88 protein-coding genes, 1 tRNA gene and 2 pseudogenes (1 of these 91 running past the window's edge) are annotated in these 115,343 nt (G+C 62.9%); 33 read left to right on the forward strand and 58 right to left on the reverse strand.

Going from position 1 to position 115,343, the window contains the following annotated elements; genetic code table 11:
• The 4 genes from ACUY3D_RS05045 to ACUY3D_RS05060 form a co-directional block, all read right to left on the reverse strand.
• A partial coding sequence (locus tag ACUY3D_RS05045; RefSeq protein ID WP_448240455.1) for a VaFE repeat-containing surface-anchored protein occupies positions 1–964 on the reverse strand: 964 nt, incomplete at its 3' end.
• 570 nt (positions 965–1,534) lie between these two features.
• Complete coding sequence (purT, locus tag ACUY3D_RS05050; RefSeq protein WP_448240456.1) at positions 1,535–2,881, reverse strand: formate-dependent phosphoribosylglycinamide formyltransferase; 1,347 nt, start codon at positions 2,879–2,881, stop codon at positions 1,535–1,537.
• Between the two features lie 216 nt (positions 2,882–3,097).
• Complete coding sequence (locus tag ACUY3D_RS05055) at positions 3,098–4,390, reverse strand: adenylosuccinate synthase (RefSeq protein WP_070523587.1); 1,293 nt, start codon at positions 4,388–4,390, stop codon at positions 3,098–3,100.
• A gap of 120 nt (positions 4,391–4,510) precedes the next feature.
• Positions 4,511–5,605: a hypothetical protein gene (locus tag ACUY3D_RS05060; RefSeq protein ID WP_070523591.1), complete on the reverse strand. Its 1,095-nt coding sequence runs from the start codon at positions 5,603–5,605 to the stop codon at positions 4,511–4,513.
• Positions 5,606–5,781: 176 nt separating this feature from the next.
• On the opposite strand from ACUY3D_RS05060, the gene ACUY3D_RS05065 reads away from it, so the two are divergent.
• Positions 5,782–6,711: a hypothetical protein gene (locus ACUY3D_RS05065; protein WP_448240457.1), complete on the forward strand. Its 930-nt coding sequence runs from the start codon at positions 5,782–5,784 to the stop codon at positions 6,709–6,711.
• A gap of 210 nt (positions 6,712–6,921) precedes the next feature.
• On the opposite strand, the gene ACUY3D_RS05070 is transcribed toward ACUY3D_RS05065, so the two are convergent.
• From ACUY3D_RS05070 to ACUY3D_RS05115, 10 genes are all read right to left on the reverse strand, one after another.
• A complete protein-coding gene (locus ACUY3D_RS05070) occupies positions 6,922–8,142 on the reverse strand; it encodes an FUSC family protein (protein ID WP_448240458.1) in 1,221 nt (406 codons plus the stop codon).
• Positions 8,143–8,277: 135 nt separating this feature from the next.
• Positions 8,278–9,312 (reverse strand): class II fructose-bisphosphate aldolase, encoded by a 1,035-nt coding sequence (gene fbaA / locus ACUY3D_RS05075; RefSeq protein WP_070523601.1) that lies wholly within the window; start codon positions 9,310–9,312, stop codon positions 8,278–8,280.
• A 184-nt stretch (positions 9,313–9,496) separates the two neighbouring features.
• On the reverse strand, positions 9,497–10,693 hold the full coding sequence (locus tag ACUY3D_RS05080; protein ID WP_250224344.1) for a glycoside hydrolase family 76 protein: 1,197 nt from the start codon (positions 10,691–10,693) through the stop codon (positions 9,497–9,499).
• 62 nt (positions 10,694–10,755) lie between these two features.
• On the reverse strand, positions 10,756–11,430 hold the full coding sequence (locus ACUY3D_RS05085) for a TrmH family RNA methyltransferase (RefSeq protein ID WP_070523608.1): 675 nt from the start codon (positions 11,428–11,430) through the stop codon (positions 10,756–10,758).
• Positions 11,423–11,968 carry an orotate phosphoribosyltransferase gene (gene pyrE, locus ACUY3D_RS05090; protein ID WP_070523611.1) on the reverse strand — a complete coding sequence of 182 codons (546 nt, stop codon included), beginning with the start codon at positions 11,966–11,968 and terminating at the stop codon, positions 11,423–11,425. Before pyrE ends, ACUY3D_RS05085 begins: the two co-directional genes overlap by 8 nt.
• Positions 11,969–12,077: 109 nt before the next feature.
• Entirely contained in the window at positions 12,078–13,301 is a 1,224-nt protein-coding gene (locus ACUY3D_RS05095) for a TtfA family protein (protein ID WP_448240459.1), read from the reverse strand.
• 61 nt (positions 13,302–13,362) lie between these two features.
• Positions 13,363–14,214 (reverse strand): sulfurtransferase, encoded by an 852-nt coding sequence (locus tag ACUY3D_RS05100; protein ID WP_144015116.1) that lies wholly within the window; start codon positions 14,212–14,214, stop codon positions 13,363–13,365.
• 86 nt (positions 14,215–14,300) lie between these two features.
• Positions 14,301–16,862 carry an ATP-dependent chaperone ClpB gene (clpB, locus tag ACUY3D_RS05105; protein ID WP_070523620.1) on the reverse strand — a complete coding sequence of 854 codons (2,562 nt, stop codon included), beginning with the start codon at positions 16,860–16,862 and terminating at the stop codon, positions 14,301–14,303.
• A 313-nt stretch (positions 16,863–17,175) separates the two neighbouring features.
• Positions 17,176–18,570, reverse strand: a complete 1,395-nt coding sequence (locus tag ACUY3D_RS05110) for a TetR/AcrR family transcriptional regulator (protein ID WP_448240460.1) — start codon at positions 18,568–18,570, stop codon at positions 17,176–17,178.
• Between the two features lie 204 nt (positions 18,571–18,774).
• Positions 18,775–20,145, reverse strand: a complete 1,371-nt coding sequence (locus ACUY3D_RS05115) for a sodium/glutamate symporter (protein WP_269948945.1) — start codon at positions 20,143–20,145, stop codon at positions 18,775–18,777.
• A 168-nt stretch (positions 20,146–20,313) separates the two neighbouring features.
• On the opposite strand from ACUY3D_RS05115, the gene ACUY3D_RS05120 reads away from it, so the two are divergent.
• The gene (locus tag ACUY3D_RS05120; RefSeq protein WP_448240461.1) at positions 20,314–21,513 is read left to right on the forward strand and encodes an FAD-binding oxidoreductase; all 1,200 of its coding nucleotides are present in this window, start codon (positions 20,314–20,316) and stop codon (positions 21,511–21,513) included.
• Between the two features lie 4 nt (positions 21,514–21,517).
• Here ACUY3D_RS05120 and ACUY3D_RS05125 read toward each other — a convergent pair whose 3' ends face one another.
• Positions 21,518–22,327, reverse strand: coding sequence for a carbon-nitrogen hydrolase family protein (locus ACUY3D_RS05125; RefSeq protein WP_448240463.1), 810 nt, complete (start codon positions 22,325–22,327; stop codon positions 21,518–21,520).
• Between the two features lie 101 nt (positions 22,328–22,428).
• On the opposite strand from ACUY3D_RS05125, the gene ACUY3D_RS05130 reads away from it, so the two are divergent.
• Both ACUY3D_RS05130 and ACUY3D_RS05135 read left to right on the forward strand, forming a co-directional pair.
• Entirely contained in the window at positions 22,429–22,689 is a 261-nt protein-coding gene (locus ACUY3D_RS05130; RefSeq protein ID WP_070523635.1) for a hypothetical protein, read from the forward strand.
• Between the two features lie 35 nt (positions 22,690–22,724).
• Positions 22,725–23,837, forward strand: a complete 1,113-nt coding sequence (locus ACUY3D_RS05135; protein WP_448240464.1) for an alpha/beta hydrolase — start codon at positions 22,725–22,727, stop codon at positions 23,835–23,837.
• 26 nt (positions 23,838–23,863) lie between these two features.
• On the opposite strand, the gene exaC is transcribed toward ACUY3D_RS05135, so the two are convergent.
• From exaC to ACUY3D_RS05175, 8 genes are all read right to left on the reverse strand, one after another.
• Entirely contained in the window at positions 23,864–25,384 is a 1,521-nt protein-coding gene (gene exaC, locus ACUY3D_RS05140; RefSeq protein ID WP_448240465.1) for an acetaldehyde dehydrogenase ExaC, read from the reverse strand.
• A 318-nt stretch (positions 25,385–25,702) separates the two neighbouring features.
• Positions 25,703–26,125: a heat shock protein transcriptional repressor HspR gene (locus ACUY3D_RS05145; protein WP_070523924.1), complete on the reverse strand. Its 423-nt coding sequence runs from the start codon at positions 26,123–26,125 to the stop codon at positions 25,703–25,705.
• 13 nt (positions 26,126–26,138) lie between these two features.
• Positions 26,139–27,344: a molecular chaperone DnaJ gene (dnaJ, locus tag ACUY3D_RS05150; protein WP_143334629.1), complete on the reverse strand. Its 1,206-nt coding sequence runs from the start codon at positions 27,342–27,344 to the stop codon at positions 26,139–26,141.
• A gap of 134 nt (positions 27,345–27,478) precedes the next feature.
• Positions 27,479–28,159, reverse strand: a complete 681-nt coding sequence (gene grpE, locus ACUY3D_RS05155) for a nucleotide exchange factor GrpE (RefSeq protein ID WP_448240467.1) — start codon at positions 28,157–28,159, stop codon at positions 27,479–27,481.
• A gap of 3 nt (positions 28,160–28,162) precedes the next feature.
• Entirely contained in the window at positions 28,163–30,007 is a 1,845-nt protein-coding gene (gene dnaK, locus ACUY3D_RS05160; RefSeq protein ID WP_070523650.1) for a molecular chaperone DnaK, read from the reverse strand.
• 231 nt (positions 30,008–30,238) lie between these two features.
• Positions 30,239–30,979, reverse strand: a complete 741-nt coding sequence (locus ACUY3D_RS05165; protein ID WP_448240470.1) for an ABC transporter ATP-binding protein — start codon at positions 30,977–30,979, stop codon at positions 30,239–30,241.
• A 58-nt stretch (positions 30,980–31,037) separates the two neighbouring features.
• Positions 31,038–32,045: a FecCD family ABC transporter permease gene (locus ACUY3D_RS05170; protein WP_083299193.1), complete on the reverse strand. Its 1,008-nt coding sequence runs from the start codon at positions 32,043–32,045 to the stop codon at positions 31,038–31,040.
• Positions 32,042–32,971 (reverse strand): FecCD family ABC transporter permease, encoded by a 930-nt coding sequence (locus tag ACUY3D_RS05175; protein WP_232755653.1) that lies wholly within the window; start codon positions 32,969–32,971, stop codon positions 32,042–32,044. Before ACUY3D_RS05175 ends, ACUY3D_RS05170 begins: the two co-directional genes overlap by 4 nt.
• Positions 32,972–33,132: 161 nt before the next feature.
• On the opposite strand from ACUY3D_RS05175, the gene ACUY3D_RS05180 reads away from it, so the two are divergent.
• The 3 genes from ACUY3D_RS05180 to ACUY3D_RS05190 all read left to right on the forward strand — a co-directional run bounded on the left by ACUY3D_RS05180 (position 33,133) and on the right by ACUY3D_RS05190 (position 39,390).
• Positions 33,133–34,245, forward strand: a complete 1,113-nt coding sequence (locus tag ACUY3D_RS05180) for an ABC transporter substrate-binding protein (protein ID WP_448240472.1) — start codon at positions 33,133–33,135, stop codon at positions 34,243–34,245.
• 401 nt (positions 34,246–34,646) lie between these two features.
• Positions 34,647–38,093 carry a bifunctional proline dehydrogenase/L-glutamate gamma-semialdehyde dehydrogenase gene (locus ACUY3D_RS05185; protein WP_448240474.1) on the forward strand — a complete coding sequence of 1,149 codons (3,447 nt, stop codon included), beginning with the start codon at positions 34,647–34,649 and terminating at the stop codon, positions 38,091–38,093.
• 34 nt (positions 38,094–38,127) lie between these two features.
• On the forward strand, positions 38,128–39,390 hold the full coding sequence (locus ACUY3D_RS05190; RefSeq protein ID WP_448240476.1) for an AI-2E family transporter: 1,263 nt from the start codon (positions 38,128–38,130) through the stop codon (positions 39,388–39,390).
• A gap of 125 nt (positions 39,391–39,515) precedes the next feature.
• Here ACUY3D_RS05190 and ACUY3D_RS05195 read toward each other — a convergent pair whose 3' ends face one another.
• Positions 39,516–40,094, reverse strand: coding sequence for a nucleosidase (locus tag ACUY3D_RS05195; protein WP_239249081.1), 579 nt, complete (start codon positions 40,092–40,094; stop codon positions 39,516–39,518).
• 111 nt (positions 40,095–40,205) lie between these two features.
• On the opposite strand from ACUY3D_RS05195, the gene ACUY3D_RS05200 reads away from it, so the two are divergent.
• The 4 genes from ACUY3D_RS05200 to ACUY3D_RS05215 all read left to right on the forward strand — a co-directional run bounded on the left by ACUY3D_RS05200 (position 40,206) and on the right by ACUY3D_RS05215 (position 42,986).
• Positions 40,206–40,700: an LppP/LprE family lipoprotein gene (locus ACUY3D_RS05200; RefSeq protein ID WP_448240479.1), complete on the forward strand. Its 495-nt coding sequence runs from the start codon at positions 40,206–40,208 to the stop codon at positions 40,698–40,700.
• Positions 40,701–40,755: 55 nt separating this feature from the next.
• A complete protein-coding gene (locus ACUY3D_RS05205; RefSeq protein WP_448240481.1) occupies positions 40,756–41,367 on the forward strand; it encodes an LppP/LprE family lipoprotein in 612 nt (203 codons plus the stop codon).
• A 92-nt stretch (positions 41,368–41,459) separates the two neighbouring features.
• On the forward strand, positions 41,460–42,323 hold the full coding sequence (locus tag ACUY3D_RS05210; RefSeq protein ID WP_448240483.1) for a flagellar basal body-associated FliL family protein: 864 nt from the start codon (positions 41,460–41,462) through the stop codon (positions 42,321–42,323).
• A 24-nt stretch (positions 42,324–42,347) separates the two neighbouring features.
• Complete coding sequence (locus tag ACUY3D_RS05215) at positions 42,348–42,986, forward strand: hypothetical protein (protein WP_448240485.1); 639 nt, start codon at positions 42,348–42,350, stop codon at positions 42,984–42,986.
• A 9-nt stretch (positions 42,987–42,995) separates the two neighbouring features.
• On the opposite strand, the gene cysN is transcribed toward ACUY3D_RS05215, so the two are convergent.
• Genes cysN through ACUY3D_RS05230 form a run of 3 tightly spaced genes read right to left on the reverse strand, consistent with a single transcriptional unit; the run spans position 42,996 to position 45,966 of the window.
• Complete coding sequence (gene cysN / locus ACUY3D_RS05220) at positions 42,996–44,288, reverse strand: sulfate adenylyltransferase subunit CysN (protein WP_448240487.1); 1,293 nt, start codon at positions 44,286–44,288, stop codon at positions 42,996–42,998.
• Positions 44,288–45,184, reverse strand: coding sequence for a sulfate adenylyltransferase subunit CysD (gene cysD, locus ACUY3D_RS05225; RefSeq protein ID WP_193629452.1), 897 nt, complete (start codon positions 45,182–45,184; stop codon positions 44,288–44,290). The genes cysN and cysD overlap by 1 nt, the downstream gene beginning before the upstream one ends.
• On the reverse strand, positions 45,184–45,966 hold the full coding sequence (locus tag ACUY3D_RS05230) for a phosphoadenylyl-sulfate reductase (protein WP_448240489.1): 783 nt from the start codon (positions 45,964–45,966) through the stop codon (positions 45,184–45,186). The genes cysD and ACUY3D_RS05230 overlap by 1 nt, the downstream gene beginning before the upstream one ends.
• Before the next feature lie 162 nt (positions 45,967–46,128).
• Here ACUY3D_RS05230 and ACUY3D_RS05235 point away from each other — a divergent pair, with 162 nt between their 5' ends.
• The 3 genes from ACUY3D_RS05235 (at position 46,129) to ACUY3D_RS05245 (ending at position 50,318) form a co-directional block, all read left to right on the forward strand.
• Positions 46,129–46,545, forward strand: coding sequence for a methylenetetrahydrofolate--tRNA-(uracil-5-)-methyltransferase (locus ACUY3D_RS05235; protein ID WP_448240491.1), 417 nt, complete (start codon positions 46,129–46,131; stop codon positions 46,543–46,545).
• Positions 46,546–46,682: 137 nt separating this feature from the next.
• Entirely contained in the window at positions 46,683–48,392 is a 1,710-nt protein-coding gene (locus ACUY3D_RS05240; RefSeq protein WP_448240588.1) for an ABC transporter ATP-binding protein, read from the forward strand.
• Complete coding sequence (locus ACUY3D_RS05245; RefSeq protein WP_070683637.1) at positions 48,393–50,318, forward strand: ABC transporter ATP-binding protein; 1,926 nt, start codon at positions 48,393–48,395, stop codon at positions 50,316–50,318.
• Here the strand turns inward: ACUY3D_RS05245 and ACUY3D_RS05250 are convergent.
• The 3 genes from ACUY3D_RS05250 to ACUY3D_RS05260 are packed head-to-tail and all read right to left on the reverse strand — an operon-like array spanning position 50,315 to position 51,804.
• On the reverse strand, positions 50,315–50,890 hold the full coding sequence (locus ACUY3D_RS05250; protein ID WP_448240493.1) for a hypothetical protein: 576 nt from the start codon (positions 50,888–50,890) through the stop codon (positions 50,315–50,317). The two genes, ACUY3D_RS05245 and ACUY3D_RS05250, sit on opposite strands and share 4 nt — an antisense overlap.
• A complete protein-coding gene (locus ACUY3D_RS05255; protein ID WP_070531987.1) occupies positions 50,883–51,242 on the reverse strand; it encodes a DUF6114 domain-containing protein in 360 nt (119 codons plus the stop codon). The genes ACUY3D_RS05250 and ACUY3D_RS05255 overlap by 8 nt, the downstream gene beginning before the upstream one ends.
• Positions 51,232–51,804: a DUF6230 family protein gene (locus ACUY3D_RS05260; protein ID WP_070523701.1), complete on the reverse strand. Its 573-nt coding sequence runs from the start codon at positions 51,802–51,804 to the stop codon at positions 51,232–51,234. Before ACUY3D_RS05260 ends, ACUY3D_RS05255 begins: the two co-directional genes overlap by 11 nt.
• Before the next feature lie 114 nt (positions 51,805–51,918).
• Here ACUY3D_RS05260 and ACUY3D_RS05265 point away from each other — a divergent pair, with 114 nt between their 5' ends.
• The 4 genes from ACUY3D_RS05265 to ACUY3D_RS05280 all read left to right on the forward strand — a co-directional run bounded on the left by ACUY3D_RS05265 (position 51,919) and on the right by ACUY3D_RS05280 (position 57,811).
• Positions 51,919–54,657, forward strand: coding sequence for a (Fe-S)-binding protein (locus tag ACUY3D_RS05265; RefSeq protein WP_448240495.1), 2,739 nt, complete (start codon positions 51,919–51,921; stop codon positions 54,655–54,657).
• Between the two features lie 69 nt (positions 54,658–54,726).
• A complete protein-coding gene (locus ACUY3D_RS05270; RefSeq protein ID WP_448240497.1) occupies positions 54,727–55,947 on the forward strand; it encodes a cation:proton antiporter in 1,221 nt (406 codons plus the stop codon).
• Positions 55,948–55,956: 9 nt separating this feature from the next.
• Complete coding sequence (locus ACUY3D_RS05275; protein WP_448240499.1) at positions 55,957–56,577, forward strand: DUF1707 SHOCT-like domain-containing protein; 621 nt, start codon at positions 55,957–55,959, stop codon at positions 56,575–56,577.
• 10 nt (positions 56,578–56,587) lie between these two features.
• On the forward strand, positions 56,588–57,811 hold the full coding sequence (locus tag ACUY3D_RS05280; RefSeq protein ID WP_193634727.1) for a pyridoxal phosphate-dependent aminotransferase: 1,224 nt from the start codon (positions 56,588–56,590) through the stop codon (positions 57,809–57,811).
• A 96-nt stretch (positions 57,812–57,907) separates the two neighbouring features.
• Here ACUY3D_RS05280 and ACUY3D_RS05285 read toward each other — a convergent pair whose 3' ends face one another.
• A complete protein-coding gene (locus tag ACUY3D_RS05285; RefSeq protein ID WP_448240502.1) occupies positions 57,908–59,176 on the reverse strand; it encodes an HNH endonuclease signature motif containing protein in 1,269 nt (422 codons plus the stop codon).
• A 121-nt stretch (positions 59,177–59,297) separates the two neighbouring features.
• Between ACUY3D_RS05285 and ACUY3D_RS05290 the strand changes: the two genes are divergently transcribed.
• Positions 59,298–60,524: a YibE/F family protein gene (locus ACUY3D_RS05290; protein ID WP_448240503.1), complete on the forward strand. Its 1,227-nt coding sequence runs from the start codon at positions 59,298–59,300 to the stop codon at positions 60,522–60,524.
• Here the strand turns inward: ACUY3D_RS05290 and ACUY3D_RS05295 are convergent.
• The 7 genes and pseudogenes from ACUY3D_RS05295 to dcd all read right to left on the reverse strand — a co-directional run.
• Positions 60,454–60,699, reverse strand: a pseudogene (locus ACUY3D_RS05295) (UDP binding domain-containing protein); the annotation flags it as partial. The gene ACUY3D_RS05290 and the pseudogene ACUY3D_RS05295 overlap by 71 nt on opposite strands.
• Positions 60,700–60,793: 94 nt before the next feature.
• Positions 60,794–64,375 (reverse strand): DUF6923 family protein, encoded by a 3,582-nt coding sequence (locus ACUY3D_RS05300; RefSeq protein ID WP_448240505.1) that lies wholly within the window; start codon positions 64,373–64,375, stop codon positions 60,794–60,796.
• Between the two features lie 101 nt (positions 64,376–64,476).
• On the reverse strand, positions 64,477–65,304 hold the full coding sequence (locus ACUY3D_RS05305) for a pilin N-terminal domain-containing protein (protein ID WP_448240507.1): 828 nt from the start codon (positions 65,302–65,304) through the stop codon (positions 64,477–64,479).
• On the reverse strand, positions 65,304–66,215 hold the full coding sequence (locus ACUY3D_RS05310; protein WP_448240509.1) for a class C sortase: 912 nt from the start codon (positions 66,213–66,215) through the stop codon (positions 65,304–65,306). Before ACUY3D_RS05310 ends, ACUY3D_RS05305 begins: the two co-directional genes overlap by 1 nt.
• Before the next feature lie 120 nt (positions 66,216–66,335).
• Positions 66,336–67,862, reverse strand: coding sequence for a SpaH/EbpB family LPXTG-anchored major pilin (locus ACUY3D_RS05315; protein WP_448240510.1), 1,527 nt, complete (start codon positions 67,860–67,862; stop codon positions 66,336–66,338).
• 644 nt (positions 67,863–68,506) lie between these two features.
• Positions 68,507–69,838, reverse strand: a complete 1,332-nt coding sequence (locus ACUY3D_RS05320; protein ID WP_448240511.1) for a UDP-glucose dehydrogenase family protein — start codon at positions 69,836–69,838, stop codon at positions 68,507–68,509.
• Between the two features lie 53 nt (positions 69,839–69,891).
• Complete coding sequence (gene dcd, locus ACUY3D_RS05325; RefSeq protein WP_070523734.1) at positions 69,892–70,464, reverse strand: dCTP deaminase; 573 nt, start codon at positions 70,462–70,464, stop codon at positions 69,892–69,894.
• A gap of 87 nt (positions 70,465–70,551) precedes the next feature.
• On the opposite strand from dcd, the gene ACUY3D_RS05330 reads away from it, so the two are divergent.
• Positions 70,552–70,625: transfer RNA gene (locus tag ACUY3D_RS05330), tRNA-Gly, on the forward strand.
• A 31-nt stretch (positions 70,626–70,656) separates the two neighbouring features.
• Here ACUY3D_RS05330 and ACUY3D_RS05335 read toward each other — a convergent pair.
• The 3 genes from ACUY3D_RS05335 to ACUY3D_RS05345 are packed head-to-tail and all read right to left on the reverse strand — an operon-like array spanning position 70,657 to position 75,220.
• The gene (locus tag ACUY3D_RS05335) at positions 70,657–72,429 is read right to left on the reverse strand and encodes an ABC transporter ATP-binding protein (protein ID WP_448240514.1); all 1,773 of its coding nucleotides are present in this window, start codon (positions 72,427–72,429) and stop codon (positions 70,657–70,659) included.
• 3 nt (positions 72,430–72,432) lie between these two features.
• Positions 72,433–74,124 (reverse strand): VanW family protein, encoded by a 1,692-nt coding sequence (locus ACUY3D_RS05340; RefSeq protein WP_448240515.1) that lies wholly within the window; start codon positions 74,122–74,124, stop codon positions 72,433–72,435.
• A gap of 34 nt (positions 74,125–74,158) precedes the next feature.
• Positions 74,159–75,220, reverse strand: coding sequence for a glycoside hydrolase family 3 N-terminal domain-containing protein (locus tag ACUY3D_RS05345; protein WP_448240516.1), 1,062 nt, complete (start codon positions 75,218–75,220; stop codon positions 74,159–74,161).
• 58 nt (positions 75,221–75,278) lie between these two features.
• On the opposite strand from ACUY3D_RS05345, the gene ACUY3D_RS05350 reads away from it, so the two are divergent.
• The 3 genes from ACUY3D_RS05350 to ACUY3D_RS05360 are packed head-to-tail and all read left to right on the forward strand — an operon-like array spanning position 75,279 to position 79,253.
• Positions 75,279–75,785 carry a universal stress protein gene (locus ACUY3D_RS05350; RefSeq protein ID WP_070525873.1) on the forward strand — a complete coding sequence of 169 codons (507 nt, stop codon included), beginning with the start codon at positions 75,279–75,281 and terminating at the stop codon, positions 75,783–75,785.
• A gap of 32 nt (positions 75,786–75,817) precedes the next feature.
• On the forward strand, positions 75,818–76,015 hold the full coding sequence (locus ACUY3D_RS05355; protein WP_070531932.1) for a DUF2613 domain-containing protein: 198 nt from the start codon (positions 75,818–75,820) through the stop codon (positions 76,013–76,015).
• 1 nt (position 76,016) lies between these two features.
• Entirely contained in the window at positions 76,017–79,253 is a 3,237-nt protein-coding gene (locus ACUY3D_RS05360; RefSeq protein ID WP_448240518.1) for an alpha-(1->3)-arabinofuranosyltransferase domain-containing protein, read from the forward strand.
• Between the two features lie 159 nt (positions 79,254–79,412).
• On the opposite strand, the gene ACUY3D_RS05365 is transcribed toward ACUY3D_RS05360, so the two are convergent.
• A complete protein-coding gene (locus tag ACUY3D_RS05365; protein ID WP_070563377.1) occupies positions 79,413–80,579 on the reverse strand; it encodes an acyltransferase family protein in 1,167 nt (388 codons plus the stop codon).
• A gap of 53 nt (positions 80,580–80,632) precedes the next feature.
• Here ACUY3D_RS05365 and ACUY3D_RS05370 point away from each other — a divergent pair, with 53 nt between their 5' ends.
• Both ACUY3D_RS05370 and ACUY3D_RS05375 read left to right on the forward strand, forming a co-directional pair.
• Positions 80,633–81,607 (forward strand): PorA family protein, encoded by a 975-nt coding sequence (locus tag ACUY3D_RS05370; RefSeq protein WP_448240519.1) that lies wholly within the window; start codon positions 80,633–80,635, stop codon positions 81,605–81,607.
• Between the two features lie 12 nt (positions 81,608–81,619).
• A complete protein-coding gene (locus ACUY3D_RS05375) occupies positions 81,620–83,098 on the forward strand; it encodes an MmpA family trehalose lipid delivery protein (protein ID WP_448240520.1) in 1,479 nt (492 codons plus the stop codon).
• Here ACUY3D_RS05375 and ACUY3D_RS05380 read toward each other — a convergent pair.
• Positions 83,022–84,113 (reverse strand): glycosyltransferase family 4 protein, encoded by a 1,092-nt coding sequence (locus ACUY3D_RS05380; RefSeq protein WP_448240522.1) that lies wholly within the window; start codon positions 84,111–84,113, stop codon positions 83,022–83,024. The two genes, ACUY3D_RS05375 and ACUY3D_RS05380, sit on opposite strands and share 77 nt — an antisense overlap.
• Positions 84,114–84,137: 24 nt before the next feature.
• On the opposite strand from ACUY3D_RS05380, the gene ACUY3D_RS05385 reads away from it, so the two are divergent.
• Positions 84,138–84,902 (forward strand): class I SAM-dependent methyltransferase, encoded by a 765-nt coding sequence (locus ACUY3D_RS05385; protein ID WP_448240524.1) that lies wholly within the window; start codon positions 84,138–84,140, stop codon positions 84,900–84,902.
• Positions 84,903–84,957: 55 nt separating this feature from the next.
• Here ACUY3D_RS05385 and ACUY3D_RS05390 read toward each other — a convergent pair whose 3' ends face one another.
• Positions 84,958–86,778 carry a phosphoenolpyruvate carboxykinase (GTP) gene (locus ACUY3D_RS05390; protein WP_070531911.1) on the reverse strand — a complete coding sequence of 607 codons (1,821 nt, stop codon included), beginning with the start codon at positions 86,776–86,778 and terminating at the stop codon, positions 84,958–84,960.
• A gap of 349 nt (positions 86,779–87,127) precedes the next feature.
• Between ACUY3D_RS05390 and trmB the strand changes: the two genes are divergently transcribed.
• The 6 genes from trmB (at position 87,128) to ACUY3D_RS05420 (ending at position 93,412) form a co-directional block, all read left to right on the forward strand.
• Positions 87,128–87,901 carry a tRNA (guanosine(46)-N7)-methyltransferase TrmB gene (gene trmB, locus ACUY3D_RS05395; RefSeq protein WP_448240527.1) on the forward strand — a complete coding sequence of 258 codons (774 nt, stop codon included), beginning with the start codon at positions 87,128–87,130 and terminating at the stop codon, positions 87,899–87,901.
• Positions 87,901–88,512 carry an NYN domain-containing protein gene (locus ACUY3D_RS05400; RefSeq protein WP_143334541.1) on the forward strand — a complete coding sequence of 204 codons (612 nt, stop codon included), beginning with the start codon at positions 87,901–87,903 and terminating at the stop codon, positions 88,510–88,512. Before trmB ends, ACUY3D_RS05400 begins: the two co-directional genes overlap by 1 nt.
• Positions 88,513–88,519: 7 nt before the next feature.
• Positions 88,520–90,916 (forward strand): MMPL family transporter, encoded by a 2,397-nt coding sequence (locus ACUY3D_RS05405; RefSeq protein ID WP_448240529.1) that lies wholly within the window; start codon positions 88,520–88,522, stop codon positions 90,914–90,916.
• Complete coding sequence (locus ACUY3D_RS05410) at positions 90,913–91,923, forward strand: lysylphosphatidylglycerol synthase transmembrane domain-containing protein (protein ID WP_143334539.1); 1,011 nt, start codon at positions 90,913–90,915, stop codon at positions 91,921–91,923. The genes ACUY3D_RS05405 and ACUY3D_RS05410 overlap by 4 nt, the downstream gene beginning before the upstream one ends.
• Positions 91,924–92,271, forward strand: a complete 348-nt coding sequence (locus ACUY3D_RS05415; RefSeq protein WP_101736129.1) for a DUF3054 domain-containing protein — start codon at positions 91,924–91,926, stop codon at positions 92,269–92,271.
• Positions 92,272–92,398: 127 nt separating this feature from the next.
• A complete protein-coding gene (locus ACUY3D_RS05420) occupies positions 92,399–93,412 on the forward strand; it encodes an HNH endonuclease signature motif containing protein (protein WP_070562258.1) in 1,014 nt (337 codons plus the stop codon).
• Between the two features lie 270 nt (positions 93,413–93,682).
• Here the strand turns inward: ACUY3D_RS05420 and ACUY3D_RS05425 are convergent, their stop codons facing one another.
• From ACUY3D_RS05425 to ACUY3D_RS05485, 13 genes and pseudogenes are all read right to left on the reverse strand, one after another.
• Positions 93,683–95,230 (reverse strand): acyl-CoA carboxylase subunit beta, encoded by a 1,548-nt coding sequence (locus ACUY3D_RS05425; RefSeq protein ID WP_448240533.1) that lies wholly within the window; start codon positions 95,228–95,230, stop codon positions 93,683–93,685.
• Positions 95,227–99,999 (reverse strand): beta-ketoacyl synthase N-terminal-like domain-containing protein, encoded by a 4,773-nt coding sequence (locus ACUY3D_RS05430; RefSeq protein WP_448240535.1) that lies wholly within the window; start codon positions 99,997–99,999, stop codon positions 95,227–95,229. The genes ACUY3D_RS05425 and ACUY3D_RS05430 overlap by 4 nt, the downstream gene beginning before the upstream one ends.
• A 210-nt stretch (positions 100,000–100,209) precedes the next feature.
• Positions 100,210–102,069: a FadD32-like long-chain-fatty-acid--AMP ligase gene (locus ACUY3D_RS05435; RefSeq protein WP_448240537.1), complete on the reverse strand. Its 1,860-nt coding sequence runs from the start codon at positions 102,067–102,069 to the stop codon at positions 100,210–100,212.
• Between the two features lie 138 nt (positions 102,070–102,207).
• Positions 102,208–103,146 carry a cutinase family protein gene (locus ACUY3D_RS05440; protein WP_448240539.1) on the reverse strand — a complete coding sequence of 313 codons (939 nt, stop codon included), beginning with the start codon at positions 103,144–103,146 and terminating at the stop codon, positions 102,208–102,210.
• A gap of 54 nt (positions 103,147–103,200) precedes the next feature.
• Positions 103,201–103,725, reverse strand: coding sequence for a hypothetical protein (locus tag ACUY3D_RS05445; protein WP_448240541.1), 525 nt, complete (start codon positions 103,723–103,725; stop codon positions 103,201–103,203).
• Between the two features lie 10 nt (positions 103,726–103,735).
• Complete coding sequence (locus ACUY3D_RS05450) at positions 103,736–105,649, reverse strand: alpha/beta hydrolase-fold protein (protein WP_369815760.1); 1,914 nt, start codon at positions 105,647–105,649, stop codon at positions 103,736–103,738.
• 302 nt (positions 105,650–105,951) lie between these two features.
• Complete coding sequence (locus tag ACUY3D_RS05455) at positions 105,952–106,983, reverse strand: alpha/beta hydrolase (RefSeq protein WP_070624344.1); 1,032 nt, start codon at positions 106,981–106,983, stop codon at positions 105,952–105,954.
• A gap of 144 nt (positions 106,984–107,127) precedes the next feature.
• Positions 107,128–108,873 carry an arabinofuranosyltransferase AftB family protein gene (locus ACUY3D_RS05460; RefSeq protein ID WP_448240543.1) on the reverse strand — a complete coding sequence of 582 codons (1,746 nt, stop codon included), beginning with the start codon at positions 108,871–108,873 and terminating at the stop codon, positions 107,128–107,130.
• Between the two features lie 48 nt (positions 108,874–108,921).
• On the reverse strand, positions 108,922–109,929 hold the full coding sequence (locus ACUY3D_RS05465; RefSeq protein ID WP_070597014.1) for a decaprenyl-phosphate phosphoribosyltransferase: 1,008 nt from the start codon (positions 109,927–109,929) through the stop codon (positions 108,922–108,924).
• Positions 109,926–110,453, reverse strand: coding sequence for a phosphatase PAP2 family protein (locus tag ACUY3D_RS05470; RefSeq protein WP_070517733.1), 528 nt, complete (start codon positions 110,451–110,453; stop codon positions 109,926–109,928). Before ACUY3D_RS05470 ends, ACUY3D_RS05465 begins: the two co-directional genes overlap by 4 nt.
• Positions 110,443–112,404 (reverse strand): glycosyltransferase, encoded by a 1,962-nt coding sequence (locus ACUY3D_RS05475; RefSeq protein ID WP_448240546.1) that lies wholly within the window; start codon positions 112,402–112,404, stop codon positions 110,443–110,445. Before ACUY3D_RS05475 ends, ACUY3D_RS05470 begins: the two co-directional genes overlap by 11 nt.
• Before the next feature lie 94 nt (positions 112,405–112,498).
• Positions 112,499–112,657, reverse strand: a pseudogene (locus ACUY3D_RS05480) (three-helix bundle dimerization domain-containing protein); the annotation flags it as partial.
• A 541-nt stretch (positions 112,658–113,198) separates the two neighbouring features.
• The gene (locus tag ACUY3D_RS05485; protein ID WP_141746424.1) at positions 113,199–113,573 is read right to left on the reverse strand and encodes a hypothetical protein; all 375 of its coding nucleotides are present in this window, start codon (positions 113,571–113,573) and stop codon (positions 113,199–113,201) included.
• 12 nt (positions 113,574–113,585) lie between these two features.
• Here ACUY3D_RS05485 and ACUY3D_RS05490 point away from each other — a divergent pair, with 12 nt between their 5' ends.
• Positions 113,586–113,753, forward strand: a complete 168-nt coding sequence (locus ACUY3D_RS05490) for a hypothetical protein (protein WP_154736589.1) — start codon at positions 113,586–113,588, stop codon at positions 113,751–113,753.
• A 17-nt stretch (positions 113,754–113,770) separates the two neighbouring features.
• On the opposite strand, the gene ACUY3D_RS05495 is transcribed toward ACUY3D_RS05490, so the two are convergent.
• Positions 113,771–115,343 carry the 3' portion of an ABC transporter ATP-binding protein gene (locus tag ACUY3D_RS05495; protein ID WP_448240548.1) on the reverse strand. 161 nt of this gene lie beyond the right edge of the window, so 1,573 of the gene's 1,734 nt are visible here — the last part of the coding sequence; its start codon lies off the right edge, out of view — the gene reads right to left on this strand; the stop codon is at positions 113,771–113,773.

Genomic DNA, 115,343 nt, shown 5'->3' on the forward strand with positions numbered 1-115,343 from the left:
CCAGAACGGTCTTGCCGTCCTCCTTGGAAATCAGCTCAGCGAACAGGGTGTATTCCTTACCCGGAACCAGGTTCTTGTACGTCACCGTATCGTTAACCTTCGCACCAGCAACAACCTGAGTCGAACCCTCAGCAAACTTAGCCTGAGTTCCGATCGACGGCTCTACAGACTCATCGTCTGGAAGACCAGGTTGATCCGGCGGCATAACTCGCTGACCGTGGGGATCTCCCCCTGGCTTCCCATCAGGTCCAATAATGGTGATGTAAGCGCCCTCAGGAGCCTTTGGAACCATCACGGATGGATCACGAACAAATTCGACAGCAAATCCATCACTGTTTCTTGTGGTCTTTATCTCGAAGCCAGTAAGCTGTTTAAACTCTTCTGCACTTCCGCCATCATTCTTGAAGTACGGATACCACTCATTCCCAAATGGTTCGTTGTATTTGTAGTCATCACCGGTAATGGTCAGAGCTGCAACCTTCCGGTGAAGCGAATTAGAACCAAGAAGCGCAGCCAGATATACCGCGTAGGTTCGCACAGCGGCCTTATCGTTTCGCTTGAGTGCATCCTGCTGCTTCATAGCTACATTGATAGCGGCATCCCGGAACTCCTCGGGAATCGGAGCCTTTACCGCAGTTGAAGCATCATATTTACTATTATTCTGCATCGGAATCGAAGCAGTAGCATCGATACACCATGCCCAGCCTACATTGTTGGCCTTATTTCCTTTGTGATAGTAAGTACTAGCCGGTTTTCCGGCCCACACCAGCGGTCCCCAAGATGTATCAGTAACGGGATCGTCAGTCTTTTCACCCATAGTCATATTCGGCTTGAAGTCGGTCGGCTCAGCCGCATCCGCCTTCGCCCAGGGAACGGTGACCATGGCCGCAATCACTGCTATTGCTGTGAAAACAGCAGTAAGGACCATCCACCCCTCTCTGGAGATATTCCTTAATTTACTCATCGTTTCCTCTTCGAATGATATGAATGTCTACAAGTTGCTTTGCACAGCAGTAAGTTTCCGCTGAGACAATCTGAAATCTGGACGTAGGTTTTTACACCCTGACCGGCGATTCTCCTTAAGAATCTCACGTACTCTTATAGTCCACTCAGGATACTATCATCACTCACAGCTAGCCGCAAGATAGTTGATTGCTGCATAACTTTTCCTTATGCCCCCACATGGCGATATTTCAGCAGGTAGAACGTGCTGTGCGCTTGACCTTTAGGCCGCTTTTCGCCAATACGTTCCCCTAAATGTTGACATAGCATATAACCCATATTTTCTTAGATTCCCTCATTTAAGGTTTCTTAAGTTTCTGCATAAGCGTTTCCTTAAGGCGGCGTCGCGCTAACCGGCTTCCCCGGCGGAAGATGGCTCGCACGCATCACTCTGGCCCGCCGACAAGTAGCCCCCAGAAATGCGCAGAAGTGGCCATACGTAACACACGGCCACTTCAATCACATTCAGTACCCCATTCCCCCGTCAAGGCGTAGGGCACCATCCCCCTTAAGTTATAACGTCACTGTTTCTTTAATCGTCGGTGGAGCGGATGAGTTTCGGGTCGACGTCGACAACCGGCTCCGGCACCTCAATCAGCTCAATGTCGGAGACGGCATTGGCGGTCGGCTCCACGGGCTGTGAGTCACCGTGGACGGTTTTATCAGTATTCGGCCCCACAGTGATCTTTCCGGCCGCAAGCGCTGCCCTGTCGCGGGCGGTCTCAACATCCTCGGCGGTCGTAGCCACCATGCCCATGCGGCGGCCAGCGTAAGCCCAGGGCTTGCCAAACAGGCGCACGTCGGTCTCTTCATAGGATAGGGCGGCGTCGAGACCGGTGAAGGAGACGTCATCAAGCTCGGCGTCCGCGTGCAGGATGACCGCAGCACCGGGGCTGACCAACGTCACGTCAATGGGGAAGCCCAGGATCGCGCGGACATGAAGCTCAAATTCAGAGAAGCGCTGCGTGTATCCGGTCAGCATGGCGGTGTCCAAAGGACGCGGCGAGACGGAGGAGAAGTACACCTCATCGCCCGCCACGAAGAGCTCAACGCCGTAGACACCGCGCCCGCCCAACTCATTAGAGATACGCGCCGCAACGGAGCGTGCGTTCGCCAGGGCGTCCTCACTCATCGCCATGGGCTGCCAGGACTCCACCAAGTCACCGTTCTCGTGCCGGTGGCCAATAGGCTCACTGAACCACGTCGCCATCTTGCCCGTAGCCGGGTCAATGGAACGCACAGCAAGCAGCGTGACCTCATAATCAAAGTCAACGAAGCGCTCCACCACCACGCGCTTATTATCGGAGGACACGTGGCGCACCATGGCCCAGGCTTCTTCCACATCCTCTTCTTCCTTAAGAAGGACGTGCCCCTTGCCGGAAGTCGTAATATCCGGCTTCACGATGCACGGCAGTCCCAACTCCCCCACCGCCTCTTTCAGCTCCTCAGCGGACTCAGCAAAACGATAGGCCGTTACGGGCAGGCCGATGCTCTCAGCCACCTCACGCACGCTCTCGCGGCACTGTGTTAGCTCACAGGCCCGCGCCGTCGGCACGACGGTGGTGCCGAATTCCTCGATACGCTTCAGCGCCTCCACCGCGACGGTCTCCACTTCCGGGACCACATAGTCCGGTTTGATGCGCTCTGTAAGCTCCCACACCTTGTGCGGGTCCCTGATGTCTGCGATGTAGCTAAAGTGCGCAAGCTGCTGCGCGGGGGCTCCTGCGTAGCGGTCCACGGCGTGGACCTCCAGCCCTAAGTTCTGAAAGGCAATTACCAGCTGCTTGCCCAGCTCTCCCGCCCCCAAAAGAAGCACCTTGGTGGCGTTTCCCGTCAGAGGGGTTCCGATGTGGCCTGCGATGTCGCCTACGGTAGTCATTCTCGAATTATCGCACACTTCTGGTGCTGCATTGCTTGGCGACGTCCCCCAAACCCCCTTCAGAGGCATTAGAGGCATTAAACCGCCCCGCCTCTCCCGTGCGGTGGTTCCTATAGCCATGTGCACGGTGACACGGGAGAAGTTGGGCGGTTGTTGCGCGGCACCGTCGCCGTTAGGCGGTGCCTGAGGTTCGTTCGTCTTGGACTGGCTGGTGACTTACTGGTCCTGCATGACGTCGTGGCGCACGATGGTCTGGTCACGGCCAGGGCCGACACCAATGTAGGAAATGCGGCAGCCGGAGAGTTCCTCCAGACGCAGGACGTAATCCTGAGCCTTCTGCGGGAGGTCCTCAAAAGTCTTGCAGTCAGTGATGTCCTCGTCCCAAGCCGGCATGGTCTCAAAGATGGGCTCCGCGTGGTGGAACTCGGACTGGGTCAGCGGCATCTCGTCGTAGCGCTTGCCGTCGACGTCATAGGCCACGCAGATGGGGATCTCACCGATGCCGGTAAGCACGTCCAGCTTGGTCAGGAAGTAGTCCGTGAAACCATTGACGCGGGTGGCGTAGCGAGCCACCACGGAGTCATACCAACCGCAGCGGCGCTTGCGGCCGGTGTTGACGCCGATTTCGCCGCCGGTGGTCTGCAGGTACTCGCCCCACTTGTCGAAGAGCTCAGTGGGGAAAGGACCAGCGCCCACACGGGTGGTGTAGGCCTTGATGATGCCCAGGGAAGTCTTAATGCGCGTAGGACCAATGCCGGAGCCGACCGAAGCACCGCCGGCCGACGGGTTCGAGGAGGTCACGAAGGGGTAGGTTCCGTGGTCAACATCCAGCATGGTCGCCTGGCCGCCCTCCATGAGGACGTGCTTGCCGGCATCCAGGGCTTGGTTCAGCTCCAGTTCGGCCTCAATGACCATCGGGCGCAGGCGATCGCGGTAGCTCAGGAAGTACTCCACAACCTGCTCCGGATCGATAGCCTTGCGGTTGTACATCTTCACCAGCATCTGGTTCTTAATGTCCAGGGCGGACTCGACCTTCTGGCGCAGGATGGACTCATCAAAAATGTCCTGCACGCGGATGCCGATGCGGGCAACCTTGTCGGCGTAGACAGGGCCGATGCCGCGACCGGTGGTGCCGATGGCGCGCTTGCCCAGGAAGCGTTCCTGCACGCGGTCCAGAGTCTGGTGATAGGGCGCCACGAGGTGGGCGTTGGCGGAAATCTTCAGGCGCGAAGCGTTAGCGCCGCGAGCTTCGAGGCCATCGATCTCGTCGAAGAGGGCCTCCAGGTTAATCACCACGCCGTTGCCCAGGACCGGGGTGGCGTTTTCAGAAAGAATGCCGGCGGGAAGGAGCTTCAGCTCATACTTCTCGCCGCCGACCACGACGGTGTGGCCGGCATTGTTACCGCCGTTGGGCTTAACCACGTAATCGACCTTGCCGCCGAGGATGTCGGTAGCCTTGCCCTTGCCTTCATCGCCCCACTGGGCGCCGACGATGACGATCGCTGCCATGTTTGGTGTCACTTCCTATTTATTGAAGTCAAATACGCACCTACTTTACCCGGCATGGCGGTACGACGGTGGGTTTGTGACATGGTCATCAGGAATTGATGCGGTGTCGGTACGGGTGGGCTAGACGTTTTCGGTGTTTTCATCGTCGGTGCTGCCGTCGCCTGAGCCCTCCTCATCGAAGTAGATGGTGTCATTGGTAAACATCAACCGCGACTTGTCCGGGGTGCTGACGATGATGCCGTCATCGACAACAGCGATTTGGGCTTCAACATCACCGATGCCGATTCGGTAGAGCCCGTTGCCCTCGATCTTTGTGCCGTTAGTTGGGATTTCATCGTCATACTGAGTGAACTCAGTACTGCCCTCTAGAGGCAGGAAGGTCACCAGGTTGAATTCCATACCCTCCGGCATTGGGGTCTTACCACCTTTGATGGACCAAGTCCCGCCGTCGCCATGCGCACAATCAATGGCGTTGTTTTCTTCAATGATGCCGCAGACCATGTTCCAGCCATCGGCGGAGATGGTGAAGAGCTCTTCGCCGCGGAGGTCTTCTTCATCCTTAGCCAAATCCGCGGACTCGGTTGGTTCCGAATCCACGTCGATGAAGAAGATGTCCGAATCCACGCCGTCGAAGGAGGTTTCCATGGACGGCGCCTCGGTTCCTGGGCGTTTGTATGCCTTTCCTTCGACGCCAACGACGTCGCCTTCAGTCTTGGACTCAAAAGTGTAGCCTTCGCCGTCTTCCTCCACCTCGAAGGACGTTGACGTGATGTAGAGGGCATCCTCGTCATAGACCTCACCGTTGACGAAGAAGACAGGAACCTTGACGTCCTCCCCATCAAACTCGCCCTCCAGCACCGCGTAGCTGAGGAACTTGCAAGCGTCGTATTCATCTTCACTGACGCTCACGTCTTCAAATTTCTCGGTCGAGCCCTTCACATAGGCTTCTTTATTCTCGAGGACCTTGCTCAGCTCGGTGTCCTCGAGTTCTTTATTCTCGTCGCAGTCAGCGTTGGTGCTCGAGGAGGACGTGCTGCTCGATGTCGACGTGGCCTTCGACGAAGTAGGCGCCGCCGAACTCGTCGTGGACTCGGCGGCAGCCTCGGTGAATGCTGGCTCCTCGACTTCCGTCAGTGCACCGCCGATGAGGCTGCACGAGCTCATCAGAAGCCCGGCGGTGGATACAAGTGCAAGAGTTGTCATGCGAGTGGACATGGTGCTTACCTCCGGCTGTTAGGGGCTTAAGAATTGATTGCTAAGAAGTTGGGCGTTGCCTTGGAGCCTACTGACGCGCTGTGATGTGCACTACTTTTCCGGGGAAAGCACCGCTGTTTGCGCGCTGTTGGCGGCGCTTTTTAGCGAAGCTCTTTCCACGCTTCTATGCTTCTTGTATGATCTGTGCGCTTGTAGACTGCGGCGGCCACTTCACCGACGCCCATACCACTGCCCTCGTCGAGGCCTCACAGCGCGGAATGCGCGTCGAGCACTTCCGCTTCGCAGAGGTTCCCAGCCGGCAGGAGTTGAAGGCTATTGATGCCCTGGCCAGCGAGATTCTCCCGGAGGATCCCACTCCTTCGCTGGATGAGATTGCCGCACAGCCAGACGTGAGCCACCTCGGTGCGCCGGGTCCAGCGCCCCAGGCCCCGTTCCTGCGTGAGCCACTGCGCATTGTGGTCATCGGCAGCGATGCCGCGCTAAGCGCCGTGCTGACCCGCATGATGCGGGCGGATTACCTGTGGGCCGAGGTGGGCTACGTTCCAACTGGGGAGCACTCCACCGCGGCGATGAATTGGGGCTTAAAAGCTAGCGAAACGGGCCAGGGCCGCCAGGGTCTCGGCGACCAAGGAACAGTGATGGAGGAGGCGCTCTCCTTTGCCATGACCGCACCCGTCAACCCAGTGCCGCTCATCCGCAATGATGCGGGCCTCGCCGTGGCGGGTTCGGCAACGATTGCAGAATGGTCGAACGAGGAGATCATTGGTGAGATCATCGTCGACGATGCCGTGCTGCTGCGCGCGGACCGCGAGAAGGATGTCTTCGGTGCCAAGCTCGTGCCGATGACGGATGCGCCGGGCATCGTGGCGGCGAAGGCGGTGACAAGTTTTGAGGCGGACGTAGCACCACGCCGTGGGTTCTTCGCGCGCCTGCGCAAGCCTGTCCAGCCAGGGCAACTGGACCCCGCCAGCGTCGTGCAGGGCCGGGCGGTGCAGGCAGGGGGACCGGCGCTCAGCGTCAGCGTCGATGGGGTCCGCGCCAAGCGTCCGGTCAAGCGCGTGACGTTCTACCGCCACCTGCGGGACCTACAGATAGTGCGGCCCTAAGTCTCGCGGTTGAAGGAAAACGAAAGAAGGATTCGGCCAGCATTACCTTTTCGGCGCTAGGCTCGAAACCGAATCCTCACCGCATGCGCATTGTGCAATGCACCTAGGCGGTCTGCGGAAGACTCTACCACTCCCCCGTGTTCCCTACGAAGCTGGTTGGAAGCGCACACATACCCCAGTTTTGTGCAGCTGAGGCGTGACCTTTTAGCCCTAGTCCTCTTCCCGCACCTCCGGCGGGTAGGCCGGGTGCTTCGAGGTCGGCACCAGCTGTGCCACGGCGGACTCACGCGACATGCCGCACACCATGAGCAGGTCCACGATGACGGAGCGGGTTTGGGCCAGCACAGCATAGGCGGAGAGCACTGCTTCCTCGCCGGCGACGTCTATCGAGCAGCGCGCTGCCAGCTGGCGCAGGCGTTTGACTATCTCCGGAATAGCATGCGCCTCATCCACGCGGCGCTCATGCGCAGTTTGGTGGGTATAGAGGTCAGAGAGCTCCATCGTGATTTCGGCTAGCTCGTCGATAAGCTCCACTTGCTCGGCAGTGGCCTGGTCGCCGTCCTCGGCGAGCACGAGGGCGCGGCGGGACAGCACGCGGGTGCCGCGAACCACGTTATCGACCGGCGTGAGGATGCGCTCCAGCGAGCGGACGTTGCGCTGCGAGCTCCACAGGAAGGGCGAGAGCTTTGCGGTCTCCGCACCGCCCTTGGTGGCGTTGAGCATGTTGTTAATGTCGTCCTGCGTGCCGCGCACGGCATCGCGGGCCTCCATGATGGTTTCGGGATCATTGTCCGCAAGGCCCCTGGAGACATCGGAGAGAACCGAGGCCGTAATGCCCAGGACCTTCGAGACTTCCGAACGGCCCGCCCGCAGGGGTGAGGAGGGAATCAGCACGATCATCGTGAGGCCGATAACCGCGCCGATGATGGCGTCGATGGCGCGGGAGAGCCCGCCCATTTCTTCCGGCGGAAGAATGGTGGCGATAAGGATGGCGGCGATGACAATCTGGTTGCTCACCAGCTGCGAGCCCGTGACGAAGGAGCCGATCACCAGCGCCAGACCGATGATGATGGTCATGTGGATGGGGCCGGTTCCGAGGGCGTCGACAAGCAGCGTGCCCACCAGCACGCCCACGATGCCGCCGATAGACATGTCGACGGCGCGCTTGAGGCGGTCACTTCCCGAAAGGCCGAGGATGATGATGACGGCCATCGGGGCAAAGAAGGGCTGCTCGTGGCCGAAAAAGTCATGCGCAACATAGAACGCCAAACCGGCACCGAGGGTGCTCTGAATCATGAACACCAGTCGGTTGCGAATGCGCGTGAAGCGCGACTTCAGAGATTTATCCACCAACCGCAGCTGCTCGCGGGTAGTCCTGCGGACGCGTTTGGCTCCCGGTGACGAATTCGACGATGACTCTTGCGCTTCCATGATTCCGGTATTTTACGCGTTCTGCTGATGGGGTTGGGGATGCAAAAGCCACCCCTCAAGGGTGAGGGGTGGCTTGTTGAGATGTGCTGAATCAGCACGGCGTCCAGGAGGAGCCGGCGTCAGCTGGGCGTTGGTTTACTTAGAAACGGTCTTGCCCACGGAGTGCAGGTCGGTGCAGGCCTCAACCACGCGGTCAGCCATGCCCTGCTCAGCCTTCTTCATGTAGGAGCGCGGGTCGTAGACCTTCTTGTTACCAACCTCGCCGTCGATCTTGAAGACGCCGTCGTAGTTAGCAAACATGTGGCGGGCAACCGGGTTGGTGAAGGCGTACTGGGTGTCGGTGTCCACGTTCATCTTGACAACGCCGTAGCCCAGAGCCTGCTCAATCTTCTCCTTCTCGGAGCCGGAGCCGCCGTGGAAGACGAAGTCGAAGGGCTGGGAGCCTTCTTCCAGGCCGAGCTTCTTCACGACGGTCTTCTGGCCCTCATCCAGGACCTCCGGGCGCAGCTTCACGTTGCCCGGCTTGTAGACGCCGTGGACGTTGCCGAAGGTAGCGGCCAGCAGGTAGCGGCCCTTCTCGCCGGTGCCGAGGGCATCGACGGTCTTCTCGAAGTCCTCCGGGGAGGTGTAGAGGTTTGCGCCAGCCTTGGCCTGAACACCGTCCTCTTCACCGCCGACGACGCCAATCTCAACCTCGAGGATGATGTTGGCGTTGTGGGCCTTCTCGAGGAGCTCCTGGGCAATCACGAGGTTCTCATCGATCGGGATAGCGGAGCCATCCCACATGTGGGACTGGAAGAGCGGAAGCTCGCCGCGGTCAACGCGCTCCTGGGAGAAGGCGATCAGCGGGCGCACGTACTCATCCAGGACTTCCTTCTGGCAGTGGTCAGTGTGCAGCGCAACGTTAATGCCGTAGTGCTTTGCAGCCTCGTGAGCGAAGGCAGCCAGTGCCTTGGCGCCGGCAACCTTGTTCTTCACGGACAGGCCGGAACCGAACTCGGCGCCGCCGGTGGAGAACTGGATGATGCCGTCGGACTCAGCCTCGGCGAAGCCGCGGAGTGCGGCGTTGATGGTTTCGGAGGAGGTGCAGTTAATTGCCGGGAATGCGAAGCCGCCCTTCTTGGCGGTATCCAGCATCTGGTTATAAACCTCAGGGGTTGCAATAGGCATGAAATTCCATCCTTTGGAGTTGCTGTGCAGTAAGCCGTGCCGTCCCACATCCAGCGAAACAACACGTTCCAACATCCAAGTATGCCTGTTATTGTGGTTTTCCGCCGCGAGAAGCGGTGTGACCTCACTTAAACCCCGGCTCCCACGGGCTCAAACAGCCCTTTGAGCTGGGCATATTCTGCCGTCAGGCGGATTCTGACTTGTACTTCACAATTCGGGTGCAGGCTTCCAACAACATCCAACCGGACAATTGAACGGACAAATCGCGCTCAGCCACGCGGATAATGCCCACCTTTTGGCCCAAGGAGGAAGGCCCAAAACCGTAATTGTGGGGCAGCTTCGCATCCGCGGTCCAGTCGGAGCCGAAAATGGGCAGACCATCCACCTCAAGGCGGTGTTCCCACACGGATTCCGCCGAGGCCGTCACCAGCCGCGCGGCCAACTTCTTCGTCGCGCGGTTAGCCGGGGAATCACCCGGCAGGCGCACCGCCACGTCAGCCAGGTAGCGGGCAAGGATGCCTTTGAAGAGGCCACCGTCGCCGTCGCCAGTCTGCCAATCAATGACACCCGTATACGTCGCCATTCCCGTGGCCACCGCCTGGACGAGGCCGCGGATCCGGGTGGTGTAGTCCATCATGTCCGCGGCGAGCTCGGCCTCATGAACGGTGTCGATGTCCTCCACGGAGCGCAGGCCCGTCTGCTTCCGCAGCGCCAGCACAATCTCCAAGCAAGCACCGAGCACCACGCCCTGGCAGTAGGGGTGGATATTGCGGACGATTTCCTGCCCGTCCATGCGCATGCGGATGCCGTCCATGACGAAGCCATCGTCATCGATGAGGTGATCGTAGATCCAGTCCACGATGTGGCGGGCCTCATCCACGCGCCCCATGCGGGCGAGCATGATAGCGCCCGGCCCGTTGGAAGGAACGTTGAGGAAGGTCTCGCCCTCGCGCCACGGCAGCACGCCCACCTGGGAATCGATGCCATCGCGGATGTTGTGCTGCAGGGTGCCCAACTTCTTGTAGGGGCGCTGCTTCTTCAGTTCACCGGCACGGGAAATAGCCAGGGCCATCCAGGCCTTGTCGTCGTAGTAGCGGTTCTTCGTCAGCGCGCGGAGGTTGCGCACGTGGATGCCGCGGATGGTATCGGAAATGCGCGCGCGGCGGGCCTTGGTGTTCTTGCGCAAGGCGGCGTCGACAAGACAGTCCAAATAGTGCGCCTGCCACCAATAATGCCAGTGCACAAAGAGCGATTCTTTGGTGGTGGGTGGCCAACTCACCACGGCAAGGTTGGTACGAGGCAAGCCCCACACGGCTTGCGCGTGGCGCTCATTGATGGCTGTCTCCGCGAGGTCAGCGCGGTGGGACCATTTCTCTAACACTGTTGTCTCATCATTCTTAAATGTGAATTCGTTACCTAGATGTAAACACAGTGCGCGGGATCTCACCAAGCTTTTGATAAATCCGCATGCTGGCGAATCCACGCATGCATGGCGATGCCTGCGGCCACGCCCGCGTTGATGGAGCGAGTCGAACCAAATTGCGCGATGGAACAGGTCATCAGCGCCGCATCTTGTGCCTCCGGGCTCACCCCGGGCCCCTCCTGCCCGAAGAGGAGCAGGCAGCGCTCGGGCAATTCCGCGGTCTCCAGTGGAACGCACCCGGGGGTGTTATCGATGGCCACGACGGTGAGGCCTTGGTCGGCGGCCCAGGCCATCAGATCGCTGACGTTCGCGTGGTGCATGAGGTGCTGGTACCTGTCAGTCACCATGGCGCCGCGCCGGTTCCAGCGGCGCCGGCCCACGATGTGGACGGTGTCGACAGCAAAGGCGTTGGCGGTGCGCACCACGGTGCCGATGTTGGAATCGTTCTCGAAGTTCTCGATGGCGATGTGCAGGGCGTGCCGGCGCTTATCGATGTCCTCCCGGATCGCCTCGCGCGTCCAGTAGCGGTAGGCGTCGACGACGTTGCGACGATCCCCTTCCGCGAGCAGCTCGGGATCGTACTTCTCCGCCTCCGGGCCCTGCGGGATCGGGCCCTCCCAAGGGCCGACGCCGTGGCGGCCCTCATTCCATTCGGTAGGGCCCTTGGCTTCCGCTTCGTCCTCAGGCTTAGGCAAGGCCGAGGTCCTCAAGACCCAACAGGTAGCGGTACTCCAAGCCCTCGGCGGCGATGGCATCGCCAGCGCCGGTGTTGCGATCCACCACGGTGGCCACGCCGACGACCTCAGCGCCCGCCTTGCGCAGCGCCTTCACCGCGGTCAGTGGGGAGTTGCCGGTCGTGGTGGTGTCCTCGACGACGAGCACCTTCTGGCCCTCAACGTTAAAGCCCTCGATCTGGCGCTGCATGCCGTGCTTCTTGGCTTCCTTGCGGACGACGAAGGCATCGATATCGCGACCGTCAGCGTGCATGATGGCCAACCCGACCGGGTCCGCGCCCATGGTCAGACCGCCGGCGGCGGCGTAATCCCAGTCGGCGGTGAGCTCACGCAGCAGCGCGCCGATAAGCCGCGAGGCCTCGTGCTGCAGGGTGGCGCGGCGCAGGTCCACGTAGTAATCGGCCTCCTTGCCGGAGGACAACGTGACTTTGCCGTGGACGACGGCCAGCTCCTTCACCAGCTCTGCTAGGCGTTGCTTCTTCTGCTGATCCAGGCTCATCGCTCGCTCCTTAAAATCTGTGGCTTTATAGCCTTGAAAAATCCGCCCTGTAGTTTACCCTCTTGCCGCACGGTTGCCCGCGACTAGTGCTGGTGCCGGGATGGCAGGCCTAGTCGAAGATGGAGGAGCCGCCGTCGAAACGGCGTGGGAGGCGAGCCTGGTTATTTTCGGGGGCGGGGTGTTCGTGGCCGTCGGCAATCGCGTCCACCTCGTCCGCACCCAAGCTGGAATGGTCGATGGTGCCGCGGGCTTCGCTGGTGGTGCGGCTCGGCATGACCACCGGCTCGGTGGGGCGCTGGATGGTCGGGGTGTCGAGGGAATCATCACGATCCGGAACTGCCGTGGGCCCGGTCGGCTCCGGTTGCGGGGGCTCCGGGATATCGCGGCTCGGGTCGAGCTCATCAACGCGCAGCACTTGGGCAGCCTCGGAGCGCGGTGGGAGCACGCGGGCGGAATCGGCGAGCGTGGCCAGTGGCTCGAGCAGCTCTTCCCACTCTGCGCTGCGCGCCTGCCGGGTGGTCTGGGCAAGCGCCCACTCCCCCTCCATCCACACGGCGGTCACCTCGGCGGGAAGGCGCCTCAGCGCGTCAGTGACGCGGGCATCGATGAGGCGCTGTCCCACGCCGGCGTCGGTGGCGAAGACCTCGAAGCCTTCCTCCTCACGCACGTACACCAGATCCTCAGAATGGTTCTCCGCTTCCTCGCCTGCTCGGCGGAAATCCACCACGATGTCGGAGGCCGCGCCGGTGCGCATGGCCATGACGGGGATTGAGCCCATGTCGAAGAGCAGCGTCTCATGGCCGCGGACGCTTCCGGCCACGATATCCCGGGGTTCCTGGCCGCGGGCGGCGGCGCCGCGGGTCCACTCATCGGCCAAGTAGGAATCGTGCTTGATGTATTCCCAGCCGCGCTGCTGGCCAAAGGCCTTGCGCTCGCGGCGGGCGCTGCCCGGCACGAGGTGCCTGGCGCGCTCTGCGCGCTCGGCAAAGCTGTGCGCTGGTGCCGGTTCTGCGCTTGCTTCTACGGCCGGCTCTGCCTCAGGCTCTGGGGTGGTTTCCGGCTCGGTTGCGATGGCGGGCTCTACTGTGGGCTCGGGTTCTTCGGCGTGTACAGGTTCGGCCTCGGGCTCGGCGGATTCAGGGGCCGCGGCATCGGCTGCGCCGTCGGCGGAATCGGTGGCAATAACGTCGGCAGAGGCGTCAGTATCGGTGACGGTGTCGGTTGCTGCGTCACCGGCGGAGTGTGCGGCACGCTGGCGCTGATCCAACCAGAGCACGATGAGACCAGCCGCGAGCGCGAGGGCGGCGAGGGATAAGAGTACGAAAGGCATCATTGACCGACTCTAATCGCCCGGCGCGCCCGATAGGCGCTGGCACGCTGGTCACGCGAGGATTCTAGACGTGCTCGCGGTCGCCGCGCTCCACGGGATTGGCCGGGTTGGCCGACCACTGTGACCAGCCGCCAACGAAGTGGCGCAGGCCGGTAAAGCCCACGTGCTCCAGAACGGCGATGGTGAGTGCGGCGTGGTTGCCGGAACCTGAGTAGATGATGGCGCCGTCCACGTTTTCCTTGGTCACGCCGTGCTGGTCAAGGATTTCCAGGATTTCTTCCTTGGACTTCCACACGGTGATGTCCTTCGTGTGGAAGAGGCGCTCGGGCAGGTTGACCGCGCCCGGAATGTGGCCGGCCTTCAAGTCGAGGTTTTCGCGGCGGCCGGCGAAGCGGTTGCGCGTGCGAACGTCGAGAAGCAGGCCCTTGTGTTCCTTGACTTCATCGATGGTGGCCGTGGGCATCGAGCCCGGCTTCACTTTAAGGTTCGAGGTCATGCCCAGGTTGCCCGGACCGGTGAGCGTGGGCATTGCCTGGGCGCGCCAGTTCGACAGGCCGCCGTCGAGAATGCGGACGTTCTGGATGCCCGCCCAGCGCAGCGTCCACCACGCGCGGCCGGCGAAGAGGCCGCGGCCTTCGTCGTAGACCACGACCTCGCTATCCTCACGCAGGCCCCAGTGATCGATCCACTCTTGAATCTTCTCGGCCTGTGGGAGTGGGTTGCGTCCGACCTTGGAGCCCGGCAGGCCCACGAAGGCCGACGCGGCGTCGGCGTACTGGGCGGTTGGAATGTGAAGGGAAGAAAAAAGATTGAAGGCCTCGCCTTCCCCTGGGGCCCAGAGGGAAGCGAGGATGGTCGTCTTGTCACCGCGGTAAATCTTCTCACTCAGCTCGTGAGGGGAGATCAAAATGCTCATGCCCCCAGATCATAGGGGCATGAGCGGGTGCTGGCGACCGGTGAGCGCGGTGAGCACTTATCGTGCTCACCGGTTTAGGCGGCGCCTTAGGCGGTGCGGGCAGCTAGGTCGAGGTGCTCGCCGCCGTCGGCGACGTCAACGTGCACGGTATCGCCGTCCACGATGTCACCGGCCAAGAGCTTCTTGGCCAGCTGGTCGCCGATGGCCTGCTGGATCAGGCGGCGCAGCGGGCGGGCACCGTAGGCCGGGTCGTAGCCGCGCTCCGCCAGCCACAGCTTGGCGGCGTCGGACACGTTCAGCGTCAGGCGGCGGCCGGACAGGCGCTCGGCCAAGCCCTTGAGCTGAATGTCCACGATACCGGTGAGCAAATCCGAAGTCAGCGGCTCAAACATCACCACATCATCGAGGCGGTTGATGAACTCCGGCTTGAAGCTGCGCTTGACCGCCTCCATGACCTCTTCCTTGGTGCCGCCGGCACCCAGGTTCGAGGTCAGGATGATGACCGTGTTGCGGAAGTCCACGGTACGGCCCTGGCCATCGGTCAGGCGGCCCTCATCGAGCACCTGGAGCAGCACGTCGAAGACGTCCGGGTGGGCCTTCTCGACTTCGTCGAAAAGCACCAGCGTGTACGGGCGGCGTCGCACCGCCTCGGTGAGCTGGCCGCCGGCGTCGTAGCCAACGTATCCCGGAGGGGCACCGACGAGGCGGGCCACGGAATGCTTCTCACCGAACTCGGACATGTCGATGCGGACCATGGCGGATTCATCGTCAAAGAGGAAGTCCGCCAGAGCCTTCGCCAGCTCCGTCTTACCCACGCCGGTCGGGCCCAGGAAGAGGAAGGAACCGGTCGGGCGGTTCGGGTCAGCCACACCGGCACGCGCGCGGCGCACGGCGTCAGAGACCGCGGTGACGGCCTCCTTCTGGCCCACCACGCGCTCACCCAACACGGCCTCCATGTTGAGCAGCTTCTCGGTCTCACCCTGCAGCATCTTTCCGGCCGGGATGCCTGTCCAAGCGGAGACGACCTCCGCGATGGTATCCGGAGTGACCTCCTCAGTGAGCATGGTGTTGTGCTGCTGCTTCGCCTTCTCCTCGGCCGCAGCCAGCTCCTTCTCCAGCGGTGGCATCTTGCCGTAATTGATCTCGGAGGCCAGGGCTAGGTCACCATCGCGCTCCGCAATCTCGGCCTGGCGGCGCAGATCCTCCAGCTGTTCCTTGATGGTCTGCACGTCATCGATGGCCTTCTTCTCATTGGCCCAGCGGGCCTTGAGCTCGCCGAGCTTCTCGCGCTCATCCGCCAGCTCTTGCTGAAGGGCTGCCAGGCGGTCCTTCGAGGCGGCGTCCGATTCCTTCTTCAGGGCCAGCTCCTCAATTTCGAGGCGGCGGACGATGCGCTCCAGCTCATCGATCTCCTGCGGGGAGGAGTCAATCTCCATGCGCAGGCGAGAGCCGGCCTCATCGACCAAGTCGATGGCCTTATCCGGCAGGAAGCGGTTGGTGATGTAGCGGTGCGAGAGCTCCGCGGCAGAGACCAGGGCTGAGTCCTGGATGCGCACGCCGTGGTGCACCTCGTAGCGCTCCTTGAGTCCACGGAGGATACCGATGGTGTCCTCCACGGAAGGCTCAGCGGCGTAGACCTGCTGGAAGCGGCGCTCCAGGGCGGCGTCCTTCTCGATGTACTTGCGGTACTCGTCGAGAGTGGTAGCACCGACCAGGCGGAGCTCGCCGCGGGCCAGCATGGGCTTAATCATGTTGCCGGCATCCATGGAGCCTTCACCGGTGGCACCGGCGCCGACAATGGTGTGCAGCTCATCGATGAAGGTGATGATCTGCCCATCGGAAGCCTTAATCTCATCGAGCACGGCCTTGAGGCGCTCCTCGAACTCGCCGCGGTACTTCGCGCCGGCGACCATGGAGCCGAGGTCCAGGCTCAGCAGGGTCTTGCCCTTGAGGGATTCCGGGACGTCACCCGCCACGATGCGGCGGGCTAGGCCCTCCACGATGGCGGTCTTACCCACGCCGGGCTCACCGATGAGCACCGGGTTATTCTTCGTGCGGCGGCTGAGCACCTGGACCACGCGGCGGATCTCCTGATCGCGGCCGATCACCGGGTCAATCTTGCCCTCGCGGGCGCGGGCGGTGAGGTCCGTGGCGTACTTCTCCAGAGCCTGGAACTGCTCCTCGGGGTTCTCCGAGGTCACCTTGGCCGCGCCGCGCACGGAAGGGAAAGCGCCCTTGAGCGCGTCATAGGTGGCACCGCGGGAGGTCAGCAGCTCGGCGGCATCCGACTTGGAGCCCGCAATAGCGGCGAGCAAGACCTCGGTGGAGACGAACTCATCACCGAGCTCACCCGCCAGCTCCTGAGCGCGGGTGAGGACGTTGAGGGCGTCGCGATTAAAGTTCGGGTTCGCCATGTTGGCACCCTCGGCCTTCGGGAGGGCGTCGATAAGCTGGCGCGCCTCCTTCAGCACCGTCTCCGGATCCACGCCGGTGGCCTTGAGCACCGGGGCGGCGATGCCGTCCTTCTGCTCAAGGATGGCTGCTAAAAGGTGTGCCGGGCGGATGTCCGGGTTACCGTTGGCGGAGGCCGTCTGCAGCGCTTGCTGCAGGGCCTCCTGAGTTTTAGTGGTGGGGTTAAAAGAACTCATTGTTGTGTTTCTCCGTTTCTACTGTTTGTCCAAACCTTCCCGCGACAACAGTGGCGAAGGAAGCTTCACTGTCTATAACGCCACAGAACTTGAGTCTGTTCCACTCAACTAGAACTTTTTTAAAAACCCGCTTCTACTCCAGGTTGATCGGCACACGCTCAAGTTTTCTTTTCCCTCTGTAATGGCGTGCCTATATTGGCACACCGCCTATCCTGGCACGCCGTGGGCACAAGAAAACCGGCCCCTCTGCCCTGCTGGATTCAGCAGAACGGAAGAGCCGGTGTTTTTCTACGTTTATCTCCGATTAAACGGACTAGATAGTCTGCGGCTGCTTGCCGGGAAGATCGTAGGCAAAGGTTGCTAGGACCACGCCCGTCACAAAGTAATAGATGGACCACTTTTCCTCGAGGTCGATACCACGGAACTCACCCATAGAAGCTAGGTGGCACATGCCGTCAGCACCGGCCCACAGGGTGAAGTTCTTGATATAAACCAGGCGATCCTCCGGTTCGTACCCGGCCTCCCGCAGCGCTTCGCGGGCAAAACGCATCAACAATGCGAAGGACACACCCATCTTGGTCTGTTCCTCGCCATCCGCACTCAGCGGCACCACGGACCCAGAGGCAGCGGCGATGCAGGCGCTATAACGTTCGGGGTAGGTCACCGCGTAATCGAAGTAGGCCACCGCTACGCACAGGAGCTTGTCGACGGCCGATGCATCCTCCGGCAGCTGCTCTAGGAGGTAGAGGCTGCGGGCTTCCAGCTCACAGTCGGTTTCCTGATCCACGGATTCACGCAGCACGAAGTCATTGTCCACCAACGAAGCAATGAACACATCGGAGACCTCGAAGTACTCGGCCACGTTCTCGATGGTCACTGCCTTCAGCCCGTCGCGCGCCGCCAGCTGGATAGCGCGTTCCATGACGGCCATGCGCGCGCGTTCCGCAGGAAGCTTCTGTAAATCCTCAATCGCAGAGATATCGAGAGCTGGATCGCGGTCCGGAACAAAGCCGGCGAGCATCGCACGGTAATCCTGCATAGGATCACGCAGGCTCGACATTTCTAGCGACTCCGCCGCCTTGAACAGCGTTCCGATGAGCGCCTTGCATACCTCGCGCAGGTTGAAGCGCCGCACCACCGAGTGTTGGTGCCGCAGTACGCCGAGAACACTGAGGTGTGCCATGCCATGAACAGTGGCCAAGGTAGCAACGCTGAGCTTTGCCACCGATTCGAAACACACATCGCTTCCAACCTGGATTTTTTCCTCCGTCGCGATGAGCGCGATGGTTTCATAGATCAGGTCCAAGGTCCGGTTATAGGACAAATTGCCCTGCAAGAGAGCCTGCCATTCATCCTCGAAGACATAGGCCTTCTTTTCAAAGAGGTAGCGAAACAGCTCCGGCTCACGCTCGGCGTACTCGTAATAGGCCTCAGTAAAAGTTGTCAGTTTGGTAAAAAGATCGGCGTAGCCTGGGGCCGCATCGAGCGTTTCCTCAAGAAACTTGACCTTGCGGTCAGTCACATATTCGGGGATCGCCCGCACGATGGCCTCGCGGTCAGGAAACTCCGCAAGCACCTGAGCAGCGCTAAGATCCGCAAGCTTGGCCACGGATTCGACGGAGATGGCTTCATCTCCCTCCGCAGCTCCGATATGAAGCGCAGACTCGAGTACACGCTCACGAAGTGAGTCTTCATAAAGAAAATGCATACGGCTTCCTAAGTTTGCGCTCACATAGAGGAAGAAAGGCAGACACTGGGCGAGCGCCACGCTAATAACTTCTTAATTTTACCCCTATCTTCAGTTAAAGAGCAATGTGTTCAACAAGCTCCCCTTCAGTCAAGTCACACCCCTACCAATAAAACAATCCCCCAGGCCACGGCCTGGGGGATTGCGCGCGAAGGGCTTTAGCGTCTACTTCGATGAGCCGACGTGCCCGATGCCTTCCTTGAAGATGGTTCCGCGCGGCGGCATCATTCCGGTGAATTTGAACACGAGGTAGATGACCACCGCGATGCCCAGGGAGATCCAGCCAAAGCCAGCGGTGAAGCCGTACATGACGGCCAGCGGAGCGATGATGGTCCAGGAAATCTCGAAGGGGCCGAAGCCGATGTAGGCCATGCCGTACTCCGACAGCGTGCCGGACTTGAGCTTGGGGTCCACGATCTTGAGGATCGCAATGCCGGTAGCCACGGTGGCCGTGGCCCAGCCCCAGCCGAAGATGCCGCGCTCAATCCAGCGCTCACCGAAGAACTCGGCGGGGAACCACATCAGGAAGAAGATGCAGTAGATGGTGCCCAGGACGAAGAGCAGCAGGAGGGCCTGCCAGTAGGCCGCGACAGCTGCCGGCACGATGGCCGCCACACCAAAGGCAATGAGGTAGTCAGTCGCCGCACCGGAGACCGAGCTCACCGTGTCCTTATCCAGGTAGTCCTTAGCACCCACCATGTTCATCACGGCGCGGAAGAGCAGGCCCACGACCATGGACATGGCAAACAGCGGGATGGAGACGTTCTCCCAGATGGAGGCGATGCCCTTGTTAATGCCGTAGGCGGTCATCACGGTCAGGGCGATGAAGCCAACGTGGAGGGTGATGGGCTCGATCGCGGAAGGGTTCGTCGTCGCGCGGCCCAGCGAGGGGCGATCCTCCAGGCGCGAGATATAGCCGCGGCGCAGCTCCTCTGGGAGCTGCTTCGGAACGTGCGAAACCTTGCCCTTGCGGATGCCCCAGTTACCCGCAATGATGCCGCCGACGATGGCGGCCAAGGTACCCACGGTAGCGGAAGTAAAGCCCAGCGAGGAGGCTGCCTCAGCGCCCACACCCTCCAAGGCACCGCCGACGGCCGCGGCGGTACCGAAACCGCCGGTAAAGCCAACGGGCAGCATCATGCCGAACCAGTCGGGCGTGTCGAAAGTAGGCTTAAACAGCAAGAGGCCAAGGATGATGAACAGGCCCCACTGGCCGGTGAACATCATGGTGGAATAGCCCCACATGTTGCGAGCGCCCTTGCCCATGTTGCCGCCCATCTCCATGGAGAAGGCCATAGAAGCAAAGACCACGGCGATGAGCAGCGAAGTGTAATCACCGAGGTTCTCGGAAAAACCGATCCACCCCAAGACATTGGGCCCCAAGAGCAAGCCGAGCAGACCGGCGGTGATGGGGGCAGGCAGCAGCAAGTCCTGGAATACGAACTTGATCTGGTGGCGCAAAACGTTGCCGATAACCATGAGCAAAGAAATCCAGCCCACGTCGGTCATGATTGTGTACGCAGAGAAATCTTCCATGCGAGATCTTCCTTCCATGCCGCGCATCGCGGCATCCTTGAGACGAGACTCACCCACTTTCGGGAAATGAACCGTAGATTACACTACAACTCCCTCCCCGCTTTGCCACCCCTGACGTATAACCCTAGGGGGTTTTGACGCTACCCCCAGGCGCTAGGATGGGCGGGCATGAGGGAATTGGGTGAGCACCTGCGCAACCATGCCGAGGACTATCGCGATGCAGTACACAGGCACTTTTTTGCCACCGTGGCCGAATCCCGCCAAGTCTTTGCCCTGTCGATGAAGGACACGCACCCCTCACTGGCCCCCGCGCTGGCGTGGGTGCTGGAGAATGTGGAGGACGGTGGGGTTCGGGGGGACGTCGCCAAGCGCCTAGCGCAGATGGGGCGCGATCATCGCCGCCACGGTTTCCCCCCTGAGGTGTATCCCAAATTCGAGGCTTCCCTGGTGCAGGGGCTTACGGTGCTGGGGCTGACGCCGCACCAGCACGACGTGGCAACGCGCACCATTTCCAGCGCGTGTTCAATCATGCGCAGCGCCGCCCAGGAGGCGGATGCCGCCGGCACTCCCCCTGCTCACAGCGCCCAGGTCGTGGCGGTGGACAAGCCTAACCGGAACACCGCTGTGGTCCGTCTGGAATCCGGCATGGCGCTGGACTACCGCGCGGGCCAGCACGTACCGGTGACCTCGCAGCTCACGCCCGGTACCTGGCGCCCCCTGACCCCGGCTGCGCCGTCCGATGATTCGGGGCAGCTGACATTCCACCTTGCGCTGGCGGGTGAGGCCTCCTCCATGCTGGCGAAGGCCCAGCCGGGCGATTGGTGGACGCTGGGCATGCCCGCCGGTGAGCCACCGCAGCTCGATTCCGAGACCACTCTCATTTCCTTCGGCACCGGGTGGGCAGGCGCCCGGGCGCTGCTTCTCGACGCCCTGGGGAGCACCCTCCCCTCCGGGCTCGAGGTCTATGCCGTGGCCCCCTCGCCGGGCGAGCACTATGAAACGGAGTTTCAGGCCAACCTGCAGGCCCTGGTTCCGGAGCTCACTCTGCGGCACATCGTTCGGGATTCGCAGGATCCCTGGCTGCTCGGAGCACGGCCGCTGGCCGCCGGGTTCAACCCAGTGGTGGCCAATGAACCGATGGAACCGGTGCTCGCGGCGGGAACGGACCGCCGCTTCGTGCTCATCGGTCCTGCCGATCGCATCGAACTAGCGCGCGCGGCGCTGCTCGACGGTGGCGTTTCGGAGGAGGCAATCACCACGGATAGCTGGCAGCGTGGCCACGAGTGGGCGGCCTCCGCCGCGGAGCTTGACGGCTGGGGCGATGACTGGGAGGCCTGGGCGGCGTGGAAGAAGTCCCAGTGGGCATAGGCGCCTAAGCCTCCAGAACAGGGAGGGACTCACGAACCTTCGTCGCGGTGTCTGGGTCCACCTCGCCGTAGAGGATCTCCGGCTCATAACCAGCCTCCGCGAGGCGCGTGCCATCCGGCGCCACGAGGACGGAGTGTCCAATCCCGGTGGGCCCGGAGGCCTCCCCCGCCTTCGCCTCCCCACCGGGGCGAGCCTGACCCGCAGCCAAGATATACGTCGTGGAATCGAGCGCGCGCGCCGCGCTGAGCAGGCGCCACTGCTCCAGCTTGCCAGGGCCATCCGCCCAGCTGGTGGGCACGACGATGAGCTGGGCTCCCTGGCGGGCAAGCTCCTTAAACTGCTCGGGGAAGCGGATGTCATAGCAGGTGGCGACACCTACGGTAAGCTCCCCGGCGTCGAAGACAACAAGTGACTCACCGGGCCGGACGGTATCGGATTCCTTGTACTTGAAGGCGTCGTAAGTGTGGATCTTTTCGTAGCCGCCGAAGACGCCCGGCCCCGCGATGAGCGCGACGTTGGCCACGCGGTTAATGGTCTTCTCTCCCCGTTGGACGGTATCCGCCGGGGCGAACATTCCCAGCACCACGTACACGCCGAGTTCTTCTGCCAGCGCGCGCACGGCGGTGGCGGTGGGGCCATCGAGACCCTCCGCGTGCGTATCGAGGCGCCCGGAATCAAAGCTCTGGGTGGTAGCTTCCGGCAGGACGATAAGTTGCGCGCCGTTGTCCGCGGCTTCCCGAATCTTGTCGAGGGCTGCGGCGAGGTTGTCCTCAACGTCTCCGGTACTGGTCAATTGAACTGCTGCTACCTTCATGCGGCCCACGGTAGACGAGCCCGGACTAGTTATCCACAGATTTCGCGGATCGCGACGGCCGCCCTTTACGGCAATAGGAGAGCTGGCGCAGTCTCGATGCTATGAACCACCTCGACATTGACCGGGCTGCCCGCGAGCAGATCCGCTACCTCTTCGGCCATGCCTGCCCCGCCGCGTTTCCGTCCTTGCAGGAACCTCCCCGTACCGCCCGCGCCCTTGCGCTCCTCGGCGCCCAATGGGAGGACGCCCGGCGGGCCAGCGAAGAAGCTCGGAGGACGCAATTGGAAGAGCTTGACCATTTCGTGGGGTTGGCCCACGGTCTTGATGCAGAGCTTTCCTCACGTTTGGGAGGAGCGCAATGAGCGCGGCCGGGGCGCTTCGGTTGGAAGCGTTAGGGATGGAACGAAACGCATCTGAGCTGGAACGTTATATAGCTGCGTCGCACCATCATTGGGTAGGTCTAGCGATTTCTGGCGTTGGCGCCGATGCCGCGCGGCGTTCCTTGCACCGCGCCAGCGACAATCTGGTGAATCCCGTGCAGCAGATGCGCCTTGCCGCGCGCATTCTGAGCCTCTACGCACCACTGCAGGAGAGAATTGAACAGCTGCGCGCACGCGCTGTGCGGCTGGCTTCGGTCCCCGCTTTTGCAGAACCCGCCAGCGTGGCGCTGGGGCAGTTGGACGCGCTTGCCGACGTCCTCGATTGGGCCTGCGCCCGCCAACTCACCGCCCTGTGCACTCCGGAGCTGGCCCAACCGCCAAGCCGTTTGGAGGATTTCGGCGACCTCTCGCTGACCGAGTTGCACGAGCTCCAGCTGACCATGGCCAGCGAGGAGGTTCGCTCTCTGGCCGCGGCTAACCCTGATGTCACCGTGCTCGAGGCCAGCCCTGGGCGGCTGGTGGCGCTCGTGGACCCAGAGAACATCGGCACACAGGCCGCCCAGGTCAGCACGTTTGTGGGCGGGGTAGGTTCTTCCGTTACAGCAAGCTGGCCCACTGCGGTGGAGCGCGCACGCGCCATCGCCTGCGCCACCCATGGGCCTACGGTGGCGTGGATTGGCTACTCCGCCCCGCCCACTTTGTCCCGCGCGGCGCACGAGGACCCGGCGCGCCGCGGGGCCGCCGAGCTAGGCCGCTTCCAACGCGCCTTGCGGCAGCGCTTTCCCCGGGCTCAACACATCCTCATCGGCTATTCCTATGGCTCGGTGGTTGTAGGTAAGGCCGCGCAGCAGGACTGTGTTGCGGATGACGTCGTGCTCGTCGGCAGCCCGGGCGCCTCGGCGGATAGAGCGTCGCAATTGCATGGCAGAATCTGGAGCGCGCAGAACACCGAGGATCCCATCGCGATTGCTACCGGTCCACACGGTGGCATCCACGGCCCCGATCCCGCCTCCCCCGCCTTCGGTGCAACACCTCTGCCAGGTGCTAGCGGTCTTCCGGGCGATCATGGCTCCTATTGGAAAGACCCCGCATTCCTGCGGGGCCTGGGCATCATCGCACGACGCTATTAGAAGGCAGCCACGTGGGGTTACTGCCTTTAGAAGAGGCCAGCATGCTCCTCGGAGTAGGACACCAGCATGTTCTTCGTCTCCTGGTAGTGGGACAGCATCATGAGGTGGTTCTCGCGTCCGATGCCGGACTCTTTGTATCCGCCGAAGGCGCTGTGCGCCGGGTAAACGTGGTAGTGATTCACCCACACGCGGCCAGCCTGGATTTCCCGCCCGGCGCGGTAGCAGGTGTTTTGGTGGCGCGACCACACACCAGCGCCAAGGCCAAAATTGGTGTCGTTGGCGATCTGAATAGCCTCCTCGAAGTCCTTGAACGTGGCCACGGACAGCACCGGTCCGAAGATTTCCTCGCGGAAGATGCGCATGTCATTGGTGCCGCGGAAGACGGTCGGCTCAATGTAGTAGCCATTTTCCAGGCCCTCCACCTTGTTCACGTGGCCGCCGACGAGAGTTTCCGCTCCCTCCTTCGGGCCCACCTCAAGGTATTCGGTGATCTTGTCCATCTGTTCCTGGGAAGCCTGCGCGCCCATCATCGTTTCGGTATCGAGCGGGTGGCCAATCTTGATCTTCTTTACGCGCTCCACCGCCAATTCCAAGAACTTGTCCGCGATGTCTTCGTGGATCAATGCGCGGGACGGACAGGTGCAGACCTCGCCCTGGTTAAGGGCGAACATGACAAAGCCCTCCACACACTTCTCCAGGTAGGCATCATCCTTGTCCATGATGTCCGCGAAGAAGATGGACGGGGACTTGCCGCCGAGCTCCAGCGTGACGGGGATGACCTTGTCCGCGGCGGCTTTGTTGATGATCTTGCCCACCGGGGTGGAGCCGGTAAAGGCGATTTTGGCGATGCGCTCCGAGGTGGACAGAGCCACGCCAGCTTCTTCGCCGACGCCATTGACGATGTTGAGCACGCCCTTCGGCAGGAGGTCCTCAATAATCTCAATGAGCAGCAGAATCGATGCCGGGGTTTGCTCGGCTGGCTTCATCACGATGGTGTTACCTGCGGCCAGCGCCGGGGCAATCTTCCACGCAGCCATCAGCAGCGGGAAGTTCCACGGGATAATCTGCCCCACCACTCCCAACGGCTCATGGAAGTGATAAGCCACGGTGTCCTGATCGATCTGGGACAGGCGGCCCTCCTGTGCGCGGATGGCGCCGGCGAAGTAGCGGAAGTGGTCAACAGCCAACGGGATATCGGCGGCGAGGGTCTCGCGCACAGCCTTGCCGTTCTCCCAGGTTTCCGCGACGGCGATCTTCTCCAGGTTTTCCTCGATGCGGTCTGCGATGCGGTGCAGCAGGAGCGCGCGCTCCGCCGGGGTGGTCTTGCCAAAAGTCTCGAAGGCCTTCTCCGCGGCATCGATGGCCAAGTTGATGTCTGCTTCCTTGCCGCGGGCCACCTGGCAGAAAACCTCACCGGTCACCGGGGTGATGTTGTCCATGTACTCACCATCGACCGGCGGTACCCACTCGCCGCCGATGTAGTTGTCATAGCGCTCGCGGAAGTTGACGATGGCGTCAGAGGTGCCTGGGTTTGCGTACAAAGTCATGTGCCTAGTGCCTTTCTCGTGGATTCAGTACCGTAACGGTGGCCGCCCACACAATCGCATCCATACGTGATAGGCGACACAACGCTGGACGCGAGTGTAGCGATAAGTATTGCCAAACTCACGTTTTCAATGAGGAAAGCTTTTGGGGTCGTTGCCAAAAGGCGCCTTGCTGCCAAAGTTTTAGCCTCTGCCGCAATTTTGAACACGAACTTTGTCAACAAGGGCACCTTGCGCGCGAAGAGCACGCGGGCTCAGGCCGAGCAGGGCTGGCCGGGCCCAAAACAGAAGAACCCCCTCCCGCAAGGGAGGGGGAAGTGCCTAGCTGTCGCGGCGTCGGTTGCGACGCGGCTTCCACATCACCACGGATGTCGAACGCGGCACGTGGACCAGCTCGCCGCGCGATGGCCGCACCTGGCTGCGCAAGCGCTCAACTTCGGCCTGCAACTCATCGCGCTCGGCGGCGAGGCGGTCACGCTCCGCGGTCAGCTCGATGATGGACTTGATACCAGCCAAGTTCACACCATCATCCTGCGAGAGCGTCTGGATCTTGCGCAAAAGCTCGATATCGCTCTCGGAATAGCGGCGCCCACCGCCGGAGGTGCGGGCCGGGGAGACCAACCCCATCCGGTCATACGTGCGCAGGGTTTGAGCATGCATGCCAGACAGTTCCGCAGCCACGGAGATGACGTACATCGCCTTGGGCTGCGCCGCATCGCTTCGGTTCATCCTGTCTTTGCTCATCATGCACCTCCTCCTAGCGGGCTACCGTGTTGCCGGCCCAGCCGGCGCGCGGATCGAAGCCGGAGTCCTTCTCCGCCTGCGCGTAATTGCGCAGCGCCGAGGAGGCAGCGGCATCCAGGGTGGAGGGCACCGTAACTTGTACGGTCACCATGAGGTCACCAGCCTTGCCGCCGCGCTTGGCCACACCGCGGCCCTTCACGCGCAACGTGCGGCCGTCGGGAGTGCCCGCCGGTACCTTCACGCGCACGGGCGAATCGAGGGTCGGCACCGTAATGGTGTCCCCCAAGGCCAGTTCCGCGAAGGAAACGGGGACGGTGACGTGCAGGTCGTCGCCCTCCCGAGTGAAGACCTTGTCGGGCTTTACCGTGACCGCCACGAAGAGGTCACCAGAAGGCGTGCCATTCGGGCCCGCTTCGCCCTGACCAGCGAGACGCACCTTCTGACCATCAATGACTCCAGCAGGGATGCGCACCGTGATGGAGCGGGTGCGGTGCACCGTTCCGGAACCAGAACAATCAGCGCACGGGTCTTCGGCGCGCTGGCCGGTGCCATCGCAGTCCGTGCACGGCGCCGAGAAACCGAAAGTACCGCGCTGCTCAGAGGTGAAACCGGTGCCATCGCACGTCGAGCACGTTGACAGCTTGCCACTCTTCGAACCGGAGCCGTGGCACGTGGTGCAGGGAGCTTCGCCGCTGAGCTGCAGCGGGATGGTGGTTCCCTTTGCCGCCTCGCGGAAGTCGAGGGCTATTTGCGTTTCGACGTCGGCCCCCCGCGACGGCCGAGCTGTGTGGCCAGCACCACCGCCGCGGTTGAAAACGCCACCGAAGATATCCCCAAGACCGCCGCCTTGAGACGCTCCTCGAGCGGATCCTCCGAAGATGTCCGAGATGTCGAATTCTTGCGCACCCGGTCCACCCATGTGCGTGGATCGAAACCCGCCGGGAAACCCGGCGCCTCCTCTCCGTCCAAAGCCGCCGCTGCGCATCATGGCCTTGAACTGGTCATAGTCCTTGCGGGTAGCTTTGTCTGAGAGCACGTCATAGGCCTCAGCCACCTGCTTGAATTTCTCCGCCGCCGCGGGGTTATCCGGGTTGGCATCGGGGTGGTTCTGGCGGGCCAGCTTGCGGTAAGCGTGCTTAATCTCTTCGGCGGTAGCGGATGAGGAGACCCCCAGATCCGCGTAATAATCCTTGTCTGCCCATTCTGGCTTAGCGTTCACTGGGCATCTCCTCCTTTCAGGAGAGTCGATTCATGGTTGGGTTTTAAGATTTTTTGCTAAGTAAAAAAGCTAACTAAGTAGTGAAAAGAAGAGTGGCGCCAAGGAACATTGAGCCCTGACGCCACCTGCAATACCTATTCTGCGTTGTCCGAGCTATCCGGACTCTCAGCGGTATCGGCTGACTCTGCAGGGTCGGCGATAATCACCATGGCGGTGCGTACAACGCGTTCCCCCACCGTGTAGCCGCGGCGCAGAACCGTGCCGATGACCTGCTCGTCACCGGTGGACAGGTCCTGGACCGCTTCGTGCACCTCGGGGTCGAAGGCATCGCCCTCGGCACCGAACGGGACCAGCTGGTTCTTGGTCAGCACGCCCGTGAGCTTGTCCGCGATGGCCTTGAGCGGGCCCTCGTTGAGGTCACCGTGCTGGCGAGCGAGCTCCATGTCATCAAGGATTGGCAGGAAGTCTGCCAAGACCTTGGCCTTGGTGGTCTCGATCACGGCCTGGCGGTCGCGCTCGGTGCGGCGGCGGTAGTTGGTGTACTCCGCGTTGAGGCGCTGCAGGTCCTCGGTGCGCTCAGCCAGCTGAGCTTCCAGGGAGTTTTCCGCAACGGTCTCCTCACCCGCGGCCGCTTCATCGGTGATGTCGCGGGCGGCGTCCTCTACCGCGGCCTCTGCCTCAGCGGTGTTCGCCGTGGCGTCATCCACAGCGCCGTCGGCAGAAGCGGCCTCGGCGGCGGCAGCCTCCGCAGCCTCAGCGGAGGTTGCCTCAGGGTCGGTATTGGCCGGGTTGCCCGGGTCCTGAGGGGAGGTCATGGTTTACTTCTCCTTGTTCTCGTCGTCCTCGTCGACAACCTCGGCGTCGACGACGTTCGGGTCACCAGCGGCGTCACCAGCAGCGGCACCCTCGGCACCCGCCTCAGCAGCCTGTGCCTCGTACAGGGCCTTGCCCAGCTCCTGGGACTCGGTGCCGAGCTTCTCGACGGCCGACTTAATCGCCTCGATGTCATCGCCCTTCAGCGCCTCATCGACGGCATCGGCAGCCTCGGTCACGCGGTTCTTCAAATCCTCCGGCAGCTTGTCGGAGTTCTCATCCATGAACTTGCGGGTCTGGTAGGAAGTGGACTCGGCCTGGTTGCGGGTCTCCTGCTCCTCGCGGCGCTTCTTGTCTTCCTCAGCGTGTGCCTCGGCGTCCTTGACCATGCGGTCGATCTCCTCCTGGGACAGGCCGGAACCATCCTGGATCTTGATGGTGTTTTCCTTGCCGGTGGCCTTGTCCTTAGCGGAGACGGAGACGATGCCGTTGGCGTCGATGTCGAAGGTGACCTCGATCTGCGGCACGCCACGCGGCGCCGGGGCAATGCCGCCGAGCTCGAAGGAGCCGAGCAGCTTGTTGGCGGAAGCCATCTCGCGCTCGCCCTGGTAGACCTGAATCTGCACGGAAGGCTGGTTGTCATCAGCCGTGGTGAAGGTTTCGGACTTCTTGGTCGGGATGGTGGTGTTGCGCTCGATGAGCTTGGTCATCACGCCACCCTTGGTCTCGATGCCGAGGGAGAGCGGGGTGACGTCGAGAAGCAGCACGTCCTTAACCTCACCGCGCAGCACGCCAGCCTGGAGAGCAGCGCCGACTGCCACGACCTCATCCGGGTTAACGCCCTTGTTCGGGTCCTTGCCGGTCATCTCCTTGACCAGGTCGGACACGGCCGGCATACGGGTGGAACCACCGACGAGGACCACGTGGTCAACCTGGGACAGGGACAGGCCAGCATCCTTGATGACCTGGTTGAACGGCTCCTTGGTGCGGTCCAGGAGGTCCTGGGTGATCTTCTGGAACTCGGTGCGGGACAGGGTCTCATCAAGGAAGAGCGGGTTCTTCTCGGAGTCCACCGTGATGTACGGCAGGTTGATGTTGGCGGACTGGGAGGAGGACAGCTCAATCTTGGCCTTCTCAGCAGCCTCACGCAGGCGCTGGACAGCGCGCTTATCCTTGGTCAGGTCAACGCCCTGGGAAGCCTTGAACTTGTCGACGAGCCAGTCGACGATGCGCTGGTCCCAGTCGTCACCGCCGAGCTGGTTGTCACCAGCGGTAGCCATGACCTCAACAACGCCGTCACCGATCTCCAGCAGGGAGACGTCGAAGGTACCGCCACCAAGGTCGAAGACCAGGATGGTCTGCTCCTGCTCGCCCTTCTCCAGGCCATAAGCCAGCGCGGCGGCAGTCGGCTCGTTAACGATACGCAGGACGTTCAGGCCTGCAATCTGGCCGGCCTCCTTGGTGGCCTGGCGCTGGGAATCCTCGAAGTAAGCCGGGACGGTAATGACGGCGTCGGTAACGTCCTCACCCAGGTAAGCCTCGGCGTCGCGCTTCAGCTTCATGAGCGTGCGGGCCGAAATCTCCTGCGGGGTGTACTTCTTGTCATCGATATCGATGGTCCAGTCGGTGCCGATGTGGCGCTTGACGGAGCGGATGGTGCGGTCAACGTTGGTGACCGCCTGGTTCTTGGCGGACTGGCCAACGAGAATTTCGCCGTTCTTGGCAAAAGCCACGACGGACGGGGTGGTGCGGGAACCCTCGGAGTTAGCGATAACGGTTGCCTCGCCACCTTCCAGCACGGATACAACCGAGTTGGTGGTACCAAGGTCAATTCCTACTGCGCGTCCCATAATCTTTTTTCTCCTTGCGTGTTGGGGTTTGTTTTAAGTTGATAATGCGCGACTCAACTTCTGCCGCGTCCAGTCAGCGACTCTAACAGAAGCGACACTCAAAGTCATCCAAACCTGAGCGCTGGTCACTCAACCTACACAACGCAGGCAAACTCAAAGTTGTTCCCGATCGACTCAACTTTTTTATTTATCGCCAACACGCTGGGAAAATAAACCCGGTTTGGCGGAGACTCACCCCACAGGGACGATTGCCGGCTCACCGTCCACATCTACAACGCAGACTGACAGCCCATAGAGTTCCTCAATAAGGGCAGGGGTGATGACCTCGCGCGGCACGCCCGCGTCCCGCACCGTTCCATCTTTCATCGCCACGACGTGATCCGCATAGCGCAATACATGCGCCAAATCATGAATGACCGCAATAAGGGTTTTGCTTCCTGCCAGCTGCCGCATCAGCCGCATGAAGGAATGCTGGTATCCGATGTCAAGCGCGCTCGTTGGCTCATCCAAGAAGAGCACGGGCGTTTCCTGGGCGAGGGCCATGGCCAGCCAAGCACGCTGACGCTGACCGCCAGACAACGCCGCTACCTCGGCCGTCTCCAGCTCTTCTAGGCCTACCTTTGCTAGCGCACGACTAACGGCACGCTCGTCCTCCTGGCTCCTCCACCCCATAAATCCTTGGTGGGCGAATCGCCCGCGCGCAACCAGTTCCCTGACATTGATCCCTTCGGGAGCTATGGATTGCTGCGACATCACGGCGACGCGCCGAGCGTAGCTACGCCGAGAGAATGCGGCTGCATCTTCTTCGCCAATACACACCGCGCCCGCGTTCGGCGTTTCCAACCGCGCCAACACCTTCACCAAAGTGGATTTTCCACAACCATTGGGGCCGATAATGGCAGAGAATTTCCCGGCTGGAAAAGACACATCCACCGAGTCGAGAATTAACGGGGCAGTCCTCCCATAGGACATGCTCACCCCCTCAGCCCGCACGCTCGGCGCACCGTCACATACTTTTAGTTGGTTCACTTTACTGACCTTTCATTCCGGCAGATCGGGATTGCCACAGCAGCAAACCCGCCAGGTAGATGCCACCGGCGCAGACCGTAATAAGACCGGCAGGCAGAGTAATTGGGAAAAACAGCCGCTGCCCTGCTAAATCGGCAGCGAGCAAGAAAAGTGCACCGAGGACTCCAGAGAGCAACACCGGCGTCCTGTCTGGACGCGAGAGCAACCGAGCCATATGTGGGGCCGCGAGGGCAATAAATGAGATTGGGCCCGCTATCGCCGTCGATACAGCGACAAGAACTGTGCCAACCAGAACCATCACCACACGTGCACGACTCACGTTCAACCCCAACGCACTCGCCGTGCTATCCCCCAGGGCAAGCGCGTCACACCAGCCACGCAGCAGCAACCCAGCGACGCACGCCGCGCCTCCCAGCACCCCCAATGGAATAACTCGCGCCCAGGACACAGCATTCAATGTTCCAGCAGCCCAAGTCGCCGCACCTAGGGACTGCTCCAACTCACCACTAAGAATCAACCACTTGTTTATTGCTGAAAGGAAGAACGTCACTCCAATCCCCACCACAACCAGCCTTGCTCCCGTGAGCCTTCCGGCAAATGAAAGCCCCATGATGAGTAACGCAGTGATAGTCCCACCCACCAACGCGCCTAGCGCAATGTTGAATGCGGAGCTAAAGCTCGCCAAGGAGACCGCGATGACACCGGTATAGGCACCGGTATTAAACCCGATAATGTCGGGTGACCCCAGCGGATTGTGGGTGAGGATCTGAAAGATGGCGCCCGCTATGCCCAAACACATTCCTACGACAATCGCGGCAACCACCCGCGGAGCACGCCATTGCCACACGACGGTGGCTGCAAAGTCAGTGCTATTGGGATTCGTAGCCACGGACCACAACGCTGCACTATCCTGCCCGGCACCAGGCGAGAAGAGCGAATAGGCAGCAATAGCCAGCGCGACGATCACAATGCCCGCAAAGGACAAAACACTTCTCACGCTCACAATCACAGCCTCCTTCCAGCGCGATGGGACAGCGCAATCAATACTGGGGCACCAATGAGCGACACCGTGACGCCAGCCGGCAACTCAGCAGCAGTGAGGTAGCGGCCCACAATATCGGCGCCCAATAAAAACAAAGGCCCCACCACGGCAGCGGCGACAAGCTGTGCCCGCTCTTCGTATATCCCGCACAGCCTGACAACATGCGGGATAACTAGTCCAACGAACACAATCACCCCCGCCGCTGCGGTGGCGGTAGCAGCCAACACCGTTACCGCCGCGACAAGCCCCAAACGAGTCAGTTTGAGGTTAATGCCGAGACTCGCCGCAACGTCATCCCCCAGAGCAAGGGGCGGCAAGTGGCGAGCAAAGACAATCAGTAGCACCACGCCTACCACCAGTCCGCCGAAGGCAATCACCACTGGCGTCCACGAAGCAACGTCAACGGAGCCCGTCACCCAAGCACGGATTCTTGCAAAGGCGTGAGGATCTATCAGGATCAGCGCGGAGGACAGGCCCTCACATACCGCCCCGATGGCTACGCCTGCAAGAATCAGTCTCAGCGGATCAACATCGCCCGCTCTGCCACGCCCGACCGCGGTGACCAGCAGCATGGTCACTGCCGCACCGATGATGGCTGCGAGCGAAAACGCAAAAGGTGATTGCCACCCCCACCAGCCCAGAGCAATGGCGGCGGCCAAGCTGGCGCCTACGTTAATCCCGAAAACTCCGGTATCTGCCAAAGGGTTGCGCGTCATGATCTGCAGAACTGCACCAGCGAGGGCCAAAGCACAGCCTGCGCAAACAGCAACGAGTGTACGGGGAAGACGCCTCTCCCACACGATCGAGGAAGCTATACCAGGCTGTCCCCGAAGGGCGGCCAACACGTCGCTGAAGGGAATGCTACGCGCGCCCAACGCCAGTGACAGCGCCACGCCGATACAGAGAATGGCAAGGCCAGCAACTACTACCCAACCAAGACGCCGGGTATTTCTCTTTCCGGCGCGCAACCCCTGCTCAATCACCGACACCACCCAAATACCTTCATATGCTCACGTTTCCTTAGCTCGACCTAATTTAGGTTAGGCTACCTTTTATGAACATTCGAAAGAAAATCGCACCCCGCACCCCTCTCCTCCGCCTCACTGCTGTTGGTCTTACCGCAGCGCTAGCGCTCACCGGCTGCGCCAGCCTCGAAAACACCAACTCAAACGCTGACGCTTCTAACCCTGCGTCCTCACCGTCCGGGAAAGAATCAGGAAACTCCAATTCAGCCTCGGGAAATGACTCCGTGGCCACCGGAGGCGAAGGCTTTGCCGGGGCGAGAGAGAAAAGCCAAAGCTTTGGCAGCGATGCAGCCCCTGGTCAATTCCCACGCACGGTCACGCATGCACGCGGAACGACCGAACTCAAAGAAAAGCCACAACGGGTGGTTGTTCTAGAAAGCGGCGAACTCGATTCCGTCCTAGCACTCGGCATGAAGCCAGTCGGCATGACCACGTCCAAGGGCCAGAATCCCGTCCCGGATTACATGGCCGACAAAGCAAGTGACATCGAAACGGTAGGCACGATCAACGAAGTCAATATGGAAAAGATTGCTTCGCTCAACCCCGACCTCATCATCGGCTCGCAGCTGCGCATGGATAAGCACTATGACCAGCTCAATTCCATCGCACCTACCGTTTTCTCGATCCGCCCTGGATACACCTGGAAAGAAAACTTCCGACTCATCGGTGAAGCCCTCGGAGAAGAGGAGCGCACCGAACAAGTCATGGCCGACTATGACAAGAAGATCGAAGAAGTAAAGAAGGTCATTGAGGACGGGCCAGTTAGCGAAGACACCACCGTCACCATTCTGCGCTTCATGCCGGGCAAGGTACGCCTCTACGGGCGCCTTTCACTCATTGGAACGGTGCTTGATGACGCCGGCCTCGCCCGCCCCGCCAACCAGGACATCGAAGAGCTCGCTGCGGAAATCTCGCCGGAGAACATTGACCAAGCGGACGCCGACTACATCTTCTACTGCAGCTACGGAGATCCCTCCGCCACCGGCCAAGACACCGCCGTTTCTACCGCGGCGTTCCAACGGCTACCTGCGGTCAAAGACGGCCATGCCATCGAGGTCAGCGACGATACGTGGGCACTCGGCTTGGGGCCTCTGGGCGCACAGAAAATCGCGTCAGATCTCGCGGACTATCTCAGCCACTAACACGGAGGTAGCACCCTCCCCTCAAAACAACACCTGTGGGATTGACTCACCCCAACTTAAGGGGCTAGCTTTCATGTAAGCGAGATGGGTTACACGTCTACGATTTCTGTGCGGCGGGCCATATCAAGGTCACCGATTTCTCGCTAATCAGGCCAGGCCGTTGCCTGGCTGCTCCCCACACGCAAGAAGGGTGGTCGCACATGAATGCTCACTTCATTAGGCAGCGTCGTTCTTCCGATCGGCCACCGGTTGTGTACGCCAGCGTTAAATAAGCACCTCTTTTCACACAGACTGAACGGCACGGCGCAGAGTATGCGCCCGTGTTGGACTAGAAAGTCTGCAGTTTCCGCTTTCCGCAAGGCCGCACCAGTGTGCCTTGAGACCCATAAAGGTTGTAATCCATGACTAACGATGCTCACACCCCCGTTCCCGAATCCACCGACATTGACGCCGCGCTGATCGCCGACGCCGCGGCCCAGGCCCACTCCTGGCTCGCCTCCACCGCCGACGAGCAGGATCCGGCCACAGAACAACTCGCAGACTTATTGCGCAACCCGGACGGGGTGGCCTTCACCATGGACTTCGTGGACCGCGTCATGCGCCCCGAGGATGACAAGGTAGCCGCCCACGCGCTGAAGTCCGTCACCACCACCTATGACGCGTCCTTCCTCGGCCTCATCAACGGCTCGCTGGTGGGCCTGGGTGGGTTCTTCGGGCCCATCCTGCCCAACCTGGTCATGCCGCTGGCACGCATGCGCATGCGCCAGATGGTGGGCCACCTGGTCCTCGACGCCGAGAGCGATGCCCTGAACAAGACCCTGGACAAGGCTGCCGAGTCCGGCGAGCAGCTCAACCTCAACCTCCTCGGTGAGGCCGTACTGGGCGACGACGAAGCGCGCTCCCGCGCCGAGCGCACCCTCAAGCTCATCAATAACCCGCGCGTGACCTACGTGTCCGTCAAGGCCTCCTCCATGGTGGCCCAGCTCAACCCGTGGGATATCGAGGGTTCCTTGGTCCGCCTCAAGGAACGCCTGCGCCCGCTCTACGAGGCCGCCGCGCGCCGCCCGGATAAGGTCTTCATCAACCTGGACATGGAGGAATACCACGACCTCCACCTCACGGTGCGCCTGTTCACCGAGCTGCTCAGCGAGCCGGAGTTCACCAACCTCGAGGCCGGCATCGTGCTGCAGGCCTACCTGCCGGATACTTTCGACGCCTTGGCGCACCTGGCAGAATTCGCCAAGCAGCGCGTGGCCGAGGGCGGCTCCCACATCAAGATTCGCATCGTCAAGGGCGCGAACCTCTCCATGGAGCACGTCCAGGGTGAAATCCACGGCTGGCCGGCAGCTCCTTATTCCACCAAGGATGAAGTGGACGCCAACTACTACCGCCTGCTCGATTACATCCTGCGCCCCGAATTCGCTGACTGCGTGCGCATCGGCGTGGCCACCCACAACCTCTATACCGCGGCCTTTGCCTACAAGCTGGGCACCAAGCGCGGCGTTATGCGCATGATGGATTCCGAGATGCTCCAGGGCATGTCCCCGGCCCAGCAGGCCGCGGTGCGCGAGGCCTTCGAAGGCCGCCAGATCCTCTACACCCCGGTGGTGCACGCGGAGGACTTCGATGTCGCCGTCTCCTACCTGGTGCGCCGCTTGGAGGAGAACTCTGCACCGCAGAACTTCCTCTACGCCCTCTTCGCCCCGGAGGAGCAGGCACTCAAGGACCAGGAGCAGGTCTTCCGCGAAGCCGTCGAGCAGCGCTGGGATACCTTCGCCGGCCCGCGCCGCACCCAGAACCGCCTGGAGGAGGCCGAGCAGGCAGCCGGCCGCCAGGCACCGCGCACCGGGCGCTTCGCCAACGAGCCGGACACCGACCCGGCCCTGGAGGCCAACCGCGAGTGGGCTTTGAAGGCCCTGGCACACAACCCCGGTGAGCACGGCGTGGAGGAAGTGACGGATGCGGGGGTCGTCGACAAGCACGTAGCCCGCGCCGCCGAGCTCGGCGCCGAGTGGGGCGCACGCCCTGCCGAGGACCGCGCCCGCGCGCTCGAGGCCGTGGCCGATGAGCTGGCCAACCGCCGCGGCGAGTTCATCTCCGTTGCCGCCTACGAGGCCAACAAGACCGTCACGCAGACCGACCCGGAAATCTCCGAGGCCATCGATTTCTGCACCTACTACGCACAGTCCGCGCGTCTTCTGGAAAGCTACGCCGCCGAGTTCACGCCCCACCGCGTGACCGTGGTGACCCCGCCGTGGAACTTCCCGGTGGCCATCCCCACCGGCGGCATCGCGGCAGCACTCGCTGCGGGTTCGGCCGTCATCATCAAGCCCGCGCCACAGGTCGTGCACTGTGCGAAGCTCGTCGTGGAGGCCTTCCGCGCCGGCCTTGAGGCACAGGGCCTCGACCCGGATCTGGTCCAGCTCGTCTTCACCGATGAGGGTAACGCCGGCCGCGCGCTCATCTCCCACGACGATGTCGATGCCGTCATCCTCACCGGTGCTTCCGATACCGGCAAGCTCTTCCGTTCCTGGAAGCCGGAGCTCAACATCATGGCGGAGACCTCCGGCAAGAACGCGCTCATCATCACCCCGTCCGCGGACCCGGACCTGGCCATCCAGGATCTCTATCTCTCCGCCTTCGGCCACTCCGGCCAGAAGTGCTCCGCATCCTCCCTGGTCATCTTCGTCGGCGCGGCTGGCGAGTCCGAGCGCCTGCGCTCGCAGCTTGTCGACGCCGTCAAGACCCTCATCCCCGGCCCCGGCTATGAGATCACCACGACGATGAACGGCCTGGCCGAGGCCCCGGGCGAGAAGCTGCTGCGCGGCCTGACCCAGCTGGAGCCGGGCGAAAAGTGGCTGGTGAAGCCGGAGAAGCTCAACGAGGAAGGCACCCTGTGGTCGCCGGGTATCCGCGATAACGTGCGCCCAGGTTCCTGGTTCCACGTCAACGAGTGCTTCGGCCCGGTTCTTGGCATCATGCACGCGGAGACCCTGGAGGAGGCCATCGAGTGGCAGAACTCCACCGGCTACGGCCTGACCGGAGGCATCCACACGCTGGATAACGACGAAATCGATTACTGGCTCGAGCGCGTCGAGGTGGGCAACGCCTACGTCAACCGCGGCATCACGGGCGCGATTGTGCAGCGCCAGTCCTTCGGCGGCTGGAAGAAGTCCGTCATGGGCCCGGGTGCCAAGGCAGGCGGCCCGAACTACGTGGCACAGTTCGGCACCTGGTCCGAGGGCCCACTGCGCCCCTTCGACGTGGACATCTCCCAGCCGGTGGCGGCCCAGCTGCGCGCCTTTGGCAAGCTGGAGCTCTCGGAGGAGGACACCGCCTGGCTGTGGCGCGCGGCAGAGCTCGACGAGCTGGCGTGGCAGCAGGAATTCGGTCGCAAGCACGACCGCGCCGGACTGGTCTGTGAGGCCAACGTCTTCCGCTACCGCCCGGTGCTCACCCCGCTGCAGGTGCGCATTGGCGCCGACGCCGCGCTTCGCGACGTCTCCCGCCTCGCCCTCGCCGCCACCCGCACCGGCTCCCCCGTGCGCTTCAGCGCCGCCCTGGAGAAGGCCGCGGAGCTGCGCGAGCTGGGCTTTGACGTCGATGCCGTGGAGGCAAGCGCCTTCGCCCGCGAGGTTTCCGGCTTGGAGTCCGCGCGCATTCGAACCGTGGGTTCTGTCGAGCCGGGCGTCTTTGAAGCCGCGGTGGAATCCAACTCCGTGGTCCTAGACCAGCCGGTGCTGGCCGACGGCCGCCGTGAGCTCCTCCCCTTCCTCCTCGAGCAGGCGGTCTCGGTGACGATGCACCGCTTCGGCATCATCCGCCAGGTAAGCAGCATCCGCGCATAGTCGTTTCCTTGGGCCATATGGAAAGATATGGTCCATGACTACAAACACTGGTGACTCCACCGCGCCGGAACCCGAAACAACACAGTCCGCCGCGGTGGCACAACCTATCAGCGAAGAGGCCACTATCCCGGTCTCAACAACCGATGACAAATCCCGCGTCCTTGGGCGCGACGCCATTTCCCTAGCCAAGGTGTGCCTGATCTTTATCATCGTGGTGGCGGGCGTCGGCCTGGCCGGCTACCTGCTGAAGTTCATCTGGGTAGGCCTGCTGCCGGTCATCCTGGCCATCCTGGTGTGCACGGTGCTCTTCCCCGTGACGAACTGGTTACGCGCGCACAAGTTCCCCCGTGCACTGGCTGCCATCACCACACTGCTGGGCTTCTTGGCCATCATCGGCGGCGTCTTCGCGGCGATGGCCCCGGTGGTCTCCTCTCAGGGCGCGTCCCTGGTCAGCCAAGCTGAGGGCGGCTTGAACAAGCTCGTCGATATGGCCAAGGACCTGCCCTTCGATATTGATGCCGCGAAAGTCCAGGAAGTCCTCGATGACGCCATGACCTTCATCAAGGGCCAAGCTTCCAACATCGCCACCGGGGTGATTTCCGGCGTATCGATGGCCAGCTCCATCGCCATGGCGCTCGCCATCATGCTCTTCGTGGCCTTTTTCATTCTCAAGGACGGCGATAAATTCCTGCCGTGGCTGCGCACCTATACCGGCTACTCCGCCGGCTGGCACGCCACCGAGCTGCTGACTCGCGTGTGGAACACGTTATCCGGCTTCATTCAGGCGCAAGCAGCCGTCGCGGCCGTTGATGGCATCCTCATCGGCCTCGGCCTCTGGGTTCTCCAGGTACCACTGGCCCTTGTCATCGGCGTGGTTACGTTCTTCGCCAGCTTCATCCCGGTCATTGGTGCTGTCACTGCGGGTGCGTTGGCCGTGATCATCGCTCTGGTCTCCGACGGTCTGACGAAGGCCCTGCTCGCCCTGGGTCTCATCATCATCGTGCAGCAGGTAGAGGGCAACGTCCTCCAGCCGATGCTGCAGTCCAAGGCCATGGGCCTGCACGCGGCGATGGTTCTGCTATCCGTCACGGTCGGCTCCGCCCTGGCCGGCATCATCGGCGCCTTCCTGGCTGTGCCGGTGGCTGCCACCATTGCCGTGGTCTTCCGCTACCACCAGGAGATGGCCAGCCTACGCGCCGGTGAGATCAGCACCGACGACATCAAAATTGCCACATCAGATGGCCACGAGGACGTCATGGAGCTCTACGAGAACCTAGAGGCCAGCAGCGCCCGCTAGCCACACAACCGGCGCATGGTTCGAGCTTTCCCGGCCGTGCAACTGCCCTAGTTGCCAAACTTCTCCCCCACCACCCGGGCGGGAGCGATGGTTTTGGCAACTAGGGCACTTTCCGTATGGAGGGCCTAGTCCGCGGACACCGTGTCGAAGGCCACGGCCAGCTCCTCCGCCGCGCGGTCGAGCACCGAGGCCCACGAGCCATAGGATTCTTCATTAGCGGTGTCCGAAACCTGCTTGAGTAGCGTGCACGGCACGCCGAACTTTCGGCACACCGCGGCGATGGCGTAGCCCTCCATATCGCACAACGCAGAGTCCTGGGCAAGGCGCGTGCGGGTCGGGGTATCCGAAATAAAGGCGTCACCCGTGGCAAGCGTTGCGGTCGGCAGCTTGCCTGAGGTCTCTAGCTCGATGACCTCGGGGAGGAGATAGCGGGAGACATCGCTGAGCACGTCGAGGTGAAAGTCATGCTTGCGTACATGGGAGATCTCAAAGACGCCCGAGAGATCGTCGCGAAGCGCGCCCGCAGTACCGATGTTGATGACGCGCTCCGGCAGCGCCTCTGCCGACGCCAGCACCGTTGTCAGCTCGATGGCGGCGGGAACCGTACCAATACCCGTGATGAGCAGCGGCGCTCCCTCAGGAACATGCGTGGCTTCGGCATCCACGGCGGCAACGAACAGTGTACAACCAGACAGATTCTCCATGCCTGAGAGACTACCCGCTGGCCCGAGGAATGCTCTCCGTAACTCTGGCCGGGGTCTCTGCAGCCTTTGTAGGGTCTGGAACCACACCGAGACCTCAGAAAGGAGAACACAATGTTCACACCACGGGTTTTCGTCGGAGCCGCACTACTTTGTTTCCCCCTCATTGCATGCAGCAGCCCAGAAGAAGTTCAGGCTAGCCCCGTAGCCGAAGTCTGCGAGGCAGGAAATGCCCACGCTGCTTTCGCCGACAACATCGCCCAGGTTCCCCAGTGGAATGGACATGACTGGGCACTGGTTGATTCCGCCCACTTCGATCCGTGCGCGGAGTTGAGCTGGCAGACCATTTCCGTCGAAGGCGCAACGGCGTCCTCGCCGCACCACATCATGCTCTTCCACTACGGCGAGTACATCGGCACCGCCACCGCCGAGCCCTACGCCTTCTTCCCCAGCGTCGAGCAGGTCAACGGCAGTGAGATTTCCGTGACCTACCACTGGCCGCAAGAAGGCGACGCCAATGCCGCGCCGACGGGCACCACGGATGCGAACTTCCGCTGGGACGCTGCCCAGAACAAAGTCATCATGAGCGGTGACGTTCCTCCTCGCTAAGATAAAACCAATCGTGCGCCTCACACGAGGCGCACTTTTTATGGAAGGAACACTAATGCACAGGTCTGCCCTCGTGGGCGCTGTCCTTATCTGTCTCCCCCTCGCCGCTTGTGCGCAAAGCCAGCAGGATGAGGCGGAGACCCCTATGTTCAGCGCGGTCCACAACAGTTCGGCGAACGTTGCCACCAAAACCACCACGGAAGAGGCAGCAAGCCCCGAGCCTACGAGCAGCGAGGCACCTTCCCCTACCCAGAGCGCGGACAAGCCGGAGTCTTGCGAGGATATTGACGCCGACGAGGCGTATCAATCAGGCATTGGCAGCATCGCGCCGTGGAATGACTTTGGCTGGCAACTATCTTCTTCCTCAGGGTTCGACCCTTGCGCGGCTTTAAGCTGGCAAATTATCACCGTCGAGGGTGCCACGGCCTCCTCGCCGCACCACATCATGCTCTTCCACAAAGGCGAATACCTTGGCACCGCCACCCTCGAGCCTTATGGCTTCTTCCCCACCGTCGAGCGAGTAAGTGACGCTGAGATCGCCGTGACCTACCACTGGGCCCGCGAAGGCGAAACCACCGCCGGGCGCACCGGCGAAACGCATGCTGGGTTCCGCTGGGACGAAGGCCAGCAGAAAACAATCATGAGCGGTGACGTCCCACCGAATTAAACCCCTTATTGTGAGGGTAAATACGGCTATAGTGTGACACGGCTTCCTGTGGAAGCTGCTGTCTGCCGCCCCCGTTTTAAGGAGTTTCCTGCGTGACTAATAGCAACCCCTGGGCCCCGCCAAGCAACGAAGGCCCGGAACGTCCTGCACGCTCGGGGAGCATCCTTATCATCGCCGTCGTCGTCCTCCTTGAGATTATTGCTGGTGTCACGTGGCTGGTAATGTCGCGCTCCTCTTCTGAAACCACAGAAGAAGAGGCTCTCTTTACGCAGGTGGCCCCGAGCACCACCACAAGTGCTGAGGCCACCACAACAAGCAGAGAAACCCACACTACAAGCGTTGAGACGAGCACCGCGAAACCCGTGACGTCTAAAGCCACGCCTCAGGACAGGTGCGGTACAGCAGCTGAAAAGACCAGGAATGATATTCCACGTCCGATGACGCTGTTTTGCAATGACGACTGGCTCTACCTCGCCACAGAGAATAGCTCCTCTTTTTATCTCTATTCCTGGGGTGGCGGGGAATGGGTTCCCTATAAGAACGACGGTGTCGATGACACATCATCGATCAAGTGCTGGGATTCCAACCGCCTCAGCGCCGACAATGTCCCGAAGCAAATCACAGATGACATCCCTGTATGCGCGCAAGCCACTGAGAAGGCGGAGGCTCAGGAGACCTGCGATGGTCGCTATATCCTCATCGTAGATTCCCTCCTCGTCCCTTATGACGAGTCCCCGCAATCCGAAATCGACCGCGTTGAGGCCCACTACGCCGGGGTCAAGATCATGCCGGGAACAGCATGCAGCTCGCTGCGTTCGGAACACGAAGGCAAGCAGGTCTATGCGGCCTACTACGACGCCGGACACAGCGTGGATGAGGTCTGTAAGCTCAAGGCGCGATACGGTGGCAACGCCCGTTCGCTCAATAACAATGCAGATTTCAGCGATCCCTGCTAACCCCTCGAAAGGACTTTTCGCCTCGTGGCACACTACAACCTCTATAACTCCCTCAACCTTGACCCTTCCGCTGATTCCGCGACCCTGACCTCGGATATCGAGCGCCGCCTCGCCGCGACTGACCCGTCCAACGCAGCGCTTTACGACGAACTCTCCACCGCCCACAGCATCTTCTCCCGCCAGGACCGCCGCCAGCAGTATGACCGAGCTATCGCGGATCCCTTCGGCCCCGAGGTGGACGTCGCCCGCATCCGCGAGATCGCTACGTCTGGCTCCGGTGTACAGCTCATGCCCCAGCCGTCGACCGCCCAGGCTTCCGGTTCCTCCAACTTCAACGTTGATCTGAGCAACTTCTCCTTCCCCGTGGAGCCCTCCCGCCAGCGCGCGCAGTCGATCCAGTGGTGCATCGTGTGGGGCCTGCTGGCCTTCATGTGGATCATCTCCACGATTCGCGGCCTCGGCGCCCTCGCGGAGGTCGGCAACGCCAGCGGCGTTGAACTCCTCTACGGCGCTGATGACTACGTCGACGAGGCCAGCTCCGCCGGCGCCTTCTTCTTCATGGTCGCCGGCGGCACCCCGGTCTACCTGATGATCGCGGAGTTCATCTGGTCCCTGCGCAAGACCTTGGGCCGCAAGCAGGCCGAGAAGAACGCCACGGCCTAAACTCGCGGGTTAGCGCAGGCGCTGGCCCACAAAGCCTGCTGCCAGCGTGTTGCCGCTGGACTGATCGATGAGCAAGAAATTGCCCACCGCGCCGCGAGCGGCGTAGTCCTCCACGGGAAGCTCCGCCTGCGTTTGGACAGAGATGTAAGCGATGTCATTGAGTGCCGCGGACTCCGGGGCCCCAACATCCGCCACGCCGTCTAGGTCGAGGATGCGGTCCACCGATGCCACGCGCGCCTTGACCAATGCTGTGCCATAGCGCAGCTTCACCATCTGTCCCGCGCGCAGCTCCTTGTCTGTAAGGACCACCGCGGTGGCGGCGAATTCGCGCACCTCCTCCGGGCGCTGTGTTCCAGCAATGAGGTCGCCGCGGGCCAAGTCGATGTCATCGGCCAGCCTAAGTACCACGGAATCCCCGGCGCGCGCCGCCTCATCCGAGCCAAGCGGGCCGTCGGTGGTATCGATCGCGGTAACCGTCGAGGTCCGCCCGCCCGGCAGCGTCACCTCATCCCCCACCGCCACGTGCCCGGCCTTCACGCGCCCGGCATAGCCGCGGTAATCGGAGGCGTGCTCGCGGATGACGTATTGGATGGGGAAACGCAGGTCCAGGTCATCGGCGCGGCCGGTGGCCACGGGGACGGTCTCCAGCGTTTCGAGGACCGTCGGGCCCTCATACCAGTCCATGGTGGTGGAGCGTTCCACCACGTTATCGCCCTTCAGCGCGGAAATCGGGATAGCCACCGAATCGGTGATACCCAAGCGCGCGGCGACCTCGTTGAACTCAGCCTCAATCGCGCGGAAGGTGGCCTCGTCGTAGTCCACCAGGTCGATCTTGTTCACGCCCAGGATCACGTGGCGCACGCCCAAGAGTGCTGCCACGTTGAGGTGGCGGCGAGTTTGTTCGACGACGCCATTGCGGGCGTCGACAAGCAGCACCACCACCTGGGAGGTGGACATGCCGGTGACCGTGTTGCGCGTGTACTGCACGTGGCCGGGGGTATCGGCCAGGATGAAGGTGCGCTTATCGGTCGCGAAGTAGCGGTAGGCCACGTCGATGGTGATGCCCTGCTCGCGCTCGGCACGGAGGCCGTCGACAAGCAGTGAGAGATCCATGCCGTCGAAGCCGCGGTCGGCAGAGGAACGCTCCATGGACTCCACCTGGTCCGCCAGCACGGACTTGGTGTCATAGAGCAGGCGGCCCACGAAAGTGGACTTGCCGTCATCGACGGAACCGGCGGTGCACAGCCGCAGGGTATCGCGCTGTTTCAGCGCGCCGACATTCGGTGCGAGGGTAGTCGTCATCAGAAGTAGCCTTCCTTCTTGCGGTCCTCCATGGCGGACTCGGACAATTTGTCATCGGCGCGGGTGGCGCCGCGCTCAGACAGGGTGGAAATGGAGATTTCCGCGAGCACCTCATCGGGCGAGGCAGCGGTGGATTCCACGGCACCGGTGCAGGACATATCGCCCACGGTGCGGTAGCGCACGGTGCGGGTCTCCAACGGCTCGTCCTCGCGGGGGCCGCCCCACTCGCCGGGGGTCAGCCACATGCCGTTGCGGTTAAACACCTCGCGCTGGTGCGAGTAGTAGATGGAGGGAAGCTGCAGGTTGCGCGCGCCGATGTACTCCCAAATATCGGACTCGGTCCAGTTAGAGATGGGGAAGACGCGGACGTTTTCGCCGGCCATCTTGCCGCCGTTGTACAGGTCCCACAGCTCGGGGCGCTGGCGGCGCGGGTCCCAGCCGCCGAAGGAATCGCGGATGGAGAAGATGCGCTCCTTGGCGCGGGCGCGTTCCTCGTCGCGGCGCGCGCCACCAAGGACGGCGTCGTAACCGCGCTCCGCGATTGTCTCCACCAGCGGCACGGACTGCAGCGGGTTGCGGGTGCCATCGGGGCGCTCCTGGAGGTCGCCGCGGTCGATCCAGTCCTGGACGTGGGCGACGTGCAGGCGCGCGCCGGTTTCTTCTACCAGCTCGTCGCGGAATTGGATGACCTCCGGGAAGTTGTGGCCGGTATCGACGTGGATGAGCTCGAAGGGCACGGTGGCCGGTGCAAAGGCGCGGCGGGCGAGCTCGAAGACGACGACGGAGTCCTTGCCGCCGGAAAAGAGCAGGCCTACCTTGTCGAATTGCCCGGCGACTTCGCGCAGGATGTGGAGGGATTCGTTCTCTAAGTCTTTAAGGTGTGGTGAAAGAGTCATTATTCGTGCAACCCGCATTCTGTCTTGCCGTCAGCGAAAACGCGCCCGGAGCGCGCATCCTCGCCCTCGCCTACCGGGAAGGTCAACGGCGCGCAGCCGATGGAGCGGTAGCCCTTGAGGGTGAGGGGGTGGATGATGAGGTCGTGTTCCTTGATGTACTTGTCGGTCTGGTCCAGATCCCACGTAATGATCGGGGAAATCTTCAGCCGGCCCGTGCGGTCCAGGCTCAGCGCCGGGGCACTCGCGCGGTGCTCGGAATCGGCGCGGCGCAGGCCGGTGACCCACCCGACGTAGGGGTCCATGGCCATGTTGAGAGGCTCCACCTTGCGCATACGGTTATACGCCGCCACATCGCGCGCATACAGGCGCGGACCGTAAATTTTGTCCTGTTCCTCGGGGCTCAGAATCGGCAGGACCCTCACCAAGGGCAGATCCGCATAGCGCTTGGCGACGTCCCCCGCCACCCCCAACGTCTCCTCAAAGTGCCAGCCGGTGTCGATGAAAAGGAGGTCGGCGTCTAAGTGGGCGCGGTGCGCGAGCTCGGCCAGCACGGTGTTTTCCATAGACATCGTGACGGCGAGCCGGCCCGGCGCGTGCTCGGCGGCCCATTCGGTGATGGTCTCGGCGGAGGCGTCATAAAGCTTGTCGGCCCACTCCTCGACGAGTTCCTGGTTTCGCTGGGCCACGGCAGGCTCAAGCGGCGCGGTATCGCGGGTGCCTTCGGGGCTAATGCTGGGATCGCGGTAGTCGCCGCGGTCCAGCAGGTTTATCGGTTCGGTCATGACACCTCACATTAAAGGGAGGCGGGCGTGTGCGCAGCCCCACAGTGGGGCGCGATGGCTGTGAGCTTGGGTACTAGGAAGAATAAAAATTAGCCAGAATGAACCGAGCGGACTAGATTTACAGACTAGACAGTCTATTTCTTCCGAACTGAAGGGGTTCTCATGCAGCGTGTCGCAATTGTCGGGGACAGCCCCGCCGCGCTCTCCACCGCCGAACGGCTCATCAGGGCCGGGCTGTGCGTGGACCTCTACTGCGAGCGCCCCGCGCCCTTCGGTTTGCTGCGCCGCTTCGCCGGGCTCTCCGGCGCGGAATCCGTTGCTGAGCCGTGCTCGAAGGGGACAACGCCGCGCTTGCGGCTCATCGGCAACGTGCGCGTGGGCTATGGCCCAGACGCGGACATCAACCACTCGGATCTCAACCAGCTCTCCGCTTCCGGAGACCGCCACCTTGTTCTTTTGGAGCTCATGGCCCGCGGCGTGGCCATCACCACGTGGGAGGGCCTGTGCCAGCCCACCGACGACGTCGAGGATTGGGCCGCTGTCACGGCGCGGGCCCAGCGCGCCCCGGTCTGCTTCTAGCGCGGGCTAGCGCCCGCGCGTTATAAGGGAAGCCTGCTGACGATACCCCACGCTAGACGCACTCGCGTCTAGCGGGATAGACTTGCGCGGTCATTGACCTTTGGCCTTTCCAGGCCGCTCACATGAAACGTTGGTCTATGGAACTCCTACGTATCCTCCTATCCCGCTCGAAGCCGTATACCGGCTACGTCATCGCGGTGTTGCTTCTCCAAGCACTGTCCACCGCAGCAACGCTTTATCTTCCTTCGCTCAACGCGAAGATCATTGACAAGGGCGTTGCCCAAGTTGATATCGACTACATCTGGCACACCGGCGGCATCATGCTCATCGTGGCCTTCATCCAGGTCAGCGCCGCCATCGCCGCCATCTGGTTCGGCTCCCGCACCGCCATGGGCCTCGGCCGCGACCTGCGCTCCGAAGTCTTCCGCCGCGTCACCCGCTACTCCGCCGAAGACATGAGCAACTTCGGCACCGCCACCCTCATTACCCGCGGCACCAACGATGTCCAGCAAGTCCAGATGGTCTACATGATGATGCTCAACTTCATGGTTGCCGCCCCCATCATGTCCATCGGCGGCATCATCATGGCCATCCGCGAAGACGCCGGAATGTCCTGGCTCGTCGCGGTCTCCGTCATCGTGCTGCTGGCCGCCATCTCCGTCATCATCGTGCGCCTCATGCCGCTCTTCCGCTCCTGGCAGGAAAAACTCGACGTCATGAACGGCACGCTGCGCGAGCAAATCGCCGGCATCCGCGTTGTCCGCGCCTTTACCCGCGAGGAGCACGAGGCCGAGCGTTTCCGCACCGCCAACCGCGACATCACCAACCTCTCGCTCAAGGTGGGCCAGCTGTTCGTCCTCATGTTCCCCATCATCACCGTCATCCTGAACGTAGCCACGGGCGCAGTTCTGTGGTTCGGCGGCCACCGCGTCGACGACGGCCTCGTGGAGGTCGGCTCCCTGACCGCCTTCCTGCAGTACCTGCTGCAGATCCTCGCGGCGGTCATGATGGGCACCTTCATGGCCATGATGCTGCCCCGCGCCGTCATTTGCGCGCGCCGCATCACCGACGTCCTCGAGCACGATCCCTCCATCGTCGAGCCCGCTACCCCGCTCACCCCGGAACGCTCCGAGGGAGTAGTCGAGTTCGACAACGTCACGTTCCAGTACGCCGGCGCCGAAGCGCCCGTGCTTCACGACGTCTCCTTCACCGCCACCCCCGGCACCACCACCGCTCTCATCGGCGCGACCGGTTCCGGCAAAACCACCGCACTCTCCCTGATCCCGCGCCTCTACCTCCCGACGAAGGGGCGCGTGCTTCTCGACGGCACCAATATCGCCGATATGGCACGAGGGGACGTCGTCAAGCGTGTGGGCCTCGTGCCTCAGAAGCCGTACCTGTTTAGCGGTTCCGTGGCCTCCAACCTGCGCCTCGGCGCCCCGGACGCCACCGACGAGGAGCTGTGGGAAGCGCTGCGCGTGGCCCAGGCAAACTTCGTCGAGGACCTCGACATGCACATCTCCCAGGGCGGCACCAACGTTTCCGGCGGCCAGCGCCAGCGCCTGTCCATCGCACGCATGCTGGTGGCGCGGCCGCTGGTGTACCTCTTTGATGATTCCTTCTCCGCGCTCGACGTGCTCACGGATGCCGCGGTACGCGACGCCATGCGGGAATACACCGCGAAGGCGACGACCATCATCGTGGCGCAGCGCGTGAGCTCGATCGTGGATGCGGATCAGATTCTGGTCATGGACGCCGGGCGCGTCGTGGCCCGCGGCACGCACGAGGAGCTGTTGGAAAGCTCGACGACGTACCGCGAAATTGTGGAATCCCAGGAGGTGGCATAAATGACTGAGCAAGACAACGCGACGTTAGAAGCCGAGATCGAGCAGAAGACCGGCGAAAACGCGCCGCGCAAGGCCAAGAATTTTTGGCCCTCCGCCAAGCGTCTCTTTGGTCTGCTCGCGCCATTCAAGGCGCAGCTTGTCGCGATTGCCGCGATGAACCTCGTGTGCGTGTTCCTCGCCGTGGCCGCGCCCAAGGTTATGGGCAAGGCCACCGACGTCATCTTCTCCGGTGTCATTTCCCGCCACCTGCCCGCCGGCATGACCAAGGAGCAGGCCATCGCCGCTCTGCGCGCGGGCGGGCAGGATAAGTTCGCGGACATGGCCTCCGCCATGGACTTGAACCCTGGCTTCGGCATTGATTTTTCCAAGCTGGGCACGGTCATCGGCATCGTGATTGCGATGTACGTGGTGTCCTCGCTCTTCCAGTGGTGGCAGGGCTACCTGCTCAACTCGCTGGTGATGAAGGTTGTCTTCGATCTGCGCGAGCGCATCGAGGCGAAGATCAACCGGCTTCCGCTGAACTACTTCGATACGCAGTCGCGCGGCGACCTTCTTTCGCGCACCACCAACGATGCCGACAACGTCCAAACGGCCCTGCAGCAGGCCATTTCGCAGCTGTTCTATAACCTGCTCATGGTCATCGGCATCACGGTCATGATGTTCACCGTGTCCTGGCAGCTGGCCCTCGTGGCGCTGCTGGCGCTGCCGCTGACCGGTGTGGTCATCGGGGTCGTCGGCTCGCGCGCGCAGAAGCAGTTCAAGGCGCAGTGGAAGGCCACCGGTGACCTCAACGGGCAGGTCGAGGAAGCCTTCTCCGGCCACGACCTGGCGACCGTCTTCGGACGCATCGATTCCATGACGGAGGACTTTGATAAGCGCAACGAGGAGCTCTTCCGCTCCGCCTCGCTGGCGCAGTTCCTGGCGGGCATGATGATGCCGATCATGCAGTTCATCTCCTACCTGTCCTACGTGGTCATCGCGGTGCTCGGCGCGTTGAAGGTGGCCTCCGGCAACCTCACGCTGGGTGGCGCCCAGGCCTTCATCCAGTACTCCCGCGAGTTCAACCAGCCGCTGGGCCAGCTCGGCGGAATGATGCAGCAGGTGCAATCGGGCGTGGCCTCGGCCGAGCGCGTCTTCGAGTTCCTCGACGCGGAGGAAGAACCCGCCGAGGAGACCACCTCCCGCCTGGGTGGACGCGCCAAGGGCCTCGTCGAGTTCGATGACGTGGACTTCGGCTACGATGCCCCGCTCATCCAGGACCTTTCCCTCCGCGTGGAGCCGGGCCAGACCGCCGCCATCGTGGGCCCCACGGGTGCTGGCAAGACCACGCTGGTCAACCTCATCATGCGCTTCTACGACATCGATTCCGGCACCATCCGCCTCGATGGCGTCGACACCGCGCAGATGTCGCGCCACGAGCTGCGCTCCCAGGTGGGCATGGTGCTGCAGGACGCCGTGGTCTTCGAGGGCACCATCATGGACAACATCCGCTACGGCCGCCTCGACGCGACCGACGAGGAGGTCATCGCCGCCGCCAAGGCCACCTACGTGGACCGCTTCGTCCACGCGCTGCCTGAGGGCTATGACACCGTCATCGATCAGGACAATGGCGCGATTTCCTCCGGCGAGCGCCAGCTCATCACCATCGCGCGCGCCTTCCTGGCGCAGCCGGCGCTCCTTATCCTCGATGAGGCGACCTCCTCCGTGGATACCCGCACCGAGGTGCTTGTTCAGGACGCCATGAACGCGCTGCGCGCTGACCGCACCTCCTTCATCATCGCGCACCGCCTGTCCACGATTCGTGACGCCGACATCATCATCGTCATGGAGGAAGGACGCATCGTGGAACAGGGCACCCACGCCGAGCTTCTCGACGCCCACGGCGCCTACTGGCGCCTCCACCAGTCCCAGTTCCGCGAGGACTAGTCGACGGTCACGGACATCCTCGGGGCCGAGAACGTGTCACCCGTGAGGTTCGCCAGCTCAAGGGTGACGTCGCTTAAGGAAAGGTGCTCCATGAGGGCGTCGGGAAGCTCGGCGTCCGGGACAGGATTCGGCTGGGGTATACCGAGCTGATCGAGGACGGCATTGATATCGCCGCTGGTGAGATCCGCCGTGACGGGCACAGTACGCGCGCCTTCGACGGTGGGGGTGGCGGTCAGCAAGGTCGCCACGATGCGCGCGGGTTCCACGGTGGTTACTGAACCACCGGTGGTGAGCAGGCCATCGCCGGCGTTTCCGGGCAAGGTGATGGCCAGGTTGCGCACGGCAAGGCGATCGCCGGTGAGCTCGATAACGCGCACCTCGCCGTCGCGGGTGGGCATCGTGCCCAGCGTGGCCTTCACGTTTCCCGTTAGCGTGACCTCGTCCGCCTGCACGGTGGAGAAGTAGGGCTGTGCCGGAGCGACCTGCGCGCTCACGCCCGTCGCGCTCGCCGCAGCGACCATGGCGGCCACGATCACAACGCTCCGTGAGCGCGAAGGACGGTGCTTAAACATCGGTAGGCTCCCACGCCAAAGTGAGCGCGCCGCCAATGATGCCGAGGAGCGTTCCGATAAGAAAACCTCCCAAGTTAGAGGTAGGCAGCGCAATCACGGCCACGATGATGCCGAGCACTCCCAGATACGTCGAGGTGGCCGGGCGAAACCACGCTCCTAAGCCGAACATGACCAACAGCGCCCCGATAAGCAGCGTGGACACGCCCGACACCGTGGAAATCATGACCAGCAGGTCCGAGATGTGCACGGTGAAATACGCGGGCGTGGCGATGACGATTCCCGAAAGTATGAGCAGCAAGCCCGGGATGAACGGCCGCCCACCGCGCCACGCCTTAAACCGATCAGCAGCCATTTCCGCGGCCCCGTTCCACGGATACACCCACGTTCTGTGCTGACAGCGTCTTGGCGCCGATGGAGGTGGCGCGGACGTCGTCGGCAGTCAGCGAAACCTTCTTTGCATACAGGCCCCACGTTCCGGGATCCGCGGTGGTAGACAGCTGGCGCGCATCGATGCCCACGTTCGCGTCCTCCATGACCAACGAGCCTTCGATGTCCGACGCACCAACCAACAAGTCGGTGGCCTCCACGCTGTTATCGCCCTTCGCCTTCAGCGCCAGCGTGGCCTCCCCCACCGCCGGCAGGTCCGTCGTGACGTAGAGGCAAAGATCCGAGGCCACCGCGTGCTCCATCTTCAACCGGGCCGTCGGCACGTCCTCCTCGCCCTTCTTGTCACTATCCACGAAGAGCGAGAAAGCCTCGCCCTCCAAGTGCCGCATGTTGACGTTGAAGAACGTTCCCGATAGCGCCAGGTTCGCCGTCAGACCGCCTTGCGCCACTGCAAACCCCGTCACGCCGAAAGCCGCAAATCCTGCGATAAGCCCCACCGCCGCCTTCGGCGCACTGATTCTTCCCATACACGTCAGCTTATTTCTCGGCCTCCGAAAACACTAGCTGAATCCTGACTCACTGATTTCGGGGCCGAGGATTTAAGGTAAGAGGCACACACAGCAGCAATTAAAGGAGCGCGCATGTTCGGCTGGGTTGCCATCGCCGCATCGGTCCCGGTGTGGCTGTACTTTTTCTACCGCCTCACGGCGCTGTTTCGGTTCATCCGCTCCGGCGGCCCCACGCAGCTAAACCGTACCGACCGCCCCCTGGCGCGCCTCGGCCGCGTGCTTATCGAAGTCTTCGGCCATACCCACTTCAAGGGCCGGCCGCTGGTCAATGCCGCGCACTGGCTCGTGATGGTGGGCTTCCTCTTCGGCGCCATCGTGTGGTTCGAGGCCTATATCCAAACCTTCGCGCCCGATAAAGGCTGGCCGTGGCTCAGCGACTGGCCGGTCTACCACTTCATCGAAGAGGTCCTCGCGATCGGCACCGTGCTGGGCATCTGCTTCCTCATTGGCGTGCGCCTGAAACTCGGCCACACCGAGCGCGGCAGCCGCTTCTACAATTCGCAGGTCTTCCCCGCACGCTTGGTGGAGGCCATCGTCTTCCTCGAAGGTCTCGGCATGCTCGCCGTCAAGGCCGCTGCGATCGCCACATATGGCGGTGGGTCCCCGTGGGCTGATTTCTTGACCATGCGTGTGGCGGGGGTTATGGGGACGTCGCCAAGCATGGTGCAATTCTTTGCCCTGGTGAAGCTGCTGACGGGCCTGGTGTTCATCGCGTGCATCGCGCGCTATTTCCAGTGGGGCGTGATGTGGCACCGTTTCATGGCCTTCTTCAACATCTTCTTCCAGCGCAACGCCACGGGTGAAAAGGCGCTGGGGGCTGTGCCCACGCCGGACCTGGAGGACCTCGAGCCGGGGAGCTGGAAGATGCTTCTCGACGCCTCCTCCTGCACCGAATGCGGCCGCTGCCAGGACCTCTGCCCCGCATGGAACACCGAGAAGCCGCTGAGCCCGAAGAAGCTCATGATGGACCTGCGCCAGGGCGCGCTGGATAACTACAACCCGCACGAGGGGCTCAACGTGCTGGCGATGGCGGGCACGATTGATGATGATGTCCTGTGGGCCTGCACCAACTGCGGTGCGTGCGTGGACCAGTGCCCGGTAGACATCGAGCACATCGACCACGTGGCGGACCTGCGCCGGTTTAAGGTGCTGGCGGAGTCCGACTTCCCGTCGGAGCTGACCGGGCTGTTTAAGAACATGGAGACGAAGGGCAACCCGTGGGGACGCAACGCCTCGGAGCGCCGCGTGTGGATCGATGAGGCGCGCGCCGATGGCATCGAGGTGCCGATTATTGGTGAGGACGCGGAAGATTTTTCGGACCTGGAGTACCTGTTCTGGGTCGGTTGCGCGGGTACGTATGACGACAAGGGCCGCGCCACGACGCGCGCCGTGGTGGACATGCTGCACACCGCCGGCGTGAAGTTCGGTGTGCTGGCCACGGGCGAGACCTGCACCGGTGACCCGGCGCGCCGTGCCGGAAATGAGTTCCTGTTCCAGGTGATGGCGGAGCAAAACGTCGCCACGCTTAACGACGCCTTTGCCGGCGTCCCCAAAGGCCAGCGCAAAATCATCACGACGTGCCCGCACTGCTTCAACACGATTCGCAACGAGTACCCCGACTTCGACGGCCACTTCGACGTGCTGCACCACACGCAGCTGCTCAACCGTTTGGTGCGGGAGAAGCTGCTGGTCCCGGTGCCGCGCTCCCCGGAGAACCGCAAGCCGGTGACCTACCACGACCCATGCTTCCTGGGCCGCCACAACAAGGTCTTCGACCCGCCGCGTGAGCTCGTGGAGGCGACCGGTGCATCGTTGGCGGAGATGGACCACAACCGCGACGAGGCCTTCTGCTGCGGCGCCGGTGGCGCGCGCATGTTCATGGAGGAAAAGCTGGGCAAGCGCATCAACGAGTTCCGCTCGGAGCAGGCCGTGGCAACGGGCGCGGAACAGATCGCGACGGGCTGCCCGTTCTGCAACGTCATGCTCACGGGCGGCGTGAAATCCATCGCACCGGAAACTCAGGTCAGCGATGTGGCGCTCATGCTGCGCAGCGCCATCGCCCCCTCCGGCGACCTTCCTGCCCCGCGTGAGAAGGCCTTCCTCGATACGCCTCGCCGCCTGCCGGTCTCCAACGCGCCTTCCCCGAAAGGACCCGCGGCGCAATCTGCCCCGACAAGCTCTCCGCAGGCCCCTACGCCGCAGAATGCCTCCGCACCAAGCGCTCCCTCTGCGCCGCAAGCACCTGCAACGCCGTCTGCGCCCAGCACGCCGCAGGCACCTGCAGCGCCGACGCCTCCGGCTGCCCCCAGCGCTCCTGCAGCACCCACTGCGCCCCAAGCTCCGTCCGCGCCAACCGTGCCTACTGCTCCAACGGTTCCTTCCTCCCCTGGCGCTCCGATTGCACCGGCGGCTCCGGCTGCCCCCAGCGCACCCGCCGCGCCGTCCGCACCAAGCGCCCCGCAAGCACCCGCAGCGCCTAGTGCCCCGGCTACTCCTTCGGCACCGACGCCTCCAACTGCGCCCAGCACTCCTGCGGCGCCGTCCGCCCCGACACCACCGGCGGCCCCAACGGCTCCATCCGCTCCGACACCACCGGCTACCCCAACCGCTCCTTCCGCCCCAGGTGCACCGGCGGCCCCCAGCGCACCTAAGGCACCCGCAGCGCCTAGTGCCCCGGCTGCTCCTTCGGCACCGAAACCTCCAACTGCACCCAGCGCACCTCAGGCACCATCTGTGCCAGACGCGCCAGCGGCACCCAGTGCCCCGGGGGCGCCGAAGGCTCCGGGGGCGTCGGCAAGCAAGGGCGACTAGTGCGACGTCGGCCACAGCAGCACCGCGTGCGCTAGGCGTGCCTGATACCCCACAGGTACGCTCTACTCCATGCAAACTGACGTAGCTTACGTCCTCGCCTCGGGCGAGACCAACTACACCAACTCGCTGGTGTCCTTCGCATGGATTATGGCGGTAGCGCTGTTGGCGCCGTTGGTGTCTCATGCCATGGGCAAAAAGATGCCGGCCGTAGCGCTGCTCATTTTCTTCGGCATGCTCATCGGTCCATCGATGTTGGGTCTGGCCCATGAAGACCCCGGCATCGGCATGATTAAGGAGCTCGGCGTCGGGGCGCTCTTCCTGCTTGCGGGCTTTGAAATCGACCTCGCCAGTCTGAAGTCGAAGGAAGCCGCGACGGGGCTCTCCACGTGGCTCATTTGCATGGTGGCGTGTGGCGTTGGCGCGTACTTCCTCATGGATGACATCCCCGGCGCCATCGTCATGGCTATCGCTTTGACGTCCACGGCCCTCGGCACCATCACGCCGATGCTCAAACAGGACAAGCTCCTTGGCACGCGGGTGGGCGATTCCGTGGTCATCCACGGAGCTATCGGTGAGGTCGCGCCAATTACTGCAATGGCGCTCCTTCTGGGAACGCGCTCCACGTGGACAACGATGCTGATTCTTCTGGCCTTCATCGCAATCGCGGTGGCAGTGGCCATCATGCCCTTTGCTATTACGACGCTCATGCCGTGGTTCAAGGACGCCTTCATTTCCGGGGCGGGCTCAACGAACCAGACCATCATGCGCCTCATCATTTTGATTCTGGCTATCCTCATGGCGGTCACCGCCGTCTTTGAGCTCGATATCGTGCTGGGCGCCTTCGCGGCGGGCATCATCTTGAACCGCATCGTGCCCGATGAGTTTCATAAGGGCTTGGAGAACCGCCTCGACGTGGTGTTTTATTCCATGCTCATCCCCGTCTTCTTCGTGGTTTCCGGCATGGCTATTGACTGGAAAGTCATCGTGGAAGAGCCCCTCAAGGTCCTCGGAATCCCGCTGCTCATCCTGGTTACCCGCGGCCTGCCGGTGTTCCTGCGCGAAAACCTCCACCAAACTGGCTCCGACGTCGAAACTACCCGCGAGCGCCTCCAAGTGGCTCTCTACGCGGCAACCGGCCTGCCCATCATCGTGGCGGTCATGACGCTGGCGGTGGATTCCGGCATCGTCGATAGTGAAACAGCCTCCATCTTCATCGCCGGCGGCGCGCTCACCGTGGCTATCTTCCCGTTCCTCTCCGGCCTCGTGCGCGAAAAGGAGCACGCTAAATAGGCTGCTAGGATGGCTATTGTGACTAATCCTTTCAGCATGCGGCTTTCCGACGCCGAACGGACCAACGCCGTCAACGACCTCGCCCAGGCCTTGGGTGAAGGCCGTCTATCGATGGACGAGTTTGAAGAGCGCACCGACGCGATCATGGAGGCGACGACTCGCCGCGAGCTGGCGGCCGTCTTCATGGATATCCCCACCAAGGCCAGCACGGAGCTCAAGATTTACTCCCAAGGTGAGATGGAGCGCGCCTACCAATCAACCCGGAAGCCCCGATTGGCCACGGCCATGGTGGGCTCACTGGGGCTTTTATTCGGCTCGATTGCATCCTTTGCTGCCCTGTCCGGCGTCACCGCCGCGCTGACCGGTACCGGATTGCTCTTCCTCATCCCGGCGCTGTGGATCATGCTGTACGTGGCCAAGGTGGGGCCGGAATCCTGGCACCGCCCGTCGCCGCGCCAGATTGAGCGCCAGCGCATGCGCGAGCTCAAGGCCGCCGGTGCGGAGGAACGCGCGCAGATGCGGGCGTTGGAGCAGGCGCAGTGGGCGGAGAGGCGTCGTCAAGCAAGTGAAATCACCGGCGATGCGATGAATCTGGCCAAACGCAAGCTGGAGCAGTGGAACCAGAAGTAACATATCCGGCATGACACACAACCGGATTTTTGATCAATCCACCAAACTACAAGGCGTTGCCTACGATATTCGCGGCGAGGTTTCCACTGAGGCCGAGCGCATGGAGCTCGACGGGCACAGCATTCTGAAGCTCAACACCGGCAACCCGGCGGTGTTTGGTTTCGATGCGCCGGACGTGATTATGCGCGACATGATTGCGGCGCTGCCGACCTCCCAGGGCTACTCCACGTCGAAGGGCATTATCCCGGCGCGGCGCGCGATTGTGACGCGCTATGAGCTGGAGGATTTCCCCAGCTTCGACGTCAATGACGTGTACCTGGGAAACGGCGTCTCCGAGCTGATTTCGATGGTCACGCAGGCGCTGCTTGACGACGGCGATGAGGTTCTCATCCCCGCCCCTGACTACCCCCTGTGGACGGCGGCGACGTCGCTGGCGGGTGGCACACCTGTGCACTATTTGTGCGATGAAGAGGATGATTGGAATCCGTCCATTGAGGATATTCGCGCAAAAGTAACGGAGAAGACCAAGGCCATTGTGGTCATTAATCCGAATAACCCAACGGGTGCGGTGTACTCGCGTGAAACGCTGCAGAAAATCGTTGAGGTAGCACGCGAATACAATCTGCTGATTCTGGCGGATGAGATTTATGATCGCATTCTTTATGACGGCGCGAAGCACATTTCGATTGCCTCGCTGGCGCCGGACTTGCTGACGATCACGTTTAATGGCCTGTCGAAGGCCTACCGCGTGGCCGGCTACCGCGCCGGCTGGATGGTGCTGACGGGCCCGAAATCCCATGCCCGCGGTTTCATCGAGGGCCTGGATTTGCTGGCGGGCACGCGCCTGTGCCCGAATGTGCCGGCGCAGCACGCGATTCAGGTCGCGCTGGGCGGGCGTCAGTCCATTTATGAGCTCACCGGCCAGGGCGGGCGCTTGCTCAAGCAGCGCAATGTCGCATACGAGAAACTCAACGAGATTCCGGGCGTGTCCGTGACGAAGCCGATGGGCGCGCTGTATTGCTTCCCGCGCCTGGACCCGGAGGTGTATGAGATTCACGATGACGCGAAGCTCATGCTGGACATCCTGCGCGCAGAGAAGATCCTCATGGTGCAGGGCACCGGCTTCAACTGGCCTACGCCGGATCACTTCCGCGTAGTCACGCTGCCGTGGGCTTCGCAGCTGGAGAACGCGATTGAGCGGCTCGGCAACTTCCTGGTGAGCTACCGCCAGTAGCACTGCATGCTACTGACGGCCAAGCTTCCCACGATCGGGGAGGCGTAAAGAAGCACACTCGGCGCGAAAGCGTTCGCGCTCCCTTTGCCTCGAGCGTTAGCGGTCGGGCGGGGCGGGGCTTCCCGGCTCGGAACGTGCTGGCGGCGTGGCGGGCTCTGCAGTGCGGGCGCTTGGCTGAGCACTGTCATGGCTTGCGGTGTCGTCGCGATGCTCGCGGATGCGCTGGGCTCGCGGTGCTCGGTGCGGATGGGCCGGCTCGCGCGGCTCGCGGGGGCCGGCTGGCACCCATTTAATCTTGCCGTTTTCGCGCACGATACGGCCACGGCCCGGGAGACCATTGATGGCGTTGTGATACTTGCACAGCGGGGTGAGGTTTTCTGGGTTTGTCTCGCCGCCGTTTCTCCATTCCTTGATGTGGTGTATCTGGCAATGATCAGCCCCACACAAGCAACGGCCCCAGGCACAGGTGGGTTGCTCGCCGCAAGCCATGATGCGCTGCTTCTCCGAGGCAACGCGCTGGGTGCGGTGGAGTTCGACGGGGCCTTTGACACGGTCGACGAGCATGACGAGGCCTTCTTCTGCGAGCTCGCGCTCGATAAGTTCTTTGCCCGTAATCTTGGCGCCGTTGGATAACTGAATCACGATATCCCCAAGGTCGGGTGCCGCGGTATCAGCACCACGTGTCTCATTGTTGGTGGATTGGGTTGCGGAAGACGCTGGCTGGCTGGAAACCGGAGTTGCGGCGGAGTCGGGGCGCGGGGTGGACGGGTCGCCCAAGCGGCCCAAGATTGTGGCGTATTCGGGAAGCTCCATGACGGCGAGGGGCTGGGGAACGGGGCGGGCGAGGCGCCCCTCGCGAAACGCGGCCGTGAAGGAACCCACAGGATCGTCCTCATCGATATTGGGCCGCAAATCCTCGATGAGCGCCGCCGGGGCCGTGAGCGTGAGCTTGGATAGCTCCTTTCCCCGGCGAATTGTCACGCCCGGCTTCGGCGTGGGCGGCGGGCTGAGCTCGCGAATGCGCTTGCGCGCATAGCGGGCCACGGCCTTCTCATCGCCAGTGATTCCGCACAGTTCAATGCGCAGGTCCCACGCCTGGCGCTGCTTCTTCAGCCTTCCCGCGAAGCGTTCAATGAGCAGCAACGTGGGAAGGTCGTGCCCATTGGCACGGGCGGCCGAAACGGCACGCGCCTGTTTGCGGGTGAAGGAGGTGGAGGCAAAGTAGACGTCGAAAAGCGCCAGCAGAGAGCGTGCCGCAGACTCCGGACCCCACACCCGAAGCTGCTCGAAGCTGAGCCCCGCAACGCCGGCGACGAGCTCGATGCCCGCCGCCTGGCTGCGAAGATGCGCTTCCACAAGGTTCATGCCAGCAACGCTAAACGCCCCACCCGCACCGCACAACGGCGCCGCCGCCAGCCTGTGGATAACTTGTTGATCGTGTCATCATTAGTTTTCTTTTTAATGAAACTCATTCACAATGATAGGCATGACTAACCTGAATCCGTGGCGTACTGGGCTCATCAGTTTTCTTAGCCTCTCCGCCCTGATAACGCTTGCGGGTTTGTTTCTACTACGCCCCACCACCCCGCCATCCGAGCACACCAGCGCCGATTTCTTCGCTACCTATGCGCTCAATCAGCCACAGGTGACCGGAACCGTCGACCGCATCGATCATCATCTTTGCAGCGATCCCCATGCCGGCCGGGCTTTCGACGAAGCCCCGCTGATTCCCGCCGCGAGCGAGGACACCAGCTGCACCCGCGCACTGATAGATCTGACCTCCGGCGAGGACACGGGGCGCAAAACCCAACTCATCTTCCACGGCCTGGCCAGTGACCCGATCCTAAACCAGGGCGATGAGATAGTGCTTTCCCATTCCGCGGATGGCACCTATGCCTTCGCTGATTTTCAGCGCAGTGGAAACCTTGCGTTATGGGCTATTATCGCGGCCCTTGTTATCGTCGGCTTCGCCGCCTGGCACGGACTGCGCGCACTGCTGGGCCTAGTAATCAGCTTGGCAATCGTCTTCTTTTACCTCATCCCCTCCCTCATCGAGGGCCATTCGGCGCTGCCGCTGGCGCTCGTTACCTGCGCGGCCATCCTTTTTCTCGCCGTTCCTCTCGTGCACGGCGTGAACTGGAAATCAGCCTCCGCCTTAGGAGGAGCATTGGTGGCGCTGGCGTTGTCGGGGGCGTTGGGGTGGGCGTCGATAAGCAGCACGGCACTGACGGGTTCCAGCTCGGAGGATAATCTCAAGCTGCTGCTCTACATGCCCGGGGTGCCCGTTGTGGGCGTGCTGCTGTGCGGGTTCATTGTGGGCGCGCTGGGCAGCCTCAACGACATCGCGGTGGCGCAGGCCTCCACCGTGCGCGAGCTGCACGCCGCCGATCCGACGGTGGGGCCCGGCGCGCTCTTTACCTCAGCGATGAAAGTGGGCCGCGACCATATCGCCTCCATGGTGTACACCATCGTGCTGACCTATACCGGCGCGGCCCTTCCCCTGCTCATGCTCATCACGGCGGCGCAGCGCCCAGCCCTGCAGATCCTCTCCAGCGACCTCGTCGCCACGGAGGTTCTGCGCTCCCTGCTGGGCGCGATGGCCTTGACACTCGCGGTGCCGCTGACCACCGTGATTGCGGCGTTTACTGTGCCGGAAGGACGCGACCAAGCGCCTCGACGGTCCAGCCCGCGGCACGCCAAGCATCGACGCTGAGCACGTTGCGGCCGTCGATAATGTGGCGGCGGGCCACGAGTGCACCAGCCTCAGCCGGGTCGAGGTCGCGGAATTCCTGCCACTCGGTGGCCAGGATGACCAGCTCGGTGTCCTTGAGTGCCGCGCTTGCCGACGCCGCGTAGTTCAACGTCGGGAACACCTTCTTAGCGTTCTCCCTCAGCCTCGTAGCAAAACACAACAGGCGCTGTGAGGTTTCCTCTCACAACACCTTTAGTGTTTTCGGGTGGTCATCCCCTGAGGGGTGGGTTCTAGCTCAGCTGGCGGCGTCGCGTCGCGAGAAGCACGCCGAGACCGATGATGGTCAGACCAACCAACGTTGGTACCCACAAACCAACGCCGCCTGTCTTGGGAAGATCGCCTTGGAATACGTTGGCGACTGTCATCACCACGTCCTTTGAAGAAAGGTTCCATTGGCTCGGAGCCTTGCTGTAATCCACCTCTTGAGCAATGAGTTCAATGCCCTCTGGGTCGTCGAAGGTAATATCCGCCTTCACGTCCTTGCCCTGACCGCTCACAGACACCCTGAAGTCAATTGGCTTTGTAAGCAGGCTGTAGGACTCCGGAGCCTTAGTCTCAACGAGGCGGTAATGCCCCGGCTTGAGTTCCTCCGAGCTAAAAGTGCCGGTTTCCTGATTCAAAGTTAGCTTCGTAGCAACACCCGTCTCGTTGCCCTCATTGTCGAGCGTACGCAGCTCGAACTCCGCGGTCTTGAGCTTCTCTGCCTCAGCAAGGACGTTCTCCTTGTTGAGATCATCGCTTGAAATCTTGGCTAGGTGCAGACGAACCGTATCGGTTCCTTCTTCCGGATAAGGAACACAGCCATCATCTTCTTTATTTCCAACAATGGCAGTGTTGAAGAAACCTTGTCCAGGTTTGCATTCACCAGTTTTAGGTGCTGCAGCATTTGCGTCGATCGCCACCTGCATCTCGACTTCGAAGACGTGCTTACCGTTACTGGTTTGACCAAACTGTTTGGTACCCGCAGGTTGGATTTCAGCGTATCCAGCCAGCTTGAACGGGCCGGCTCCTTGCTGAATTCCGGATCCCGCCTTGCGACCAAATTCATCAGTCTTGGTCCACGAGGTCTTCAGAATTTTCACTGAGTTCGGAAACTCCGGCTTATCAACAACCTCGTCATAGATTGCGCCCATATTTTTATCTGGGTTGGTCACGGTAATTGTGTACTTCAGGTTGTAGGTGCCATCGCCGTTAGCAATTGCGTGATCCTCAACAGCATCCTTTTCCACCAAAGGATCAACCGGCTCAGGCACGGTATCAGGGGCAATTGCCGATGTACCGTCAGTGTTATAAGAACTGGGCGCAGTTCTCGTCCCAACAATTCTCGGCTTCACACTTCCGATGCTGGCCGCAGCATTACCGACCTTGATTTCCACAATTTGGCTTACGCCCCCTTTGGAAGAGCTACCGCCCAAGCCAAAGGCCAAGGTATCGCCAGATTCTGCCCATCCTTGTCCCCATACCGGCGCTTTATTCGGGTTCCCGAGAAAACCAAACAGGGTCTGGCCGGACGGCATAGTCAGGTTAGTGATATCGATGCGATCAACTTTGCCAGTGGAGAGATTGATTCGTTCAAGCCAGATCTTTTGCGGAGTGCTTGGGTTTGCCCACCCGCTTTGAATTCCCCACGCATAGTTGGGGGCATCCGAAAGAGCTACGATGTCCTCAGATACGGTACGGTAATTTTGTCCGATGGACCATGGCGTAGCAGCCGCTTGTTTTGCGGGGAATTTATTCTTAGAAGTTGCTGTGAGCCGATCGAGGTCAACCTCGTAGAGCCGTCCGGCTCCCCAGCTTGATGACGCAGCTACCCAGTACTTTCCATTCGAGTCGAAGGTACCCGCGTTGATGCCGCTGCCTAGATCATTGGAGTATTCACCGACTTTGCTAGCGTGCTCAGGTAATTCGCCAAGGAATCCTTGCACGCGTCCGAGGTCGAAAACCTCACCAGTGTAGGGGTTAATCTGAAGCAAATGCCCAGCAGGGAAACACGGGTCCTCGATGTGGCCGACAGAATCTACAGTCCTAGGCTCACTAATCGCATAGATGTAGTTATCTTTATCGTTGTAAGCGATTGCGTTGTAAACCCATCCGCTTTTCGGCCCGACTTCGTGGGTCTTATAGTTTCCCGTCTCATCTTGTACTTGCAGGTAGAGCTGCGAAGAAATACGGTCTTTACTACTGTTCGGGCTGGCCACCACAAACCGCCTCGTGCCGTACAGAGCCTCACTAGCAGTAAGGCTACGAGCAGGCTGACGGCTGTCGGGTTTTGTATCGCGCTGGGTACACTTCTCGCCTGAAGGAGTTACTGGGGGAACATCCTTCTCTTCAATCGGGGCAATCGGAAGCCCTGGCTCAGGCTCAATCACCCAGTCCTTGTCACGCGAGCCGTTAATGACGAGATCTTCCGAGCGGGTAGGCTCCGAACGGTACGAGGTGCGGAGAACAACCTGGGAATCCTTCGCAACTTTGACCGAGCTGAGCCGCTGTCCATCCTTGGTTGGGAACCATGTGATTTCGACGCGATCCGAATACGTTTTTACCTCGTGTTCAAGCGTGACACCATCTCCCAAACCCTCAATGGGCAGTTCAAAGTAAACGTCTTCGAGTCGCGCGGAAGGACTCAGGGTGAGGTGAGCATTCTCGAAGAGAGAGTTCTCCTTCACCGTAAACGTAGTCTTATACGGGTCCTCACCCTCGGTCTTCTGTTCCGACAACTCAACCCCGTTGCCGGTGACATTGACCCGGTGGCCTTGGGACTCATTGTCCATGTCCTGGCCCCAGATTTGCACTGCATACGTGCCATTCGGAGGTGCGACTGGGTTAAAGATGATGATGTCGCCACCTTGGAAATATAGATCAGTCACCTTCGGAATGAGCTGGAATTCCGTGTCATAAGACTTATTAAGAGAATTCCAATTCCATTCCTTCTCATAGAGATCCTCAAAGGTACGGTCTACAACAGTCGTGCCATTGCGCACAACGCGGATGCGAACGGGGCCCGTGATCGACTTGGTATTGGAATCATTTCGGTCCTTCTTAATAGCGAACCTTGTCATCCGCCATTCACCGGTTTCGTTCACGGTCATGCCCAACTCTGGATTGCCGTTGAGGAATTTCGGCTGGGGATTGGACAGCGACAGCTCTTGGTCGTATACGCCCGGCTGACCATAAACAGGACCCGGTTGTGCTGCGCGAAGTTGCCCGGCGTTTGCCGACTCCGGGGACAGCTCTAGGGCATCGCCATCCTCAGATGCATTAGTGCCGGTCTCAGTTGCAGTTGACCCTTCTGCAATCGTCTCGGAAGTCTTCATACCGAAACCAGATTCCTTGAGTTCTTTCTTGGACGGTACTTCGTCGGCTTCAGCTACGGAGTACTCAGCCTCATCCGTGGTCTCAACCTCAAATTCAACGAGGCGCGGAGGAACCGAGTACAGCGCCTGGATATCAAAGGCCAGGTAGCTTTCCTGTTCGTCAGCCTCCTTGTCATTGTTCTTATCGGCGTTCACGAATCCGTAGAACTCAGGTTCAATCTCATGCCCATCAATAGTTACCTTGCGGATCTCTTTGATCTCACCCTTGCCAACACGCTTGATGGCAAACACATCCTCCAAGGAAGCTTTGAACCCAAAATCCCAAACGTATCCCTGGGGGTCCTTGACGGTGATATGGTCTACATTTTTCTCCCGCTTTACCGTCACCGCCTGTTCAGTTTCGGCAGGCTCTGTTTCTACAGGAGAAACGGATTCTTGCGCCGATACCTCAACCGGATAGGTTCCTAGACCCACGGCAAGGGCGAAGGAAGCGACCACAGCGGAGACTCCTCGTATCGCGTTGCGGGTACGCGAGCTCGCAGTACGTGCTGCAGGCTTTTTAAAGTTTCGCATAATCGTTCTTTCCTAGAGTCCGCGGTTTATTGTGTTTGCTTGTTTCCGTTGCGCCGTGCGAGTACGGCACCGAGTAATACGAGCATGCTGCCGAGGCCTACAGCCCAGAGAACGTTCGCACCAGTCGACGCCAGTGGAGAATCTCCGTTGCTTGACGCTGGCGGCTCGCTCGTGGGGGGTTCTTCATGCGGCCCGTTTGGAACTCGGGGTGTGGTTTCTTTCGAAGGGGTGCCAGGATTGTGCGGCGGAGTGTTTTCTGGCGGCGGAGTATCTCGGGGCGTCGTTACCGGTGTTGTCGATGGAGGAGGAACATCTTTGTCCTTATCCCACTTGGTCACCACGACGTTCTCATAAGTGAACGATGTTCCTTCGAGATTCGCCAGAGGCAGAATAATCAGCTTGGGGGATGAAACATGATAATTGAACGCGCTGTCCGGTTCGTCTTCTTCGAGAAGATAGAGCCCTGGCTTAAGTCCTTCGAAATGAGCACGCCCGTCGTCCCCAGTTGTTTGAGATACAACTCGCACGAGGCCTTGAGCACGAGCATCATCGAGCTCCATGTTCTTGGCCGCTGCTCGGCCGGCAGATGTGGTGACATCGATGCCTTTAACTTCCGACAAGGTAAAGGTTGCACCAGAAATTGCAGGAGGCTTCTCACCAGCGGGAACGGGATCGAAAGGATTCGTGGCGACCTTCTCTACGACCAGTGAAATTGAGCGCTGCGAATCGACGCTTTCTGCAGCAATTCCTCGGTCATTTCCACTAATCACGCGGGCTTCTGCTGCGGGAAGGAAGAGCCCCGAGGATAGTACTGTCGCTGCAGCAATCGCCGCTACGTATTTGGTCCTACGCATTATGATTCCTTTTCCTCTTGAGCTTCCTCGGCGTGAGTGCTTTTCTGCTTTTCCCGGTAAACCCACCAGATGAGTCCTAGGAGGACCAGGAGGGAAACACCCAACAACAACCACATCCACCACTGGAAGATGGAGGCGGATTCGTCGATAAGCTGCTCTTCGTCCGGGTCCATCGGCACGCGTTCCGCATGAACAAGCAAACGGTGGGTGTTGATGCCGTATGGAGTACAGGTGATAAGGGTCAGTAGGTCACGATCACCATCTGCACGGAGATTGTCTACTTGGTCTGGCAGAACAACCTCGGTCTCATAGACTTGGTATTTCATTCGCTCGCCAAACGTAGAAATGTAAACTGCATCGCCCGCTTTAAGCTCTTCAAGGTCATCAAACATGGTCGCATTAGTCAGACCCGAGTGACCGGTGATAACCGAGTGAGTTCCCTCGCCTCCGACGGGAAGAGACGTCCCATAGAGGTGTCCTAATCCGCGCTGAAGGGTGGAGTCCTTAGTGCCGTGGTACAGCGGCAGCTTTACGTCGATAGCGGGGATGACAACTTGGGACATCGCCGGTGCACCGCTGAGCTGGACGAGGTACTCCTGATATTCAATATTGTCTTCGCTGATGCGAGTTAGCCACGGGTCCAAAATCGGGCCATTGGTATGCGCGGCGTTGTAGCTGCGCGCCGCCTGAACCTGCTCACTGGCTTCTTTAGCATGGTAAGCATCGCGGAACTCCTGCTCGTACTCCTCAGTGACTTGCTGCTGGAGGTGGTTGTTCCACTGCGTTGCCAAGACTGGGTACATGAGCACGCATAGACCAGCAAGAATGATAACGACGGGCAGAATAACGCGCTGTAGTAGCGAGCGCTGCTGCCGGTGCTTGTGCGCAGGTGTGCGCGTAGCGATGCTCATGCTGTGTCCAATCTTTGTTTAAAAGAGGCGGGGATACTTTTGAATGGCGCCTCCCCGCGTGGGTACGCCGCATGTTGGTTTAGCGTTCAGTGGCCGCTAGACCAGCAATGCACAGCACGCTTAGGCAGCGTTACGACGAGCAACGAATACACCGGCACCCACAATGGCGAGACCAACGAGAGCCAGAGCGGTGATACCCATACCACCGGTGTTCGGGAGGAAACGGTCGCTCGGCTTATTCTTCAGGTCGAAGGAGTACGCAAGGTTCTCAACCTTCACGTTCTCGATGCCGTTCATGCCGGTAACGTCCGGAGCAGTCTGGGTGCCCTCGTCCGTGCGCTTAATTACGAACGGAACCAAACGCTCATCAAGCTGGAAGCCGGTCGGAGCCTTGGTCTCCTGCGCACACAGCAGAGTGTTGTCATCGGCATTGTCAGCAAAATCGGTGGCGTGAATTCCAGTGATGGAGATCTTGCCGTCCTTACCAGTGGTCCAAGAAGACTTATCGTTGACGGTCAGATCTTCGGTATTAGGAAGCTGAGTGTAGCCGTCCTCACCGGCCTGGCACTTCACCAAGCGGAACTCTGCACCCTGAAGCGGGGTCTTCCCGTCCTCACCTACCTTATTGATGTTGAGGGTACCCCAGTAGGTCTTTACTTCCTTGGACTCGCGGTCGTACTCACCTTCACCATTACCGGTGTTGAAATACAGCTGGGCCTTGTTAGGGATGACCTCAACGTCTTTAGGCGCCTTCGTAGTGATGCGGGTCAGAACCTTGGTGCCCGCCTTCTGTCCAGCCAAGAGGGCACGGCCTTTGTCATTGAACTGAAGGTTGATGTTATGCTTCCCATCTGCCGACGGTGCGGGAGTGATTTCAGCAGTGTAGTTGGCCGGATCTACCTTAGTCGCGGTATCCCAGTCGGTACCCAGGCGGACCTCGATCTTCTCAGCGGTCGGAGCTTCAAGGCGACCATCGAGAGCATCTACCACTCGGTAGCTTACAAGCTTGTCCAAGCTCGAAACTGCCTTCGGAATGTCAGAGCTGATGGTGTAGGTGTAGTCCTGACCACCGTGCTTGTCCTTATCCTGAACGGTCTTTTCAATGCCAGCACGAGTGTTCTTCGGGTAAACGTGAACGTTGTTGATCAACTCAGTGCCGGTCTCATTGGTAACCGGCACGGAAACCAAGAAATCGGGCCCCGGCACGAAGCCAGAATCTGCTGGAACCTCAAGCTCAGAGACGCGGTAGACGCCTTCCTCAAGGCCGGTGAACTCGATGACACCCTGGTCGTTAGTGGTGCCTTCCTGAGCAGTTGCACCTTCAACAGGAGTGGCCTTCGAAGCATCATTCTTGTCAGCACCCGTAGCTGGAGTTACGCGAATGATCGAGAACTTGAAGCCTGCAGGAGTATCTGGGGTCTTACCCGGGATCTCAGCCTCATCCAGCTTCGAACCATTAGACGTCCCGTAGTTGTCTCCATTGAGGTCACGCTTCGTGATGGTCAAGGAGTAGCCAGCCTCGTTACCCGGCTGCTCCGCCTGTGCAGCGGCCGGGGCTGCATTCTCAATAGCCAATCCTGCGGAGCCAGCAAAAGTGAGACCCGCAGCGATGGCGATTGCGGCAGTCTTCTTAATGACAAGTGCCATGGTGAGATTCCTTTCGGAGATTCAGTATTCGCTGGGCCCGTAGTGGTCAGCGATGAGAGAAAATTGAGTGCTCAAGAACTTCTCAAGTTTTCTGGGCCCAGCTTGGGCTCCGTTTGTAACCTTACTCCTTGCTTAAAATTAAGTCGATTTCCCCTGCCACCCGACTGCCTGCACGACATCCCGATACTAAATCTTTTTGACAGATTCAAGCTCCTTCCAGTCATAGCCCAAAACTATCCATCACCACGGCCGCAACAATAACCAGCACAAATACAGGCTGGGCACCGACATGCACTTAAAACTTGCAGATATTCACTCAACCCTGCAGCTCGTACATAGTTGCGGAACGCCAGTAACATTCAGAACCCTTTTCGGGGGTGCCGCATAGGCGCTGTACTGGAACTATAACTCAGGCCTTTACCCCCTTTGACCCTTGAAATACTTCCCATTGGCCCTCAAATAGCCGATACTCTTGACAGCAGTTTTTCAGCTTAGGTGGCGCAGAAGCTGAAAAACTACTGTCAGTAATAGACGCCTCGATCCCTTATCACTAAAGGGGACCAAGACACTACAAGAATCCTCCATTAAGAATCACCGCCCCACCCTCAGGGGCGATGATTCAACATATACGGCGATTGTGGACCTTAGGCTGGCAGGACGCGCCCCAGAGCATCGAGGGTCCAACCGGCCTCGCGCCACTTGTCGACGTCCAGCACGTTGCGGCCATCGATGATGTGGCGGCGGGCCACGAGCTCACCGGCTTCCGCTGGGTCGAGGTCGCGGAATTCCTGCCACTCGGTGGCGAGGATGACCAGCTCGGTGTCCTTGAGGGCGGCGTCGGCAGTCGGCGCGTAATTGAGGGTCGGGAACACCTTCTTGGCGTTCTCCATGCCCTCCGGGTCGTAGACCGTGACGGCAGCACCGGCCAGGGAGAGCGAACCGGCCACGGAGAGCGCTGGCGAATCGCGGACGTCATCGGAGTTGGGCTTGAAAGCGCAGCCCAGAACGGTGACGCGGTGGCCGAGGAGGGAGCCGTCGAAAGCCTGCTTGGCCAGGTCCACGACGCGATCGCGGCGACGCATGTTGATGGCGTCGACCTCGCGCAGGAAGGTCAGCGCCTGATCCGCACCCAGCTCGCCGGCGCGCGCCATGAAGGCGCGGATATCCTTGGGCAGGCAGCCGCCGCCGAAGCCGAGGCCAGCACCGAGGAATTTGCGGCCGATGCGCTCGTCGTAGCCGATGGCGTCGGCAAGCTTGACCACGTCCGCCCCTGCAATCTCGCAGATTTCAGACACCGCATTGATGAAGGAAATCTTGGTGGCCAGGAAGGCATTGGCGGAGACCTTGACCAGCTCGGCGGTTTGCAGGTCGGTCACGATGAACGGGGTGTTCTGCGCCAGCGGCTTGGCATAGACCTCGCGGGCAACCTCTTCGGCACGACTCTCGGCGAATTCGCCGACGCCGAGGACGATACGGTCCGGGGTGATGGTGTCCTTGACGGCATAGCCCTCACGGAGGAACTCCGGGTTCCACGCAATCTCCACGCTGGTGCCTTCCGGGGCGATTTCATCTGCCATTTTCTGCAGCTCCGCTGCGGTGCCCACTGGGACGGTGGACTTGCCAAAGATGATGTGCTCGCCCTTCAAGCGCGGCACGAGCTCCGTGATGACGGACTTCACGTAGGTCAGGTCCGCCGCATAGGAGCCGTGTGCCTGCGGGGTTCCTACGCCGAGGAAGTGCAGGTTGGCGAATTCCGCGGCGTCATCATAGCTGGTGGAAAAACCCAGGCGGCCGGACTCGATGTTGCGCTCAAGCACCTCCGGGAGGCCGGGCTCATAGAACGGCACGCGGCCGTTCTTGAGGGCTTCAATCTTGCTTTCATCAACATCTACACCGAGTACCTCGTGGCCGAGTTCCGCCATGCAGGCGGCGTGCGTCGCACCCAGGTAGCCGGTACCAATCACAGTCATACGCATAACCGGGAATTTTAGGCGCGGTTGACCTGAAGCGCGCGGCGAGAACGAAAAGTTTAACGGAAGTTCAGATAGGACTTCGACGGTGTAGGCCCGCGCTGGCCCTGGTACTTCGACCCCAGTGCGCCGGAACCATACGGGGCCTGCGCCGGCGAGGACATCTGGAAGATAGCCAGCTGGCCCACTTTCATCCCCGGCCACAAGGTAATGGGCAGGTTCGCGGTGTTAGACAACTCGAGCGTGATGTGTCCGGAGAAACCCGGATCAATGAATCCGGCCGTGGAGTGCGTCAGCAGGCCCAAGCGCCCCAGGGAGGACTTACCCTCCAAGCGTCCAGCCAAATTCGCAGGCAGGGTGAACTTCTCCAGCGTTGCACCGAGCACAAACTCACCCGGATGCAGCACGAAGGCATCGCCCTCAGCCACCTCTACCTCGCTGGTGAGGTCCGGCATCTCCTGCTTGGGGTCGATATGCGTGTAGCGCGAGTTATTAAACACGCGGAAGAACTTGTCTAGGCGCACATCGATTGAGGAAGGCTGGACCATCTCTGCGTCATAAGGCTCAATGCCCAAGGCATCAGGCCCCTCTGAGTCGATGGCGGCACGAATATCACGATCGGAAAGAAGCACGGCACACAGTCTACCTCCCCACTGGGCCTTTTATGGCCTCGGGCGGCGGCGGTGCTAAGCTTTACTGCGATGCAGATTCTGCATTGCGCCGACGTAGTTTAATGGTAGAACTGCAGCTTCCCAAGCTGCTGGCGCGGGTTCGATTCCCGTCGTCGGCTCCACTTATTTACCCAGCTCAGGCTGGGTTTTGTTTTAGGTCTCGTCGGCGGCGCGAAGCAGCGCCGCATAGGCACCGCCGCGCGCAAGCAGCTCGGCGTGGGTGCCGCGCTCGACCACGCGGCCGGCGTCGAGGACGATGATCTGGTCGGCGTCGCGGATGGTGGACAGGCGGTGCGCAATGACCAGGCGGGTAGCGTCCGCGCCAAGCACTGCGTCCTGGATGGCGCGCTCCGTTTCGTTGTCGAGGGCCGAGGTGGCCTCATCCAGGATGAGCACCTGGGGTTGGCGCAGCAGCGTGCGGGCCAGCGAGAGGCGCTGTTGCTCACCGCCGGAGAAACGGTAGCCGCGCGAGCCCACGAGAGTATCCAGCCCGTCGGGAAGCGCGGCGATGACCTCGTCCACGCGCGCGGCGTTAAGCGCCGCCCACATCTGTTCCTCTTTGGCATCGGGCTGTGCAAAGAGGAGGTTCTCCCGCACCGTGCCGTGGATGAGGTAGGTCTCCTGGGAGACCACGCCGATGACCGCCGCGCGCTGCGCCGGTGGAATGTCACGCAGGTCTACCCCACCTAGGTGCACGGTGCCTTCGGTGGGATCGGCTAGGCGCGCCAGGAGGGCGGCCACCGTGGACTTGCCGGAACCGGTATGCCCTACTAGCGCGGTGGTGGTGTGGGCGGGGATGGAAAGGGAGACGTCGGAAAGCGCGTCTGTGTCGGTGCCGGGGTAGCGGTAGGAGACGTGCTGGAGGGTGAGGGAGGCGTCGGCAAGCTGGGCGGGCTGGGTGGCCTCAGTGAGTTCGGGCTCTAGGTCTAGGTACTCGAAGATGCGGCTGAACAGCGCCATCGACGCCACCCACTGCGCGCCCACGTTGAGCAGGCCGGTAATCGGGCGGAAAATCTGGGTCTGCAGGGTACTAAACGCGATAAGCGTGCCAATCGTAATCCCCGGGCGCAGGCCGGCCACCAGGTAGATCAGCGCCGGCATGACCCCGAAAATGATTTGGGTCAGCGCCATGCGCCAGCGCCCGGCCAGCTGCGATTCCAGCTCCAAGCGGATGAGGGAGCGCGAGGTCTTCTCAAACGCGCCATAGACCCGTTCCTGCGCGCCCAGCGTGGCCGCCAGTCGCATGCCGGAGACCGACAGGTTCTCCGAAATGGTCTGCTGCAACGTCGCCTGCGCGCGGCTGTTTTTCTCCATGAGGCTGCGGCGCAGAACGGCGGCGCGGCGGGTGAGCCATACGGCGGGCGGAAGGACGATGAGGGACAGCAATGACAGGGTTGGCGAGAGCGCGACCATCGCCACCAGGGTGGCCACCGTCATGGTGAGGTTGCTGGCCACGGATGTCGCCGTGGTGGTCACCATGCCGCGCATCGCCGCGATGTCATTGGTCAGGCGGGATTGAATCTCGCCGCCGCGGTTGTTGGTAAAGAACTGCAGCGCCTGGCGCTGCAGGTTGGCAAAGACCTGCGTGCGCAGCTCGTGCATGATGGTGTGCCCCACCCGCGCGGATAAAAAGGACTGGATAACGCCGATGGCCTGGGAGACCACGGTGATGGCCAGCATGCCGCCGACGAGCCACAGCAGCAGCGCGGTGTCGTGTTCAGGAATGGCCTCATCCACGGTGCGGCGTACCAGGAAAGGCTGCATCACCGTCAGCCCGGAGGTGGCGATGATGAGCGCCACCACCACAAGCAGCGTGCCGCGGTGCGCGGCAAACAGGCCGGCGACGCGAGCAAACTTCACCGGGTGCTGGGCCAGCTGATCGACGTCCGCGGGGTCCTTCACCGCGGTGTGCATCGGCCGGGTCATGGCTTAACCGCAGGTAACGATGGGCTGCGGGTCGTAGACCGTGGTGGTGGTCTCCCGGGAGATCTCCTTGCCGGACAGATCCTTAATTACGCGGGTATCGGACGTCGTGAAGCCCGGCGCGCCGGACGACGGCGAGCAATCCTCACTCACCGACTTGCGCTGCGGCTCGGTCTTGGCCCAGCGGCCGTTGTTGATGGATTCGACGTCGACCGTCTTCACGCCCTTGAAGCGCACGGTGATGTCGTTGCCGAAGTCAGTCTCGATGCGCACTGGGTGGTTCGAGGTGTTCTTGAACTGCAGGTCAATAGCACCTTCATAGACGGTGGCCTCGCGGCCGGCCGGGTATCGGGAAATGTAATAGGAGTGCGGGGTGTGCGCGACGTCCTCCATGCCGGCGAAGTAGGCGGCATTGTACAAGGTGGTGGCGAACTGGGAGATGCCGCCGCCCACGGCAGCGCCCGCGTGACCATCGATGATGATGCCGGATTCCACGTAGCCCTGCGCGGTACCGCGTGGGCCGGTGTAGCTGTTGAGGGAGAAGGTCTCACCCGGGTTGACCACGGCGCCGTTGACCTGCTGGGCCACCAGGCGGATATTTGTTCCGGAGGCCCCGGAGAAGCCGCCGGTGGAGAACTCAGACACGGTGTCATCGAAGGTGGCCTTCTCCGCCATCTCGGTGGTGAAATCCGCGGGGTCCGGCTTGTAGTCGGCATCCCATTCGCGGTCGTCCTCGCTGCTCACGCGGTCTTCGAAGCCCTCGAAGGTCTTATCCCAGTCGATGATGGAGCCATCCACAGACGGCGTGATCTGCTTGTCATTGCCGCTGAAGGAAATCTTGGCGTTGGTGCCGGGCACCTCGGAGCCTTGCATGCGTTCTTGGAAAAGCTCGCGCGCGCGGTTCTTGTCCACCTTGAGGCGCAGCTCGCCATCTTCGGCGGCGATGGAGACGAACTGGGAAATCTCCGGCTTGCGCAGGGTTCCGGTGGTGTTGTTCTCGCCCTTCAGGGTGAGCGGGTTATCCAGCGCGCGGGCGGCATCCCCGGTGCGCATGGCCTCGATGGCCTCATCATTAATCTGCGGCTCCACCACCATCGGCTCGACTTCTACGCCCTCGGGGTCGAGCCAGTGCTTGACGACGCCCTCGTGCAGCTCCCCCTCGTCCACCGCCTGGCCCAGTTCGGGCGCGGTCTCCTTGAGGGAGCCGTCGATAAGCTCCAGGTTTCCGTCCTTCGGCTCGATCTTCAACTCGTTGCCCACGCGCTCGAGCTGGCCGGAGAGCTGATTCTCATCGATGTCCACGGCGACAGGGATTTCCTGGGTGGGCTTGATGAAGCTGTACAGGCGCGAGAAGGGGTTCAGGGAGGCGTCAGGAATGCCGTCGACGGCCTTCTGGTAGTTCAGGCTCAGGCCGGAGTCCTGGGGGATAAGCTGCGAGCTTTTCTCCCCGGAGCGGATATCCACGGGCTGGGCCGCGACGTCCCCAAGCTCCTGCTCCAGCTTCTCCACCGCGGCGGTGCGCTCCATGCGGGAGATGTCCACGCCGCCGACCGACGTCGCGCGCGGAACCTTGTGCTGGTTGGCCATGACGTCCCACGCGTAGGCGATGCCGGCGATGAGTAGAAGTCCAACGAGCACGCCAAGGGCCACGTGGAGCCCCTTGCGCCGCTGTTGGCTATGTCCGATTGCCTTTTTCACGTGTACGAGATTAACGGCTGCCAGCTGGTTTTTACTAGTCGCCCTCGTGCTGGGCCACGACTTCGGCGGCCGCGTCGATGACCGCGTTGATGTCATCGTCGGTGGACCACAGCGGCATATCGGCACCTGCGGCAAGGGCTGCGGCCACGGCCTCCGGCACGCTGAAATTCTCCGAGATGGAGGCCATTCCTCCCAGGTCATCGGTGTAAATGGTGCCCTCGAAGCCGAGTTCCTCGCGGGCCAGCTGGTAGGCCCGCGGGTTGAGGGAGGCGGGCTCATCGCCGAGGCCTGGTACCACGAGGTGCCCCATCATGAGGGCCGCCTCGGGGGCTTGCGGGATTGCCGTGTGGAAAGGCACGAACTCGTGACCAGAGAGCTCCTCTAGCGGCGGGGTCACCGCCTCACCCAAGTGCGTGTCCCCGGAGGCGCGCCCGTGACCGGGGAAGTGTTTGAACACGGCCTTAACACCGGCGGCCTGCAGACCGCGGGCAAAGGCCGCGCCATACTCGCCGGCGGCCTGTGGGTCGGTGGAGAAGGCGCGGTCGCCGACGACCTCCAGGTCTCCCCCGTCCACGTCGAGCACGGGGGCGAAGTCCACCGTCACGCCGTGGGAACGCAGGCTCTGTCCAATCTCCGTGGCCAGGGCCTCGACCTCCTCCGGGCTATGGCCTTCCGCCATGGCCTGCGGGGAGGGGTAATCGCCCAAGATTTCGGAGAAGCGCTGCACGCGCCCGCCCTCGAAATCGATGGAGACTTCAAAGTCACGGCCCATCTCTTCGCGCAGGGCGTTGAGGCCGCGGGGGCCATCGCCCAGCAGCTCCGGGTCGGCCCAGCTGGGGATGAAGAGTCCACCCACGCCGGCCTCCAGCTTCGCGCGCGCATCGTCATAGTTCAGCGCAGGCGGCATGAGCTTGGCGGCGGCACGGGCGCGGACATCCTCGGGCGCGGCTTCCTGTGGTGTCGCGTCGCCCGACGCGGCGCTCGGGGCCGCGGCGCTGGTTTCGCTGGGCGGGGCGTCGGAAAGCACAGGCTCCTCACTACACGCGCTCAGCGCACAGGTAGCACTCAACAGGAGGGCGGGCATAGCTTTTCTCATGCCCACCAGTGTGCCTGAAGCACCCGCGCGGGAAACAAGCGGTTGTTAGGATGGTCACATGAATAACGGAGAGACCATGCTCATTGCCTATGACGGCTCCGACCGCGCCGACCGCGCCCTCGAATACGCCGCGCGGCTGCTGCGCCCCACCGATGTCGAAATCCTCACCGCCTGGGAACCGTCCGCGCGCCAGGCCGCCCGCGCGGTCAGCCGCACCGGGCTGCACCAATCCACGGTCTCACCAGACAGCGTGGAGGATGACCCGGCCTACGAGGAGGCCCTCGCCATCTGCCACCGCGGTATTGCCAAGGCCGAGTCTCTTGGCCTGCGCGGCCATGCCCACCTGGTGGAATCGGTGACGACGATTCAGAGCGCGATTGTTGACGCCGCCCACGAACTCGACATCGACGTCATCGTCACCGGAACCCGCGCGCTCACGGGCTTCCGCTCACTGTGGAATAACTCCACTGCGGAGTACATCGTGCGCAACGCGGGCCTGCCGGTGTTCATCGTTCCGCCGGAGAACGATGAAGAGGACGACGACGCCGCGGAGAGCCACTCCTAAAAGGCGGCATCGAGCTGCTAGAATCTGGCGCCATGGCATTCGACAGCGATTCACTCAACAAGCGCACCCTGGGCCCGGCCCTGGGCAGCGCGGTCGTTGGCGTGGCGCTAGGGGTCGTAACCATCCTGGGCATCGCACAGTTCTCGCAGGCAGATGCCGTGCCGAACGATAATTCCGTCAAGGCCTCCGACGCCGTGATGGGCGGGCCGGAGTACGGCTCCCGCAAGTAGCGTGCGCGCACACATCGGGGGGCTTTTCTTTTTAGCCCTCGTGGTTCTGGTGCAGCCGTGGGGGCTGACCGCCGCCGATACCAAGCATGATCTGGTGGCCAACCCGGCTAGGTTTTTGGCCGGCGCCCTGCATGCCTATACCGATACTTTTACGCTGGGCCAGCTCCAGAACCAGGCCTATGGCTACCTCTTCCCGCAGGGCTTGTTCTTCTTGCTGGCGGATCCGCTTCCGGATTGGATAGCGCAGCGCGCCTGGTGGTTCTTGGTCCTGGCCGTGGGCTTTCTGGGCTTCTTCCGCGTGGTCCGCACAGTGCTTCCCGCCGCGCCGCGCTATGCCGCGCTGATGGGCAGCCTCCTCTATGCGCTCTCCCCGCGCACGCTGACCACGCTGGGCGCGATTTCCTCGGAGACCTGGCCGGTCATGCTGGCCCCCTGGGTGCTGCTGCCCTTCCTGCGGCCGGGCCGTCTGTGCTGGCGGGATGCCGCACCCTCGGTGGTGGCGGTGGCGTGCATGGGCGCGGTTAACGCCACGGCCACACTCGCCGCTTGCCTGCCGGCGGGTGTGATCCTGCTGTGGCGGCGCGCGGGCAAGACCGGCCTGGTGTGGTTGGCTGGGTGCGCTGCGGTATCCGCGTGGTGGATTACCCCGCTGCTCATCCTGGGCCGCTATGCCCCGCCTTTCACGGAATTCATCGAGTCCGCCGGCGTGACCACGCGGTGGCTCAACCTGGCGGAAATCCTGCGCGGCACCACCAGTTGGGCGCCGTTTGTGGATACCGAACGCGTCGCTGGCAACGAGCTGGCCACCGAGCCGGTCTTCGTGCTTGTCACCGTGGCCGTGGCCGCCCTGGGTCTTATGGGCCTGGCCCGGCTGCCGCGCGAGTGGGCCTTCATGCTGTTGGTGGGGGTGGCCGTGCTCGGCACGCATGCCACCTGGTACCTCGACGCGCTCGATGGCCCTCTGGCCGCGCTGCGCAACGTGCACAAGTTCGACCCGCTGGTGCGCATCCCGCTGGTTCTCGGCGTGGCCGCGATTGCCGCCCGGGTGAGGTTGCCGCGGACGTTGGCACTGGGGCGTCGTGAAGCAGCGGGCCTTCTGGTGTGCCTCGTGGTGATGGGCGCGACCGCCCCGGCGTGGGCGGGCAGGCTACTGCCGAAGGGCGCGTACGAGGAGGTGCCCAGCTATTGGCAGGAGGCCGCTTCTTTCATGAACAGCCTGGATACGCGCGTGCTCATCTACCCACCGGCGTCCTTTGCCCGCCAGGACTGGGGGTGGACGCGCGATGAGCCGGCGCAGCCGCTTCTCGACGTCCCCTGGGCCGTCCGCGACGCCGTTCCCCTCATCCCGCCCGAGGCAATCCGTGGTCTGGACGGTGCGATGGCGCAGATCGAACGCGACCCTGCCACCGCGCCCTTAGTGTTGCAACGCCTAGGCATCGGGGCCGTCGCGGTGCGCCACGACCTCATGTCTGGTTCTTCGGACCACATCCCGGGCGAGGTCCACACCTTCGGGGAGGTCGACGTCGTGGTCTTCGACCCCGACCTCTCCATGAACCTGGCGCCTGCGAATCCGCCGCGCGTGGCGGGCGGTGGGGAGTCGCTCGCGCTCCTCTCCGGTCCTCACGAACTCGTCTCCTCCAACGCCGATATCGTCACCGATACGCCTGCGCTGCGCGACCGCAACTACGGCACGCTTTCCGGCCCGGTCTCCGCGCCGCTGGCCCCTGATGACCCCTCCACCGTGCGCAACCGCCTGCGCGACTACCCCTCCGCTGGCCCGCTGACCCAGGTAGTGGAGCACGATGGCCGCGTCACCGCATCGTCCTCTGCCGCGGATGCCTCGGCCTTCGGCGGGGCGAACCCGGCGCGCTCTCTCACCGCGGCCGTCGACGGTGAGAACTCCACCGCGTGGTGGCCCGCTCCTGGCGATTCCGGCTGGCTGGAGCTGCACTCCGATTCCACGTGGGCTTCGCCCACGCTGCGGCTGATGACCACGGGCACGACCGAGGTGACCATCCACAACGGCGACTCCAAGGTGACGGTCACCATGGAGGCCTACCGCGCCCGCGATATTCGCGTGCCCGGCGCGAAAGCCTCCACCATCCGCATCGAGCCGCAGCGCCGCACCGGGATTGCCGAGGCCTCCATCGTCGATCAGCCCACCCCGCGGCGCCTCGTCACCGTGCCCGACACTTCGCCCGACGCCGAGCAGTTCCTCTTCCAGCAGGACAACGAGCACATCCTCATCCGCTCTTTTACCGCCCCGCGCGACATGACGGTGCGGGTCTCCGGTGAGAAGACAGTGCTTATCGACGGCTCCCCCCACGCCCCCAACTCCACCCTCGACCTGCCCGCCGGTCAGCACCTCGTGCGCACCACCGGCGATTGGGTGGCCCTGACCGATACCGCGTCTTCCCTGCCCGCGCCCCTTCCCGCTTCCTCTGACCGCTCTTCAGCCGCAGCCGGGTCTTCCGCCGGCTCAGCCGCCACATCCGGTGCTGACCACGGCTATACCCCGCTCGCTGCCGGTGAGACCATCGAGCCCGCCGACCACGACCGCCTCCTCATCACCGGCCGTGCCTTCAACGAAGGCCTGCGCGGCGAGCTGCGCTCCCCCAGCACAGCTGCGGTCTCGACGCCAGGTTCAGCACAAGACTCAGCGCCGGACTCAACGCCTGCCTCCAGCTCGGAACCACTGCCCCTCGAACCGCGCTCCATCGATGCCGACACGCAGGCCTTCCTCATTCCCGCCGGTGCCGGCGGCACCTTCCACATGTCTTTTGCTGCCGACCGCGCCTATCGCGTCGGCCTGGGCCTCGGCGGCGCGCTCGCCGCGCTGACCACCGCGCTGTGTCTGCTCGTCATGACCCGCGGTCCGCGCCCTCACTCCGCTTCCCCCGCCTCCGCTGCTTACACGGCACACAACACCGCCTCGTCCAGCCCTGCTACCCACTCGTCTTCCTCGGCGCGTGTCCTTCTAGCCCTGCTCATCGCGGCAACGATGGCTCTCGTCGCAGGTCTGCCCGGTGTGGCCGCCGCTGCCGCGGCGTGGGCCATCACTCGCTGGACCACGTTGCGCCCCGACTACCTGGCGGGCGCGCTCACTTTGGCCGCGGGCGCGATGCTCGCCCGCGCACCCTGGCCCACGGACGGCTACGCCGGCGACTCGCTGCTCGTGCAACTGCTCTGCGCCGCGGCCATCACGTGTGCCTGCCTCCCATCCCGCCGCACGTCCTAAGTACCCGGCCCCGCCCCAGATGGTTTCCCTCAAAAGGTACTAGTCAAAAGGTGTCTTTGGGGGCAGGGAAACCATCTGCGGCGATGTAAAAGGTTTGTTTGGGGTCAAGTAAACCGTTTGACTAATGCCTTCTGGAAAATGCCATGTGTGAAGTGCCGTCTACGGCCCCGCCGAACCGGCGGAATCAGTAAAACCGGCGGCGTTGGCAAGGGATCCGGAACCGCCAGAGCTCGCGGAATCGGCGGCGAGGCGCGGCAGCGAACGCGGAATGGTGATGCGGCCGCGGGCGAAGGAGCGGATGAGGTCGCGGCCGGGGACCTCGACAAGCGCGTAGGTCGCAGCAGAAAGCACACAGCTAACGACCACCGTGAAGACCAACACCACCGCGAAATCCCCGGCAGAGCCGGAGAAAGCAGACACGCCCAACAGCGGGAAGGCAATGGCCAGCACCGCTACGTGCCACATGAAAACACCATAAGACCAGCGGCCCAGCGCTCGCATCACCTCGGAAGAAAGCCAGCTTTCCCGCGGGGCCAGCGCCACCGGCACCACGATGCACGCCCCGCACACCGCCCCCGCCGCAATGCGCCGCGCAAACTCACCCGGTTCTGGATGCACCAAGCCCTGCGGGCCGAACCACTCGCGGCTGGCCAGCCACACACAGCCCGCGGCCACCGCCCAACAAGCGGGCCGCACAATGCGCCCGGCGCGCACACGCACGCCAGCTGCCTCCGCCTCCGCGGCCAGCATTCCCACCGCAAACCACGAGAAATACGCGGGCGGCCAAATCTGCGTATTGACATCGCCGGATTCATACCCGGCCACAAACGGCAGGAAGCCCCAGAACAAACTCAGCACGCCAGCTCCAGCAATAAGCGCAACCCGCGGGCGCGCCGAGAGCTTATCCAACAACCACGCCAACAGCGGCAACACCGCATAGAAGGCGAACTCCACACACAGCGACCACAATTGCGTGAGCCCGGGAACCAGGCCATCGGCAATATAGAGCTGCGTGCCAGTCAGGTTGGTGATGACTTGCGGGAGGGTTAAGGGGGAAGCGTCGGGAAGCAAGGCGAGTACGACCACCACACACACCACATACAACGGCGCCAAGCGCGCCACGCGGGAGAGCACGTACTGCCCCGCCGTGTGCGCGTGCCGCCGGCGCCACAACAAGAAACCGCTGAGGACGAAGAAGACCGCCACCCCGTAATCCAGGCGCTCAGCCCAGGCCCAGCCGGTGGCCGTCTGAAAAGACACGTGCGTGACCACGACTGCCAATGCTGCCAGCGCACGCACGCCTTCGAGCTCAGGGAGAAAGCGCATGGCCCACTACGATACTATTTCTGCAGTGAATCCCTCGACCGATCGGAGCTGACGTGTTCCTTCGCTCCCGCCTAGCGCAGGTGACGATTGCCGCCGCGGTGTTCCTCATATTCGGGTCCATCCTTCCGCCGCTGTACAACAACCAATCCCGCCCGCTGCCCAGGGACCTCAACCTAGAAATCCACGCGGAGCACGACGGAGCCACGTTCACCCGCCACACCACCACCGCCCCTGCGAAGAAGGATTCCGTGGCCCGCGCGCAGTCCACCGTGGACCTCACCTTCAACGGCGAAACCATCGCGCACATCACCGAGGAATCCCAGCTCAACCGCGAATCCACCTACCCGGTGGCGGGGCCGAACACGACGCAGCACATCGAGCTGCCCGCCTTCGACGTACAGGTGGAAGACCGGGTGGAGCGCGACGGCATCAGCTACTTCTTCCCCTCCGGCGCGGAGCAGCGCTCCTATCCCTTCTTCGATCCGCTGACCCAGGACACGGAGCCCATCGATTTCCTGCGCGATGAAAAGCTCGACAGCATCCCCACCTACGTCTTCCACCAGGATGTCGCGCCAGTCTCGCTCGGGGAGGTCTTCGCCTTCGAAGCCCACCGCTCCGGCCCCGCGGGCGATTTTTACTCCGCGGAATCCCTGGAGCGCTACAACCTCAAGCCGAAATCACACGTCATCCTCGAGCCTTTCTACGCCGTGAGCCGCACGGTGTGGGTGGAGCCCACGACCGGCACCATCGTCAACGAGGAGGAGCACCCGCGTATCTTCTGGGCCACGGACGCGCGCCAGGCCCAGGCGATGGTCGATGCCGATGACACGCACGAGCGTGCGCTTCTCGACGTCCCCCTCTCCTGGTCCGATTCCACCCGCGCCGAACGCCTCGACTCTGTTCGCCGGGTGATCGACACGGTCAAGATCTTGAGCCTCGTCGGCTGGCTGGGCAAGGCCATCGGCGTGGCGTTGTTGGCGGTGGCGGCCACGATGTTCATGCGCCGCCATGCAGCGCAGAGCGCGTAGGCGCCCGTGACTGTGTCCCGAGCATCCCTTGCGGTGCGCGCCGCCCTCTGCGCCTGGGGCGTGGTACTCGTGCTCGCGGTGTGTTGGCCTTTCGTGATGCCCGGCGAGTTCCTGTGGCGCGACATGGTGCTGCTTGACCGCCCAGCCCTGAGCGCCGCCGCCTTCGGCGCCGGTGACCTGCCCGCCCGCAATGCACCGCAGGACGGGGTGCTTGCCTTATTCGGCGGAGCGTGGCTGGCCAGGGTCTTCATCCTTGCTGCCGCGAGCGCCTCGGCGTGGGTGGCGGGCCGGTGGGTGCGCGAGTCCAGCCCGTGGGCGGCAGCCGCGGCGATGGCGTGCGCGGTGGCCAATCCTTTTATCATCGAGCGGCTCTTGCAGGGCCAGTGGTCGTTGGCGGTCGCCGCCTGGTTAGCGCCCGTGATCGCGTGGGGTTGCCTCCATGTGCGCCCCCGCGTGGCGTGGTTGGCGCTGTGGGCCGCGTCCTTGACGCCCACCGGCGGGCTCTTCGGAGGACTCATCGCGGTTGTCTGTGAGCGCGAGGGGCGAAGAAGATGGCTCTTCGCTGGCGGCTCAGTTTTGTTGTGGTTGCCGTGGCTAGTTCCAAGCCTCGTGGCCGGTTCGCCTACCTCCCACGGCGACCCCGCCGCCCAGGCCGCGGCCTTCGCCCCGCGCGCGGAGGCCTACGTGGGCACGGTCGGCTCTCTCCTCGGCTTCGGCGGCATCTGGAATGCCGCAGCAGTACCGGCTTCCCGCGAGCAGGGCTTCGCCCTGGCGGGGCTTGCCGTTGCCGCCCTTGCCGTCCTGGGCGCTGCCCGCCTTCCCCGGCGCGAGCTGCGTCCGCTCGCAGCCCTGGCGGTTCTTGGCATGGGCCTGGCCATCCTCGGCGCACTCGCCCCCGGTCTCATCGCCTTCGCCGTCGAGCACATCCCAGGCGCGGGCCTGGTGCGTGATTCCTCCAAGCTCACCTTGCTCGCCCTACCGCTGGCCGTGGCGGGTATCGCGTCCCTGCGCCAGCTTCCCGCCGCACTCGCGCTGTGCGCCTGCCTGCTCCAGGCCCCCGACGCACCGCGGGAAGTCGCCGTGCTACGCCCGCGCGAAACGGGCATCGACCGCCAGCTCGTCGAAGACCTCGACGGGCGCCTGACCTTCTTCGCCGACCGCCCCGCCATGGTGCCGCTTGACGGCGGCATTGCCCTCGACCCCTATTCCAAGGCCGCCAACAAGCTCGACTCCGGCGAGCTCACCGTCGACGGCGTGCCCGTCGACGAACCTGCGCCGCGCTACCTGGCGGCCACCGAAGCTTGGAACAACCGTGACCTCGACCGGCTGGAGAAGCTTGGTGTGGGCGCGGTCGTCGAGGACGGCCGCATCGTCGCCACCACCAACGCGCAACCGGCACCCGCCCCGTGGGGGCTTAGCGCCGCTTGGTGCGCACTTCCGCTTCTAGTAATTCTTCGAAGCGCGCACCGGTTTTCTCCCACGAAAAAGTAGCCGCCAACTCACGTGCCGCCTCGCCCAAACGGTGGCGGAGGGAGGGGTCGTCGACAAGCATGCGCACCGCCTGCGCGAACTCCTCCTCGCGCTGCACCAGCACACCGGTCTTGCCGTCGATAACGCTGTCTTGCAGGCCAAACGCATAACCTACCGTGGGAACCCCATGTTGGGCCGCCTCCATGACTGCCAAACCCCAGCCTTCTTTTCGAGACGGCATGAGGTGGACATCAGCGCGCGCGAGCAGCGCATGTTTATAGTCCTCCGTCACCTGACCACGGAAGCGCACGCGGTCTTCCACCCCGTGGGCACGCGCATACTCGCGCAGGTGGGATTCCCACCAACCGGAACCGATGACGTCGAGAAGCGCGCCCGGAATCCGCGCCACGGTGTCCATGGCATGCTCAATCTGCTTGTGCGGCACCAGGCGCGACAGCGTCACCAGGTGGATATCGGCCTCGCGCTCCAAGGTGGGCACGTGCTCCGGCAGGGGGTCCACGCCGTTCTCAATGATGTGCGCACCGTGAATCCCCAGCTTCTCCAGGTCGCGCTTCGAAGCCTCCGAGACCGTCACCCACGTGTTCTCGCGATACAGCGCGGGCACCACGCGAGATTCCAGGAACCACCCCAGCCGCGACAGGACGGGCCCGGCCACCGGCCACTGCTCGCGGTGGCAGTGGTGCGTCAGGATCACTACGGGTGCGCGGGTGGCCAGGCGCGCGAAGAAGGGGATACCGTTGTGGGTATCCACCACAACGTCAGCGCCGCGCAAAGCGCGGCGCCCCAATAAAATCGACAACAGCGCGCGTGGATACACGCTGAACTTGGCCCCTGCGCGCGAATAGAGCACGCCGTTGCGGCGCTCGCGCTTGGCGGCGTTCATGTGGCGCGCGGTGCGGAAGACCACCTCGTGGCCCTGGGCAGCGAGGTATTCCCCGACGCGCTCGAGGTAGCGCTCGGAGCCGCCACCTTGTGGGTGGGTGGAATCGCGCCAGCACAAAAGAAGGATTTTCATGTCGAGGAACTAGCCTAGTGGGTTATGAAACGCACCCGTGCCTTGGCCACCCTGCGCCGCTCCTGGCGACTGCTGCGCTCCTTCCGCTTTGAGCAGACAGCGCCCGCGGTCTTTTATGGCGGTCTGGCTGAGGACACCGCCGCGCTTGTCGACGCCCTCTCCCGCGACCATTCCCTCTCCCTCACCGGCGCGCGCGTGCTCGACGTCGGGGGCGGGCCCGGCTATTTCGCTTCGGCCTTTGCCCAGCGCGGGGCCAGCTATGTCGGGCTGGAGCCGGACATGGGCGAGATGGCCGCCGCCGGCATCGAGGTGGCCCAGGCCGTGCGCGGCGACGGCACTAGCTTGCCCTTCGCGGATGGCACCTTCGACATCACGTATTCCTCCAACGTGGCCGAGCACATCCCCAACCCGTGGGACATGGGTGAGGAGATGCTGCGCGTGACCAAGCCCGGCGGGTTGGTGATCTTGAGCTACACGGTGTGGCTGGGGCCCTTCGGCGGGCACGAGACCGGCCTGTGGGAGCACTACGTGGGCGGCGAGTTCGCCCGCGACCGCTACGCCCGCATCCACGGCCACCCGCCGAAAAACGTTTTCGGCACCTCACTCTTTGCGCTCTCCGCCCGCGAGGGCTTGGACTGGGCGCGCAGCGTGGCTCCGCCTAGTCCACAGGGCGCAGAATTCCTCGCGGCCTTTCCGCGCTACCACCCTGCCTGGGCCTGGTGGGTGCTCAAGGTGCCGGTACTGCGCGAGTTCCTCACCTCCAACCTGGTCCTCGTCCTGCGCGCTTAAGCCCCTAAAACGACGAAAGCTCCCCCGCAGGGGAGCATCCGTTTAACCGCGATGATTAGGAGGCAGACTCAACGCGCTCCTTGAGCGCGGTGAACTGATCCCACACCTCAGACGGAACGCGGGAGCCCAGGAAGGTCAGGTACTCCTTGTTGTCTTCCATGTCACCAGCCCAATCGGCCGGGTTCACGGAAAGGGCCTCGCGGACGTCCTCGATGTCGAAGTCGATGCCGGTGAGGTCGATATCCTCCGGGCGGGCGGTGTGGCCCACGACGGTCTCAACGGCGTCGACCTTGCCCTCGATGCGGTCCACAATCCACTTGAGAACGCGGGAGTTCTCGCCAAAGCCCGGCCACAGGAAGCGGCGGTCCTCACCGCGGCGGAACCAGTTCACCAGGAAGATGGCCGGCATACGGTCGCCGCCCTTTTCGCCCATATCTACCCAGTGCTGCAGGTAGTCACCGGCGTTGTAGCCCATGAACGGCAGCATGGCCATCGGGTCGTGGCGCAGGGCGCCGACCTTGCCCTCGGCGGCAGCAGTCTGACCGGAGGAGAGCAGGGCGCCAATCATGGTGCCGTGGTTCCAGTCGAAGGCCTGGGTCACCAGCGGGACGGTATCCGCGCGGCGGCCGCCGAAGAGGATGGCGTCAATCTTGACGCCCTTCCAGTCATCAAATTCCGGCGCAGCGGACGGGCACTGCGTAATCGGCACACAGTAGCGGGAGTTCGGGTGAGCCGCCTTGGTGGTCGAAGCCGGGGTCCAGTCGTTGCCATGCCAGTCGATGAGGTGCTCCGGGGCCTCGCCCATTTCCTCCCACCAGACATCGCCGTCGTCGGTCAGCGCGACGTTGGTGAACAGGGTGTTGCCCGGCTCCATCGTCTTCATGGCAATCGGGTTGGAATCGTAGTTGGTGCCCGGTGCCACGCCGAAGAAGCCGTTCTCCGGGTTGACGGCGTACAGGCCGTCCTCGCGCAGCTTCATCCACGCGATGTCATCGCCCACGACCTCAGCCGACCAGCCCGGAATCGTCGGGGTAATCATGGCCAGGTTGGTCTTACCGCAGGCGGACGGGAAGGCGGCCGCGATGTGGTACTTCTTGCCCTCCGGGTTGGTGAGCTTCAGGATGAGCATGTGCTCTGCCATCCAGCCCTCTTCCTTCGCCATGACGGAAGCAATACGCAGCGCGTAGCACTTCTTGGCCAAGATGGCGTTTCCGCCGTAGCCGGAGCCGTAGGACCAAATCTCCTTGGTCTCCGGGAACTGCGTGATGTACTTCTTATCGTTGCACGGCCAGGCGACATCCTCCTGGCCCGGCTCCAGCGGGGCACCCACGGAATGCAGGGCGTGGACAAAGTCGCCGTTGTCCCCGATCTTGTCCAGGGCCTGCTGGCCCATGCGGGTCATAATGCGCATGGAGAGCACAACATAAGCCGAGTCGGTGAGCTGCACGCCGAGCTTCGGGTCCGGATCACTAATCGGGCCCATGCAGAACGGCACGACGTACATGGTGCGGCCCTTCATGGAGCCGCGGAAGGCCTCGGTCATCTCTTCCTTCATGGCTGCCGGCGGGGCCCAGTTATTGGTCGGGCCAGCGTCCTCAGCAGTCTCGGTGCAGATGAAGGTGCGGGACTCCACGCGGGCGACATCCGAAGGATTCGAGCGAGCCAGGTAGGAGTTCGGGCGCTTCTCCTCGTTGAGCTTAATCAGGGTGCCCTTTTCCACTAGCTCGGCGGCGAGGCGGTCAGCCTCCTCCTGGGAGCCGTCTACGAAGACGACCTCTTCCGGCTGGAAGAGCTCGACGCTCTCACTGATCCACGAAATAAGCTTCTCGTTCTTCGTGGGCAGTTCACCTACAAGGCCCTTAATAGTTGCGGTCATCTCACATTCTCCTGTGGTCGGTGTGGCCAGGGTGCTTTATTTCGCCGAAGGTTCCCCCAACGACGTTTCACCAACCAGAGTACGGACACTGGTGATAACAGAATGTGTAATGCCCGCCACCCCGGTTATATCCACCCAGTTCATACCGACTATGTCGAGGACAGCGGAGTGTGAAATATGGCACCCACCGCCCCCAATCGCCCCCATACGGGGGTTTCGTTTCTGTGGATCGCTCATCCCGTACGCCCGTCCTATTACCCCCGCGGAGACCTGATTGGTCTCCACCTAGGCGCCCTCCACGGCGCGGCACGTTGCCCCTCACCCCTGCTTAAGGGAACAATGTCAACTGATGAATAGTGCAGACTCCTCCCAGAATCCCGCCGCGCAAATGCCTCATGGCCGCGGCCTCCAGACGGATTTCAACGCCGAGTTCAACAATGATTTGGACTACCCACGCCTCGGCAACGTGACCTTCCGTCGCGGCACCCTCACCGACAACCAGAACGCCCTCTTCGAGGAGCACTGGCCACAGTTGGGACGCCTGCTTGCCGACGAACCCCTCGACATCCCCGCCTGGTTCGGCCGCGAGGGGGCTAAGACCATCGTCGAGATCGGCTCCGGCACCGGTACCTCAACCGCAGCCATGGCGCCACTCGAGCAGGACACCAACATCATCGCCGTCGAGCTCTACAAGCCGGGCCTGGCCAAGCTGCTGGGCTCCATCGTGCGCAACGATATTGAGAGCATCCGCATGGTCCGCGGCGATGGCATCGAGGTCCTCATGCGCATGTTCGCACCCGAGTCCTTGGATGGCATCCGCATCTTCTTCCCGGATCCGTGGCCCAAGGCCCGCCACCACAAGCGCCGCATCATCCAATCCGGCACGCTCAACCTCTTCGCCTCCCGCCTGAAGCCCGGCGGCGTGCTCCACGTGGCCACCGACCACGCCGGCTACGCCGAGTGGATCAACGAGCTCGTCGAGGTCGAGCCCTCCCTCGACTACAAGGGCTGGCCCTGGCCGGGATGCCCCATCCTCACCGACCGCCAGGTCATCACCAAGTTTGAGGGCAAGGGCCTGGATAAGGAACACGTCATCACCGAGTACCTGTGGGAGAAGAAGTAATGGCCGGAACCTACCTTCTGGTGTGGGACGCACCCAACATGGACATGGGTCTCGGCGCCATCCTCGGCGGGCGCCCCACCGCCGCCTACCGCCCGCGCTTCGACGCCATTGGCCGCTGGCTGGTAGAGCTGGCCTTCGATAACGACGCCACCCCCGAGGCCGCCGTCTTCACCAACGTCAGCCCCGGTGGCGCCGACGTCATCCGCCCCTGGGTCGAGGCCATCCGCAACGTCGGCTTCGCCGTTTTTGCCAAGCCGAAGCTCCACGACGACGATGACGTCGACCCCGACATGGTCGAGTACATCAAGGCCAACCGCGAGAACCTCTCCGGTGTCATCGTGGCTTCTGCCGACGGCCAGAACTTCCAGCACCTGCTGGAGCAGCTCTCCGCTTCCGGCCTGCCCACCTGCGTGCTCGGCTTCCACGAGCACACCTCCTGGGCGCTGACCCACCCCGATATCGAGTTCGTCGACCTCGAAGACATCGAAGGCGTCTTCCGCGAACCGCTGCCGCGCGTTAACCTGGATAATCTGCCTCCAGGCGGCGCCTGGCTGCAGCCTTTCCGCCCGCTGTCCGCGCTGCTGCCGGACCGCGCGCCCGAGCACAATTAGGAGCCGCATGTTTTATTCTTGGGGCCGCTTCTCCTATGCCCACCGCAAGGTCATCCCGCTCATCATCGTGGGTCTCATCCTTGGCCTCTTCTTCGGCTTCGGCACCCGCCTGGGTGACCGGATGAGCCAGGAGGGCTGGGAAGACCCGGGGGCGGCGTCGACAAGCGCGGCACAGATAGAGTTGGAGACCTTCGGCCGCGACAATTCCGGCGACGTCATCCTGCTTTTCGACGATCCCGATGCCCACGCCGCCGAAGCCAAGGCCTTCCTGGATGAGCTCAAGGCGCAGCACCCGGAGCAGATCGACTCCGTGACCAGCTACTTCGATAAGCGCAACCCGAACCTCATCACGCAGGACCACTCCACAGCATTCGCCGCCATCGGCCTGAAGGGCGACGGCGAGCAAACGCTCAAGGATTTCCGCGCCATCGAGGATTCGCTGCACGCTGCCGACGTGCCCGTGCAGGTGGCGGGCGCCACGGCCGTGGCCGATGCGCTGGATGAAGGCATGGCTGAGGACATCTCCCGCGCGGAAAAGGCCGCCCTGCCGCTCGTCGGCCTGCTGCTGCTGGTTGTCTTCGGCTCCGTCGTCGCGGCCTTCATGCCGCTCGTCGTGGGCGCTTTGTCCATCCTGGGCTCTCTGGGTATCCTCTCGATCCTGGCTGGCTTCCAGCAGGTCAACGTGTTCGCGCAGGCCGTCGTCACGCTGCTGGGCTTGGGCCTGGCCATCGACTATGGCCTGTTCATGGTTTCGCGCTTCCGCGAGGAGCTGGACAAGGGCCGCGATACCAAGGAGGCCGTGGCGATCACCACCGCCACCGCCGGCCAGACCGTGGTCTTTTCCGCCGCGATGGTGGCCGTGTCCCTCTCCGGGCTTTTCCTCTTCCCGCAGGCCTTCCTCAAGTCCGTGGCCTATGGCTCCATCTCCGCGGTGGGCCTCGCCGCACTCCTGTCGGTGATGGTGCTGCCGTCGTTGTTTGGCATGCTGGGCCCCAACATCGACAAGTGGACCGTGCGCAAGACCTCGCGGCGCGGACGCCGCATCGAGGACACGTGGTGGTACCGGATGCCGCGCTGGGCCATGGGCCGCGCGGGGCTGATGACCACCGCCATCTGCGCCCTGCTCATCGCGCTGGCCCTGCCGGTGCTGGGCGTGAAATTCGGCGGCATCAACGAGACCTACCTGCCGCCCAACCAAGACGCGCGCGTGGCGCAGGATCAGTTCAACGAGCAGTTCCCCTCCTTCCGCACCGAGCCGGTCAAGCTGGTGGTGAAGAACGCGACGAATGAGCAGCTTGTCGACGTCGTCATGCAAGCCCGCTCCATCCAAGGCCTTACCGAGCCAATGGGCCCGAAGACCGCGACCGTCGACGGCACCACCGTCCTCGGCGCCGGTATCCAGGACCGCGAGGACTACGCACGAATCGTCCACGAGCTCGAGAACATTGAGGCACCCGACGGCGTGGAGCTTTATGTCGGCGGCACCCCGGCCATGGAAGTCGAGTCCCTCGACGCGCTCTTCGACACGCTACCCTGGATGGCCCTCTACGTGGTGCTGGCCACCTTCATCCTCATGGCGCTGGTCTTCGGCAGCTTCATCCTGCCGCTCAAGGCCATCATCATGACGCTGCTCTCGCTGGGTGCAACGCTGGGCATCTTGACGCTCATGTTCGTCGATGGCCTCGGCTCCGGCCTGCTCAACTTCACCGCTGGTCCGCTCATGAGCCCGATTCTGGTGCTCATCATCGCCATCGTCTTTGGCCTGTCCACGGACTACGAGGTCTTCCTAGTCTCGCGCATGGTAGAAGCCCGCCGCCGGGGCGCTTCCACGGACGAGGCCATCGCGGCGGGTACCGCGCACACCGGCGGCATCATCACGGCGGCCGCGCTCATCATGATTGTGGTCGCGGGAGCCTTTGGCTTCTCCGACATCGTGATGATGAAATACATCGCCTTCGGCATGATTTTTGCACTGCTTATCGACGCCACCATCGTCCGCATGCTCCTCGTCCCCGCCGTCATGCACCTGCTGCGCGAGGACAACTGGTGGGCCCCGCGCTTCCTCACACGCCTGACCCACCGCCTCGGCGGCGAGAACTCCCCAGCTGCCGAGCCGGTGCCCACCGCCCCAGTACTGAACAACGAAGAGGCCGCACCGACTGAACAGGCTGCGCCGTCCCCCGCCGTTACTACCGAGCGGGACGAGCCGCGTTCTTCGACTGGGTCCACCGAGCAGGCCGACGCGCCCCATTCTCCCGTGACTCCGGCAGAACAGGTTGAGGAGGCGTCGCCAAGCACGGCGAACGAAGCCGCCGTACGCGGGGACCGCAGCGCCGATACTGACGAGGAGCTCATCCCCTTCTCCGAGCTGGTCAAGCGCCTCAATTCCACGGATGGTCGATGAAAAAGAACTGGCTGACCTGGATAATTTCCCTGCTGATTCTGGCCGCGCTGGCGTGGTTCTTCCGCGACCAGCTGGACTTCATCTCCGAGGGATTGCGCCGCCTGCGCCACGCTGAGCCTTTCCCCGTGGTGCTGGTGGTGTTCTTCGCACTGCTGTCCATCGCGGGTATGGCGGAAGTGATGAAGCGGCTCATCGGCGCAGGCGGCGTCAAGGTGCCACTGCGCGAAACCTATGCCATCACGCTGGCCTCCAATGCCTGGTCCACGACTCTGCCGGCGGGCCCTGCCTTTTCGGCTTTGCTCACCTTCCAGGTGCAGCGCCGCTGGGGTGCGTCGGTGGCGCTGTGCAGTTACTTCCTGTTTCTGTCCTCGATCATTAGCTCGATGTTCCTCGCGCTCATTGGCTTGGGCGGGGTGTTTTTCCTCAACGCGGATATGGCGCTGGGGTCGCTCATCACCACGGTTGTCCTCATGCTCGCCGCCCTCGGTGGCATTTTCTGGTTGACCTCGCACCCAGTAACTCTTGAGCGCTGGCTGCGCAAGCTGCGGCCCGGCCCGAAGCGGGACCGTGCGATCCAGGAGGTCCGCAACCTGGGCGAGGTGCATCTATCGCGTGGCCCCTTTGCTGTGGTTGCTGGGGCGTCGCTAGTTCACCGCCTGGCCGATATGGGCGCACTGTGGGCATCCGTGTGGGCGGTGACCGGGGAGATTCCGTGGCTGCGCGCCGGCGCCGATGACACCACCCTGGCCGGTGTTGCCCTAGCCTTCCTCGCCGCGAAGCTGGCCGGCTCCGCGCAGGTCACCCCGGGTGGCGTGGGCACGGTGGAGGCCGCGCTCATCACCCCGCTGGTGGCCACGGGCCTGACCGTGGTGCACGCCACCTCCGCGGCCATCATCTACCGGCTTATTTCCTTTGCGCTCATCACTATCATTGGATGGGTCATCTACTTCGCCCACTACGCCCGCGATGGCTTTTCTTACGCGGCGTTGAACCGGAAGGAATCCTAAATGCGCGTTGCCCCGCTTATCGACGTCCTCGCCCTCGCTCTCTTCGCCATCCTCGCCCGCCTGGCGCATGGTGGCCTGAGCTTTAGCTCGTGGGTGGATGCCTTCTGGCCGTGGACCGTGGGCGCGTTGGTTGGCTGGGTCATCATCATGGCGGCGAAGCTGAGCGGCCTGTGGAAGGAAGGCGTCGTCGTGTGGCTGAGCGCCATCATTGTCGGCATGGCTTTGTGGATGCTGGTCAACGGCCGCCTACCGCACTGGTCCTTCCTCATCGTGGCCACCGTGATGTCCGCGCTGTTCTTCTTTGGCTGGCGAGCCATCGCGGCCTTTGCTTCCCGCTCCCGCGCATAGAATCTTTGCCATAGTCGGTTACCCGTCGACCTGCTCTCATCCTTTTACACCCGTGCACATTGGTGTTTGAGCTGGGATTTTAGCGTTCCGGTTGCGGGGTACTTCGGGGCGGTTTAGTGTGTGAGGCATGAAGTTGGGGGACTTACTCGGGGTACTCGCTCGCGGCATGCACGTCGTCTCCTTGTGCGCAGGGCACACGCACGAGGACATGCTGGCGCTGGGCGCGACGCCGCGCGTGGCGCGGCAGCTCGAGGGACTCCACCGCGTTTATTTTGGCCAAACTGCTTTCAGCGCCAAGCAGCGCCGCGCCCGGGAGACTAACCATGCGCTGGATACGCTGCTGCAGATTGAGCGGCATGTGGCGCGCGTCAAGAACTCGCGCCAGGCATGGGACTTGCGCGTGGAATTGTGTGCGACCCCAGAAGGCGAGATTGCGGGTGTGGCGAAGCGCAGGCTCGCGGAGCTCACACCCGAGCCCACTCCTGGCGTCCGCGTGCGACGCAGTGCGGGCGGCATGCACAAGCTCATCATCACGGATCGCCCGCGCGCGATTGCCAATCTAGTAGGCACTCTCAAAGCCACGTCGGAGGACCTGCTCAAGGCAGTCCACGAGGTCTTTTCCGGAAGCGGCGCGCCGAAGCCGGCATTGCATGCTCACGTCATTGTGCGCCTCGAACAGCTGGACAAGATTGTGCGGGGCGAGGGCGATGACATCCTTCTGCAGGCAACCGACGGCGGCACGATGACAGGCGCGGAGTTCCTCCGCACCACGTTTTCTGAGCGTGGCTTCGTCTCCCTCTTCCACCCGGTCGAGGGGCCGGTCAATGTGTATTACGGCAGCCGCTTCGCCAACGATAAGCAACGAATCCTGCTCAGCGCAGAGCATCCGACGTGCGCTTGGCTCGGCTGCACAAGACCTGCCGCGGAATGCCAGATGCACCACATCAGACGGTGGCAGGATGGCGGGCCGACGAACCTCGACAACCTCGTGCCGTTATGCAAGTATCACAACGCCATCAACGACGATGACCCCGCCCGCCCCACGTACCGCGGGCGCATCGACCGCATCGAAGGCCGCATGGCGTGGCTGCCTCCCGACGGTGGACCGCCAGTCCCCATACCCAGCCCGGTCTGGGATTAAAAAAGCCCCTCCGCAAGGAGGGGCTAGAAGCGCTGGCTTACTTCGAGCTCAGGGCGGAAACGTCCACGCCGGCCTGGTTGAGCAGCATAAAGACGAGGTTGATGATGTCACCGCTGAGGTCAAGAACGCTAGAGAGCATTGGGTTTCTCCTTTGATTGAATTCCTAGTCTTTAGGCTTATCGGATAAAACAGGCTCACATGTTACGCCGAGACACAAAATTCAGCGCGATCCGCAGGCCTTCTTTAGACTCTATCCTGGCTCAGACGACGCTAGAGCGGGGAGATGGTGTGCTTCTTGGGCAGGTCCTTCTCCTGCTTATCGGCAAGCTGGCGCAGCGCGCGGCGCAGGGCCAAGCGCGACTCGGAGGGCTTAATCATGCCGTCGAGGTAGCCACGCTCCGCGGCGACATAAGGCGCGGTCATGGTCTCGTCGTAGAAGTCCATGAACATCTTCTTCGTCATCGCGCGTTGCTCTGGGGTCTCGGCGGCCTCGAGCTGCTTGCCCGCAATCATGACCACGGCGGCGGCCGAGCCCATCACGGCGATCTGGGCCGTCGGCCACGCCAGGTTGATATCACCGGTCAGGTTCTTCGAGCCCATCACGGCATAAGCACCGCCATAAGCCTTGCGCACAATCAGCGAGACCTTCGGCACGGTGGCCTCCACCACCGCAAACGCAAACTTCGCGCCGCGGTGAATCAAGCCCGCCTTCTCCTGGTCCACGCCCGGCAGGTAACCCGGCGTATCAACCACAAAGACCAGCGGGATGTTGTAGGCATCGCAGATACGGATAAAGCGCGCGCCCTTATCGGCGGCATCCGCATCGATACAGCCCGCCGAATGCATCGGGTTATTCGCCACAAAGCCCACGGCCTTGCCGTCGATGCGCCCAAAGGCGGTGATGACGTTGGGGGCGTAGTTCTCCTGGATTTCGATGAGCTCGTCATCGTCGCCAAGCTGCGTGAGCAGGTCCATCATGTCGTAGCCGGCGTTCGTATCATCCGGCATGAAGGAATCCAGCTCAGTGTCCTGGGCTACCTCCTCATCAGTAGGCGCATCGAAGACCGGAGACTCGTCGAAGCAGGTCAGCGGCAGGTGGTCGAGCAAATCGCGCACCACGTCGAAGGCCTCATCCTCCGAGGGCACCACGACGGACACGTTGCCGTTGAGCTCCTGCTGGCGGGCGGAACCCAAGTCGTGGGAAGAAATCTCCTCGCCCGTGACCTCCTTGATCACGTTCGGGCCCGTCACGTACATCTCGGCCTCACCATCGACGGCGATGATGAAGTCCGTGGTCACCGGCGCATACACCGCGCCACCGGCGGACTTGCCCATCATGATGGAAATCTGCGGGCTGCGGCCGGACAACGGCAGCTGGCGGCGGGCAATCTCGGAGTACATGGCCAGAGACGTCACCGCATCCTGGATGCGCGCGCCGCCGGAATCCTGGATACCGATAACCGGGCAGCCAATCTTGATGGCCAAATCCATGATGTCGGTGACCTTCTTACCAAAGGTCACGCCCACGGAACCGCCGTACACCGTCTTGTCGTGGGCATAGATGCAGACAGGGCGGCCGTTGATGCGGCCGTGGCCGGTGACCACGCCGTCGGAGTAAATCGCGTCCGGGTCGCCGGGGGTCTTGCCCAGGGCGCCGGTTTCGACGAAGGAGCCTTCGTCGAGAAGCGCGGCGATGCGTTGGCGCGGAGTCGAACGCCCAGCTTCGTCGCGGCGTGCCCGGGAGCGCTCGCTGCCGGGGTCCTGGGCACGCTCGAGGCGCTCGCGTAGGTCCGCTAGCTTGTCAGCGGTGCTAGTCACTTCCGAATCTTCTCCTCGATCCATTCCTCCATGTGCTTGCCCACGATACCGATTGCGGGCTCGTCGGGAACCGCCAGGTGGTCGCCCGGCAGCTGCACAATCTCCAGATCCTTCACGATAACGCCCCAGCCGCCGTCCGGGTTAATCTCCGCATACGCCGGCTCGAGTTCGATGGCGCCGTCGTGCATGCGCTCGGAGCGGAACAGGATGACGGGCACGCTTACCGACGCCCACCTTCCCATATCCAGCGAGCCCAAAATCTGGTTGTCCACGAAGGATGCGCGCTGGTGCTCCAGCACGCCGGCGGACAGGCCGTGCTCGGAGGCATCGGTGGAGCTGAGGAATTCGGCGAGCATGGCCATGAGTGCGTCTTCGCCGACGGTCTCCAGCATCTCGTAGGGCGGCTCGAAGTCGAGGCCGTAGGTCTTCTTGGCAAAGGCCGCGTAGCGGCCCCAGCGGGCCTTGGTTTCCTCCAGCGTCTTCGGGGCCGGGTGGGCCGGCTGGGTGGTATCCAGCAGAGCGATGAAGGCAACCTCAGCAGTGTCCTCGCCGCGGGCTGCGCGCTCTTGCAGCTGGTAGGCCACCTCATAGGCCAACGCGCCGCCGAAGGACCAGCCGCCAAGCACGACCTTGCGGCCGCGCGCGTAGTGCAGGATGTCCTCGATGTAGGCGGCGGCGCGATCCTCCAGGCTGCCCTCGAGGCGCTCGACGCCGTAGACGGCGACGTCGGCAGGCAGGCGGCGGGTCAGCGGCTGGTAGACCACGGTGGTGCCGCCGGCCGGGTGGAACATGAAGACGGCGGGGCCATCGGCCTCGCGCAGGACACGGATATTGCCCTCGACCTCAGTCTCCAGGCCCTCGCGGACGAGGTCCGCCAGGTTCTCCAGCGCTTCGGCCTCGTGGACCTGGTGCGCAGTGACCTCGATGCCAGCGCGCTCGGTGAGGCGTTCGGCAATCTTTTCTGCCACCTCATCGCTGACCTGCGGTAGCGCGGAGGTCACGCCGGCTGCGGCCGTACCTGTGAAGGTGGCCCAGGTGCCGAAGACCATGCGCTCGGAGGCATCGCGCGGTGCAACGCCCACGCCTTCGCCGCCCTTCGCGCTCACCGCGGAGGCGTCTGGGGTGGTGTCGTCGCTCTCGGTGAGCGCGGAGGGTGCGTCGGCGGTCGCGTCGGCGCTTGCGGTTGCGGCATCGGGCTGCTCGGACACGGCCTCTTCGACCATGGTGATGACGTCGGCGAGGGAGGCGTCGCGAAGCGCCTGCACCTGCAGCGGCGGAATCTGGAAGTCATTCTCCACCCGGTTCTTGATGCGCATGCCCATGAGCGAATCCAGGCCCAGATCAATGAGCGGCAGCTCGCGCGGGAGATCGGAGACGTCGTAGCCCATGGACTCCGACACGATGAGCGCCAAGCGCTCCTCCACGCTCTCCTTCTCCGGGTCCCAGCGCACGGCGTCGACCCCTACGTCGGGGTCAGCAAACTGCGGCGCGGTCACGGCCTGCGGCAGGCTCGGCTCGGCCGTCGGGGTGGGTTCTGCAAGGTTAAGGGTCGAGGCAAAACCTTCCGCAACAAGCTTGGTGGTCGCTCCATCCACGTAGTGCACCGCCACCGACAGCCCGCCCAGCGTGCGGCGAACAATGGTGGTGACCTCGCCCTTCGCGGGCAGATCCAGGTGCTCCTCGCTCGCCGCGATGTGCGCGCCCGGGGTGACGGCCTCGGCGGCGGCCTCCAGGATGGCCAGCGCGCTCGGCGCCTGGTCAGCGTTCGTGGAGAACGCCACCGCGCCCTCCGGCAGCGTCACGCGCGCGCCCGGCAGGCCGGACACACCCGACGAGGGACGAGCGTTGGTCCAGAAACGCTGGCGGCGGAAGCGGGTATGCGGGGCGGCGACAAGCGCGCCCGAGCCAAGGACCTTAGTGTAGTTCACCGGAGTTCCCGCGACGTAGAGCTTGCCCAGCAGATCCAACAGCGACTCGGTGGGATCCACCTTGCGCTTCAGGCTATAGAGCAGCTGCGCATCCGCCTTGCCCGCAGCAAAGGCCGTGGACATCAGGCCCATGAGCGCAATCGGGTTCGGGGAAATCTCAACGATCTGCATGTGGCCCGCCGCAAAGGCTGCCTCCGCTGCGTCCTGCAGGTAGACGGGCTTGCGGGTCATGCGGATCCAGTAGTCCTCATCGTGCAGCACCGTACCGGGGCGGTAGACCTTGCCGCGGTCCACGGAGGAGAAGAGCGTCGTGTGTAGCGGACGGGTCTCGATGCCAGCGATCTCCGCATAGAGCTCACCGAGGAGCGGGTCGACGGCGGAGGTGTGGCCCGCGCCCTTGACGTTGAGCGCGCGGGCGAACTTGTCCTCGCCTTCGAGGCGCTCCACCAGCGCGAGGACCTCTTCGCGCGGACCACCGACGGTGGTCATGCCGGGGCCGGTGTACACGGCAGGTTCGATGGAACCCGGAAGGGCGTCAATCTCCTCGGCGGAGAGCTCGACGACGGCCATGGCGCCCTGCTGATCGTCGGGAAGCGAGGCCTCGCCCTCCCCCATCAGGCGTGCGCGGTGGCAGGCGATGAGCATGGCGTCGGCCGCCGTGATGCCGCCCGCAGCATAGGCCGCGCCGATCTCACCCATGGACATGCCGATAACGCCGGCAGGGCGCACGCCGAAGGTGGCGAGCAGATCCGTCAGCGCTATCTGGATGGCGGTGATGGCCACCTGCGCGGTTTCGGTGTTGTAGGTCTGGGCGTCGTCGTGCACCAGCTCCAGGATGGACCAGCCGGATTCGCGCTGCACGATGGCGTCGAGCTCCTCCAGGCGCTCCTTGAACAGCGGCGAGATCTCAATCATGTCCTTGGCCATCTTGCGGTGCTGGGAGCCAAAGCCGGAGTACATGAAGACGGGGCCGTGGACGGAGGGAGAATCCGCCGCGGCGATGCCCACGGAGACGGTTCCCTCGGCGACCTGTCGCAGGCGCTTGACAGCTTCCTCGCTGGACGACGCCACCACTACCGCACGCGAGCGCCCATGGTTGCGGCGCGCAAGGGTACGGGCCAGGGAAAGCAGGTTCGGGTTCTCTGCCTCGATATAGTCCGCCAAGTCGGAAGCCGCTGCGGCGCGGCGGGAGGGCAGCAGGCCGGAGACCGGCAGGGCCACTGGCTGCCCCTCGCCGATGGCGACCTGCGGGGTGTCCTGGTGGGTGAGCCCGCGGTAGTCAGTCAGCACAACGTGCGCATTGGTACCGCCGAAGCCGAAGCCGGAAACACCCGCGACCTTCTGGCCGGAATATTCGGGCCATTCGCGCGGGTCCTCGACCACTTCGAGGTGCTCGGCGTCGAAATCGATATAGCGGTTGGGGCCCGCGTAGTTGATATTCGGCGGGATGACGCCGTGGCGCATTCCTTCGATGACCTTGATGAGGCCCACCACGCCGGCGGCAGACTCGGAGTGGCCGATGTTGGTCTTGGCAGAACCCAGCAGGGTCGGGTTCGCGGCCTGGCGGCCCGGGCCCAACGCGCGGCCGAGCGCGGTGGCCTCGATGGGGTCACCGAGGATGGTGCCGGTGCCGTGGGCCTCGACGTAGTCCACGTCCTGCGGGCGGATGCCGGCGTCGGCATAGGCGCGCTCGAGGACGTCGACCTGCGCCTCCGGGTTGGGGGCGGTCAGGCCGTTGGAGTGGCCGTCGGAGTTGACCGCGGTGCCCTTGATGACGGCATGGATGGTGTCGCCATCGCGCTCGGCGTCCTCGAGGCGCTTGAGCACGAGCACGCCCGCGGCATCCGCGCGGACGATGCCATCGGCATCATCGGAAAAGGCGTGGATGGCGCTGGTGGGCGAGGTAACTCCCAGCTCACTAAAGCCAATGGAGGCGTGCGGCGAGGCCAAGATGTTCACGCCGCCGGCGAGTGCCGTATCAGCCGCACCCACGCGCAGGTCCTTGACCGCCTGGTTGACCGCCACGAGGGAGGCGGAGCACGCGGTGTCCACGTTGATGGAAGGGCCGCGCAGATCGAAGGCGTAGGACAGGCGGTTGGCAATAATCGCCGAGGACGTACCCGTCATGGCATAGGGATGCATCTCGGCCGGATCGGCGGTAATGAGCATGCCGTAGTCATTGTTGGTGGAACCCATGTAGACACCGGTGGCGGTTCCGCGCAGCTGGTTGGCGGGCACGCCGGCGTCCTCGAGGGCCTCCCACGAGACCTCCATGAGGATGCGCTGCTGCGGATCCATGTTGGCCGCCTCCAGCGGGGAGAGACCAAAGAACTCGGGGTCGAAGGAAGCGATGTCCTCGATATAGCCACCGTCGGTGTTCTGCTGCTCAATCTTCTCGCTGGTAATGGGATCGGAAGAGTATTCCGACCAGCGTCCGACAGGCAGCGGGCCAGTGCCGGCGCGGCCTTCGACGAGCATGGTCCAGAACTCATCAACGTTTTTAGCGCCCGGGAAGCGGCCAGCGTAACCGATGACGGCGATGTCACCGCCCGCGATGGTGGCCGGGCGTGGCGACGCCTCCTTCGGTGCACTCTCCCCTGCAGCGGCTGCACCGTTGACCAGGCGCTCAGCCAGCTGCGCGATGGTCGGGTACTCGTAGGCCACGGTGGGCTCGAGCTTAATGCCGAGGAGGTTTTCTAATTCGCCGGAAAGGACCACTGCGTCACGCGAGGACAGCCCAAAATTCTCCAGCGGTTTGGTGTCCGTGATTTCCTCTGCCGACAGGCCGGTGGTCTGCGCAACCCAGGTGCGCAACCAGCCACGAAGCTCTTCAACGGTCATAAATCTCTAGCTTTCTTACGCGGACTAAAAAATATCTAACTCTGCATTCGATTTTGCGCAGCACGAAAACGCGCACGTCGAAGCGTACATAGGGGTTATCGACCAATTATCTCACTTTGTTAACTTGGGTTTCATAACCGACATACCCACAGGCAGCAGCAACCCCCGCCCCGCAGTAGCGCGGGAACGGGGGTTTAAGCGGCGTGGGCTTTAGGAAGCGAGGTAGATCTTCTTGGCCACGCGGCGGGCAATCTTGCCCGAGGAGGTGCGCTTGATCTCGTTTGCGTTAAACCACTGGATGACCGCCGGGGTCACGCCGTGGTTCGCGGAGACCGCGGAGCGGATGGCTTCGGACGCGGCGGCGTCATCGGCCGGGTTGGCGCCATCGGCGCGCTCGATGAGCAAGACGAGCTCCTCGGTGCTGCCGCCCTCCACGGAGAAGGCCGCGATGGAGTCCGCACGGACGTGGCCCGAGGCCTCCTGCACGGTGCCCTCGATGTCCTGCGGGTAGTGGTTGCGGCCTGCGACCACGATGAGGTCCTTGAGGCGGCCGGTGATGTAGAGCTGGTTATCCACGATTGCCGCGAGGTCACCGGTGGCCAACCAGTTATTGTCCTCCGGGGCATTCGGCACGCGGGTGCCCTCCGCCAAGCGCTCCCCCAGCGTGTTGTGGAAGGTCGAGGCGGTTTCCTCCGCGCGGTCCAGGTAGCCAGCGGCTCGGTTCTCGCCGTGCAGCCAGATTTCACCCACGCGGCCATCCGGCAGCTCGGTCTTGGTCTCCGGGTCCACGATGGTCAGGTGCTGGGCCACGACGCTCTGGCCACAGGAGGCATAGGCCACGGAATCCGCGGACTTCTCCACGATGACCGCCTCACCCTGAGCCAGACGCTCGCGGTCGAAGTGGGAAATGACCGGGCGCTCCGGAGTCTGCGGCGTGGTGACAATCAACGAGGCCTCCGCCATGCCATAGGACGGGCGCAGGGCATCGCGGCGCAGGCCAAACTCTTCCTTGCCGAAAGTCTCCCAGAAGGAATTCACCGCAGACTCGGTCACCGGCTCCGAGCCGATCACGATGCCGTCGACGTTGCTGAAGTCCAGCTTCTCCCCCTCGGCCGGGGCGCCGTAGCGCGCGGCGAGCTCGAGGGCGAAGTTCGGAACCACGGCATAGGTACCTTGCAGCTGCTCATCGATGGGCTGGCGCTTGAGCTGATCAATCCAGCGCTTGGGCTGCTGCACGAAGTCGCGCGGCGTCATGATTTCCAGGTTGAGGCCCAGAATCGTCACGAAGACCGCCAGGATGATGCCCATATCGTGGTGCATCGGCAGCCAGGACACCACGCGCGCTGGCAGCTTGATCTGCACCGCGGTGAAGATCTGCAGAACGTTGGTCATGATGTTGCGGTTGGTCAGCAGCACGCCCGCAGGTGTCCGGGTGGAGCCGGAGGTGTACTGCAGGAAGGCCGGGTGATCGACCGGCGCGGTCTGCAGCGCGGCCAGGGCCGCCTTGCCCTCCTCCGTCTCCAACGGGTTCGCCCAGCTCTGTGCCAGGGAATCCGGCAGGGAGTCGATGGAGATGATGCGCGGGCGCTCGGCCGCCGGGCGGTCCGAGAAGTATGCACGGTTCGCGGCGGCCGAGATGTTATTGGTCAGCACGATCGACGGGTTAGCGTCACCAAAGACCGCCCGCAGGTGGTCGGTGTGCCCGGGCTCGTTCGGATCATAGAGCGGGATCGGGGTCATGCCCGCGTACATCGCACCAAGGAAGCCAAAGATGTACTCGGGGGAGTTGCCCGCCAGGATCGCCACACGGTCCCCCATCTTGCCCACCTGCTGCAGGCGCGCAGCCACTGCCTTGATGCGGGTATTGACCTGGGAACGGGTGACATCGCGCGGCGTTCCCTCCGGGTTATCGCTATAGAGCCATTGGCGCATGACCGGGCGGTCCGGGATTCCCGCCTGCTGCTCCGCGGCATAGACGTGCTCGGCAAGGCCCGCCAACGTGAGGTGGGGCGGCAGGGCGATGTTGCCCTTCTCGTCGAAGAACTGGCCGATCAAGGCTTTCAGGTCCATGTGGGAAAGCTCCTTCGTAGGGTAGAGCGGGGCACATACCCCTGCATCACGTACTTTTGACATTAAAAATATCAGAAGGACTACGCCGACCGTTACATGGCGCGCGGTGCGGTGGCGTACGGAGGCCGTCGCCAAGCGCTATTGTGCGTCGATGGTGTCCTTGGCCCACTGCGTCACCCATTGGTTGGCCGTGGTGCCTTCGATGGTGTCCGGATTAGAGGCATACAGTGCGTGGACGCCGTTGGCGTCGATGAGATCGCGGGCGCGCTCGAGGCCGTTGCTGACGTCCAGTGGTGCATCACAGATGGAGTCATTCGGCGCGCAAATCTGGAAGGTGCGGTCCGCTAGCGTTCCAAAACCGTTGGCGCGCTCACCGCGCATCGTGGCGCCCGGGACGATGCCCTGAATCAACGTTGAGACCGGCTGCAGGGCAATCTCCGCACCCACGCCGCCGACGTGCGCGCCCGGGTTAATGCCCACGCCGTCCTGGCGCCGCCCGTCCGCGATGAGTGCGACACCCACCACGCTCTCTGCGGGCACGGGCCCGTTGCCGCCGCCGATTCGGTCCGCTACATCACCCGCGATGACCGCGCCCTGCGAAAAGCCGCTCAGGATGAACTTCGTGTTCGGGCAGGTCTCGTGCATGTAGGTCAGCTCGCCTTCCAGGCGCGAGGTGCCCTCGTTGCGGGAATCGTCGTAGCTCATCTCGTGCTGCGCGTTAATGTTCTTGAACTGCGCGGTGTACGGCAGCGTCCACACCTTGACGTCCTCGGGAACGTAGGCCTCCTTCAGCGGATTCGTAATCGACAGCATAAAGGAGTTCGGGTTCGCCCCCGGGTTGATCGGATCATCGTCCGCGGCGGATTCCCACGTTCCCGGCGCGGAGATGAACTCTACGCGCGGGCACCAGTCCGGCTGCTCGGGGGTTGCGTTTTCTTCGCCCTCCCCCTGGGAGGGGGCGGGCTCCGCAAGGTTTCCTTGCTCTCCTTCCTCGCGGGTGTTGAGGAAGTGGACCGCTCCCCCGCCAATCACGGCGAGGAGAACAACGACGGCAAGGACGGTAAGTGTTTTACGCATGAAGAAATTTCTACCTCGAGAAGGCACGGGATTGTCTGGAAAATCCCTGCCACGTTACTGAGCGCAGAGCTTGCGGCCCTGCTCGGTGATGAGCCGGACTAGTTCCTCATGGCTAAGCTCGGTGCGGCCCTGCTCAATGAGCTGTCCGGCCACTGCCGGTGCGGTGACGGCATCGCCCTGGCAGGAGGCCTGCGCGGCACCCACCACTTGGTCTTCCACGCCGTCGACGTTTACGCCGGCCTTCGCCACCGCAGCCAGGAAGTCCTGGTCTGGGCCTTGCGCGGGAGCGGGGGCGGGGATCTCGGAGATCTCGTGTGCGCCGCGGTCTTCCGGCTCCCCGTCCTGTTCCTCTTCGGTGCGCGACGCCGACGAAGAGCTTTCCGACGCCCCACTAGCTGACGCCGAGCTTGCCGACGCCCCGCCGCTCGCCGCGGAGGAACGCTCCAACGGCGCCACGGAGGTGTCGGTGGCCTCGCCCTCCTCGACGGTGGCGGAACCGCAACCGCTCAACAGGGCACCGGCGGCGAGCAGCACGGCCGCGCCGGCTGCCGTGGCGGGACGCGCGGGGAAAAGACGCATGGCGGTTCTCCTACTTCTTATCCGCCTGGACCTGGCCCATGACCTCACGGATGACGCCATGCTGGAAGGACTGGGTCAGCCCACCGGCCGGAATGGAGGTGTAGTCCTCCGTCGGCCAGCCAAACTCGCCCTGCTCCCAGCCGTGCTTGCCCCACTCGTCGAAGATCTTGCCCTTGAGGATGTAGTGCGCGCCGGAGTCCATGGACCAGTAGATGTTGCCGTGCTCGAATTCCTGGAAGAAGCCGCCGTTGACGGCCTTTTCCTCACCAACCGGGAAGCCCAGCTCGGACTCAGCAGCCTTCAGCTCCTTGTACTTCGCGCCGATGGCGCCGTGGACGATGTGGAAGGAACCGTCCGGGTTGCGGGTCAGCACGCCGTCCTCGAAGTCCTGGACCTGGCCGTCGCCGACCTTGCGTGCCTCGGCAACCGGGTACTTGAGGTCGCCGCCCTCGAAGCCGTTCTTGCCCCATGCGTCGAAGAAGTCCTTCGGGATGGGCCAAGCGCCGGTTTCCGGGGTCCAGTAGATGGAGCCGTGCTCGAAGTGGACGTAGCGGCCGCGGCCGTCGGGGGTCTTTTCCTCGCCGGTCGTCGGGAAGCCCAGCCAGGAGGTCGGTCCACCGAGCTCGGAGTAGCGAGCGCCGATGCGGCCGATCACGGCGTGTGCGCCGGTCTCCGGGGACCAGTAGGCGGTACCGGCCTGGAAGTCCTGGGCCTTGCCGCGCTCGGCGACGTCATACTCGTTGTTCACGCAGTTACCGATGATGCCGGACTTGGTGGCCTCCGCAATGGCCCCGACCGGAGTGCAGTCCGCGCCGCGGTCGCTCTTGTCCAGGCCAAGGGAATCAGCGATGTAGGGCCATGCCTCGGTCATCTCAAACTGCCAGTATTCCCAGCTGTGAACGCCGGTCGGACGGAACTTAACCACTGGTTCGACGCCAGCGCGCTTAGCGTAATCAACGAAGGTCTGGGTGGACATGCGGGAGATGGCCTCCAGGCCCACGCCGGCCATGTTGGCCTGGCCCTTGGCCACCGAGCCGATCTGGCCGTAGTCATCCTTGCCGTTACCGGCGGAGACATAGACCTTCATGTCCTTGAGGTTCTCGATGCCCAGCTTCGGATCGTGGTCGATCCAATCCTGGGAGTACAGGTCACCCCACATGTTGGTAGAGGTGAATCCGCCGGCATCGGCCTGCGCGGCGGTAATGGCCTCCGGCATGCCGGTGGTGGTGGTATCGAGGTAACCCGAGAAGGAGCCAACGTACTTGAAGGCCCAGGGGTTGCGCTCAGCAAGGTTGACAGCGGCGGTACCGCCCATGGAGATGCCGGTGACGGCGCGCTTGCCGTTGGAGCGGTAGCCCTTCTCCAGGATCGGGATGAGTTCCTTCATCAGGAAGGTCTCCCACATGTAGTGCCTGCCGTTGTCTTCCTTCTGCCAGTCGGAGTAGAAGGAGGACTCGCCGCCCACCGGCATGATGAGGTTGACGTTGCGGTCGGCGTACTGGGACAAGATGTTGGTCTCGATGGTCCAGCCGGACTCGTCGTCGCGGGCGCGCAGGCCATCAAGAGCCCAGACCTCCGGGAAGGTCTTGTCCGGGTTGGAGTACCAGTCACGCGCGAGCTGGATCTGCACGACCTGTTCCTTGTCCGGCATGGCGGCGGACTTGATGTAGACCTTGAGGTGGCGGTTGGTCAGATACTCAACGCGGGACACGGACACGCCCTCCGGCAAGCCCTCGATCTTCGGGTATTCGGTCTCCACCGGAGTGCGCTGCGGCGGATTGGACGGGGCGAAGGAATCGGAGAGGTTGGAGCTGCCCAGAAGATCAGTAATTCCGTCGCTGGAAGAGCCGGAAGACTGCGCGTTTGCAATAGGCAGCAACGCAAAGCCCACGGCCACGGCGGTGGGCAGTGCAGCGATGGTCAGGCCCTTGCGGGCTGCGGACGGGGAACGCAGGCCGGAAACCTTGGTGGACCGGCGGGGCTGAGTTGACGCAGTGTTCGGCATTGAAGAGTCCTTGTTAGGGGTAAATCGAGATGAGGGCACGCGCTACCGCGAGCGGGCTCCGCAGGTTCCCCTCCTGCGGAACTCGCCACCGTACGCGTAGTGAGCGGTCTAATGTGTTCTCAAGTTTAAGTTTAACTTGAGACTTTGGGAAGGGGGACACGCCCACCATGTCTATGAAAAAGCCGCCGTGCTCAAGAGCACGGCGGCCACGCAGGAGATGATTACCAAGCGTTCATTACGTTAAGCACCTGCGGCTTGGAGCGTTCGAGTTGGTATCCGAACTGCTCCCAGTTGTGCAGGCCCTGTGCCGGGTAATTCGTCTGCAGGCGAACGCCCATTGCACGGGCCTTCAGCTCCCACAGGCGGGTGGTGCCGTTGGCAAAGCCTTCCAAGGCCACGCCGGCCGCGATGTGCTCCGGACGGTAGCGCTGCTGATCCACCGGCCCCGGGATGCCGGACGCGGCGGAGACATAAACGTCCGTTCCGTGCGCAGCCAGATCCGGGATCAGGTTGAACGGATCATTGCTGAAGCGCTTCGGGTTGATGATGGAACCGTACATGGCGTTGATGTTGAAGCCGCCGGCGTCGAGCAGCGCCAGGCGCATAAAGGTCTGAGCGCCCGGCAAGGTCGTGGTGAGGTAGCCGGAGTAGGACAGCGCCTGGCGGAACTGCTCCGGGTGCTTGCCAGCGAGGGTGATGGCAGCGGTAGCGCCCATGGACAGGCCGGCAACTGAGTTGTTGTTGCGGGCCACTCCGAAGTTGCCCTCCAGGTAGGCCGGCAGTTCCTGGGTCAGGAAGGTTTCCCACTGGTAGTTGACCGGCTTGACCAAGTCATAGGTGGCCGGGCCGTTCCAGTCCGCGTAGAAGGACGCTGCGCCACCCACCGGCATCACCAGGGTGATGTTGTGGTCTACATAGGTGCGCGCGGCGTTGACGTCATTGATCCAGGCATTGGTGGAATCGGTAGCGCGCAGGCCATCGAGCAGGTACAGACCTGCGTTGCCGCCGTTCTTAGCCGGCTGGATCTGCACTGGGATGTTGCGGCCCATTGCCTGGGACCACACGTCGCAGCGCTGTACCCAGTAGCCGACGCGGTCCCACTCGCAGGCACCGGTGGCGTCGCCACGCAGCCAGTCCCGGTTGGCGGCGGATGCTTCTTGCGTACCCGCGGTCACTACCAGGCCCAAAGCCACAGCGATGGCTGCCACCACTGAGAGGACCCGAGTCCGCAGGCCAGAGCTTAGTGAACTCATGTTTCTCCTTAACGTTTTTACTGCCACTACTACATCGCCAACACGCCAGCGATAGTTACAGATCAATAACAAGAATCTTGTTTAGCGTAACGCACCCTGGCAATTTTCGCCTACCCATGGGGGTGCTCCCCAGCTCACACCAAGCTAATGGACAGGATAATCGCTCGGGTCAGACGGCAACATGAGCGTGCGCCCCGAGGTCAGCGAGAAAGCTAGATTCGCGCGGAAGCGCTCCCACGTCAGGGGCGCGCTATAGGAAGCGATGAGTTCCTGCACTTCTGGGCTGTCCAGCGCGGCGCGCGCCTGGCGGGTCTTGTCCTTGTCATACCACGGCGGGAGATACTCGATGTCCGCGCCCGTGAGTGCTGCTTGCCATTCCAGCTCGAGGGATTTGTCGTGGCCCACGCGCCCGCCTTCCTCGCGGGGCATGCGCGCGGCCATCGGCGTGGCCAGACCGATCGTGTCAAGAACCCGGACATTGAGCGGCGCGTTCATCGACGTCATGCCCAAGTTCACCAAGTACACCGTCGGTGGCTCGTTCATTCCCGGCTCGCGCGGAACGGTGAGCCAGTTGAGCAGGTCCTTTTCTTTATCCTCCACATAGATGGTGGCCAGGGCATCTCCGCCAACGAGTTTCTCGCCGGCTTCTTCGTAGCCGCGCATGAACTTCATCCCCAGGTAATCCCGCGCCGAGCGCGGCGGGTGGCCCGCCTCGCGGTGGGTGGCATAGGTCCAGAAATCACGCTCATCCACGATGGACAGCGGCTTTTCATAGGCATCCCAATCCGTCGGATGCCCGCGCAGCACGATGATGAATGCCCACACCGCGCAGAAGGCCACCGCGAGCGAAGACACAAGACCCTTGAGCGGCAGCACGAAAACGGGGAGAAGCGCGGCAAAGAGCGGCAGCAGCAGCATGCGGCCGTGCATGAAGTCACCGCCAACGCGCAACACGTACAGAACGTGCACCGCCGCGGCCCCGACCATCAGGTAAGTCACGGTCGAGGCGCTGCGCAGTGCTGCCGGGCGCAGCTGGGCGCGGAAGGTCCACAACGCTGCACCCAAAAGCACGAGAACGGGCAGGTACAGGGCATAAGGCCCCACGAAGTCCTTCAGGTAGTTCAGGCCGCTGCCCCACGCGCTTGACGACGCCGACTTGGCCACCGCCGTGTGCGGAGTCACCAGGCCGTAGTAGCCCATGCGGAAGAATTGGTAGCCCGCGGGAATGGGAAGGGCCGCGCCGAGGATGCCCAGCCACGCCTTCCAATTACGGTGTGCTGCCAAGAGCAGCAGGCCGGCCAGTCCACCGTAGAGCGCGAACTCCGGGCGCACGAGCCAGGACAGCCCGGCCCACAGCGCTAGCCAGTAGGCGCTGGCGCTATCGCGGGACTGCGCCCAGTGCTGCAGCAGCGCCCATAGGGCCGCGAGGTAGAAAATGGACAGGCCCCATTCGAGCCCGGAGGTGAAGAAGTCACGGGCCGGGGGCAGCGCGAGGTAGACCAGCGCGCCCGCGGGAGCCACCAGCGGTGCGGCAAACTGGCCCGAGCGGAAGAAGGCGCGTGCCGTGGCCCACGTCCCCAGCACCATCGCCGCAACCGCCAGCACGAGGCCCAGGTTGACGGCGATGGATTCCAGCGGGGCGTTCGTTACCCACCGCACGAGGAGGATCAGGTATTGCCACAGCGTCGAGGTATTCGCCTCGACGCGCTCCCCCGCGTTGAAAACGGGCCCGTTTCCCTCCTCAAGGTTGCGCACAGTGCGCAGGACGATCAAACCGTCGTCGGAGATCCAGCGGCGGGCGAATCCACCCCAAAACGAGAAAACTCCGATCACGATGACCGAGGCCAGCGCGCTGAGCGCGGCCGCGGTACGTGTATCGGATTTTCGCATGAGGAGAGAGTTTAGCACTTGCCTTGCCCTGTTCCCGATCGCCGCTGGCTAGCCCACCATTACCGGCATGATGTAGACCGCCATGGCAATGCATGCCAGCCACACCAGGGCCAGAATCTGGAGGACGCGGTCCTCCAAGGCGATCTCGTCCGGTGCACCGCCATTGCCGCGGTCCACATCGGCGGCATAGCGCAGAATGGCGATGGTGAACGGCACCATGGAGATTTGGTACCACACGCTGGCCGGCCCATCAGACTCGTTGGAGAGCTGGAAGCCCCACAGGGAGTAGGACATAACCACGGCAGTAGCCGCCAGCGTCCATACGAAACGCAGGTAGGTGGGCGTGTACCCCTCCAAGGATTTGCGGATCTTGGCGCCCGTGCGCTGGGCTAAAAGGATCTCCGAGTAGCGCTTACCCGAGGCCATGAACAGGGAGCCGAACGCGGCCACCAGCAGGAACCACTGGGATAGCTCGATGCCCGCGGCCACGCCGCCGGCCATGGTCCGCAGCATGAAACCGGAGGACACCAGGGCGATGTCGATCACCGGCATGTGCTTCCACCCGAAGCAGTAGCCCAGCTGCAGGCCGATATAGATAGCCATGACGATGGCGAGCTGCAGGCCCGCCGTGGCCAAGAAGGACAGACCAATCGAGCCGATGATGAGCACGGCCGCCATGGCATAGGCCAGGCCCACCGGAAGCACGCCCGCCGCGATCGGGCGGAAGCGCTTCGTCGGGTGCTCACGGTCGGCCTCCACATCGCGGGCATCGTTGATGAGGTAAATGGAGGACGCGCCCATGCAGAAGACGATGAAGGCAAGGAGGACGTCGAGAAGCACGCGCGAATGGAACAGCGAGTCCGCGCCCGCGGCCGCAGGGGCGGCCAAGACCAGGACGTTCTTGACCCACTGCTTGGGGCGCAGGGCCTTGACCATGCCGTCGGCGAGGTTCTTCGGGGGCTTGCGCTTGCGGCCGGTATCGATGCCGGAGGTGTGCGGCTCAGAGTGGAAGACTCTCTGCTCACCGTCGTCGACGCGGTTTGGTCGTTCGCTCATGCGGTCTTCCTTTCATAGCGGTGACATGCTTCCGCGGTGGCGGCCCCCAGCAGGGCGCCGAACGCCGTATCGGATGGGTAATGTACCCCGAGCACCATACGCGAGGCCATCATGACCGGCACACCGACGAGCGGTGCTGGGGTTCCCAGAACGTGCGCGGCGCCCACGAGGAACGCGGTTGTCGACGTCGCGTGGGAGGACGGAAAAGACAGCTTAGACGGGGTTTTCACGCCCACCTTGACGTAGTCATAGTCCGGGCGCTTGCGGCGCACAATGCGCTTGATCACAACGCTGGCCGCGTGCGCGGTGAAAGCGCCCACGCCAACAGCCACCCACTGGCGGCGGCGCGCCGGCTTCTGGTAATTCACAGCGGCACCCAGACCAGAGAGAGCCAGCCACCCCAGGGCGTGCTCGCCGAAGTGGCTTAAGCCCCGCGCGGTGGGCAGAACACCGGGGGCCTCGAAGGCCACGTCCTGGATCTTCTCGAGGACGTGGGATTCGGCGACAGAAAGCTTATTGGGCATCGAAGACCTTTCGCCAGGACTCGCGGGAGGTCAGCTCCGGCAGTGCCGCGCGGTACTCGGCGCGCAGGTCATCGAAGTCCTCCTCGATTTCCTTGAGCAGCTCGCGGGTGGACTTCACCAGCTCGAGGGCCAGCTCGCGGTCGCGCTTGCGGAAGGCCACGCCGGTGCCGCCCGCGGTGGAGACGGTGGCGGAATCCACGCGGGAGAGCGTGAACCAGCGGGCCTCCTCCGGGGTGAGGTTGAGCTGCGGCGCCTCGTGATGGGCCGGGTCTTCCTTGGTAACCAGGTGCTTGGCAGACTTGATGAGCCACGGGATTTTCTTGATCTTGCCCAGGCGGCCGCCGATGTTGCGGGTCGGCACGCCCGGCGCGCCGGTGGGCGCGGGCAGCTGATCCGCCGACTCGATGATGACGGCGTCCGGGAATTCCTTGCGGATCGCCGCGATGCGTGGCAGCGAGGACTCCAGGATGTCGAAGAGCTGATCCGGGCCGGCCAGGAAGTCCTTCATGGCCTCCAGCTGGATGGCCATGGTGGAGTACTCCATGCACATGGTGTGCTTGAGGGTGGACTTGAAGATGGACTTTGTAATCCCGCGCGCATCGCCCTCGTGGTAGAGGGCCGCCACGATGAGGCGGTTGCGCAGGTGGAAGTAGGCCTGCCAGTCGATGGCATCGTCCTTATCCGCCCACGCCATGTGCCAGATGGCAGCGCCCGGCCAGGTCACCGTCGGGAAACCGTGGGCGGCGGCGCGCAGGGAATATTCAGTGTCATCCCACTTGATGAACAGCGGCAGCGGCTGCCCGATGCTCTCCGCGACGACGCGCGGGAAGAGGCACATCCACCAGCCGTTGTATTCCACGTCGACGCGGCGGTGCAGCGCGCGGGAGTCGTACTTCTTCGGGTCGAGGTGGGACTGGGCGTCACCGATGGCGCGCAGCGGGTACTTGGCAAAGTCGTGGTCGTAAACGGCGTGCTCGGCCGCGCCCCACATGAAGTCGGCGCGGTTGACGCGCTCGCCGGTGGTGCGCAGCTGGGAGCGCTCCTGCAGGTTGAGCATCTGGCCGCCCACGATGAAGGGCTTGGCGGCGTAGCGCGCTGCTTGGACCGCACGAAGGACGGAATCCGGCTCGATGGCGATGTCATCGTCCATGTAGAGGATGTAGGGCGAGTCGGTATTCTCCAGCGCCTCGAACATGATGCGGGAGTAGCCGCCCGAGCCGCCCAGGTTGCCCTGGCGGAACTCGCGGAAGCGCTCACCGAAGTGCGCCACCGCTTCGTCATAGCCCGGCTCGTCCGCCGGGTGCTGGTTGCCCTGGTCCGGCATAAGGACGTAGTCGATGATGCCGTCCACCACCGGGTCCTCCGCCAGCGCCTGCAGCGCCGCGACGGCGTCGGTGGGTCGGTTGAAGGTCGGAATGCCCACGGCCACGCGCTTCTCCTGCGCCGGGTACTCGCTACCGTCCGGCAGGAGCTGCGGGTTCGGGGCGTGGGGGGCGCACCAGGCGACGTCGGCAAGCACGGTGTCCTTGACGGCGGAGGCGTCGAACCACAGCAGGCCGCCGTCCTCGAAGTTCTTCAGGGGCAGCTCAAACTCGTGGTGGCCGGTGGTCACCACGTGGTTGGCCACGGCGATGCGCTGGCCGTCTTGCTTGGAACGGTAGAGGGAAATGTTGGCTTCGCCCTCGACGTCCATGACCAGCACGATGGACTTCAGCTGGGACCAGCGGCGCCAGTAGGCGGCCGGGAAGGCGTTGAAGTAGGTCTCGAAGGAGGCCTCTTCGCCGGCCGGGATGGTCACGGAGGTGCGGCCGCTCCAGCTGAGGCGCTCGCGGTTTTGCTCGGACTCGATGAGGTAGAGCATGCGGACGTCGACCGGCTCGCCACGCTTGGGCAGCAGGATGCGCTGTACGGGTTCTAGCGTTTCGCGCGCAGCAGAATTGTTGGCAGTCACGATATTTTCGGTTCTCCACACAGATTTCGACAGTATTCAGAAACCAAGATTAGTGGTTTCGCACTCTTCAGCTGAGTTCCCACGCGGCTGAAAGCTAAGCCGAGAGGGGTGCATCCTCCGAGATGGGTTCGATGCCCAGACGGTTGAGCATGTAAAGCACGCGGGCGCCGAGGTCGTCAGCCAGCTCGCGGGTCTCCTCTACGGTTTCTGCCGTAGCGATATCCCAAATCTTGATGTCCTTGCCGACTTCGTCGCCTATGATTGCGGCGCCAAAAGGAAATCGACCTCGATGGTCACGAACTCGTGGCCGCAATTGTCAGAGGCTCAAGAGAGTGTCGAATCGGAGGGAGATTGAGAAAGTAGAGAACAATACTGACTAATTTTTCGCTAACTGACAACTATTAACTCTGTGCAATAAGAAGGATACTCCTCATAGCAACACATGATCAGAGTGTCTTTCTTCCTATTTCAGTCAGCTCAAAGAGTCGACTTTAGCGAACCTCTTCCCAACTGCTCCCCAAGTGAGATAAACGCCGGTACAAACAAGAAATGCTGCAAAAAGAACGCCAGCAAGGGAAAACGAAACCTTCAGAGAAATCCCCGCCATCACATGCCCCAATGAGGAACCAAGGATGGGCCTGACCCCCGACGTGTCTACTCTCCGGGGGTCAGGCCCCAAGCCCACCCGTGGAGTTCACAACCTATATAGGAACACGCCCCGACGAGGTGACGAGAATCCCCTCGTCGCTGTCGGACGGCGGTTTCCCGACCGGTGGCCCGGCCGCCGGCAAACCTCACCCGCGGCCGCCCGGGCCCTGTCCATGGCCAAGCCCAGTCTGGTGTCCCCGGCGCCAACGACTTCCGGTGCCACCCCGGGACGGTGAATTGCCCGTCATCCTCATTCCCGGGACCGGGTCGTCGAACAGCTCATCGGTACCGGTGCCTCGAACCACGGGCCCCGGGAGCACAGCGCAGCCGATCGCTTTGACGTCCACCCCGAGATGCGCCACGGATACTCCCGAAACGCCGGCAAAACGAACGCGCTTGCCTGGGAACAGCAGATCTCCGGTTCCATGCTGCTGAATGAGCTGACCATCGGCGACATCACTCGACCGAGCGTGCGGTACACCTTCCTGGGCACGCGGCACGACAATGCCGTGCTCCCCCACTAAAACTCCTTCGTGCGGGAACCCGGCGTCACCAACATCACCGTCCAAGACGTGTGCCCCGCCCACCGCACCGAGCACTACGGCTTCAATTACGCCCCTGTCGCCCAGGGCATCGTCGAGGACCCGCTGACCGGGACGGCGTGGCGGGACCACTGCACCGGTACCGGACCGGAGCGATAGTCCTCGACGGACGAGGATCAGGCGCCCGGGGAGCCTCCCGTCCGGCACGTCCACGACTCGGCGTAGCGGCCGCCCTTCGCCAGCAATTCATCGTGCGTGCCCCGTTCTGCGACCGTCCCGTCCTCCGAAAGCACGACGATGAGGTCGGCATCGCGGACGGTGTGCAGGCGATGGGCGACGACGATCACGGTGTGATCGCCGCGCAACGCTTCCATCGTGCCGACAATCGCCTGCTCAGTGGCCGCATCCAGCGAGGACGTTGGCTCGTCGAAAAGCACCACCGGGGAATCCTTCAGAAGCGCCCGGGCGATGGCGACGCGCTGCCGCTCGCCTCCCGACAGCAGCGTCCCCTCCTCCCCCACCGGGTTATCCCACCCGGAAGGCAGCAGCTCCACGATGCGGTCCACCCCGGATCGCCGGGCGGCCTCGCGCAAGCGGTCTCCGTCGCCGGGCCCGGAACCGAAGCCGGGGTCGGCGAAGACCACGTTGTCCTGCACGGACGCGTCGAAGAGGAACGTCTCCTGGAACACCGGGGTCACCAGCGAGTTCACGCCGTCGGTGCCGATCCGAGGCAAGGGCACCCCGCCAATGAGGATCTCCCCCGAGTCCGGATCATGAAACCGCGACAGCAGCCGCATGACCGTCGTCTTGCCCGCCCCCGAAGGTCCCACTATGGCGACCAGCGCTCCCTGAGGCGCACGGAAGCTGACGCCGTCGAGGACCTTCTTCTCCCCGTACCCGAAGCTCACGCCGCGGAACTCCACGTCATGCCCGTCGGGCAGCTCCGGTGCGGCCGGTTCGGGAAGGGCGGGGATCGCCCGCAGGTCACGCAGCGCAGCCAACGTGTTGCGGCCCGCGCCGAAACCGCCGGACAACGCTCCCGCCGTGGTGATCGGTCCGGTGAACTGGACGACCACAATGAGCATCGGCGCCAAATACGCCGGTGACATCCCGCCCGTCGCGGCGACCGCCACGGCGACGACCACCGCCGCCGTGAACACCGCATGGACGACCGAGCCCAACCGTCCGATGGCCGCGCCTTGCGTCGACGTCGCCTTCGCGAACGCATCGTGTTGGGCCTGGATCGCCTCATCCACCATCGCGTCCGCCGCCGAACCGTCGCCCGCGGCGCGAATCACCTGCTGGCCGCGGGTGAACTCGATCAGCCTGCCGGAGACGGCAGCGACGGCATCAGCATGCGCTTCGTCCGACTCCCCGCCGACTCGGCCAATGGCCCGGTAGGCGAAGAAGAGCACCGGCGCCGACGCGACGAGAACCAACCCGACGCGCCAATCCACCGCCAGAATTCCGAGAGCGATGACGGTCGGCGCAACCACAGCAGCGATGACGGGCCTCAGGATCACGTGCGGCACGGACGCCGCGAACGCCATGCCCGAAGACGCCATCTCCGAAAAGCGGCCGGCCGTGGACTTGGTGACGTACCCGAGTGGCAACGTCAGCACGCGTTCGCCCAGGGAACGCAGCAGGGACGACAGCACCGCTGCGGAATTCGCCCTGCCGACCGTCCCCGCGGCGAGGGACAGCACCGCATGGGCGGCCGCGAGGCCGGCGATGACGCCGGTGAAACGC

This window comes from Corynebacterium guaraldiae, from assembly GCF_053480195.1.

What these genes read in the sequence shown, in the direction of transcription:
- purT (WP_448240456.1), bottom strand. Translation starts at nt 2,881, where the DNA reads ATGACTACCGTAGGCGACATCGCAGGCCACATCGGAACCCCTCTGACG.
- ACUY3D_RS05055 (WP_070523587.1), bottom strand. Translation starts at nt 4,390, where the DNA reads ATGGCAGCGATCGTCATCGTCGGCGCCCAGTGGGGCGATGAAGGCAAG.
- ACUY3D_RS05060 (WP_070523591.1), bottom strand. Translation starts at nt 5,605, where the DNA reads ATGTCCACTCGCATGACAACTCTTGCACTTGTATCCACCGCCGGGCTT.
- ACUY3D_RS05065 (WP_448240457.1), top strand. Translation starts at nt 5,782, where the DNA reads ATGATCTGTGCGCTTGTAGACTGCGGCGGCCACTTCACCGACGCCCAT.
- ACUY3D_RS05070 (WP_448240458.1), bottom strand. Translation starts at nt 8,142, where the DNA reads ATGGAAGCGCAAGAGTCATCGTCGAATTCGTCACCGGGAGCCAAACGC.
- fbaA (WP_070523601.1), bottom strand. Translation starts at nt 9,312, where the DNA reads ATGCCTATTGCAACCCCTGAGGTTTATAACCAGATGCTGGATACCGCC.
- pyrE (WP_070523611.1), bottom strand. Translation starts at nt 11,968, where the DNA reads ATGAGCCTGGATCAGCAGAAGAAGCAACGCCTAGCAGAGCTGGTGAAG.
- ACUY3D_RS05095 (WP_448240459.1), bottom strand. Translation starts at nt 13,301, where the DNA reads ATGATGCCTTTCGTACTCTTATCCCTCGCCGCCCTCGCGCTCGCGGCT.
- ACUY3D_RS05100 (WP_144015116.1), bottom strand. Translation starts at nt 14,214, where the DNA reads ATGAGCATTTTGATCTCCCCTCACGAGCTGAGTGAGAAGATTTACCGC.
- clpB (WP_070523620.1), bottom strand. Translation starts at nt 16,862, where the DNA reads ATGAGTTCTTTTAACCCCACCACTAAAACTCAGGAGGCCCTGCAGCAA.
- ACUY3D_RS05110 (WP_448240460.1), bottom strand. Translation starts at nt 18,570, where the DNA reads ATGCATTTTCTTTATGAAGACTCACTTCGTGAGCGTGTACTCGAGTCT.
- ACUY3D_RS05115 (WP_269948945.1), bottom strand. Translation starts at nt 20,145, where the DNA reads ATGGAAGATTTCTCTGCGTACACAATCATGACCGACGTGGGCTGGATT.
- ACUY3D_RS05120 (WP_448240461.1), top strand. Translation starts at nt 20,314, where the DNA reads ATGAGGGAATTGGGTGAGCACCTGCGCAACCATGCCGAGGACTATCGC.
- ACUY3D_RS05125 (WP_448240463.1), bottom strand. Translation starts at nt 22,327, where the DNA reads ATGAAGGTAGCAGCAGTTCAATTGACCAGTACCGGAGACGTTGAGGAC.
- ACUY3D_RS05130 (WP_070523635.1), top strand. Translation starts at nt 22,429, where the DNA reads ATGAACCACCTCGACATTGACCGGGCTGCCCGCGAGCAGATCCGCTAC.
- ACUY3D_RS05135 (WP_448240464.1), top strand. Translation starts at nt 22,725, where the DNA reads ATGGAACGAAACGCATCTGAGCTGGAACGTTATATAGCTGCGTCGCAC.
- exaC (WP_448240465.1), bottom strand. Translation starts at nt 25,384, where the DNA reads ATGACTTTGTACGCAAACCCAGGCACCTCTGACGCCATCGTCAACTTC.
- ACUY3D_RS05145 (WP_070523924.1), bottom strand. Translation starts at nt 26,125, where the DNA reads ATGAGCAAAGACAGGATGAACCGAAGCGATGCGGCGCAGCCCAAGGCG.
- grpE (WP_448240467.1), bottom strand. Translation starts at nt 28,159, where the DNA reads ATGACCTCCCCTCAGGACCCGGGCAACCCGGCCAATACCGACCCTGAG.
- dnaK (WP_070523650.1), bottom strand. Translation starts at nt 30,007, where the DNA reads ATGGGACGCGCAGTAGGAATTGACCTTGGTACCACCAACTCGGTTGTA.
- ACUY3D_RS05165 (WP_448240470.1), bottom strand. Translation starts at nt 30,979, where the DNA reads ATGTCCTATGGGAGGACTGCCCCGTTAATTCTCGACTCGGTGGATGTG.
- ACUY3D_RS05180 (WP_448240472.1), top strand. Translation starts at nt 33,133, where the DNA reads ATGAACATTCGAAAGAAAATCGCACCCCGCACCCCTCTCCTCCGCCTC.
- ACUY3D_RS05185 (WP_448240474.1), top strand. Translation starts at nt 34,647, where the DNA reads ATGACTAACGATGCTCACACCCCCGTTCCCGAATCCACCGACATTGAC.
- ACUY3D_RS05190 (WP_448240476.1), top strand. Translation starts at nt 38,128, where the DNA reads ATGACTACAAACACTGGTGACTCCACCGCGCCGGAACCCGAAACAACA.
- ACUY3D_RS05195 (WP_239249081.1), bottom strand. Translation starts at nt 40,094, where the DNA reads ATGGAGAATCTGTCTGGTTGTACACTGTTCGTTGCCGCCGTGGATGCC.
- ACUY3D_RS05200 (WP_448240479.1), top strand. Translation starts at nt 40,206, where the DNA reads ATGTTCACACCACGGGTTTTCGTCGGAGCCGCACTACTTTGTTTCCCC.
- ACUY3D_RS05205 (WP_448240481.1), top strand. Translation starts at nt 40,756, where the DNA reads ATGCACAGGTCTGCCCTCGTGGGCGCTGTCCTTATCTGTCTCCCCCTC.
- cysN (WP_448240487.1), bottom strand. Translation starts at nt 44,288, where the DNA reads ATGACGACTACCCTCGCACCGAATGTCGGCGCGCTGAAACAGCGCGAT.
- cysD (WP_193629452.1), bottom strand. Translation starts at nt 45,184, where the DNA reads ATGACTCTTTCACCACACCTTAAAGACTTAGAGAACGAATCCCTCCAC.
- ACUY3D_RS05230 (WP_448240489.1), bottom strand. Translation starts at nt 45,966, where the DNA reads ATGACCGAACCGATAAACCTGCTGGACCGCGGCGACTACCGCGATCCC.
- ACUY3D_RS05235 (WP_448240491.1), top strand. Translation starts at nt 46,129, where the DNA reads ATGCAGCGTGTCGCAATTGTCGGGGACAGCCCCGCCGCGCTCTCCACC.
- ACUY3D_RS05240 (WP_448240588.1), top strand. Translation starts at nt 46,683, where the DNA reads ATGGAACTCCTACGTATCCTCCTATCCCGCTCGAAGCCGTATACCGGC.
- ACUY3D_RS05245 (WP_070683637.1), top strand. Translation starts at nt 48,393, where the DNA reads ATGACTGAGCAAGACAACGCGACGTTAGAAGCCGAGATCGAGCAGAAG.
- ACUY3D_RS05250 (WP_448240493.1), bottom strand. Translation starts at nt 50,890, where the DNA reads ATGTTTAAGCACCGTCCTTCGCGCTCACGGAGCGTTGTGATCGTGGCC.
- ACUY3D_RS05255 (WP_070531987.1), bottom strand. Translation starts at nt 51,242, where the DNA reads ATGGCTGCTGATCGGTTTAAGGCGTGGCGCGGTGGGCGGCCGTTCATC.
- ACUY3D_RS05260 (WP_070523701.1), bottom strand. Translation starts at nt 51,804, where the DNA reads ATGGGAAGAATCAGTGCGCCGAAGGCGGCGGTGGGGCTTATCGCAGGA.
- ACUY3D_RS05265 (WP_448240495.1), top strand. Translation starts at nt 51,919, where the DNA reads ATGTTCGGCTGGGTTGCCATCGCCGCATCGGTCCCGGTGTGGCTGTAC.
- ACUY3D_RS05270 (WP_448240497.1), top strand. Translation starts at nt 54,727, where the DNA reads ATGCAAACTGACGTAGCTTACGTCCTCGCCTCGGGCGAGACCAACTAC.
- ACUY3D_RS05275 (WP_448240499.1), top strand. Translation starts at nt 55,957, where the DNA reads ATGGCTATTGTGACTAATCCTTTCAGCATGCGGCTTTCCGACGCCGAA.
- ACUY3D_RS05280 (WP_193634727.1), top strand. Translation starts at nt 56,588, where the DNA reads ATGACACACAACCGGATTTTTGATCAATCCACCAAACTACAAGGCGTT.
- ACUY3D_RS05285 (WP_448240502.1), bottom strand. Translation starts at nt 59,176, where the DNA reads ATGAACCTTGTGGAAGCGCATCTTCGCAGCCAGGCGGCGGGCATCGAG.
- ACUY3D_RS05290 (WP_448240503.1), top strand. Translation starts at nt 59,298, where the DNA reads ATGACTAACCTGAATCCGTGGCGTACTGGGCTCATCAGTTTTCTTAGC.
- ACUY3D_RS05305 (WP_448240507.1), bottom strand. Translation starts at nt 65,304, where the DNA reads ATGCGTAGGACCAAATACGTAGCGGCGATTGCTGCAGCGACAGTACTA.
- ACUY3D_RS05310 (WP_448240509.1), bottom strand. Translation starts at nt 66,215, where the DNA reads ATGAGCATCGCTACGCGCACACCTGCGCACAAGCACCGGCAGCAGCGC.
- ACUY3D_RS05315 (WP_448240510.1), bottom strand. Translation starts at nt 67,862, where the DNA reads ATGGCACTTGTCATTAAGAAGACTGCCGCAATCGCCATCGCTGCGGGT.
- ACUY3D_RS05320 (WP_448240511.1), bottom strand. Translation starts at nt 69,838, where the DNA reads ATGCGTATGACTGTGATTGGTACCGGCTACCTGGGTGCGACGCACGCC.
- ACUY3D_RS05335 (WP_448240514.1), bottom strand. Translation starts at nt 72,429, where the DNA reads ATGACCCGGCCGATGCACACCGCGGTGAAGGACCCCGCGGACGTCGAT.
- ACUY3D_RS05345 (WP_448240516.1), bottom strand. Translation starts at nt 75,220, where the DNA reads ATGAGAAAAGCTATGCCCGCCCTCCTGTTGAGTGCTACCTGTGCGCTG.
- ACUY3D_RS05350 (WP_070525873.1), top strand. Translation starts at nt 75,279, where the DNA reads ATGAATAACGGAGAGACCATGCTCATTGCCTATGACGGCTCCGACCGC.
- ACUY3D_RS05355 (WP_070531932.1), top strand. Translation starts at nt 75,818, where the DNA reads ATGGCATTCGACAGCGATTCACTCAACAAGCGCACCCTGGGCCCGGCC.
- ACUY3D_RS05365 (WP_070563377.1), bottom strand. Translation starts at nt 80,579, where the DNA reads ATGCGCTTTCTCCCTGAGCTCGAAGGCGTGCGTGCGCTGGCAGCATTG.
- ACUY3D_RS05380 (WP_448240522.1), bottom strand. Translation starts at nt 84,113, where the DNA reads ATGAAAATCCTTCTTTTGTGCTGGCGCGATTCCACCCACCCACAAGGT.
- ACUY3D_RS05385 (WP_448240524.1), top strand. Translation starts at nt 84,138, where the DNA reads ATGAAACGCACCCGTGCCTTGGCCACCCTGCGCCGCTCCTGGCGACTG.
- ACUY3D_RS05390 (WP_070531911.1), bottom strand. Translation starts at nt 86,778, where the DNA reads ATGACCGCAACTATTAAGGGCCTTGTAGGTGAACTGCCCACGAAGAAC.
- trmB (WP_448240527.1), top strand. Translation starts at nt 87,128, where the DNA reads ATGAATAGTGCAGACTCCTCCCAGAATCCCGCCGCGCAAATGCCTCAT.
- ACUY3D_RS05400 (WP_143334541.1), top strand. Translation starts at nt 87,901, where the DNA reads ATGGCCGGAACCTACCTTCTGGTGTGGGACGCACCCAACATGGACATG.
- ACUY3D_RS05405 (WP_448240529.1), top strand. Translation starts at nt 88,520, where the DNA reads ATGTTTTATTCTTGGGGCCGCTTCTCCTATGCCCACCGCAAGGTCATC.
- ACUY3D_RS05410 (WP_143334539.1), top strand. Translation starts at nt 90,913, where the DNA reads ATGAAAAAGAACTGGCTGACCTGGATAATTTCCCTGCTGATTCTGGCC.
- ACUY3D_RS05415 (WP_101736129.1), top strand. Translation starts at nt 91,924, where the DNA reads ATGCGCGTTGCCCCGCTTATCGACGTCCTCGCCCTCGCTCTCTTCGCC.
- ACUY3D_RS05420 (WP_070562258.1), top strand. Translation starts at nt 92,399, where the DNA reads ATGAAGTTGGGGGACTTACTCGGGGTACTCGCTCGCGGCATGCACGTC.
- ACUY3D_RS05430 (WP_448240535.1), bottom strand. Translation starts at nt 99,999, where the DNA reads ATGACCGTTGAAGAGCTTCGTGGCTGGTTGCGCACCTGGGTTGCGCAG.
- ACUY3D_RS05435 (WP_448240537.1), bottom strand. Translation starts at nt 102,069, where the DNA reads ATGGACCTGAAAGCCTTGATCGGCCAGTTCTTCGACGAGAAGGGCAAC.
- ACUY3D_RS05440 (WP_448240539.1), bottom strand. Translation starts at nt 103,146, where the DNA reads ATGCGTAAAACACTTACCGTCCTTGCCGTCGTTGTTCTCCTCGCCGTG.
- ACUY3D_RS05445 (WP_448240541.1), bottom strand. Translation starts at nt 103,725, where the DNA reads ATGCGTCTTTTCCCCGCGCGTCCCGCCACGGCAGCCGGCGCGGCCGTG.
- ACUY3D_RS05455 (WP_070624344.1), bottom strand. Translation starts at nt 106,983, where the DNA reads ATGAGTTCACTAAGCTCTGGCCTGCGGACTCGGGTCCTCTCAGTGGTG.
- ACUY3D_RS05460 (WP_448240543.1), bottom strand. Translation starts at nt 108,873, where the DNA reads ATGCGAAAATCCGATACACGTACCGCGGCCGCGCTCAGCGCGCTGGCC.
- ACUY3D_RS05465 (WP_070597014.1), bottom strand. Translation starts at nt 109,929, where the DNA reads ATGAGCGAACGACCAAACCGCGTCGACGACGGTGAGCAGAGAGTCTTC.
- ACUY3D_RS05470 (WP_070517733.1), bottom strand. Translation starts at nt 110,453, where the DNA reads ATGCCCAATAAGCTTTCTGTCGCCGAATCCCACGTCCTCGAGAAGATC.